This is a genomic window from Priestia sp. ST2, from assembly GCF_055810735.1.
The window spans coordinates 227197-342539 of sequence record NZ_JBVVNT010000005.1 but is presented as its reverse complement, the minus strand read 5'-3'; the positions used below and the strand labels follow the sequence as shown (position 1 = coordinate 342539).

The 115343-nt window shown below is 38.4% G+C and carries 103 protein-coding genes and 4 tRNA genes (2 of these 107 only partly in view); 77 read left to right on the top strand and 30 right to left on the bottom strand.

Annotated elements, in window-relative coordinates; translation table 11 throughout:
• The 16 genes from AC0KUU_RS23125 to rlmH all read left to right on the top strand — a co-directional run.
• Positions 1-188 carry the 3' portion of a DHH family phosphoesterase gene (locus tag AC0KUU_RS23125; RefSeq protein ID WP_043977599.1) on the top strand. 1786 nt of this gene lie to the left of the window's left edge, so only the last 188 of its 1974 coding nucleotides appear in the window; its start codon lies beyond the left edge, outside the window; the stop codon is at positions 186-188.
• Positions 185-634 (top strand): 50S ribosomal protein L9, encoded by a 450-nt coding sequence (gene rplI / locus AC0KUU_RS23120; protein ID WP_013059910.1) that lies wholly within the window; start codon positions 185-187, stop codon positions 632-634. Before AC0KUU_RS23125 ends, rplI begins: the two co-directional genes overlap by 4 nt.
• A 116-nt stretch (positions 635-750) precedes the next feature.
• The gene (gene dnaB / locus AC0KUU_RS23115) at positions 751-2115 is read left to right on the top strand and encodes a replicative DNA helicase (protein ID WP_028409758.1); all 1365 of its coding nucleotides are present in this window, start codon (positions 751-753) and stop codon (positions 2113-2115) included.
• Positions 2116-2302: 187 nt separating this feature from the next.
• The gene (locus AC0KUU_RS23110) at positions 2303-3589 is read left to right on the top strand and encodes an adenylosuccinate synthase (protein WP_013085553.1); all 1287 of its coding nucleotides are present in this window, start codon (positions 2303-2305) and stop codon (positions 3587-3589) included.
• Positions 3590-3757: 168 nt separating this feature from the next.
• Positions 3758-3830 (top strand) — tRNA-Lys (locus tag AC0KUU_RS23105).
• Positions 3831-3845: 15 nt separating this feature from the next.
• Positions 3846-3917, top strand: a tRNA-Glu gene (locus tag AC0KUU_RS23100).
• A 34-nt stretch (positions 3918-3951) separates the two neighbouring features.
• Positions 3952-4027 (top strand) — tRNA-Asp (locus AC0KUU_RS23095).
• A 4-nt stretch (positions 4028-4031) separates the two neighbouring features.
• Positions 4032-4104, top strand: a tRNA-Phe gene (locus tag AC0KUU_RS23090).
• A gap of 262 nt (positions 4105-4366) precedes the next feature.
• Entirely contained in the window at positions 4367-5074 is a 708-nt protein-coding gene (yycF, locus tag AC0KUU_RS23085; RefSeq protein ID WP_013085552.1) for a response regulator YycF, read from the top strand.
• A 6-nt stretch (positions 5075-5080) separates the two neighbouring features.
• Positions 5081-6988: a cell wall metabolism sensor histidine kinase WalK gene (walK, locus tag AC0KUU_RS23080; protein WP_013059906.1), complete on the top strand. Its 1908-nt coding sequence runs from the start codon at positions 5081-5083 to the stop codon at positions 6986-6988.
• Positions 6979-8346 carry a YycH family regulatory protein gene (locus AC0KUU_RS23075; protein ID WP_028409756.1) on the top strand — a complete coding sequence of 456 codons (1368 nt, stop codon included), beginning with the start codon at positions 6979-6981 and terminating at the stop codon, positions 8344-8346. The genes walK and AC0KUU_RS23075 overlap by 10 nt, the downstream gene beginning before the upstream one ends.
• Positions 8333-9112 (top strand): two-component system regulatory protein YycI, encoded by a 780-nt coding sequence (locus AC0KUU_RS23070; protein WP_043977594.1) that lies wholly within the window; start codon positions 8333-8335, stop codon positions 9110-9112. Before AC0KUU_RS23075 ends, AC0KUU_RS23070 begins: the two co-directional genes overlap by 14 nt.
• Positions 9113-9130: 18 nt before the next feature.
• Positions 9131-9925: an MBL fold metallo-hydrolase gene (locus AC0KUU_RS23065; RefSeq protein WP_014457688.1), complete on the top strand. Its 795-nt coding sequence runs from the start codon at positions 9131-9133 to the stop codon at positions 9923-9925.
• A 57-nt stretch (positions 9926-9982) separates the two neighbouring features.
• Positions 9983-11215 carry a S1C family serine protease gene (locus AC0KUU_RS23060; protein ID WP_043977633.1) on the top strand — a complete coding sequence of 411 codons (1233 nt, stop codon included), beginning with the start codon at positions 9983-9985 and terminating at the stop codon, positions 11213-11215.
• Between the two features lie 72 nt (positions 11216-11287).
• Positions 11288-11446: a CxxH/CxxC protein gene (locus AC0KUU_RS23055; protein ID WP_063611556.1), complete on the top strand. Its 159-nt coding sequence runs from the start codon at positions 11288-11290 to the stop codon at positions 11444-11446.
• 83 nt (positions 11447-11529) lie between these two features.
• Positions 11530-12009 carry a 23S rRNA (pseudouridine(1915)-N(3))-methyltransferase RlmH gene (gene rlmH / locus AC0KUU_RS23050; RefSeq protein WP_043977590.1) on the top strand — a complete coding sequence of 160 codons (480 nt, stop codon included), beginning with the start codon at positions 11530-11532 and terminating at the stop codon, positions 12007-12009.
• Positions 12010-12178: 169 nt separating this feature from the next.
• Here the strand turns inward: rlmH and AC0KUU_RS23045 are convergent, their stop codons facing one another.
• Positions 12179-13177, bottom strand: coding sequence for a tRNA dihydrouridine synthase (locus AC0KUU_RS23045; RefSeq protein WP_028409752.1), 999 nt, complete (start codon positions 13175-13177; stop codon positions 12179-12181).
• A gap of 409 nt (positions 13178-13586) precedes the next feature.
• On the bottom strand, positions 13587-15485 hold the full coding sequence (locus AC0KUU_RS23040) for a PhoX family protein (RefSeq protein WP_322552512.1): 1899 nt from the start codon (positions 15483-15485) through the stop codon (positions 13587-13589).
• Positions 15486-16008: 523 nt separating this feature from the next.
• Here AC0KUU_RS23040 and AC0KUU_RS23035 point away from each other — a divergent pair.
• Together AC0KUU_RS23035 and AC0KUU_RS23030 are read left to right on the top strand one after the other, a co-directional pair.
• The gene (locus AC0KUU_RS23035) at positions 16009-17208 is read left to right on the top strand and encodes a class I SAM-dependent rRNA methyltransferase (protein WP_043977586.1); all 1200 of its coding nucleotides are present in this window, start codon (positions 16009-16011) and stop codon (positions 17206-17208) included.
• Between the two features lie 279 nt (positions 17209-17487).
• Entirely contained in the window at positions 17488-18921 is a 1434-nt protein-coding gene (locus AC0KUU_RS23030; protein ID WP_043977584.1) for an anion permease, read from the top strand.
• A 29-nt stretch (positions 18922-18950) separates the two neighbouring features.
• On the opposite strand, the gene AC0KUU_RS23025 is transcribed toward AC0KUU_RS23030, so the two are convergent.
• A complete protein-coding gene (locus AC0KUU_RS23025) occupies positions 18951-20402 on the bottom strand; it encodes an alpha-amylase (RefSeq protein WP_165575685.1) in 1452 nt (483 codons plus the stop codon).
• 250 nt (positions 20403-20652) lie between these two features.
• Here AC0KUU_RS23025 and AC0KUU_RS23020 point away from each other — a divergent pair, with 250 nt between their 5' ends.
• The gene (locus AC0KUU_RS23020; RefSeq protein WP_025752427.1) at positions 20653-21342 is read left to right on the top strand and encodes a response regulator transcription factor; all 690 of its coding nucleotides are present in this window, start codon (positions 20653-20655) and stop codon (positions 21340-21342) included.
• Positions 21320-23569, top strand: coding sequence for a sensor histidine kinase (locus AC0KUU_RS23015; RefSeq protein WP_322552511.1), 2250 nt, complete (start codon positions 21320-21322; stop codon positions 23567-23569). Before AC0KUU_RS23020 ends, AC0KUU_RS23015 begins: the two co-directional genes overlap by 23 nt.
• Before the next feature lie 325 nt (positions 23570-23894).
• Here the strand turns inward: AC0KUU_RS23015 and katA are convergent, their stop codons facing one another.
• Together katA and cstA are read right to left on the bottom strand one after the other, a co-directional pair.
• Positions 23895-25355, bottom strand: a complete 1461-nt coding sequence (gene katA / locus AC0KUU_RS23010) for a catalase KatA (RefSeq protein ID WP_162215123.1) — start codon at positions 25353-25355, stop codon at positions 23895-23897.
• Positions 25356-25629: 274 nt separating this feature from the next.
• Entirely contained in the window at positions 25630-27438 is a 1809-nt protein-coding gene (gene cstA, locus AC0KUU_RS23005; RefSeq protein ID WP_013085534.1) for a carbon starvation protein CstA, read from the bottom strand.
• A gap of 243 nt (positions 27439-27681) precedes the next feature.
• Here cstA and proB point away from each other — a divergent pair, with 243 nt between their 5' ends.
• Both proB and AC0KUU_RS22995 read left to right on the top strand, forming a co-directional pair.
• Positions 27682-28515 (top strand): glutamate 5-kinase, encoded by an 834-nt coding sequence (gene proB, locus AC0KUU_RS23000; protein WP_043977576.1) that lies wholly within the window; start codon positions 27682-27684, stop codon positions 28513-28515.
• Complete coding sequence (locus tag AC0KUU_RS22995; protein WP_322552510.1) at positions 28512-29756, top strand: glutamate-5-semialdehyde dehydrogenase; 1245 nt, start codon at positions 28512-28514, stop codon at positions 29754-29756. Before proB ends, AC0KUU_RS22995 begins: the two co-directional genes overlap by 4 nt.
• Before the next feature lie 33 nt (positions 29757-29789).
• Here the strand turns inward: AC0KUU_RS22995 and AC0KUU_RS22990 are convergent, their stop codons facing one another.
• Positions 29790-31175 carry a sugar porter family MFS transporter gene (locus AC0KUU_RS22990; protein WP_165575686.1) on the bottom strand — a complete coding sequence of 462 codons (1386 nt, stop codon included), beginning with the start codon at positions 31173-31175 and terminating at the stop codon, positions 29790-29792.
• A gap of 189 nt (positions 31176-31364) precedes the next feature.
• On the opposite strand from AC0KUU_RS22990, the gene AC0KUU_RS22985 reads away from it, so the two are divergent.
• The 9 genes from AC0KUU_RS22985 (at position 31365) to AC0KUU_RS22945 (ending at position 42817) form a co-directional block, all read left to right on the top strand.
• Positions 31365-32141: an alpha/beta hydrolase gene (locus tag AC0KUU_RS22985; RefSeq protein WP_043977570.1), complete on the top strand. Its 777-nt coding sequence runs from the start codon at positions 31365-31367 to the stop codon at positions 32139-32141.
• A 95-nt stretch (positions 32142-32236) separates the two neighbouring features.
• Positions 32237-33247, top strand: a complete 1011-nt coding sequence (locus tag AC0KUU_RS22980; RefSeq protein ID WP_043977567.1) for a LacI family DNA-binding transcriptional regulator — start codon at positions 32237-32239, stop codon at positions 33245-33247.
• Positions 33248-33392: 145 nt separating this feature from the next.
• A complete protein-coding gene (locus tag AC0KUU_RS22975; protein ID WP_013085528.1) occupies positions 33393-34154 on the top strand; it encodes a threonine/serine exporter family protein in 762 nt (253 codons plus the stop codon).
• Between the two features lie 14 nt (positions 34155-34168).
• The gene (locus AC0KUU_RS22970) at positions 34169-34624 is read left to right on the top strand and encodes a threonine/serine exporter family protein (protein WP_013059882.1); all 456 of its coding nucleotides are present in this window, start codon (positions 34169-34171) and stop codon (positions 34622-34624) included.
• Positions 34625-34924: 300 nt separating this feature from the next.
• Positions 34925-36331, top strand: coding sequence for a cytochrome ubiquinol oxidase subunit I (locus tag AC0KUU_RS22965; RefSeq protein ID WP_025752440.1), 1407 nt, complete (start codon positions 34925-34927; stop codon positions 36329-36331).
• On the top strand, positions 36318-37334 hold the full coding sequence (gene cydB, locus AC0KUU_RS22960; protein WP_043977563.1) for a cytochrome d ubiquinol oxidase subunit II: 1017 nt from the start codon (positions 36318-36320) through the stop codon (positions 37332-37334). Before AC0KUU_RS22965 ends, cydB begins: the two co-directional genes overlap by 14 nt.
• Positions 37334-39046: a thiol reductant ABC exporter subunit CydD gene (gene cydD, locus AC0KUU_RS22955; protein WP_280560609.1), complete on the top strand. Its 1713-nt coding sequence runs from the start codon at positions 37334-37336 to the stop codon at positions 39044-39046. Before cydB ends, cydD begins: the two co-directional genes overlap by 1 nt.
• Positions 39046-40791 (top strand): thiol reductant ABC exporter subunit CydC, encoded by a 1746-nt coding sequence (gene cydC, locus AC0KUU_RS22950; RefSeq protein ID WP_280560607.1) that lies wholly within the window; start codon positions 39046-39048, stop codon positions 40789-40791. The genes cydD and cydC overlap by 1 nt, the downstream gene beginning before the upstream one ends.
• 226 nt (positions 40792-41017) lie before the next feature.
• Entirely contained in the window at positions 41018-42817 is a 1800-nt protein-coding gene (locus AC0KUU_RS22945) for a cation:proton antiporter (RefSeq protein ID WP_043977557.1), read from the top strand.
• A gap of 28 nt (positions 42818-42845) precedes the next feature.
• On the opposite strand, the gene AC0KUU_RS22940 is transcribed toward AC0KUU_RS22945, so the two are convergent.
• From AC0KUU_RS22940 to AC0KUU_RS22900, 9 genes are all read right to left on the bottom strand, one after another.
• Entirely contained in the window at positions 42846-44222 is a 1377-nt protein-coding gene (locus tag AC0KUU_RS22940) for an O-antigen ligase family protein (RefSeq protein ID WP_043977555.1), read from the bottom strand.
• A gap of 25 nt (positions 44223-44247) precedes the next feature.
• A complete protein-coding gene (gene murJ, locus AC0KUU_RS22935) occupies positions 44248-45750 on the bottom strand; it encodes a murein biosynthesis integral membrane protein MurJ (protein WP_050690824.1) in 1503 nt (500 codons plus the stop codon).
• Between the two features lie 30 nt (positions 45751-45780).
• Positions 45781-46113: an EamA family transporter gene (locus AC0KUU_RS22930; RefSeq protein WP_043977551.1), complete on the bottom strand. Its 333-nt coding sequence runs from the start codon at positions 46111-46113 to the stop codon at positions 45781-45783.
• Positions 46106-46441 (bottom strand): EamA family transporter, encoded by a 336-nt coding sequence (locus AC0KUU_RS22925; protein WP_013059873.1) that lies wholly within the window; start codon positions 46439-46441, stop codon positions 46106-46108. Before AC0KUU_RS22925 ends, AC0KUU_RS22930 begins: the two co-directional genes overlap by 8 nt.
• The gene (locus AC0KUU_RS22920) at positions 46441-48159 is read right to left on the bottom strand and encodes a DUF6020 family protein (RefSeq protein ID WP_043977549.1); all 1719 of its coding nucleotides are present in this window, start codon (positions 48157-48159) and stop codon (positions 46441-46443) included. The genes AC0KUU_RS22925 and AC0KUU_RS22920 overlap by 1 nt, the downstream gene beginning before the upstream one ends.
• Positions 48160-48161: 2 nt before the next feature.
• Entirely contained in the window at positions 48162-49100 is a 939-nt protein-coding gene (locus AC0KUU_RS22915) for a glycosyltransferase family 2 protein (RefSeq protein ID WP_013059871.1), read from the bottom strand.
• Positions 49097-50197 carry a glycosyltransferase family 4 protein gene (locus AC0KUU_RS22910; RefSeq protein WP_165575688.1) on the bottom strand — a complete coding sequence of 367 codons (1101 nt, stop codon included), beginning with the start codon at positions 50195-50197 and terminating at the stop codon, positions 49097-49099. The genes AC0KUU_RS22915 and AC0KUU_RS22910 overlap by 4 nt, the downstream gene beginning before the upstream one ends.
• A 291-nt stretch (positions 50198-50488) precedes the next feature.
• The gene (locus AC0KUU_RS22905) at positions 50489-51274 is read right to left on the bottom strand and encodes an endonuclease/exonuclease/phosphatase family protein (protein ID WP_013059869.1); all 786 of its coding nucleotides are present in this window, start codon (positions 51272-51274) and stop codon (positions 50489-50491) included.
• 4 nt (positions 51275-51278) lie between these two features.
• The gene (locus AC0KUU_RS22900) at positions 51279-52916 is read right to left on the bottom strand and encodes a PTS transporter subunit IIBC (RefSeq protein WP_025752447.1); all 1638 of its coding nucleotides are present in this window, start codon (positions 52914-52916) and stop codon (positions 51279-51281) included.
• A gap of 275 nt (positions 52917-53191) precedes the next feature.
• Between AC0KUU_RS22900 and pgmB the strand changes: the two genes are divergently transcribed.
• Both pgmB and AC0KUU_RS22890 read left to right on the top strand, forming a co-directional pair.
• A complete protein-coding gene (pgmB, locus tag AC0KUU_RS22895) occupies positions 53192-53899 on the top strand; it encodes a beta-phosphoglucomutase (protein ID WP_162215113.1) in 708 nt (235 codons plus the stop codon).
• Positions 53900-53987: 88 nt separating this feature from the next.
• Positions 53988-54857: a Cof-type HAD-IIB family hydrolase gene (locus AC0KUU_RS22890; protein WP_043977539.1), complete on the top strand. Its 870-nt coding sequence runs from the start codon at positions 53988-53990 to the stop codon at positions 54855-54857.
• A 33-nt stretch (positions 54858-54890) separates the two neighbouring features.
• Here the strand turns inward: AC0KUU_RS22890 and pdxK are convergent, their stop codons facing one another.
• Entirely contained in the window at positions 54891-55715 is an 825-nt protein-coding gene (gene pdxK, locus AC0KUU_RS22885; protein ID WP_280560603.1) for a pyridoxine/pyridoxal/pyridoxamine kinase, read from the bottom strand.
• A 364-nt stretch (positions 55716-56079) separates the two neighbouring features.
• On the opposite strand from pdxK, the gene AC0KUU_RS22880 reads away from it, so the two are divergent.
• Positions 56080-56769, top strand: a complete 690-nt coding sequence (locus AC0KUU_RS22880; protein ID WP_280560602.1) for a hypothetical protein — start codon at positions 56080-56082, stop codon at positions 56767-56769.
• Positions 56770-56831: 62 nt separating this feature from the next.
• On the opposite strand, the gene ald is transcribed toward AC0KUU_RS22880, so the two are convergent.
• Complete coding sequence (gene ald, locus AC0KUU_RS22875) at positions 56832-57965, bottom strand: alanine dehydrogenase (RefSeq protein ID WP_013059863.1); 1134 nt, start codon at positions 57963-57965, stop codon at positions 56832-56834.
• Positions 57966-58216: 251 nt separating this feature from the next.
• Positions 58217-59452 (bottom strand): PucR family transcriptional regulator, encoded by a 1236-nt coding sequence (locus tag AC0KUU_RS22870; RefSeq protein WP_028409727.1) that lies wholly within the window; start codon positions 59450-59452, stop codon positions 58217-58219.
• A gap of 395 nt (positions 59453-59847) precedes the next feature.
• Here AC0KUU_RS22870 and gndA point away from each other — a divergent pair, with 395 nt between their 5' ends.
• Entirely contained in the window at positions 59848-61260 is a 1413-nt protein-coding gene (gene gndA, locus AC0KUU_RS22865) for an NADP-dependent phosphogluconate dehydrogenase (protein ID WP_013059861.1), read from the top strand.
• Between the two features lie 42 nt (positions 61261-61302).
• Here gndA and zwf read toward each other — a convergent pair whose 3' ends face one another.
• Together zwf and AC0KUU_RS22855 are read right to left on the bottom strand one after the other, a co-directional pair.
• Positions 61303-62805 (bottom strand): glucose-6-phosphate dehydrogenase, encoded by a 1503-nt coding sequence (gene zwf / locus AC0KUU_RS22860; RefSeq protein ID WP_013059860.1) that lies wholly within the window; start codon positions 62803-62805, stop codon positions 61303-61305.
• A gap of 305 nt (positions 62806-63110) precedes the next feature.
• On the bottom strand, positions 63111-63557 hold the full coding sequence (locus tag AC0KUU_RS22855; RefSeq protein WP_043977531.1) for a staygreen family protein: 447 nt from the start codon (positions 63555-63557) through the stop codon (positions 63111-63113).
• Between the two features lie 177 nt (positions 63558-63734).
• Between AC0KUU_RS22855 and AC0KUU_RS22850 the strand changes: the two genes are divergently transcribed.
• The 3 genes from AC0KUU_RS22850 to AC0KUU_RS22840 all read left to right on the top strand — a co-directional run bounded on the left by AC0KUU_RS22850 (position 63735) and on the right by AC0KUU_RS22840 (position 65217).
• Positions 63735-64409 (top strand): uracil-DNA glycosylase, encoded by a 675-nt coding sequence (locus AC0KUU_RS22850; RefSeq protein ID WP_043977528.1) that lies wholly within the window; start codon positions 63735-63737, stop codon positions 64407-64409.
• A gap of 103 nt (positions 64410-64512) precedes the next feature.
• Complete coding sequence (locus tag AC0KUU_RS22845) at positions 64513-64830, top strand: YwdI family protein (protein WP_043977526.1); 318 nt, start codon at positions 64513-64515, stop codon at positions 64828-64830.
• A gap of 15 nt (positions 64831-64845) precedes the next feature.
• Complete coding sequence (locus AC0KUU_RS22840) at positions 64846-65217, top strand: DUF423 domain-containing protein (protein WP_013059856.1); 372 nt, start codon at positions 64846-64848, stop codon at positions 65215-65217.
• 24 nt (positions 65218-65241) lie between these two features.
• Here the strand turns inward: AC0KUU_RS22840 and gerQ are convergent, their stop codons facing one another.
• The 3 genes from gerQ to hemQ all read right to left on the bottom strand — a co-directional run bounded on the left by gerQ (position 65242) and on the right by hemQ (position 67091).
• Positions 65242-65721: a spore coat protein GerQ gene (gene gerQ, locus AC0KUU_RS22835; protein WP_043977525.1), complete on the bottom strand. Its 480-nt coding sequence runs from the start codon at positions 65719-65721 to the stop codon at positions 65242-65244.
• A 26-nt stretch (positions 65722-65747) separates the two neighbouring features.
• Positions 65748-66170, bottom strand: coding sequence for a cell wall hydrolase (locus AC0KUU_RS22830; protein WP_162215108.1), 423 nt, complete (start codon positions 66168-66170; stop codon positions 65748-65750).
• A 177-nt stretch (positions 66171-66347) separates the two neighbouring features.
• Positions 66348-67091 (bottom strand): hydrogen peroxide-dependent heme synthase, encoded by a 744-nt coding sequence (gene hemQ, locus AC0KUU_RS22825; protein ID WP_043977523.1) that lies wholly within the window; start codon positions 67089-67091, stop codon positions 66348-66350.
• A 276-nt stretch (positions 67092-67367) separates the two neighbouring features.
• On the opposite strand from hemQ, the gene pta reads away from it, so the two are divergent.
• Positions 67368-68339: a phosphate acetyltransferase gene (gene pta, locus AC0KUU_RS22820; RefSeq protein WP_013059853.1), complete on the top strand. Its 972-nt coding sequence runs from the start codon at positions 67368-67370 to the stop codon at positions 68337-68339.
• A gap of 33 nt (positions 68340-68372) precedes the next feature.
• On the opposite strand, the gene lipL is transcribed toward pta, so the two are convergent.
• Both lipL and AC0KUU_RS22810 read right to left on the bottom strand, forming a co-directional pair.
• Positions 68373-69224, bottom strand: coding sequence for an octanoyl-[GcvH]:protein N-octanoyltransferase (lipL, locus tag AC0KUU_RS22815; RefSeq protein WP_043977522.1), 852 nt, complete (start codon positions 69222-69224; stop codon positions 68373-68375).
• Between the two features lie 128 nt (positions 69225-69352).
• Complete coding sequence (locus AC0KUU_RS22810; protein ID WP_043977519.1) at positions 69353-70027, bottom strand: RsfA family transcriptional regulator; 675 nt, start codon at positions 70025-70027, stop codon at positions 69353-69355.
• Positions 70028-70228: 201 nt separating this feature from the next.
• Here AC0KUU_RS22810 and AC0KUU_RS22805 point away from each other — a divergent pair, with 201 nt between their 5' ends.
• The 3 genes from AC0KUU_RS22805 to AC0KUU_RS22795 all read left to right on the top strand — a co-directional run bounded on the left by AC0KUU_RS22805 (position 70229) and on the right by AC0KUU_RS22795 (position 72487).
• Positions 70229-70453, top strand: a complete 225-nt coding sequence (locus AC0KUU_RS22805) for a YuzB family protein (RefSeq protein WP_013059850.1) — start codon at positions 70229-70231, stop codon at positions 70451-70453.
• Positions 70454-70646: 193 nt separating this feature from the next.
• Positions 70647-71954 (top strand): HD domain-containing protein, encoded by a 1308-nt coding sequence (locus AC0KUU_RS22800; protein WP_043977517.1) that lies wholly within the window; start codon positions 70647-70649, stop codon positions 71952-71954.
• Positions 71955-71977: 23 nt separating this feature from the next.
• Entirely contained in the window at positions 71978-72487 is a 510-nt protein-coding gene (locus tag AC0KUU_RS22795) for a YwgA family protein (RefSeq protein WP_013059848.1), read from the top strand.
• A 46-nt stretch (positions 72488-72533) separates the two neighbouring features.
• On the opposite strand, the gene AC0KUU_RS22790 is transcribed toward AC0KUU_RS22795, so the two are convergent.
• Positions 72534-72719 (bottom strand): 2-hydroxymuconate tautomerase, encoded by a 186-nt coding sequence (locus AC0KUU_RS22790; protein WP_013059847.1) that lies wholly within the window; start codon positions 72717-72719, stop codon positions 72534-72536.
• A 273-nt stretch (positions 72720-72992) separates the two neighbouring features.
• Between AC0KUU_RS22790 and AC0KUU_RS22785 the strand changes: the two genes are divergently transcribed.
• Positions 72993-73637, top strand: a complete 645-nt coding sequence (locus tag AC0KUU_RS22785) for a site-2 protease family protein (protein WP_043977515.1) — start codon at positions 72993-72995, stop codon at positions 73635-73637.
• A gap of 19 nt (positions 73638-73656) precedes the next feature.
• On the top strand, positions 73657-74169 hold the full coding sequence (locus AC0KUU_RS22780) for a YwhD family protein (RefSeq protein ID WP_025752469.1): 513 nt from the start codon (positions 73657-73659) through the stop codon (positions 74167-74169).
• Between the two features lie 39 nt (positions 74170-74208).
• Here the strand turns inward: AC0KUU_RS22780 and AC0KUU_RS22775 are convergent, their stop codons facing one another.
• A complete protein-coding gene (locus AC0KUU_RS22775) occupies positions 74209-76275 on the bottom strand; it encodes a transglycosylase domain-containing protein (RefSeq protein ID WP_237075085.1) in 2067 nt (688 codons plus the stop codon).
• Between the two features lie 266 nt (positions 76276-76541).
• Here AC0KUU_RS22775 and speE point away from each other — a divergent pair, with 266 nt between their 5' ends.
• The 4 genes from speE (at position 76542) to argS (ending at position 80618) form a co-directional block, all read left to right on the top strand.
• Positions 76542-77369, top strand: coding sequence for a spermidine synthase (speE, locus tag AC0KUU_RS22770; protein WP_013059843.1), 828 nt, complete (start codon positions 76542-76544; stop codon positions 77367-77369).
• A gap of 75 nt (positions 77370-77444) precedes the next feature.
• A complete protein-coding gene (gene speB, locus AC0KUU_RS22765; protein ID WP_013059842.1) occupies positions 77445-78323 on the top strand; it encodes an agmatinase in 879 nt (292 codons plus the stop codon).
• Positions 78324-78510: 187 nt separating this feature from the next.
• A complete protein-coding gene (locus tag AC0KUU_RS22760; RefSeq protein WP_237075084.1) occupies positions 78511-78951 on the top strand; it encodes a YwiB family protein in 441 nt (146 codons plus the stop codon).
• The gene (gene argS / locus AC0KUU_RS22755; RefSeq protein ID WP_014457737.1) at positions 78948-80618 is read left to right on the top strand and encodes an arginine--tRNA ligase; all 1671 of its coding nucleotides are present in this window, start codon (positions 78948-78950) and stop codon (positions 80616-80618) included. The genes AC0KUU_RS22760 and argS overlap by 4 nt, the downstream gene beginning before the upstream one ends.
• A 31-nt stretch (positions 80619-80649) precedes the next feature.
• On the opposite strand, the gene uvsE is transcribed toward argS, so the two are convergent.
• Entirely contained in the window at positions 80650-81603 is a 954-nt protein-coding gene (gene uvsE / locus AC0KUU_RS22750) for a UV DNA damage repair endonuclease UvsE (protein ID WP_043977511.1), read from the bottom strand.
• Between the two features lie 24 nt (positions 81604-81627).
• Positions 81628-82824, bottom strand: coding sequence for a cardiolipin synthase (cls, locus tag AC0KUU_RS22745; protein WP_241771337.1), 1197 nt, complete (start codon positions 82822-82824; stop codon positions 81628-81630).
• Positions 82825-83019: 195 nt separating this feature from the next.
• Between cls and AC0KUU_RS22740 the strand changes: the two genes are divergently transcribed.
• The 9 genes from AC0KUU_RS22740 (at position 83020) to AC0KUU_RS22700 (ending at position 96278) form a co-directional block, all read left to right on the top strand.
• Positions 83020-85131: a (Fe-S)-binding protein gene (locus tag AC0KUU_RS22740; protein ID WP_237075081.1), complete on the top strand. Its 2112-nt coding sequence runs from the start codon at positions 83020-83022 to the stop codon at positions 85129-85131.
• Between the two features lie 102 nt (positions 85132-85233).
• Entirely contained in the window at positions 85234-86397 is a 1164-nt protein-coding gene (locus AC0KUU_RS22735) for an acetyl-CoA C-acetyltransferase (RefSeq protein WP_043977507.1), read from the top strand.
• A gap of 15 nt (positions 86398-86412) precedes the next feature.
• A complete protein-coding gene (locus AC0KUU_RS22730) occupies positions 86413-87267 on the top strand; it encodes a 3-hydroxybutyryl-CoA dehydrogenase (RefSeq protein ID WP_043977505.1) in 855 nt (284 codons plus the stop codon).
• Between the two features lie 12 nt (positions 87268-87279).
• A complete protein-coding gene (locus tag AC0KUU_RS22725; RefSeq protein WP_162215101.1) occupies positions 87280-88407 on the top strand; it encodes an acyl-CoA dehydrogenase in 1128 nt (375 codons plus the stop codon).
• A gap of 11 nt (positions 88408-88418) precedes the next feature.
• On the top strand, positions 88419-89552 hold the full coding sequence (locus AC0KUU_RS22720; RefSeq protein WP_013059833.1) for an acyl-CoA dehydrogenase: 1134 nt from the start codon (positions 88419-88421) through the stop codon (positions 89550-89552).
• A 27-nt stretch (positions 89553-89579) separates the two neighbouring features.
• On the top strand, positions 89580-90224 hold the full coding sequence (locus tag AC0KUU_RS22715) for a TetR/AcrR family transcriptional regulator (RefSeq protein ID WP_013085484.1): 645 nt from the start codon (positions 89580-89582) through the stop codon (positions 90222-90224).
• A complete protein-coding gene (gene icmF / locus AC0KUU_RS22710) occupies positions 90221-93463 on the top strand; it encodes a fused isobutyryl-CoA mutase/GTPase IcmF (RefSeq protein ID WP_280560591.1) in 3243 nt (1080 codons plus the stop codon). The genes AC0KUU_RS22715 and icmF overlap by 4 nt, the downstream gene beginning before the upstream one ends.
• A gap of 350 nt (positions 93464-93813) precedes the next feature.
• Positions 93814-94350 carry a DNA-directed RNA polymerase subunit delta gene (gene rpoE, locus AC0KUU_RS22705; protein ID WP_043977497.1) on the top strand — a complete coding sequence of 179 codons (537 nt, stop codon included), beginning with the start codon at positions 93814-93816 and terminating at the stop codon, positions 94348-94350.
• A 320-nt stretch (positions 94351-94670) separates the two neighbouring features.
• Positions 94671-96278 (top strand): CTP synthase, encoded by a 1608-nt coding sequence (locus tag AC0KUU_RS22700; protein WP_043977495.1) that lies wholly within the window; start codon positions 94671-94673, stop codon positions 96276-96278.
• Between the two features lie 39 nt (positions 96279-96317).
• Here AC0KUU_RS22700 and AC0KUU_RS22695 read toward each other — a convergent pair whose 3' ends face one another.
• Positions 96318-96848 (bottom strand): DUF2529 family protein, encoded by a 531-nt coding sequence (locus tag AC0KUU_RS22695; protein ID WP_043977494.1) that lies wholly within the window; start codon positions 96846-96848, stop codon positions 96318-96320.
• 237 nt (positions 96849-97085) lie between these two features.
• On the opposite strand from AC0KUU_RS22695, the gene AC0KUU_RS22690 reads away from it, so the two are divergent.
• From AC0KUU_RS22690 to AC0KUU_RS22595, 20 genes are all read left to right on the top strand, one after another.
• Positions 97086-97460: a response regulator gene (locus tag AC0KUU_RS22690; RefSeq protein WP_087944205.1), complete on the top strand. Its 375-nt coding sequence runs from the start codon at positions 97086-97088 to the stop codon at positions 97458-97460.
• A 224-nt stretch (positions 97461-97684) separates the two neighbouring features.
• Positions 97685-98542, top strand: coding sequence for a class II fructose-bisphosphate aldolase (locus AC0KUU_RS22685; RefSeq protein ID WP_013059826.1), 858 nt, complete (start codon positions 97685-97687; stop codon positions 98540-98542).
• Between the two features lie 137 nt (positions 98543-98679).
• A complete protein-coding gene (gene fsa, locus AC0KUU_RS22680) occupies positions 98680-99324 on the top strand; it encodes a fructose-6-phosphate aldolase (protein WP_043977491.1) in 645 nt (214 codons plus the stop codon).
• A gap of 207 nt (positions 99325-99531) precedes the next feature.
• Positions 99532-100818, top strand: a complete 1287-nt coding sequence (locus AC0KUU_RS22675) for a UDP-N-acetylglucosamine 1-carboxyvinyltransferase (protein ID WP_013059824.1) — start codon at positions 99532-99534, stop codon at positions 100816-100818.
• Between the two features lie 525 nt (positions 100819-101343).
• Positions 101344-102618, top strand: a complete 1275-nt coding sequence (gene rho, locus AC0KUU_RS22670) for a transcription termination factor Rho (RefSeq protein ID WP_013059823.1) — start codon at positions 101344-101346, stop codon at positions 102616-102618.
• 154 nt (positions 102619-102772) lie between these two features.
• A complete protein-coding gene (gene rpmE, locus AC0KUU_RS22665; protein ID WP_013085477.1) occupies positions 102773-102973 on the top strand; it encodes a 50S ribosomal protein L31 in 201 nt (66 codons plus the stop codon).
• Positions 102974-103177: 204 nt separating this feature from the next.
• On the top strand, positions 103178-103792 hold the full coding sequence (locus tag AC0KUU_RS22660) for a thymidine kinase (RefSeq protein WP_226897604.1): 615 nt from the start codon (positions 103178-103180) through the stop codon (positions 103790-103792).
• 138 nt (positions 103793-103930) lie between these two features.
• The gene (gene prfA, locus AC0KUU_RS22655; protein ID WP_013059820.1) at positions 103931-104998 is read left to right on the top strand and encodes a peptide chain release factor 1; all 1068 of its coding nucleotides are present in this window, start codon (positions 103931-103933) and stop codon (positions 104996-104998) included.
• Positions 104998-105849: a peptide chain release factor N(5)-glutamine methyltransferase gene (prmC, locus tag AC0KUU_RS22650; RefSeq protein WP_043977488.1), complete on the top strand. Its 852-nt coding sequence runs from the start codon at positions 104998-105000 to the stop codon at positions 105847-105849. Before prfA ends, prmC begins: the two co-directional genes overlap by 1 nt.
• A 121-nt stretch (positions 105850-105970) precedes the next feature.
• Complete coding sequence (gene spoIIR, locus AC0KUU_RS22645; protein WP_025752486.1) at positions 105971-106861, top strand: stage II sporulation protein R; 891 nt, start codon at positions 105971-105973, stop codon at positions 106859-106861.
• A gap of 85 nt (positions 106862-106946) precedes the next feature.
• Positions 106947-107393, top strand: coding sequence for a GNAT family N-acetyltransferase (locus tag AC0KUU_RS22640; protein ID WP_013059817.1), 447 nt, complete (start codon positions 106947-106949; stop codon positions 107391-107393).
• Between the two features lie 192 nt (positions 107394-107585).
• A complete protein-coding gene (locus tag AC0KUU_RS22635) occupies positions 107586-108626 on the top strand; it encodes an L-threonylcarbamoyladenylate synthase (RefSeq protein WP_043977484.1) in 1041 nt (346 codons plus the stop codon).
• A gap of 67 nt (positions 108627-108693) precedes the next feature.
• Positions 108694-109254, top strand: coding sequence for a manganese efflux pump MntP (locus AC0KUU_RS22630; RefSeq protein WP_013059815.1), 561 nt, complete (start codon positions 108694-108696; stop codon positions 109252-109254).
• A gap of 230 nt (positions 109255-109484) precedes the next feature.
• Entirely contained in the window at positions 109485-109913 is a 429-nt protein-coding gene (locus AC0KUU_RS22625) for a low molecular weight protein arginine phosphatase (RefSeq protein ID WP_153252778.1), read from the top strand.
• Positions 109914-109993: 80 nt separating this feature from the next.
• Complete coding sequence (gene rpiB, locus AC0KUU_RS22620) at positions 109994-110455, top strand: ribose 5-phosphate isomerase B (protein WP_013085468.1); 462 nt, start codon at positions 109994-109996, stop codon at positions 110453-110455.
• 35 nt (positions 110456-110490) lie between these two features.
• Positions 110491-111042, top strand: coding sequence for a TIGR01440 family protein (locus AC0KUU_RS22615; protein ID WP_372482335.1), 552 nt, complete (start codon positions 110491-110493; stop codon positions 111040-111042).
• Positions 111043-111159: 117 nt separating this feature from the next.
• On the top strand, positions 111160-112404 hold the full coding sequence (locus tag AC0KUU_RS22610) for a serine hydroxymethyltransferase (protein WP_013059811.1): 1245 nt from the start codon (positions 111160-111162) through the stop codon (positions 112402-112404).
• A 213-nt stretch (positions 112405-112617) separates the two neighbouring features.
• Positions 112618-113247 carry a uracil phosphoribosyltransferase gene (upp, locus tag AC0KUU_RS22605; RefSeq protein ID WP_013059810.1) on the top strand — a complete coding sequence of 210 codons (630 nt, stop codon included), beginning with the start codon at positions 112618-112620 and terminating at the stop codon, positions 113245-113247.
• Between the two features lie 22 nt (positions 113248-113269).
• Positions 113270-114421, top strand: coding sequence for a non-hydrolyzing UDP-N-acetylglucosamine 2-epimerase (gene wecB, locus AC0KUU_RS22600; protein WP_237075075.1), 1152 nt, complete (start codon positions 113270-113272; stop codon positions 114419-114421).
• A gap of 67 nt (positions 114422-114488) precedes the next feature.
• Positions 114489-115343 carry the 5' portion of a S8 family serine peptidase gene (locus AC0KUU_RS22595; RefSeq protein WP_280560587.1) on the top strand. It continues 1341 nt past the right edge of the window, so the window shows 855 of its 2196 coding nt (coding positions 1-855); it begins with the start codon at positions 114489-114491; its stop codon lies beyond the right edge, outside the window.

The following is a 115343-nucleotide window of genomic DNA, read 5'->3' as shown; positions in this document are numbered from 1 at the left end:
ATAATCTAATTGGCATTAGTGCGAGATCGCTTGGAGATATCAATGTACAAGTTATTATGGAAAGTCTCCAAGGCGGAGGCCATTTAACGAATGCTGCTACTCAGCTTCAAGACATTAGTTTGGATGAAGCTGAAGAACGGCTTAAACAAGCAATTGATGAGTACTTAGATGGAGGTAAAAAATCATGAAAGTAATTTTCTTAAAAGATGTAAAAGGAAAAGGCAAAAAAGGTGAAGTGAAAAATGTTTCAGACGGTTATGCACATAACTTCTTATTAAAAAATGGTTATGCTGTTGAAGCTACAGGCGGTAATGTGAAAGTATTAGAAGCACAAAAAAATAGAGAGCAAAAAGATGCAGCTGCAGAACTTCAAGCAAACAAAGAGTTAAAAGCAACTCTTGAAGAACTAACAGTTGAATTAACAGCAAAATCTGGTGAAGGTGGCCGTTTATTCGGTTCTATCACAAGCAAACAAATTGCTGAAGAATTAAAGAAAAAGCACAAAATTAAAGTAGATAAGCGTAAAATTGAATTAAATGATGCAATTCGCGCATTAGGCTACACAAATGTACCGGTTAAATTACATCCGGAAGTAACGGCTACGGTAAAGGTACACGTGACTGAACAAAAATAAACGTAAGATTGAGAAATAAGTAAATAATATAAAGGGTTGGCGCGGACTTGTATTTGTTCGCGCCAACATTTATGATGAAAGAAAATACTGAAAGAATATAAGAGGGGCATAGAAATATGAGTGATCTTTTTGCTGATCGTCTTCCGCCTCAGAATATTGAAGCAGAGCAAGCGCTATTAGGGGCCATTTTCTTAGAGCCTTCTTCTTTAACCTTAGCATCTGAACTGCTAATACCTGAAGATTTTTACCGGGCATCGCACCAGAAAATCTTTACATGTATGCTGAAACTTTCTGACCAAGGTGAACCGGTTGATTTGGTAACGGTAACGTCTGAATTAGCTGACCAAAAAATCCTAGAAGAAGTTGGCGGCGTATCGTATTTAAGTGATTTAGCTAACTCTGTTCCAACGGCTGCAAACGTAGAGTATTACGGTAAAATCGTAGAAGAAAAGTCGATTTTACGCCGTTTAATTCGTACTGCAACGCATATTGCTTCAGAAGGATATGCAAGGGAAGACGAAGTGGAAGTTTTATTAAATGAAGCGGAAAAAAACATTTTAGAAGTAGCACAGCGTAAAAACAGCGGTGTGTTTCAAAATATCAAAGATGTACTTGTACAAACGTACGATGATATCGAAGTTCTTCACAATCGAAAAGGTGACATTACAGGTATCCCAACCGGGTTTAGTGATTTAGATAGAATGACAGCAGGGTTCCAGCGAAATGATTTAATCATTGTAGCGGCCCGACCATCGGTAGGTAAAACGGCTTTTGCCTTAAATATTGCGCAAAACGTTGCAACGAAAACGGATGAGAACGTAGCCATCTTCAGTTTAGAGATGGGTGCTCAGCAGCTTGTTATGAGGATGCTGTGTGCCGAAGGAAATATTGATGCACAAAGGCTGCGTACAGGTTCGCTTACAGCTGATGACTGGGGAAAGCTCACGATGGCAATGGGATCTTTGTCCAATGCAGGGATTTATATTGATGATACACCGGGTATTCGTGTAGGTGAAATCCGTTCTAAGTGCCGTCGCTTGAAACAAGAAGGCGGGCTTGGGATGATTTTAATTGACTACTTACAGCTCATTCAAGGAAATGGACGAAGCGGAGAAAACCGACAGCAGGAAGTATCTGAAATTTCGCGTGCGTTAAAATCTTTAGCTCGTGAATTAGAAGTTCCTGTTATCGCCTTATCACAGCTTTCCCGTGGAGTAGAGCAAAGACAAGATAAGCGGCCAATGATGTCTGATATCCGTGAATCCGGAAGTATTGAGCAGGATGCCGATATCGTAGCTTTCTTATATCGTGAAGACTATTATGAAAAAGATACAGAAAATCAAAATATTATCGAGATTATTATAGCCAAGCAGCGTAACGGTCCAGTTGGAACCGTACAGCTTGCCTTTGTAAAAGAGTACAATAAATTCGTTAATCTCGAGCGGCGCTTTGATGACGCAGGAGTGCCGCCTGGTGCATAAAACCTCTCAATATGAGAGGTTTTATTTTATTGTTATCGCATTCGTTCCGCAAAATACGATATATTTGTAATAACTTTTGTTAAATCGTTCGGATTTAATTGACTTTAGTGTGATAAATTGATACACTTATCCATGGTTAAATTATGTCGTAGTGAGCTGTTGCTTACTAAGCGGAGGTGCTTAAGATATGTCTTCAGTCGTTGTAGTAGGAACACAATGGGGAGATGAAGGAAAAGGGAAGATTACAGACTTCCTATCAGAAAATGCAGAAGTGATTGCACGTTACCAAGGTGGGAACAATGCAGGTCACACAATTAAGTTTAATGGTGAAACTTATAAGTTACATTTAATTCCTTCAGGTATTTTTTATAATGACAAAACGTGTGTAATTGGAAACGGTATGGTTGTCGATCCAAAAGCGCTTGTTCAAGAATTAAAATACTTACATGATCGCGGTGTAACAACAGAAAACTTACGTATTAGTAACCGAGCTCATGTGATTCTTCCATATCATTTAAAATTAGATGAAGTTGAAGAAGAACGTAAAGGTGAAAATAAGATTGGTACAACGAAAAAAGGTATTGGACCAGCTTATATGGATAAAGCAGCACGTGTTGGTATTCGAATTGCCGATTTACTAGACCGTGAAGTATTTGAAGCAAAATTAACACAAAACTTAGCTGAAAAGAACCGCCTTCTTGAAAAAATGTATGAAGTAGAAGGCTTTACATTAGAAGAAATTTTAGATGAGTACTATGAGTATGGTCAACAAGTTGCAAAATATGTTGTTGATACATCAGTAGTATTAAATGATGCGTTAGACGAAGGACGTCGTGTACTATTTGAAGGCGCACAAGGTGTTATGTTAGATATCGACCAAGGAACATATCCATTTGTTACATCTTCAAACCCAGTAGCGGGTGGAGTAACAATTGGTTCTGGTGTAGGTCCATCTAAAATCAAACACGTTGTAGGTGTATCAAAAGCGTATACAACTCGTGTTGGTGACGGTCCTTTCCCAACTGAATTAACAAACGAAATCGGTGATCAAATCCGTGAAGTAGGACGTGAATATGGTACAACAACTGGTCGTCCTCGCCGTGTAGGTTGGTTCGACAGTGTAGTTGTACGTCATGCTCGTCGCGTTAGCGGAATCACAGATTTATCTTTAAACTCAATTGATGTATTAACGGGAATTGAGACATTAAAGATTTGCGTAGCTTACCGTTATAAAGGGGAAGTTATGGAAGAATTCCCTGCTAGCTTAAAAACACTTGCAGAATGCGAACCTGTATATGAAGAGCTTCCAGGTTGGACAGAAGATATTACGGGTGTGAAAACATTAGATGAGTTACCTGATAACGCTCGCCACTACTTAGAGCGCGTGTCTCAATTAACAGGTATTCCTTTATCTATTTTCTCTGTAGGTCCAGATCGTACACAAACAAATGTATTACGTGGTGTATATAGCTAAATAAAAAAGGTTAGCTCCTCGTGAGCTAACCTTTTTTATTTATAATTGGTGCTTTGTTAACAAGATTTTTTAAAAAAGCTCAATAATAAAAAGAAAGTTTTAAAAAAACTATTGCATTCATATGAAATATCATGTTATTATAATAAGCGTCGCTAAGAGATATAACATGAGCCATTAGCTCAGTTGGTAGAGCATCTGACTTTTAATCAGAGGGTCGAAGGTTCGAGTCCTTCATGGCTCACTTTTGTTACAACGTGGCCCGTTGGTCAAGCGGTTAAGACACCGCCCTTTCACGGCGGTAACACGGGTTCGAATCCCGTACGGGTCATTTTAATATTTTTAATACATAGCATATAGACTGAGGTCCCGTGGTGTAGCGGTTAACATGCCTGCCTGTCACGCAGGAGATCGCGGGTTCGATTCCCGTCGGGACCGCCATTTTGGCTCGGTAGCTCAGTTGGTAGAGCAAAGGACTGAAAATCCTTGTGTCGGCGGTTCGATTCCGTCCCGAGCCATCAAAAAGCATGACTTTATTTAAAGTCATGCTTTTTTCTTTTATTTACATTTAAAAGAAAACGTTATTTGCTTTGTATCTCTTTTGTGGTAATATATTACTTTTGTATTTAGAGATGGTTGAAAATCATATATCTTCATGTATAGTAGAGGATGAACTTGTGACGTTTCAAGGGTTATCAAGTATAATAAAACTACGGTATTCAAACAGTATGAATACTATCTTTTATATTTTGCTTCAACTAATAAAGGAGAACGATGATCATGGATAAACGTATTTTAGTCGTAGATGACGAAAAGCCGATTGCAGATATTTTAAAGTTTAATTTGCAAAAAGAAGGTTACGAAGTATTTTGTGCTTATGATGGCGTAGAAGCACTTGAAAAAGTGGAAGAAGTACAGCCTGAAATGATTTTATTAGATATTATGCTTCCTCAGAAAGATGGAATGGAAGTTTGCCGAGAAGTGCGCAAAAAATATGATATGCCAATTATCATGTTAACAGCAAAAGACTCTGAAATTGACAAAGTTTTAGGTCTAGAATTAGGTGCAGATGATTATGTAACTAAGCCGTTTAGTACGCGTGAATTATTAGCACGTGTAAAAGCTAATTTACGTAGACATCAGCAGGTAGCTGTTCCAACGGAAGAAAGCGAAACGAATGAAATTACGATTGGAGCACTTGTTATTCACCCAGATGCTTATATCGTGTCTAAGCGCGGAGAAACGATTGAACTGACTCACCGTGAATTTGAGCTGCTGCATTATTTAGCGAAGCACATTGGACAAGTCATGACGCGTGAACACTTGCTTCAAACTGTATGGGGTTATGACTATTTTGGTGATGTGCGTACGGTAGATGTAACAGTTCGAAGATTACGTGAAAAAATTGAAGATAATCCAAGCCATCCAATGTGGATTGTAACAAGACGTGGAGTAGGCTATTATTTACGCAGCCCAGAGCAGGAGTAATTTTAGATGAAGAAAGTAAGGCTCCTGCAATCTATTCATTTAAAGTTTGTATTGATTTATGTGCTGCTCATTTTAATTGCGATGCAAATTATTGGGGTCTATTTTGCACGACAATTAGAAAAAGAATTAGTTAACAACTTTCGAACGTCTCTTCAAGAGCGGACAGACTTGCTGACGTATAATATTGGACAAGAAATGGTGAAAAATCGTGATGATGATTCACCCACTCTTGAGGAAGACTTAAAGACTATTTTACGAGATTTTGCTTCAAGACCCAATTTAGCTTCAAATGATATGAATGACATCTCTGAAGTAAGAGTCATTGACCAAAATAGAAGAATCATTGCTACATCGAACTCAAATCCTCAACAGATCATAGGTAAAAAGACTAATGATTTAGCGATTACAAATGCGTTGTTAGCAGGAACAAACTCTGATAATGTATTTGTTGATCAAAGCGGACAGCGAATCAGAGTTATGATACAGCCTATTCGTTTACAGGATAAAGTAGGTGCCAGTCAATCAAATTCAACTAATAAAAATGGAAAAGTTCAGTCTAGCGAAGAAATCTTAGGTGCTATTTACTTAACAGCTTCCATGGAGCCTGTTTACGATCAAATGAGTAATATCAATCAGATCTTTAAAGCAGGTACGGTGATTGCTCTTTTTATTACAGCTATTTTAGGCGTGTTTTTAGCTCAGACGATTACTCGTCCAATGTCTGAAATGAGAAAACAAGCACTTGAGATGGCCAAAGGAAATTTTACTAGAAAAGCTAAGGTATACGGGTATGATGAAATTGGTCAGCTAGCTCTCACATTCAACAACTTAACAAGAAAGCTTCAAGAAGCACAGGCAACTACAGAAGGGGAGCGCCGTAAGCTTAGTTCGGTATTAGCTCATATGACGGACGGCGTTATTGCCACGGATCGAAAGGGAAGAGTAATTTTAATTAATGATCCAGCTGCCGCTATGCTAAATGTTTCACGTGAAACGGTTTTGTCTGATCCAGTTGTTTCCCTACTAGATCTTGAAGAAACGCATACGTTTGAAAGCTTGCTCGCTAATCAAGAGTCATTAATTTTGGACTTTAGTACAAAATCGGATCCCTTTATTTTAAGAGCTACCATTTCCGCTATTCAAAAAGAGACCGGTTTTATTAACGGGATTATCATTGTCTTGCATGATATTACAGAGCAGGAGAAAATTGATCAAGATCGCCGAGAATTCGTAGCGAATGTTTCACATGAATTGCGTACGCCGTTAACAACGATGCGCAGTTATTTAGATGCGCTTGCAGAAGGAGCATGGCAAGATAAGGACTTAGCTCCAACATTTTTAAATGTAACGCAAACGGAAACAGAACGAATGATTCGTCTCGTTAACGACTTGCTTCAATTATCTAAGCTAGATAGCCAAGACTACCGATTTAGTCGTGACCCAATCAATTTTGTGAAGTTCTATCATTACATCATTGATCGCTTTGAAATGACAATTGAACAAGGCATTTCGTTCGTGCGCGACTTGCCAAATGAAGCAATCTATGTCGCTATCGATCAAGATAAAATTACACAAGTATTAGATAACATTATTTCCAATGCAATAAAATATTCACCTGAAGGCGGAACCATTACATTTTCAATTGCTCAGCATACGCATGAAATTGTTGTGAGCATTAAAGACCAAGGTATGGGAATTCCAAAATCAAATTTAGCTAAAATTTTCGAACGTTTCTATCGTGTAGATAAAGCACGAACGCGTAAATTAGGCGGAACAGGATTAGGGCTTGCTATTGCCAAGGAAATTATTGAAGCACATGATGGACGTATTTGGGCAGATAGTCAGGAAGGAAAAGGAACAACGATTTACTTTACTCTTCCGATTGAAAGTGAGAATGATGACGAATGGGAATGAGATATGAACATATCAAAACGGCCATCTTAGTTGTTCTCGTCGCTTCCAGTTTAATTATGACGTATCATATATGGACGTATCAGCCTTCTTATAAGGTCATTTCAAAAAATCAACATTTGCAGGAAGTTGAAGTGAGTTCAAAAAGTAAAATAGAAGATCATATTCTTCCAACAGAAGTTCTCTATCATCGAAACGATAATCACTACATGTCTCACGACGAAGATGATGTAAACAAATGGGTAAATGAAATGAAAAAGTGGAAATTTTCGAACGTGACGGACGTTTCGGATGCTATTTCTCCTGATGGATTTTTAAATTATGTCCATGGCAGTAATTCTATTGAAGTGCTGTATCCAGACGCGCTGCCTTTGAAAACATTTCAACAGCTTTTTTCATTTTCTCAAACGTCTTTGCCTAATCAAACATTTGACCGTGTACTCATTAAAATTAAGCGTACACCTTCATTTTTCGTGAGCGTGTATCTTGTGAATTATGAGCAAAAAAAGATTTATTCGGTTACAGTCAAGAATTTGGCCAAAGATGATATCAAAGAATTAGAAGATAAGATGAAACGTACGTATGCCCCGAGCTTTGTATATAAAGAAAACAAAAATCGGTATATCTTCCTTCCAGAAAACAATATCACGATGAATAGTGAAGTCTACTATACGAGCATGAGGCATTTAGATATTGAAAAATATAAGGAAGCGCTTTTTAACAACCCAGACTATGCACGGAAAGAAACGTCTACAAACCGAGATGTCTACACCGAAGGTACAAAAGTGATTAATGTTAATACGAAGACAGATGTGATGGAATATGTGAATCTTGTAAATTCCACGACCGAAGTAATGGAAGATTATAATTTAATAAACCGCAGCTTTAGCTTCGTTAATGACCACGGCGGCTGGACGGAATCTAATTACAGGTTCAACAGCTGGAATCGTATTACAAAAGAAATTAGCTATCGTTATTATAAAGATAACTATCCAGTGTACAGCAATCAGGGAATGACTGAAATATATCAAAGATGGGGAAATGCGGAGATTTTAAATTACCGTCGTCCTCTTTATCGTTTTGTGAGAGTACAGGATTCGAGTGTAGAAAAGCTGCAGTCATCTCAAAAGGTGATTCAATTAATTGAAAAACACCAAAACTTTGACCCGAATCTGTTAAAAGATATTTCAATAGGCTATCAGCTAGAAGAAGTCTCCCAGCAGCCAAAAACCGGTGAAAAGACGGTTGAGTTTAATTCTAACTCTGTCAAACTCGTTCCTTCTTGGTTCTATTATTATAATAGTAAGTGGTATCGAATTGCACCGCCGACCGAAGGAGGCGATAACGATGGATTGGAATAGAACAAAGACCATCTTTATTTTCACTTTCTTGATCCTTAATATTTACTTAGGCTATCAGATTTTTAAAACTCATCAAGAAGATCAGTACTCTCTATTTGTGGAGTCGAGCGTTGAAGAACAATTAACGAGTGAAGGCATTGAATATAAACATTTACCTGTAGATGTGAAGGAAGCTTCGTCGTTAAATGCTAAAAGCAAACTGTTTAAAGATGAAGATTTAAAAAAGCTTAAAGAACAAAAAGCAGCGCTGCTTGAGGAAAAAACAATTCGAAGTGTACTAGACAAACCTTTTTCAGTACCTGAAAAAAGTCCCGAAGCAAAGCTAAGTCAATTTCTAAAACGGTATGTGCTCTCGGGTAAGGATTATGAGCTATGGAATGTTAACAAAGAGAAAAAAACAGTTACATTCTTTCAACAATATAAGAAGCATAAAATCTTTGATAATGAAAATGGCATGATTATTGCTCATTTAAATGATAAAGGTGAAATTATTTCGTATGAACAAACAATGCTAGGTTCTGTGAAAACGTTAGATGATGAGCAGGATGTTTTAACGCCTTTAAAAGCATTAGAAAATTTGTTTTTGAAGGGTGAATTGAAAAAGAAAGATTCTGTAACAAAAGTAGAGTTTGGGTACTATACGTTTGATCTGCCACTACTAAATTCTCAAGTTTTAGCACCAACTTGGCACATTGTTGTAAATGGAGATACGAGTTATTTTGTAAATGCCTTTGAAGGGCAGATTATTAAAAAAGGAAATAAATAAGTATTTGGAGTGAGATAAATGAGCCTGCATTTCAGCGTGCTAGCGAGTGGGAGCACAGGAAATGCGATTTTAGTAAGTGATGGAGAACATTCCTTACTAGTTGATGCAGGGCTGAGCGGAAAACAAATGGAAGCTCTATTTCAACAAGTAAATCGCAATATCCCGGATTTATCAGGAATTTTAGTGACTCATGAACATAGTGACCATATTAAAGGACTAGGTGTTCTGGCACGTAAATATAAGCTCCCTATTTTCGCAAATGAAAAAACGTGGAACGCAATGGATGGCTTGATTGGCAACATTGATACAGAACAGAAGTTTCACTTTGAAATTGGCCAAACGAAATCGTTTGGTCAATTGGAAGTGGAGTCTTTTGGCGTTTCGCATGATGCTGCAGAGCCTATGTTTTATGTCTTTCATCAAGGATCTAAAAAATTAACCCTTATTACGGATACCGGCTATGTAAGTGACCGCATGAAAGGTACGATTAAAAATAGCGATATGTACGTATTTGAAAGCAATCATGACGTTGAAATGCTGAGAATGGGGCGATACCCTTGGAGCATTAAAAGACGAATTCTAAGCGACGTGGGACATGTATCAAATGAAGACGCGGCTCTTGCAATGGCAGATGTGATTGGAGATCAAACCAAACGCATTTACTTAGCGCATTTGAGTCAAGACAATAACATGAAGGAAATTGCCCGCATGTCGGTTGCACAAGTGTTACAACAGAAAGACATCAATGTAGAGGACAATATTCTCCTATGTGATACTGATCCAAAAAGACCAACTGATATTGTTTATGTATAGTCTCTAGAAAGGAAGCGAAAAATAACTTCATTTAGTACGTGAATGCATACATTCACGATGATAAATGAAGGGTTCGGTGATAGTGTGGAACATTATGATGAAGGCCAAGAGCCAAATAGTCGGCCGCCTAAACGCCGCAGAGGATATTTCGCTTCTGCTCTGATTGGAGCAATTATAGGTGCACTTATTGTACTGCTTCTTATGCCAGCCTTGGTGAGGAACGGGATTTTACCAGATGGGTGGATGACGGATGAAAATAGAGATGAACAAACAGGGTCTACCATTCAAAAGTCAGTATCTCTTGACGTCACTACGGCCGTCACAAAAGCTGTTTCTGAAGTCAATGCAGCAGTTGTAGGAGTTGTAAACATTCAGAACTCTGAAAGCTTTTGGAATGATGAACGAACTGATGCCGGGACGGGCTCAGGTGTTATTTACAAAAAACAAGGCAACAAAGCTTATATTGTGACAAACTATCATGTCATTAAAGGCGCTAACGAAATTGAAGTGAGCTTCAGTAACGGTACAAGGGTATCGGCTAAAATTCTTGGCAGCGATGATTTAATGGACTTAGCAGTTCTTGAAATTGACGCAGGCCACGTGACAAAAGTGGCTACCTTCGGAAATTCTGATAAGCTTAAAGCTGGTGAACCAGTGATTGCGATCGGAAACCCGCTAGGCCTTCAATTTTCTGGCTCCGTTACACAAGGAGTTGTCTCAGGGGTTAACCGTGTCATTCCTCAAGATTTGAATGGCGATGGAAATCCTGATTGGCAATCAGAAGTTATTCAAACAGATGCCGCCATTAACCCTGGTAATAGCGGGGGTGCTCTTGTTAATATTGATGGTGAATTAATCGGTATTAATTCCATGAAAATTGCTCAAGAAGCAGTAGAAGGCATTGGTCTTGCGATTCCAATCAACATGGCTAGGCCCATTATTAATGACTTAGAACGATATGGTGAAGTCAGACGTCCGTATCTTGGAGTTAGTACACTATCATTAAGTGAGGTATCAGGGTATCATTTAAAAGAAACCCTTAAGTTACCGCATGATGTAGTAAACGGAGTCGCTGTTCTAAAAGTTGAGCCAGGTTCGCCAGCCGCTAAAGCCGGATTAAAGGAATATGATGTGATTGTTGAGTTAGATCACAGCAAAGTAAGGGACATTGCGACACTTCGCAAACACCTCTACATTGAAAAAGAAATTGGCGATAAAATGAACGTAACGTTCTATCGCGATGGCAAAAAGAAATCCACAGAAGTAAAATTAACGCGTCAAATGAAGTAAAATAAAGTTATCCACAGGGGATAAACTCCTGTGGTTTTTTAATGAAAAGAATAGAGAAAGGAAGATAAATACATGAAGATATATTGCTGTTTAGAACATACAGAACTAGCGCTGGATGTAATGGTAGATGAGATTGAGCTAGCGCCGGTTTTTGAAAAAATAGAAAATTCCACTGACAAAAAAAGCTGTGAATATTGTGAAAATGAAGCTGTATATGTAGTAGGGAACTAATATTCTTATACAAAATGTGGATATAACATGTGGATATGTGGATAATATCTGTGGATAAGAGATAAAGGAGAGGAGAATAGCCTGTGAATATCTCTATTATAACCATTGGAAAGCTAAAAGAAAAATACTTAAAACAAGGTATTCAAGAATATTTAAAGCGTTTATCAAGCTATGCAAAAGTGGAAATTATTGAGCTTGCAGATGAAAAAGCGCCAGAAAACTTAAGTGAATCTGAAATGGAACAGGTAAAACAAAAAGAAGGAGAGCGCATCTTAGCGAAAATCTCAGACGATACTTATGTGATCGCATTAGCTATTAACGGAAAACAAAAGTCTTCCGAGGAACTCGCAAAAGAAATTGATTCATTAGCTACCTACGGAAAAAGCAAAGTAGCGTTTGTCATTGGCGGGTCGCTTGGTTTAAGCAGCGAAGTAATGAAACGCTCAAACGCAGCCCTTTCTTTTTCAAAGATGACGTTTCCTCATCAGCTTATGCGCCTAGTATTAGTAGAACAGATTTACCGAGCTTTTCGTATTATTCGAAATGAACCTTATCATAAATAGATCGTGTGGATATTTTTTCATTAAAAGCTGAGGCAGAAGGAAATGTAAAACCTTCTGCCTCAGCTTTTATCATATGTGGATAAATAGCATACGTCTATAAAAAAGAACAAGAGGTTCTTCTCTCCGATAAAATGTTAGAACAATTGAGTTTAAACAAACGAGATCTTATTTAAGAAACAGAAAAACCTTCGTCTTCTTTCACTCCAGCTCTGTCTTTAAACTCATCAAGCAACGCACGCACTTCGTCAGTTGTTTCCGTGCTCATGAGTAGATTTCTTAATTCACTTGCACCGCGGAATCCGCGAACGTAAATTTTGAAAAAGCGTCGAAGCGGTTTGAAAGGGCGCGGCTCTAATTCTTCAGAATACTTATCATGAAGATCTAGCTGCAGGCGAAGAAGTTCTAATAGCTCTTCGCTTGTGTGCTCTTTCTTTTCTTTTTCAAACGCAAACGGATTATGGAAAATTCCGCGTCCAATCATGATTCCATCAATGCCGTACTTCTCCGCAAGTTCAAGACCTTTCTGGCGGTCAGGAATATCACCGTTAATTGTTAGTAGCGTATGAGGCGCAATTTCGTCACGAAGCTTCTTGATCTCCGGAATTAACTCCCAGTGCGCGTCAACATCGCTCATTTCTTTTTTTGTACGAAGGTGAATAGAAAGGTTCACGATATCCTGTTCTAAAATGTGCTTCAGCCAGTCGTACCACTCATCAACTTGCGTATAGCCAAGACGAGTCTTTACGCTTACTGGAAGCCCTCCAGCTTTGGCTGCCTGGATAATCTCAGCCGCAGTATCTGGACGGCGAATCAGACCAGAACCTTTTCCGTTTCCTGCAACATTCTGCACAGGACAGCCCATATTAATATCAATGCCGCGAAAGCCCATTTCGGCCATGCCAATACTCATTTGACGGAAGTATTCAGGCTTGTCTCCCCAAATGTGCGCAACGATTGGCTGTTCATCATCTGTAAACGTCAAACGTCCTTTTACGCTATCTTTCCCTTTCGGATGGCAGTAGCTTTCCGTATTCGTAAACTCTGTAAAAAATACGTCAGGTCGTGCTGCTTCGGTCACAACATGGCGAAAAACGACATCCGTCACAGCTTCCATCGGTGCCAAAATAAAAAACGGACGCGGCAACTCATGCCAAAAATTATCTTTCATCTTATATCTAAACCCTTTCTTTTAGGGAAAACATATTCCCAAAATTAAAAAGTGTAATTTCTTTTATAAGGTTGAATGCTAGTATAAACTTCAACCAATATATACTTTAATGGTATGGGAGGAAAAGTGCAAGGGAACGAGTGGTTTTGTTTTGCTGGAAATACTTATTGAAACAACTTTTATATCTAGTATTAGTGGGGTGTAAGCAATTAAAAGCAAGCTTGAAGGCATGTACCGGATACTCGCGAATAAATATCCTAAAGCATTTGGTTTGTGTGTAGGCACTTTCTCCAAGGATATTATAAAGTATTCACCATAATTATGATTACGATAAACGATTTTATAAATAACTTCGACTATATAAAAAACCACGTCTGTCACTGCACAACAGACGTGGCTTCATTACGTATTAATGCTTTTTGTAAGGAGCGCCGTCCTTAGAAGGCAGTCCAGAAATGTATCCGACACCGCCAGTTTCTTGAATGCCGATGCTTTCTTTCATTGCATTAGCTAGCTCTTCTTTATCAACAGCGGTAATACTTTTGTCGCTGATGTCCTCGCCCGGGTGCTGATAGTTGCTTAGTACGTAGCGAGAGTTTTGAATGTTTTCTACTGCACGAAGTCCTGTTGCTTCTGCTCCCACTGGAACTGAAAGGATGCGTGATAGTTTTTTAGTTTTTACATTATAAGCCCATACGAAGTTGTTTGTATGCAGTGAGCTGTCTTCTCCGATAAACAGTGTATTTAAGTCATTTGAATACGTAAGGTTGTCAGGGTTGGCAATTTTATTTGGGTCCGCTGTATTACCGTATGCATCTGCTTTTTCTAGGTCTTGTCCAATCAGTAGCCCTTCCATGCTTGCAGGAACGTAGCGACTGTTAATCTTGCCGTTTGCTAGGTCTTTTTGATGCGATCCTAAGTTCAGCTGGTAGGTCACACCAGACTCTAATTTTGGAAGCTGGATATCATCTTGTACAGCGCCAGATTCTTTTAGCATGGCACTATTTTGGTAAGAAATAGCCATATACGCTTTTTTGTCTTTTTTGTTAACCGTTAGTCCTTCCATCTTGTTGAATTCAGATGTTGCACCTAAAATTGCACCGTATCGGCGTGATTCTAAAAAGGCAGCTGCTTTTTCCATACCAGGCTTTACTTTTAGGTATTCAACTTTTTTACTTGCAGCGGTTTTCACAGCTTTAAATCCTTTTTTAGGCTGGTCAGCTGTTTCAAAAATATCACTAAATTTTGTGCCTTTGTCGATTATTGTTTTCACTTCATTGTCTGTTGCATGGCCAAGCTTAATCCATTGAAGGTCGCCTTTACCTCCATTTTCTGTGCTCGTTTGTTTAAACTTTGCCGCATAAAGAGTTCCTGCTGAGAAGTCTTTTTCCTTATCTGCTACATACATAAACATCATGGTATTAGACCCATCGTCTCCAAAAAGAGCGGTTTTGTTATCTGGAAGTACCTGCATCATTTCGTGTGAAAAACGGCCTGTGCTGTAATGTTTTACGACGGATGCATGGCCGCTTTCATCCACTGAAATTTCTGGAATCCAGCCGTAGTAGTAAGGGTTCGCTTTTGACGTGTCGCCGAAATAAAGCTTAGCGAAGTTCGTGACGTCTTTATAAGAGCTGGACGAAGGATCTTCAAAAGCACGTGCATCGGGCTCATATTCTTCTGAACCAAGGTGAGTACCCCAATCCGTTGTAGAGCCATTACACGGCGTCCACAAACCATTTACATTGGAAAAATCAATTTTTTTAGCATGGTTGACCGTTAATTTTCCTGTTTTATCATCTCGGTCAACTTGTGTAAGCGTCATTGAAGCGGGAAGACCGGAAATCTCTTTTCCAGCATCATTAACAGATTCATATTCATAATGTGAAATAATATAAGACTTACCGTTGATGGTGATAAAGCTGTTTGAATCCGGTGCGTCTGATACGTACGGTGATGGCTTATCGGGAACGCTTCGGTCAATAATCGGATCCCCGTTTGCATCGATCGGTGTACCTGCGGCGATTAATTCCCCTTTATTATCGACAATTTTATCTTTTGAAAGAAAGAGCTGGTTATAGCTAAGCGGCGTTTCTTCAACGCTTCCATCTTTATACGTTACTTTTACAGATGCCTCTGTATACGTTTTAATCATATTTTCAATCGTAGTAGGTGCTTTCATTGGCTGAAACTCGACGCTTTTGATTTGTTTTGGATGTTGAACTGGGTGATGCTCTGCTGCAAAAGCAGAAGCGGCACTAGAAGCTAAAAGGGTGAGAGATAGTCCAAGAGATACTCGTTTTTTCATGGTTGATAACCTCCAAATTGTATTCATACACTTATTAAATCATTTGATTGTTGAGGAAATATAAAGAGAAGCGCTGGATTTGTTGAGCTGTTGTTAAGAACGTTGAACATTTATATGACAAGTTTAACTAGAAGTTATTCAGCTATCTTTCAGAATTTGTTCAGATAGCATTCAGCCGGACTTCACAGTGCATTCATGTGCCGCTCTTACAATAAAGACATAGCTAAAGGCGACAAGAAGCGCTTTGGCTCATACAGCAAAATTGAAAGGTATTTTAGCAGAAAAAAACGTCACTCAGTTCGATGCTTATACGGGGCAAGAGTACTCATAATTTTTTATCTTAAAACATAAAACATACATTTCATTTTTTATTCATATCAAGCAGAGGGTGTTTCAAGGCATCCTCTGCTTTTCTATTTATAACTAGAAACGGGGCTGTTTATCTATGTTAAGATAAATGTAGATTATTGTTGTAAAATGGATAGAACTAGAATGAAATAAATTAAATAGATAGGGTGTACACATGAGAAAAGAAGTACAAGTTATAGCCAAAGAAGCTTTTATTAAAAAAGTGAACAAGGGTTATCCACTCATTGAAAAAGATGCGCTTGTTGATGGTCATAAACTGCAAGAAGAAGGGGTTATTATTAACTTAGTCACTCCCAAGAATCAATTTTTAGCCAAAGGCTATTATGGAAAACAAAACAAAGGCTACGGGTGGATTCTTACGAAGAAGAAAAATGAGCAAATTGACGCGGCGTTTTTTGCTAGAAAAATTCAGCAAGCTATTTCGTCTCGTCATGACTTTTATGCGTCTGAAGACACAACTGCTTTTCGCGTATTTAATAGTGAAGGTGACGGAATCGGCGGCTTGATTATTGATTATTATGACGGATATTACGTCATGAGTTGGTATAGTGAAGGAATTTATCAATTTAAAGAATACGTCATTGAAGCCTTAAAGTCTGCGCCTAACTTTAAAGGGCTGTACCAGAAAAAACGTTTTAACGTAAAGGGGCAGTATATTGAAGAAGATGATTTTGTAGCAGGGGATAAAGGTGAATTTCCTTTAATTGTAAAAGAAAATGGTATTCGTTTTGCCGTTTACTTAAATGACGGAGCGATGGTGGGAGTCTTTTTAGATCAGCGAGACGTCCGTAAAACGATTCGAGATAAATATGCAAAAGGAAAGACCGTGCTAAATATGTTTTCGTATACAGGCGCATTTTCAGTGGCGGCCGCTCTTGGAGGAGCTGCGAAAACAACAAGTGTCGATTTAGCCAATCGCAGCTTGGCTAAAACAATTGAGCAATTTAGTGTAAATGGAATTGATCACGAAGCACAGGACATTATCGTAGAAGATGTTTTCAAGTATTTTAAATATGCGGTCAAGAAGAACATGACCTTCGATCTTGTGGTGCTAGATCCGCCGAGCTTTGCCAAGTCGAAAAAGCATACGTTCAGCGCGGCAAAAGACTACAAAGATTTATTAAAAGAAGCCATTGCTCTTACAAAGCCAAATGGTGTCATTGTAGCATCTACGAACGCAAGCAATTTTGATATGAAAAAATTCCATTCGTTTATTGAAAAAGCTTTTAATGAAAAAGGGGAACAGTACAAAATGATGGAGCAGTTCGCTCTTCCAGCTGATTTTAAAACAATAAAAGAATTTAAGTCAGGTAATTATTTAAAAGTCGTGTTTATTCAAAAAGTAAATCGCTAAATGCAAGGCTGCATGATGAATTCATGCAGTTTATTTATTTTCAAAAAAATAACGCTTACAAGCTATTTTGAAGGGAATAAAATGAAGGTAAGAGATAAATATTGTCAATATATATGATAAAATAATAAAGGAATTATGCTCAACACTTCACAATTTTACAATATCATCCTTACGAAACGTATTTTTACAATTATTTTATTTTAAATGGGATAAGTATTGAGTACGAAGTGGAAAGAGCATACTATTACTATTATTTAAAAACATGAAAGGAGAAAGATTATGGCTGAAACAACAAAAAAGCCTGCCGGCGAAGTGAAATTTATTCCTTTATTAATTTGTCTGGCAATCGGACTTATTTTATGGTTTATTACACCTCCGTCCGGACTTGATTTGAAGGCTTGGCACTTATTCGCTATTTTTGTGGCTACTATCGTAGGGCTTATCATTAAACCATTGCCATTGGGCAGTGTAGCTATTTTATCTTTAACCATTATTGTATTAACTAATACATTAACGCTTGAACAATCGCTCAGCGGTTTTCAAAATACGACGATTTGGTTAATCGTTATTGCATTCTTTATTTCTAGAGGTTTTATTAAGACTGGTCTAGGAACAAGGGTTGCCTATATCTTCGTTCGTTTGTTCGGTAAAAAGACGTTGGGACTGTCGTATTCTCTTATCGTAAGTGACTTACTTTTATCACCTGCAATGCCGTCTAATACAGCACGAGCTGGAGGAATTATTCTTCCAATCATTCGTTCTTTATCCGAAACATACGGATCGAGAACTGGCGACGGTACGGAGCGCAGAGTCGGTGCTTTCTTAACAAAAGTATCGTTTCAAGGAGATATGATCACATCCGCTATGTTCGTAACAGCAATGGCGGCCAATCCTCTTGCGGTTAAAATGACGGAACAAATTACAGGCAAGACTATTTCATGGGTTGGCTGGGCAGCGGCTGCAATCGTACCTGGAATTATTAGTTTAATCGTTATTCCGCTCGTTATTTATAAGCTGTATCCGCCAGAATTAAAAGAAACGCCGGAAGCATCTGAAATTGCAGCAAAAAAACTAAATGAAATGGGTCCGCTAAAGAAAGAAGAATGGTACATGATTGGCGTATTTTTACTTCTTCTTGTGTTGTGGATTTTTGGCGCTAATTTAAATATTAATGCAACAACAACTGCTTTTATTGGTCTATGTGCGCTGCTTTTAACGCAAGTGTTAAGCTGGTCGGACATCAAAAAAGAACAGGGAGCATGGGATACATTAGTCTGGTTTGCTGTTTTGGTTATGATGGCAACTTTCTTAAATGATCTAGGCATGATTCCTTGGTTCAGTGATCTGATGAAAGGCACTGTTAGCCATATGTCTTGGATGACGGCGTTGATTGTATTAGCTATTGCATATTTTTATTCTCACTACTTTTTTGCGAGTAACACGGCTCACGTCAGCGCTATGTACGCAGCATTTTTATCTGTCATCGTGGCCGCTGGTGCGCCTCCGTTACTGTCAGCATTAATTTTAGCGTTCTTTAGCAATTTATTTGGCTGTTTAACTCACTACGGAAGTGGACCGGCACCGGTGTTCTTCGGTAGTGGATATGTAACGCAGCAAAAATGGTGGTCGCTCGGCTTTTTAATTTCAATTATTCATATTATCATTTGGATTGGAATTGGCGGCTTGTGGTGGAAACTGCTAGGTCTATGGTAAAAAAACAGTGGCGCAGGCCACTGTTTTTTTTATGCTTCAGCCCAAACGGATACAGAGCCGCCATTTACAGGGAACTGTCCGTAGCCATCTTCTTCAATCACAACTTGGTCCTCTCGGTTGTTTGTGAAGTCAATCCACATTTGTCCACTTCGGTGTTCGCCGACGAACATTCTCTTTTCGCCATCTTCACCGTTTGACATCACCACAGCGCATCCAGACTTCTCAAATTCCTCTACACCATGCCTTACCCATCCAATAGTATTCGGGTGATCAAAATAATCGTCTTGCTGGCCGTATGCTTTGTCATAGCGTACATGCAAGAGAGCGGAAATATCTTTTTCTTTTCCTTCAATTGGGTGCTCTCCGCCTATCCCAAAATAGTCTCCGTAAAACACACAAGGATAACCGTCTTCACGAAGTAAAATTAGAGCGTAAGCACTCTGTTTGAACCAATCTTCTACCCAAGATTCTAAAGATTCATTTGGCTGAGAGTCATGGTTATCTACAAATGTGACAACATTCAAAGGGTGAGTCTTGACTAATGTATCATCAAAAATCGTGGTTAAATCAAAATCTCTTCCTTGCTGAGAGGCTTCATGCAGTTTATAGTGCAGCGATACGTCAAACAAATCGATTTGATAATCAATCACGTCTAGGAATTCCTGACAGGCTGTTAACTCTGGATTCCAAAACTCTCCCACAAAATAAAAGGGCTTTTCTTGAGAAGAGGACAATTCGTGGGCAAACTCTTTAATAAAATCGTGGTTAATATGTTTAATGGCGTCTAATCGATAACCGTCGCACTGCAGAGTGTCTGCTAACCATTTTCCCCATTTGATCATTTCTTCTCGAACTTCAGGATGATCGTAATCAATATTCGCAAACATTAAATAATCGTAGTTGCCAAACTCTTGATCCACATTTTCGTTCCAGCTTTTGTTTTCTCCGGCAATACGAAAAACGCCTTCTTTTCCATTTTTATCATCGTAATCAGTGCCGTTAAAATGATTAAAGTTCCATTTGAAAGAAGAATATTGATCGCCGCGCCCTTCAAATGTAAACTTTGTCCACCCTTCAATTTCAAAAGGTTCAGAAATTTCTTCTGTTCGGTTCATGGGGTCCACTTCAATGACGTGGAACGTTTCTTTTTCATCTGCTGCAGCTTTATGGTTCATTACAATATCCACATAGACATTAATTCTATGATTATGACAGGCATCAATCGCTTCATGCAGCTCTTGCTTGGTTCCATACTTTGTACGAACGGTTCCTTTTTGATCAAATTCGCCAAGATCGTATAAGTCATAAACGCCGTAGCCATTATCCTCTGATGAAACACCTTTTGTAACCGGGGGAATCCACACGGAATCAATTCCTTGTTCTTTTAGTTGAGGAGCGAGCTCTTTAAGGCGTTGCCAATGCTCGCCATCAGCTGGCACATGCCATTCGAAAAATTGCATAATTGTATGATTCCGTTCCAAGTTAAATCATCCTCCTTTTAAATAAAAAGATATAATCGCTCACGGATAGTTCTTTAGAATCAAATGAGGAATTGATTATATTTTTTCTTTTAACGTTCCTGTTATCCCTATTCTTTAAACCTTTTTCAACATATGAAGCTTAAGAAAATCTTAAGATTTCCCCTTCCTTTTTCTTAAGAAATGCAGTTTACAATAAAATCCATAGACGAAATGACCCATGATATACTTTTGAAAGGAGTGTGAGAAATCAATGAACGAATATGTGGTTTTAGTCGTAGACGATGAGCAAGAAATCCGTAATGGCATTGCTATTTATTTGAAAAATGAAGGCATTAAAGTCTTTACGGCCAAAGATGGAATCGAAGCCATAGAGATACTAAATAAAGAAAAAGTTCACTTAATTATTCTTGATATTATGATGCCAAGGCAAGACGGCATTTCAACGACGTTTAAAATCCGAGAACAAAAAAATATCCCGATTATTATGCTGAGCGCTAAAAGCGAAGATGCAGATAAAGTGCTCGGTCTGCAGGTAGGAGCAGATGATTATGTGACAAAACCTTTTAATCCATTAGAACTGATAGCTAGAGTTAAATCACAGTTAAGAAGATATGTAACATTAGGTACATATGAGGAAACAAAGACGATTGATATCCGAGGTCTCGTACTTGATATTGAGGCTAAGTCCGTCACTCTTGACGGGGTGTTCATTAAGCTGACTCCCATTGAGTATAAAATTGTAGAGTTATTAATGAAAAATGCAGGGAGAGTTTTTTCTATACATGATATTTATGAACGCGTATGGAATGAACCAGGCTACAACGCAGAAAATACAGTAGCGGTACACATTAGAAAAATAAGAGAAAAAATTGAGATTGAACCAAAAAATCCGAGGTATGTAAAGGTTGTGTGGGGACTTGGATACAAAATGGAAAAGTAGCGTCATTTCAGCTATAGGGATTATCTTGTTTTTATTTGGTTTAGGAGCAACTATTTCTTCAATTAGTAACGTGCATAATCTATTAAAAACAAACTATTTACAAAAAAGCAGCTATGTAAAATCAGAAGACTTCAAAAAGCAAATAAGTCGTTTTACAAATGATCTCTACCTTTTAGAATTGACACAAAAAGATAAGAATACCGTTAATGCAAATAAGATAACAGGAGAAGAGATTGAGTCGTATCGATATACGGAAGGAACATTAACAGAACAAATAAAAAACGTGCACGATAAATATGAAGAAAAAATAGAAGACGCTAAGCAGGCAAAGAGCAAAAACGTTGAAGATGCCTATATAGAGCAGCAGGATCTAGAAGTTAAAAACATTCAAAAAAAGTTTCAAGATGATCAATTCGTTCGAGAAGAAATAGCGAAAAACAAAAAACTCGAAATGAAGAAACTATATGATGAAGCTTTTGATCGACAAGAAACATTATCTCAATATAAAAAAGACATCGTGTATTATTTAAAAGATAGGAACACAAACAAAATATACACGAACATCCAAAACGCAGGCAAAGAAGATGTTAATCAATTAGTAAAAAAGAAAAATATATTGTATAAACATACTTATTCAGCTCAATCACCGCTTGTGTTCCAAGCAGATGAATATAAAAATTCATCGTTAAGCAGTGAGGTAGACTCAGAGATCCCAACCTGGTATTTAAAGCAGAAGTTTACGGGTATAATTGCTGTTCCTGAAAAAGAAACCTTCATTAGTCCTTTATTTGATGAATATAACTATTATCATCATCAAAATGTAGCGTTTCTCGTGTATGCATTTTCAGGGATACTAGCTCTGTTAATAGGTTACTTTATTTATAAAAAAACAATAACTGGACATTTAAAAGAAATAACAAGACAAACTGCAGTACAGAGGGTTTATAAAAAAATACCTTTAGATATTTGTATAATTGTTTTTCTTTTATACTCATTTTTTACTTTAAGTCTAATTCTGAACGGCTATCCTGCTTCTGTATTAGAATCATATAAGCATGTTGCTACGTTCTTCTTTTATATGATAGCAATATCTATAGCTATTTCTCTATGGGCACTTCAAGTATTTCTACTGTTTCAGCGTATACGTACAATAGATGATATAAAAGAAGAATATAAAAGAACGTGTGTTTATCAAGTAATTTATTTTCTTCAATCTATTTTTATTATCAGACACATTGGCATGCATATAATGGTTGTAGTGCTGCTTTTAGTGTTTGCCGTGTTTGCTGTTGCAGCTCTATTGACTAGTGGATCTATGTTTGCAGAACAAGTATCCATACTGTACTTAGCTATAGGCAGTGTTGTAGGAGTGGTTACTTTGATACTGCTTATGCTACGAGTTAATTATTTAAATAAAATTATTATCTCAATTGATCAAATTGCCACAGCCGAGTGGAAAGAGCCGTTACCTATCAAAGGAAAATCAGCTTTGACTCAAGCAGCGCTAAACATAAATCATATCCAGCAGCAGATTCAAACATCTCAGCATGTTCAAGTTAAAAGTGAACGCTTGAAAACAGAGTTAATTACCAACGTCAGTCACGATTTAAGAACACCATTGACTTCTATTATGACATATACAGCGTTGCTAAAGTCACAAGATCTTACTTCGGACGAACAACATGCTTACGTTGAAATTATTGACCGTAAATCAAAACGTTTACAGACACTTATTGATGATTTATTTGAAGTGTCAAAAATGGCAAGTGGAAATGTAGAATTGCATAAAGACAAAATTGATATTAACCAGCTTCTTCATCAGGCTTTAGCTGAATATAATGAAGCAATTGAAGATTCAACTCTGCAATTTCGTATTCAATCTCTCGAAAAGCCGATATTTGCTACTGTAGATGGTCAAAAATTATGGAGAGTATTTGACAATTTGATAGAGAATATATTGAAATATTCACTTGAACAAACGCGTGTCTATATTTCTGTTCAAGAAATAAACGAACAAGTGAAACTAACCTTTAAAAATGTAAGTAAATATGAACTAAATGAGCAGGCAGATGAGCTGTTTGAACGATTTAAAAGAGGGGACACTTCAAGACAAACCGATGGCTCCGGACTTGGGTTAGCTATTGCTAAGTCAATTATTGATTTGCACGGAGGAGAACTGAATATTAAAATTGACGGAGATTTATTTAAAGTAACGATTACTCTTTAATGTCAGTGAATATAAACAGCATATCTAGTGAAAAAGAGAAGCAACCTCACTATGCTGGTTGCTTCTCTTTTTTTAGCGTTCGTAATTTTATTCCGCAACCGCAAAGCGTACTGTGTTTTAGTACTTTTATTTCTCTATCACACTGATTACATCTTATTTCTTGTCCAATCATTTCTTCATCCCTTCCTCTTTTTACAAGAATTTAAATAAGTATCCATAAAATATGGATACTTATTTATTGATAAAATGTTAAACTAATTGAGAATAAATGATAATCTAAAATGAGAAAAATACTCTTATTTTTTCATTTAGAAAACGGATAAATTTATTTTACTTGCTGCGGAACAGATAATCCTAAACCGTCTGCAATGCGTGTTCCATACTCTGGATCCGCTTTGTAGAAGTGTTGAATTTGACGCAGTTTAATCTCTTCTTTTTCTACAGGTTTCATAGCTTCAACGATGTTTGCAACTAGTCGTGTACGCTCGTCTTTGCTTAGAAGGCGGTATAAGTCACCTGCTTGCGTGTAATGGTCGTTATGATCATATGCAACACTATCGGCAACGCCTGAAACAGGGTATGCTGCTTGTTTGTTTTCCTGTGATTCTGTCGGGCCGCCAAAGCTGTTTGGCTCATAATAAACAGAACGGCCGCCGTTATCGTCAAAGCGCATTTGGCCGTCACGCTGATAGTTATTTACTTCGCTGCGCGGACGGTTAATCGGTAGCGCTTGATGGTTAGCACCCACGCGGTAGCGATGTGCATCGCTGTATGCGAATAGTCGACCTTGCAGCATTTTATCAGGTGATACGTCAATTCCCGGCACAAGCGTTCCAGGTGAGAATGTAGCTTGCTCCACTTCGGCAAAATAATTTTCTGGATTGCGGTCTAAGACCATGCGACCTACTTCAATTAACGGGTAGTCTTTTTGTGACCAAACCTTTGTTACGTCAAACGGATCAAAGCGATACGTATCAGCATCTTCTAATGGCATAATCTGAACGTACAGCTTCCATGAAGGAAAATCGCCTTTTTCAATGGCATTAAATAAATCTTCAGTATGATAATCTGGATTTTCACCAGCTAGCTTTGCAGCTACGTCTGGAGACAGATTTTTTACGCCTTGCTCTGTTTTGAAGTGATATTTTACCCAAACGCCATCTCCTTCGGCATTAACCCATTTAAATGTGTGGCTGCCAAATCCATGCATATGGCGTAAAGTTGCGGGGATACCGCGGTCAGACATTAAAATAGAAACTTGATGCAAAGATTCAGGAGATAAAGACCAGAAATCCCAAACGGCCGTCGGGTTTTTTAAATGTGTGCGTGGATCGCGTTTTTGTGTATGAATAAAGTCAGGGAATTTAATCGCATCTCGGATGAAAAATACAGGTGTATTATTTCCGACTAAGTCGTAGTTTCCTTCTTCTGTATAAAATTTAACAGCAAATCCGCGAGGGTCGCGAACGGTATCTGCTGAGCCGTTTTCACCAGCTACTGTTGAAAAGCGAGCAAATAGAGGTGTTCGTTTTCCTACTTCAGAAAGGAAAGCTGCTTTTGTATAGGCTGAAACATCATTTGTCACTTCAAAATAGCCGTGGGCACCGGCGCCTTTTGCGTGTACGACGCGTTCAGGAACTCGCTCTCGGTTAAAATGGGCTAATTTCTCTAAAAGGTGAACATCTTGAATTAAAGTAGGTCCGCGTGAACCAGCGGTCATTGAATTTTGATTATCTCCAACCGGAGCTCCCCAACTAGTCGTTAGGTTATTCTTGTTTGTTGTCATCTTAGAACCACCTCTTATTTGAATTTTATTATGTTAGAAATAATAATAACATTTTTAAATAAAAAATCAATACTAAATTATAATTATTATAATTTAAATTGTTAATTTTGAGATGTAGTCAGTGGGGGATACGCATGTGGAATGTACGAACTATTTTAAAAATTTTCTGTATAGTATATTTAGTTTAATAATAAAAATGCCTGGTGTGCAATTATTTTGACCGGCTATTACCATATCAAAAACACGCTTGCTTATATAAGCAAGCGTGTTCGTTTTATATATTTTGTGATAAGTTTGCTTTTGCTGCCAGTTCAGCCTGAGGCGTGCGCCAAAGCTGCGTCCATTTTTGAATCGCAGCAATCATAATAATGAGACCGAGTATAAGCATGATGATTGAAAGAGTCGCATTTAATATGCTGTAACCTGCCGCAGCTTCATTTAAATAGACATTCTTAACCATCCAATAACCTGCGTAGTTAACCGTTACGTAAAGGTAGGCTAGTGGAATAAGGCAAGTAAGCATATAGGAGCGTTTATCTGCAATTCTAAGAATAACGGTTGCTCCAATAATTAAACCAATAGAGGCCATTAACTGATTGGATACGCCGAACAGCGCCCAAACTGAGCCAATATCTCCTGAGAACAATAAGTACCCCCACATAAAACAGGCTAGGGCGCTTGCAAAAATGGAACCGGGAAGCCAGTCTACTCGCTTCAATGGCTTATAAAATTCACCGAAAAAGTCTTGAATTAAATAGCGAGAAACGCGTGTACCCGCGTCGATAGCAGTTAAAATAAACACTGCTTCAAACATAATGACGAATTGGAAAAAGTAAGAAGACAGGTGGCTGAACCAAGGAATTTCTGTGAAGATATATGTCATTCCTACAGCCAGTGTAACAGCGCCGCCTGTACGGCCTTCTAAGTTTAGACCAATCTCTTGGCTAAGCTGAGGAAGAGCTGTCACGTTCATGCCGAGCGTTTTGAACACTTCAGGTGTAGAGTTGATTGCAAAATAGTCTCCAGGATGTAAAGCTGTTGCGGCAATTAATGCCATAATTCCTACCAAGCATTCGACTAACATCGCCCCGAAGCCTACAACTTTAATGTCACTCCAACGGTCGAGCATCTTAGGGGTTGTCCCTGAACCAACAAATGCATGGAAGCCGGAAATAGCACCGCAGGCGATCGTAATGGAAATGAACGGCCACACGGGTCCTGCTAGAATAGGGCCGCCTCCGTGAATAAATTCAGTAACTGCAGGAAATGGAATTGCTGGATTTACGAAAAACACGCCTACAATCAGCGCGATAAAGACACCAATTTTCATAAAGCTGCTTAAATAATCTCGAGGTGCTAAAAGCAGCCAAACGGGCAAGGCCGCTGCGAAAAATGCATAAACGGGAAGAATAATTGAAAGTGTTTTAATATCTAGCGTTAAAAAATCTCCTAAAGCTGTTCCTTGAATATAAGGACCGCTAAATACGGCGATTAAAATTAAAATGAAGCCGACGGTAGAAGCCGCTTTTAAATTACCGGTTTTTTTGTGGTAAATACCTACCCCCATTGCGATCGGAATCGTAATTCCAACAGCGAATGTACCCCAAGGGTTTTTCTCAAGTGCGTGTAGCACGACCATAGATAAACCGGCCATTGTGATGGTAATGATAAAAAGCATAGCTAAACCTGTACAAAAACCAGCGACAGGTCCTAGCTCTTTTTTAGCCACTTCGGAAAGCGACTGGCCTTTTTGGCGCATAGATGCAAATAACACAACCGCATCGTGAACGGCTCCTCCGATTACAGCTCCTATTAAAAGCCAGAGCAGTCCGGGCAAATAGCCAAACTGAGCTGCTAAAATAGGTCCAACAAGCGGACCAGCAGCTGCAATAGCTGCAAAGTGATGACCAAATGTTACCCATCGGTTGGTTGGCACATAATCTTTCCCATCTTCAAGTTCATGTGCTGGCGTTTTTTGCGAATCGTTTAGTTTCAAGACCTTAACAGCCATGAATGTTCCGTATAGCCGATACGCAATCATTAAAATACAGATAGATCCAATAACAATCGTAACCGCATTCATTACAAATCCCCCTATCCCTTAGTTGTCTGATGTTTGTACTACTACACAACGTTATGTAATTGTGTGTTCCCCTTACAACTTTCATTATAAAAGAAGAAAGCGCTTTTATCACCAGTTTTTCCCTTAATTATTTAAAAAATTAGAAAGTTCAAATTCCCTTTGAAAAACTATAAGACTTTTCGCATAATCTCTGCTATAATTTTTAAAAAAATTAGTACGCATTTAGGTGTTTTAGTTAGGGAGATGAAAAGAGTGAACCATCGTCAAGAGTTACAAAATAGCAAGCGTATCGTAGTCAAAGTAGGGACATCTACGTTGACCTATGATAATGGAGATATTAACTTAGCACGCATTGAAAAACTAGCGCGTGTTTTATCCGATTTAATGAATGCAGGAAAAGAAGTTGTGCTTGTTACATCAGGTGCCGTTCAAGTGGGAGTAAAAAAACTAAAGTTAAAGGAAAAGCCAACTTCTATTCGAGAAAAACAAGCAGCGGCCTCTGTCGGGCAATGTGAGCTTATGCATATCTATAGTAAATTCTTTGGTGAGTACAGCCACATCGTTGGTCAAGTACTGTTAACGAAGGATGTAATCGAAGATGAACATGTGCGCAATAACGTTGTGAATACGTTTGAAAAATTAATTGAAGACAAAGTAATTCCTATTGTGAATGAAAACGATACGGTTGCAATCGATGAAATTGAAAACATCGTGCGCTTCGGCGATAACGATAATTTATCTGCCATTGTTTCAGTTTTGATTCACGCAGACTTACTCGTTATTTTATCTGACATTGACGGTTTCTTTGATTCAGACCCCACAAAAAACCCTAACTCTAAGTTAATGAAAGTAATAGATGGCATTACACCGGAACTTGAAAATTTTGCTGGAGATAGTGGAACTGACGTTGGAACAGGCGGAATGGTCACAAAGCTTACCGCTGCTAAAACAGCTACAAGTGCAGGCGTAAGCTTAATCTTAGCAAATGGTAAAGAGCCAAATATTTTACGAGATATTATTGAAGGCCAAGAAATTGGAACGTTATTCTTAAAACAAGCTGAAGGAGTAATGAAATGAGTGAATTGCAGCTTAAAGGAAAGCAGGCAAAAGATGCCTCTTATTTCTTAGGAAATGTAACGAGCGAACAAAAACAGCAGGCACTTTATAAAATGGCGGCTGCTTTATTGAATCAGCAAGAAGCGATTTTAAAAGCCAATGAATTAGACATAGAAAAAGCCGTTCAAAAAGGCACATCAAAAGCGATGTTGGATCGCCTATCTTTAAATAAAGAGCGGATTCACGGAATGGCAGACGGCCTGCGCCAAGTAGCTGCGCTTGCGGATCCAGTAGGAGAAGTGCTGTCTATGGCGAAGCGACCAAATGGCTTACAAATTGGGCAGCAGCGTGTACCTATTGGTGTCATAGGAATTATTTATGAAGCGCGTCCAAACGTTACGTGTGATGCAGCAGGCTTATGCTTAAAAGCAGGAAATGCAGTTATCTTGCGCGGAGGCAGCGAGGCGTTTTATTCGAATCAAGCGATTGTTTCTGTATTATCTCAAGCTGCGGCAAGTGCAGGGTTGCCTGAGCATAGCGTACAGCTTATTGAAGATACGTCGAGAGAAACAGCACTGGAGTTAATGAAATTAAATGAATATATCGATGTATTAATTCCTCGAGGCGGTGCTGGTTTAATTGAAGCAGTGGTAAAAAATGCAACGGTTCCCGTTATTGAGACAGGAACTGGGAACTGCCACATTTATGTCGATGGAGAATATGACGGTGACATGGCGGCCAATATTGTCATTAATGCAAAAACATCTCGTCCAGCGGTGTGTAACTCAGCCGAAAAGCTGATTATCCATAAACGAGCGGCTCATGAATTTTTGCCGATTATTGTTCAAGCGCTACGAGAGAAAGATGTAGAAGTACGCGGTGATGAACGTGCGGTAACAATCGTTCCAGATCTTGTTCCCGCAGGGGATGAGGATTGGAAAAAAGAATACTTGGATTTCATCATGGCGGTTAAAATCGTAGATGATATCGATGAAGCGATTTCTCATATTAATGTTCATAGTTCACATCACTCTGAAGCGATTGTAACAACAAATTATGCTCATGCTCAGCGTTTTTTACAGCGCGTTAATTCAGCCGCTGTTTATGTGAATGCTTCAACGAGGTTCACGGACGGAGAAGAGTTTGGTTTCGGGGCAGAAATCGGAATTAGTACACAAAAGCTTCATGCGCGTGGACCAATGGGATTAAAGGAATTAACAACGCTAAAATATATTATTTACGGAGATGGACAAATTCGATAAAAAAGAAGCCTGAGGCATATGCCCAGGCTTCTCTTATTTCCATATACGTTCAATTTCTTCAAGTGACTTTCCTTTTGTCTCCGGAACCCACTTCCATATAAACAAAAATGAAGCGAGACACATAAACATAAAGAATAAAAATGTAAAAGATCCTCCAGCTTTGTTCCAAAGGATAGGGAAAAACTGAGATACAAACCAATTAGCTATCCACAAGAAAAACGTAGAAATAGACATTGCATAGCCTCTCGCGTGATTAGGAAAAATTTCAGAAATCACAACCCATACAACCGGTCCCATAGAAATATTAAAAAGAAATAAATAAAAAACAATAAGTAAACTAGTAGTCAACCCTTCAGTACCTTGAGAATGAAACCCAAAGGAAACGAGAAGCTGCGTAACGGCCATACCAGCTGTGCCAATAAGCAATAAAGCTTTGCGGCCAATCCGGTCGATAAGCCACATGGAACAAAGAACGCCTAAAAAGGCAGCCACACCAATCATAGACGTAACAAGGAGCGATAAATCTCCTCTAGCTCCAGCTGCTTTAAAAACTTGCGGGGCGTAATAAATAATGGCATTAATTCCGACAAGCTGTTGAAAGGCTGCAAGTAGAATACCAATAAGCAGCGCTTTTCGAAGACAGGCCTCTTTAAAAAGCGAAAGAGAAGCTGGTTGATTTTCTTTTAACGATTGCTCAATATGATACAGCTCTTGGCGTGCAATGTGTGTACCATTGATTTTAATTAAAATGTCCATAGCTTCTAAAGTGCGGTTTGCTTTTACCAGCCACCTCGGACTTTCAGGAACAGGAGAAAGAATAAGAAGAAATAAAAGAGCTGGAATACCAGAAGCACCGATAATGTAGCGCCATCCTGTGGAATTCTGCCAAGCGTCTTCCCCAATAGATAAAATGTAGTCATTTACAAAATAGACAGAAACAATCCCAACGGCAACAGCAAATTGGTATAGAGAGCCTAAGCGGCCACGCATGTGCGGAGGGGCTATTTCAGAAATATAGGTAATAGAAAGAACAGAAGCCATACCAATGCCTAGTCCTCCAATAATTCGAGAAATAATCACAAAAGAGATGGATGAAGATAGCGCTTGCATAATTGCGGATACGACAAATAAAGAAGCTGCTAAAAGTAAGATGCTTTTTCTACCGAATCGATCACTCAGTTTTCCTGAAGCAAGTACCCCAATGGCACCACCGAGCAGCAGACTAGATACAACAAAACCTACCATCGTTGGACCAAGATTAAAATGTACTTTCATCAACCCAATAGCTCCTGAAATGACGGCTGTGTCATAGCCGTAAAGCAACCCTCCAAAAGCAGCTGCACATGAAATGAAAATCACGAAAAATAGATTTCTTTTTTGCTCCTTATACTCGTCAGAAGTTACTTTTACTATCCCCATATAAATTCCTCCTTTGAATCACCGTCACTATTTCAATTAAAAAAACGTTATACGTAAAACGTTTTCATAAAAGATGTTTTTATGTTAAACTAAAAATTGTAAATAATCAAACTATTTTTCACCTTTTATATGAATTATGTACGTTTTGTTATCAACCAATAGGGAAGAAAAAATAGGGGGAAGAGAAATATGGCGTTTATGCAATGTGATTTTTTTTCAGAAGTATTGCAAATAAGTACTTCAATGAACGTTTTGATACCGCAGCACACAAAATCTCAAATTGGTTTACAAACCAATACAAGAAGTGAGAAACACCCTACGCTCTATTTATTACACGGTCTTTCTGATGATCATACGATATGGATGAGAAGAACTTCGATTGAACGCTATGCATCAGAATTAGGACTTGCAGTTGTAATGCCAAATGTAGATCGCAGCTTTTATAGAGATATGGCTTATGGAAAGAAGTATTGGACGTTTGTAACAGAAGAACTTCCTCACTTGGCTAGATCATTCTTTCCGTTATCGGAAAAAAGAGAAGATAATTTTGTAGCTGGCCTTTCTATGGGAGGGTATGGCGCTTTAAAATGGGCGTTTCGCAAACCACATCAATTTTCTGCAGCTGCCAGTTTATCAGGAGTGATGGACGTTGAAGGGCTTGGAGGGCGAGGAGAAGTTCAGTTCTTAGATTATCCTTTGATTTTTGGCATGCCCCCTGTTATTAGACCTGAGGATGATCTTTTCTGGCTGCTTGAAAATCGCCGGCGCTATGGAGAAGTGACTCCGCGTATTTATCAATGCTGTGGAACGGAAGATTTTTTATATCAGGAAAATAAACGTTTTTCCGAGCGTTGTAAGCAAGAGCCTATTTGTTTTACATATGAAGAAGGAAAAGGAAGTCACGACTGGGCATATTGGGATCAAAAAATTCAAGATGTGTTAAAGTGGCTGTTTAGTGAAAAGTAGGGAAGGTAGTTTTCAGTGGTGCCGGCTTCTAGTAGTATAATAAAGAAAAATGTTTACTTGGTCGATAGACTAAAAGAAAATGGGAGTCGGTACGAATGGGGAGAAAAAAAGTCACGATTACAGAAGTAGCAAAAGAAGCGGGTGTTTCATTAGCTACGGTATCAAGAATCTTCAATAATAAAGAAGGTAAAATTAAAATTAGTGAAACAACTAAACAAAAAGTGCTAAAAGCAGCAGCTCATTTGGGGTATCAGACGAATCCATTTGCGGCAGCTCTTCGGGCCCAAAAAACAGGGATTATCGGGATATTAATTAGAGATTTAAAAGATCCGTTTCTAATTGAACTATTAAAAAAGGTACAGCAACAAGTCCAAAGTCGAGGGATGGACGTTCTTATTGGACACACGGATTACGAAGAAACAACGGCTGAGCGTCAATTAAATGCTATGATGAACCATTGGTTTGATGGGGTCATTTTATTAGACTATGTAGCTGCTCAGCATCCGTTTGTAGATGTATTAAAACAATATCAAACGCCTTACGTTTCTCTTACAGGAGACGCCTCTTCTGCACTTTGGCCGATTGTACATGTAGATGATGCGGTGGGAATGCAATTAGCTGTTGCTCACTTAACGGGCCTTGGTCATAAGAATATAGGGTTCGTTGGAAAAGCTGTAAGCGGAGTCGAGCACCGTCTGTCCCTTTTTTATCAGTATGTACCGTCAGCAAACGCAAAGTTTGTGAAAGAAGATATGAATAACTCAGATGAACTATATCAGTTTATAAATGAGCTAGCTCATCATCCAGAGCCTCCAACTGCGCTTATTTGTGCTACGGATTACATTGCTCTGAAAGTGATACACTGTGCGTGGCAAAACGGGCTTCACGTTCCAGCAGATTTATCTGTTATAGGGTTTGATGATATTACAGAAGCTAGTGAAGCGCATCCTCCACTAACAACTATCCGTCAACCGATGGAAAAAATGGCTGAAAAAGCAGTAAACCTCTTACTTCAACAAATTCAGGATCAGCAAGAAATAGATCAGATACAGTATAAAATGGCACCTTTATTAGTAGAGCGCGAGACCACAAAACGTATGAATTGATAAGGAATGTATATACTATTCCTGAAAGTGTGAGACAAAAAGTCCACACTTTTTTGCATTAACCATTGCGTCCACTTCCCTCTTTCTTATACACTGTATGCTGTAGGGGAAAAAAACCAAGCTTTAATATGTTTGGAGCGATTTGATGACACAACAAAAATTAGATAAATATGAAATTATGGACGTTAGCTTACTAGCAGGTAAAATTATGTTAGAAAGCGGAGCAGAAACGTATCGAGTAGAAGACACAATGATGCGGATTGCAGCGTCTTACGGTATAAAAAAATCCCACAGCTATGTGACGCCAACAGGGATTATGTTTTCACTTGAAACGAAAGAACCGACGAAAACGAAGTTAATTCGTATTTCCGAACGAACGACAGATTTAAAAAAAGTAACCATGGTAAATAGCGTCTCAAGAACAATCAGTCAAGGAAACATCTCCTTGGAGGAAGCGTATGAAATGCTACAAGAAATTGAAGCAACAAACGTAGCTTTTCCACTATGGGTTCAACTTGCAGCTGCATCCATTTCTAGCGGATGCTTTTTAATCATGTTTCAAGGTTTATGGACGGACTTTATTCCAGCTATGTTTTCAGGAGGTCTCGGATTTTTAACCGTGGTGTATTTCCACCGTCTTATTCCGATTCGCTTTTTTGCTGAGTTTACCGCTTCGTTAGTTATTGGACTTTTATCAGCTCTTTTAGTCGCTTCAGGACTAGGCACGCAAATCGATAAAATTATTATTGGATCCGTTATGCCACTCGTTCCTGGCTTATCCATTACCAATGCAGTGCGAGATTTAATGGCGGGACATTTACTGTCTGGATTATCAAAAGGAGCAGAAGCGTTTCTGACGGCATTCGCTATCGGTGCAGGTATTGCCATTGTATTTACACTTCTATAGAAGGGAGGCATCATATGCATATCGTAGAGCAGATAATTACAAGTTTTATTGCTTCAGCAGCATTTGGGATCATTTTTAATGTTCCACGTGAATCATTATTAAAAAGTGGCTTTGTCGGAATGATTGGCTGGCTCATTTACTATTTGCTAACGTTCTATGGCGTAGATGAAATTCCAAGCACAGTTGCATCGGCCTTCTTTATTGCTATTATTAGTCAAATTTACGCAAAAATTTATCGAACGCCGATCATTATTTTCACCGTAGCAGGTATTATTCCGCTGGTTCCGGGAGGAACAGCATACGATGCCATGCGTAACTTTGTAGAAAATAACTATAATGAAGCGATTAGTCTTGCAGCAAAAGCCTTTATGATTTCAGGTTCAATTGCCATTGGTATTGTGTTTTCTGAAGTCATCAACCAAATCATTCGTCAGTCTAAATTAAATGCCAAAGCAAAATATCGACCATAGAGAAGCAAGCTCAAATCAGAGCGTGCTTTTTTTATGAAAAAATAAAGAGATCCTTCACTTTTTTGTCACAAGAAAGTCACGCTTTAGTCTAAAAACGTTCAAAAAATGTCCGTGCACAGCTAAAAAAATAGACTATACTATGTAAATAGAAAGAGAGATATTACATATGTATGTGAAACATTGAGCATATCTATCGAATTATTATGCTCAATGTTTCACAATATAAGTAAAAGATGCTCAGAAATGAGCAAAGTATCTATGGAAATGATGAATGTTCTTATATATGAAAGGAGAAAGAAGATGGATACAGTTATACTATCACGTATTCAATTTGCATCAACGACGCTGTTTCATTTTATCTTTGTACCGCTATCTATCGGTCTTGTCTTTTTAGTAGCGATCATGGAAACGATGTACGTAGTAAAAAAAGATGAACAGTATAAAAAGATGGCAAAGTTTTGGGGGCACTTATTCCTGATTAACTTTGCTGTCGGAGTCGTAACAGGTATTTTACAAGAATTTCAGTTTGGCATGAACTGGTCAGAGTACTCAAGGTTTGTAGGAGATGTATTCGGTGCGCCGCTTGCTATTGAAGCACTGCTCGCGTTTTTTATGGAGTCCACTTTCCTTGGACTGTGGATTTTTGGGTGGGATCGTTTGCCTAAATGGCTGCACTGTCTATGTATTTGGCTTGTTAGTCTAGGTACTATTTTTTCGGCGTTCTTCATTTTAACGGCTAATTCTTTTATGCAGCATCCGGTTGGAATGGAGCTGAATAATGGCCGTTTAGAAATGAATGACTTCTTTAAATTGTTAACAAACGGTCAGCTGTGGGTTGAATTCCCTCATACCATTTTAGGTTCGTTTGCAACAGGCGCCTTTTTTATCACGGGTGTCAGTGCCATTATGCTCTTGAAGAAAAAACATTTGGCTTTTGCCAAAAAATCATTTCAAGTTGCCATTATTGTAGGGTTAGTTTCAGGTGTGGGAATTGCGTTATCTGGTCATGAACAGGCTGGATACTTAGTTAAGACACAGCCGATGAAAATGGCCGCAAGTGAAGGATTATGGGAAAACAGCGGAAGTCCAGGCGCTTGGACGGTGACAGCAAATATTCACCCAGATGAAAAGAAAAATACGGGGGAAATCAAAATACCTTATTTATTAAGTTTCTTATCATACGGGAAATTTTCAGGTTCCGTTCCTGGGATGAACGAGCTACAGGAGCAGTATACGGCGAAATATGGAGCAGGAAATTATATTCCACCCGTTCGGACAACATTTTGGAGTTTCCGCATTATGGCTGGTCTAGGTGGCGTATTATGTGCATTAGGCATTTGGGGCACGTACTTGCTTTCTCGTAAAAAACTTCAAGAAAGCAAACTATTTTTGCGTATTATGACGATTGCCATTGCCTTTCCGTTCCTTGGAAGCTCAGCAGGTTGGATTATGACAGAGATTGGCCGTCAGCCTTGGGTTGTATTTGGCTATATGAAAACGGAAGATGCCGTGTCTCCTGGTGTAACAGCAGGTGAATTGCTGTTTTCTATTATCTCGTTTTCATTCTTTTATTTAATTTTAGCTGTGATTATGGTGTTCTTGTTCGTTAAAGAAATTAAAAAAGGTCCAGATCACGATCACGAAGCACATACAAAAGTAGTATCAACTGATCCGTTTACCAAGGAGGGATACAATGTTTTCTCTTAATGAATTCTGGTATTTACTAGTATCCATTCTGTTTGTTGGTTTTATCTTTTTAGAAGGCTTTGATTTTGGGATTGGAATGGTGTCTCGTTTTTTAGGAAGAAACGACTTAGAGCGACGAGCTTTTATTAATACAATCGGTCCTTTTTGGGATGCAAATGAAGTTTGGCTAATTTCAGCAATCGGTGCTATGTTTGCCGCTTTTCCAAACTGGTATGCAACGCTATTAAGCGGGTCATATGTTCTTTTTGTTCTTCTTTTGCTTTCGCTTATTGGCCGCGGTGTAGCATTTGAATTTCGAGGGAAAGTTGAAAAACAAGCGTGGAAAAATGCATGGGATTGGGTTATCTTCTTTGGAAGTCTTTTTCCACCTCTCATTTTTGGTATCTTATTTTCAGCGCTAATGAAAGGACTGCCTGTTGAGCGCAATATGCAAATGAATGCCGGCTTTTCGGATATTGTTAATCTATATACCATCACAGGCGGCGTTACGTTAACAATGCTTTGCTTATGGCACGGACTTATTTTTGCCACGATCCGTACGATGGACGATATTAGAGATCGTTCACGGAAGGTCGCTATGAAGCTTTTGCCTATAAATGCTTTATTACTTCTTATCTTTTCAGGCATGACGTTTTTTGAAACAGATTTATTCAGTAATCATAGCCGCTTGATGCTATATACATTTTTCATCGGTATTTTCGTGTATTTACTAGCAGGATTTTTCCTTACACGTAAAAAAGACGGATGGGCATTTGCTATGTCTGGCTTAATTTTAATTTTATCAATTTCCTCTATATTTGCAGGATTGTTTCCAACCGTTTTGGTTAGTTCAATCAATGAAAGCTATAGTTTAACGATTCATAATGCAGCATCAGGGAATTATTCCTTAAAAATTATGTCTTACGCTGCTATTGCATTACTGCCTTTTGTGTTAGGTTATCAAATTTGGAGCTACTACGTTTTCAGAAAACGTGTAGATCATAAGGAGCATATGGAGTATTAATGGGTAGAAATTTAATGGTTTACAACGGAATAAAAATGGTTCTTGCCATGTTAATAGGGCTTATTACTATTCAAAGTGTAGCCATTATTTTTCAAGCTAAGTGGCTCGCTGAAGTAATTACCGCTCTTTTTCATGGTGAAAGTTTAACCTCGCAGACAAAAGCAATCGGATTGTTTTTGTCTGCCTTTATGATTCGTCAAATCGTAGGTTTTATAGTAAAAAAAACAGCATATCAATTTGGAGTCAAAACGACTCAGGAACTTCGTTTGATAGTCATGCAAAGCATTTTTTCATTAGGACCGCGTTTTACCAAAGATGAAGGAACAGGAAACTTGGTGACGCTCATCACCACAGGCCTACAGAAGCTTCGTGCTTATCTCGAGCTGTTTTTGCCTAAACTGGCTGCCATTAGCGTAACACCTTGGCTGGTGCTTGCTTTCGTTTGGTACCATGATCGGCTTTCAGGCATTATTTTACTTGTGACCATGCCAATTTTAATTTTATTTATGATTTTGCTTGGATTGGCTGCACAAAAAAAAATAGACAGCCAATGGGAGACATATCACGTGTTGTCCAACCACTTTGTAGATTCGCTTCGAGGGTTAGAAACTTTAACATTTCTCGGGAAAAGTAAGGAGCATGCTGAAACGATTGAAAGAGTCAGTGACCGTTATCGAAAAGCGACAATGGGAACGCTCCGGATTGCTTTTTTATCTACGTTTGCTTTAGATTTCTTTACGATGTTATCTGTAGCCATCGTGGCTGTTATGCTTGGTTTGCGGCTCGTAAACGGGTCTATGACATTAGAGCCTGCACTTATGATTTTATTGCTGGCGCCTGAATATTTCCTGCCGATACGAGAAGTCGGAAATGATTACCATGCAACATTAGACGGAAAAGAATCCGGAGATGCATTACTTAAGATTGTGAAGCAGGCTGAAAAATCGCCGGCTAAAAAAGAAGATGTTCCTAGTTGGACTGAAAATAGTAAACTTCAATTAAGGCATATCACTGTAAAATATGACGAAGAGCATCCACCTTCTCTTGAAGATGTGTCACTGCATGTTAAAGGAATGCAGAAAATTGGAATCATCGGAAAAAGCGGAGCTGGAAAATCGACGCTTATTGATATACTAAGCGGCTTTGTACAATCTACAGAAGGCTCTGCTGAAGTAAACGGCGTGCCAATTGATTTACGCTCAGATGCTTGGCAAAAGCAGATTACGTATATCCCTCAGCACCCATTTATTTTTAATGGAACAGTAAAAGAAAATATTGAATTTTATCAAGACAGAGGCGGCTCATATGATTATGAAGATGCTTTAACGAAAGCAGGACTTTTATCAACGGTTCAACAGATGCCTAAGAAGGAAAATGAAATGATAGGGGATGGGGGGCGACAGCTTAGCGGCGGCCAAGCTCAAAGGATTGCTCTAGCAAGGGCGTTTCTAAGCGACCGTCCTATTATTATGCTTGATGAACCAACGGCACAAGTCGATATTGAAACGGAATATGAAATAAAGCAAGATATTTTAACGATGTTCCAAGACAAGTTATTTATTTTAGCTACGCACCGTCTGCATTGGATGAAAGACATGGATCTCATTGTTGTAATAGAGGACGGAAAGGTTGCAGAAATCGGTAATCATCAAGAACTGATTCAAAAAAAAGGAGCTTACTATCAATTTTTACATGAAGAGGAGGAGATATGATGAAATATAAAAGTTGGATATGGCCCTACTTTAAAACATATAAATATCGTATCTTTTCTATCTTATTACTAAGCTTGTTAACGATTGGTTCTGCTTGCGCGCTAATGTTCACGTCAGGTTATTTGATTTCAGCTTCTTCCTTACGGCCAGAAACGATTTTATTGGTGTATGTTCCAATTGTACTTGTGCGTACATTTGGTTTAAGCCGAGCCGCTTTCCGTTATGCGGAGCGTCTTGTCAGTCACGATTTTATTCTTCGCATTTTAGCTAAAATGCGTACGCGTCTTTATCATTTGATTGAACCGTTAATTGCTACATCTCGCTATCAAACAGGAGATGTTTTAGGAGTTCTCGCGGAAGATATTGAAAGTTTACAAGACTTGTTCTTGCGTACCATTCTTCCAACAATTTCAGCTGTTATTTTATACGTTATTTCGATTGTAGCTTTAGGATTCTTTAGCCTAAAGTTTGCATGTTTGATTGCCATCTATTTATTTTTATTAGTAGTAGTAATGCCGCTTTTTTCCCTTTGGCATATGAAGGCAGCCAATCAGCGATATAAATCAAGCAAAGCACAGTTATATGCCAAGGTCACAGATGGCTTTTTAGGAGTTGCTGATTGGGTGTTAAGCGGTCAGCAGCAGTCATTTTTTCATTCGTATGACAAAACAGAAAATGAGTTAGACGGCATGGATCGTAAGCTTAAACTATGGACGTATTACCGAGAATTGTTTGGACAACTTATTGTAGCAGGTTTAATTGTCACAATGATTTGGTTTGGAGCTTCTCTTTTTGCAGATAAAGAGCTTGCAGGTGTGTTTATTGCTGCTTTTATTTTAGTAGTATTTCCTTTATCTGAAGCCCTGCTGCCAGTATCCAATGCAATAGAAAAGATTCCTCAGTTTGAAGAATCATTAAATAGAGTACAGGCAATGGAAAAGAACTGGGAAGATGTGAACGAAAAGAAAAAACATACTCTTTCTCTACCTTATGAAGGTTCATGGAATTCGGTTAGATTAAAAGTTGAGCATGTAAGCTTTCGCTATAGTAATGAGGAGGAGTCAGTCATTCATGATCTTTCATTTCAAGTCGAGCAAGGGGAAAAAATTGCGATTCTTGGCAAGAGTGGAGCTGGAAAATCGACTCTATTAAAGTTGCTGCAAGGCTCCTTAGTACCTACAGAAGGCACAGTTCAACTAAACGGTCAGTCTGTTGCTGAAGTTCGTGAAGATGTACCAAAACTCATCTCTGTATTAAATCAAAATCCTTATTTATTTAATACAAGCGTAGCCAACAATTTATTACTAGCTAATGAAAAAGCTACAAAAGAAGAAGTAATTGAGGTCATGAAGCAAGTGAATATGCACTCCCTTGTGGAAGGTTTGCACCAAGGATATCAAACGCCGATGCTCGAAACAGGTCAGCGCTTCTCGGGAGGAGAACGTCAGCGGATTGCGTTAGCACGCGTTCTGCTTCAGCATACGCCAATTGTTATGCTAGATGAGCCAACTGCAGGGTTGGATGCTATGACTGAAAAGCGTCTATTATCCACTATCTTTGAAACTCTTCAAGATAAAACCTTAATTTGGGTTACGCACAATTTAGTTGGGATGGAAAAAATGGATGAAATCTTATTTTTACAAGAGGGTAAGATAGCCATTCGAGGAACACATGATGAATTACTTGCGACGAACAGTCACTATCAAAAGCTATATGAATTGGATCATCCGGCAAAAAGCCTTTAGCAGAAGCTAAAGGCTTTTTATTATTTGATCATAAAGTGAAATTCGACAAACACGAGTAAAATATGTGTCGAATGAAAGAAAACAGCTTGGATTCAAAGAAAAGAGTATGCGTTTAGCATTTTTGAAAAAGTGGTAAAACAAGGTAGTGTTTGTTTCTTCCTGTATAACATCGGTTTATTTTAGGGAAAATATATACACATTATGCGAACGAGAGAAGGAAGATACAATGGAACCTATGCTTATACATATCACGCTCGTAGTGGGACTAGGAGTTCTATCTCAGTGGCTGGCTTGGAGATTTAAGTTACCAGCAATTGTCGTGATGTCAATTATCGGACTGCTAACAGGCCCTATTTTAGGTTTAATTGACCCTAAAGCACAATTTGCTCAGCTTTTTGATCCTTTTGTATCGATTGCTGTAGCTGTTATTTTATTTGAAGGCAGCTTGAACTTAGACATGAGAGAGGTAAGGGGAATCGAAAAGCCCGTGTTTCGCATTGTGACGCTCGGAGCCATGCTAGCTTGGATTTTAGGCTCTTTAGCTGCTCATTATATAGCGGATTTATCATGGGCGGTGGCAATTGTTATCGGAGGGCTTTTTATTGTGACGGGTCCAACCGTGATTTTACCTCTTTTACGACAAGCTAAATTAAAACCAAAACCAGCAGCGATTTTAAAATGGGAAGGTATTATTGTTGATCCATTTGGTGCACTCCTGGCCGTTTTTTCGTTTGAAATTGTTCAATTTTTAGTGCTGAGAGAAGTCAGTGGAAAAACAATTCTCTTTTTCTTTGCAGCCTCTATTATTGCTGTTTTAATAGGATGGCTTCTTGGCCGCGGAATAGGATGGATGTTTCAAAAGGGGCATATTCCAGAGTATTTAAAATCTCCTGTCGTATTTATTGTTGTTATTGCCTGCTTTACGATAGCTGATGAAATTAAGCATGAAACAGGTCTTCTAGCAGTGACAGCGATGGGGATTACCCTTGCTAATATGCATATTTCATCTATTAGTGATATGCGACATTTTAAAGAGAACATTTCGGTTCTATTGACTTCTACTATTTTTATCATGTTAACGGCTGGACTGACGATGAAGACCATTACTGAAATTTTTCATTGGAATATTATTTTGTTTGTTTTACTTATGCTGTTTATTGTCAGACCTGTCTCCATCTTTTTATCAACGGTAGGGACAGATTTATCTATAAAAGAAAAAATACTGATTGGCTGGATTGCCCCGCGCGGCATTGTGGCGTTAACGGTCTCAAGTTACTTTGCGAAAGTACTAATCGATGAAGGATTTAAAGATGCTTCCATCCTAACAACACTGACATTTGCTTTAGTATTTGCTACGGTTTGTGCACACGGTTTTTCCCTTTCCTGGCTAGCTAAGAAGCTTGATTTATCAATTGGAGAAGAACCTGGTATTTTGCTTGTAGGAAGCAATGATTTTACGGTTGCCTTTGCTTCCAAGTTAAAGCAACTGGGCTATCCAGTGTTAGTTGCTGATTCTTCGTGGGAGCGGTTAAGAGTTGCGCGCAGAGCGGAAGTAGATGTGTATCACGGAGAAGTTCTAGCTGAGCAAACGGAATATCATCTAGATTTAACTCCTTATGAATACGTGATTGCTGCAACTGAGTTAGATGCATATAATGCACTTGTTTGTACTGCTTTTCTTCAAGATATGGGACGGAACAATGTTTTTCAATTGAGTATTCGTGATCAAGAAGATTCAAGAGAAGATGTCGATGAAATTATGCACACGGTAAGAGGACGCATGCTCTTTAAGAAAGGAATTACGTGGGAGTTTCTACATCATAAAATGGAGCATGGACATACGATTTACAATACAAAAATTACGGATGAATATACGTATGAAACATATCTTGAGGAGAAAAGCGATGATTCTCTTTTACTAGCAGTGAGCAAGCAAGGAAAGGCATTGAGTTTTTTTGCTCATGATCAAGAAATAAACGTTAATGCGGGTGATACGGTGTTAAGCCTTCAGCCGTTAAAAAGATAAAAAAACAGGCCTTCAGTGGCCTGTTTTTTTATGCTTGTCTTTGTTTAAAATGAATGACGAACAGATAAGCAGCAGCTGCTGCAAAATAGATAGTAACGGCTGGTGCGGTGAAGACATGCCCAGCTACAAAAGCAATTCCAAGAGCTAATACAATTGCTGTACTATACATCATAAAGCTTTCATCAAGAAGCTGTGACGGGTTTTTAAATAATCGAACCAGTACGGTTAAACCAACTACTAGAAGTGGAAGAACCCATAGTAAAAATCCGATGATACCTAAAGAGAAAAACAGATCATAAAAATCCATTTCAATCATCTTTGGCGGAAGCTGTTTTGTATAGTCACCAGAAAAGCCCATACCTATCATTTTTCTTGCAATAGGTGCTTTTGCATACTCTTCCTTATGATGAGCTAAAAATTGCTCACGGCTGCTTAGAATCAGATTTTGAATATCTTTGTCATCTAAATTTGATTCCTTTTGCTTTTTCTTTTTAGCCGGCTTTTCTTTTTCTTTCTTTTCCGGCTTTTCTTGCTTTGTTTTCTCTTTTTTAGCCTCTAACATATCGATGTGCGTATATGTGTTTTTATAAGCTGGAGAAATCGGAGTGGTTGCTCCGGTTACAATTAAAAGCAGAATCGAGATTACTAAGTTGGCTTTAATTAAGCTGCGTTTATTCGTAAATAATTTTGCAAATAAGACAACTGTTGCTACAACTAAAGAAAGAATAACGGCACCTAAGCCTACTTTCGTTCCAAGCATGATGGACGAAACAGCTAACAATATAAAAGGAATCCAGTAATAAGCTTTTGAAAACGAACGTACTTTATCTAAAGCTAAAAGCAGTGTGAGAGGAAGCAAAATAGCAATGGTTGCCCCTAGCTCATTCGCTGCATAAAACCAGCCTTTGAATCCGATTTTATTATACTGATAACTCTCTAGTGCTGTACCTGTTAGCATTGTACCGATAAAAACAATACTGATGATGAGTGAAGCAGTCAATAAGTTTTTGCTCAATATTCTTTTTACATCCAAAGACGATCGATAATGTGAAAACATCACAATCATTCCAAGTAATGTAACGTTCATATAAACAACCTTATTGAAAAATTTAATTTCTTGCCCAATATAATAAGGATCTTTCCATTGATGATTTAAGTAGATATTGAGTCCAAGAAAGAGTGCAAAAACAATAAGGTAGATAATCGAATATCTAGCCCATTTTGATTGTTTAGCAAACACTAAAAGTAGGACACCTGCAAAAATCATATATAGAAAGCGAATAACAACCCCAATTGAGAGACCACTATCCATGTTCAAAACCATGTACGTCGTTAGCATATCAATAATTGGCTGAATTGAAATAAAACCAACGAACAGAAAAAATAACCAGTATGTGTTCTTCATATAGTACTCTCCTGTTTTACGTGAATTAACGTTTTCTTTTAACTAAAAGCATAACACCTTCTACTCTGCATAATAGCGTCGACATTAAGTATACTAAACCACCTGCAAGACAGACAATACCAAATCGTAAGATAACATGTAATGAATTCAAAAATGCGATGTCCTTCAAGAAGAACATGAGGATAGCAACAGGTACAGAAGCTAAAAGAATTTTTCCTGTTTCTTTCACTAGATATCCGTAATGGAAGTGATTGATTTGTTTTGCCAGCATAACGAATACGATGGCCGTATAGAAAAAGGCAACCACTGACATGGAAAGTGCTAATCCTTGGTATCCCATAAATTTAGTGAAAATCATGTTAAAGATGATGTTTAACACAATGGATAATAAGCCTGCTCTCATAATAAGATAACCTTTTTGAAGAGAATAAAATCCTTTTGCAAGAACAGCTTGCAGCGAATAGAAAAACACCGAACCTAGGTAATAATAAGATACATCGGTTGTTTTTAACGTTGAATTTGCGTCAAATGCACCGCGCTGATAAGCAATCATTACAATGTCTTTCATGTAAAAGATCATAATAACAATCGTCGGAATCAGCAGCATCAGCATAAACGTAATCCCTTTTTCAATTCCAGATTTAAAGCGTTCTTCATCTTTTTCAGAAATGGCTCTGGCAATCAGCGGATAAATAATGGTTGCGACCGTAACCCCGAATATTGCCTGGGGAATACTTACAAGTCTGAAGGCGTAATTTAAGTATGAAATAACACCTTCACCAAAGGAGCCAGCAAAGAAGAAGTTTACAGTTAAATTAATTTGACCGACCATAATGGTCACACCAACAGGGATGAATACTTTATAAAAAGCCACCACTTCATCACGGTCAATTTTTTGCTTCCATAACAGCAGATGCTGCGGTTTAAAATAGACAACTTTAATTAAGAAAGAAGCAATTGTTCCTATAAAATAGCCAAGAGCAATTGCATAGCCGCCCATAATTGAATGTAATAGGATTGTACTTAAAATCGTAAATAGTACAACAACCGTTTGAGAAAACACAGAGAAAGAATATTGACTTCGTGCATCAAATACACCTTCGTATACGGCATTCACTCCAACTAGTGAAAGAGATAAAAAGTACATAACGCCCGTATAAATTCCTAGTTCAATTGCTGCTTTGGAAAAATTAGAGTACGAAGCGGGAAAGTAAAAGAAAGCAGCAATTGATCCGAGAACCGAAATAATGAAACAAATAAGAAAGGTTGATTTAACAATATTAGTCAAATGAACCTTTCCTTTATTTTCTTTTTCATAACGTAAATAACTAGGAATAAACGCATCCTTCATCCCCGTTAGCATAAATAAAATAAAAGCGTTTGGAATGATCATTGCTGCGTTGTATGAATCGACAATATAACTTGTACCGAAATAGTTAGCAATAACTAAATCACGAATCATACTAGAAAATTTCAAAAATAATGTTGATATGAGCAGTAAAATGCTCGCGAATTTTAAGTTTTTCATGCGAAACTCCTACCTTTTCAAGTTATCTCATCAACTATTAGCAATAAAGAAGCATCCGACAATTAGAAGAATACAGCCGATAACTTGTTTTGTTGTAACTTTTTCTTTAATTAAAAAGTAACCGAATGTTAATGTCCAAATATACGTAATAGACGTGAGCGGAAATACAATAGAATAAGGTAACAGCGTTAAAACATACACATTAAGCAGAGCTGCCGCCCCGTAAAAAAGGCCGCCACCCACAAAGCAAATAAGCGCTAGCTTTATCTTTTTTTTATTTAAATACGTAGAAATATACTTGAAAAAGACAGCTCCAACTGAACCTAAAAGAGTCATAATAAGTAAAAGAGGGATACTATTCATCTTGGCCACCTACTAAAATTACACCTACGATAATAATAAGAGTACCGACCAGCTTCATAGGGCTAATGGTTTCATTTAATAGAAAGAAACCAAGAGCAATGCTGATTACGTATCCTAGGCTTAAAAATGGATGAAGCAAGGAAACTCTTTCAAATTTAAAAGCGGCAATCATAAAAACCGCTCCTAATCCATAAAGAAAAAAACCAATAATTAAATTTAAGTTAAATGAAGCTTCGGACAACTTCCAAAAAAGTTGTCCAACAGCTGTAAACAGGGAAGCCACAATAATGAGTGTGATTCCTAGCTTTTTGTTGTAATTGCTCTCCATCAGGAGGTCACATCCCTTTCTTTCTGATCAAATCGGATAAAAGGAAGACCAATAAAGAAGAAAGACACAAATACGCTTGCTAATAAATATCGAAAATCTTGAGCCGGCAATGCCGCAAGAACAGAAAGCGTGTTAAGAGCCCAAGGAATGACGATAATAAGTGACGTAATTCCTCTTCGAATCACTAGCATTAATGAAAATAATAAAATGACACAGTGATAAAAAGCTGGTTTCCATAAGAATGTAAAAACAGGGTGCTTAAAAATAGCTAAGTAAGCATTGGCAGTATGCGTAATAAACGGCTCGATTACTTTATTTTTAAGACCTAAATCATTGCCGTAATAAATGTTGGTTACATACGTATCTGTGTAGCCATCTTTAAAAGGATTGATTTGCCATACTAAAGCTGTTTGTTTGAGAAACCCTTCCGTTGCTAGATAAGGATTTTTGATGACAATGCTAGCATAATTCTTAAAGTAAAGACCTAGATCATTAAAAATAAACTCGCGGTCGTAGTATTTCCAAGTGAATTTAATAGGATCGCTTTTATATGGATTGTACTTTTCTTTCCACAATTCAATAGGAAGCACTTTATTAAAATATTCGCGCTCTTCTTTTGACATCTCCCCATCATTTGAAATGATGTTTGCAATTTGTTGAGTTGGGATAGACAAAGCTTCATTTGGATCCGAAGGCTGTACATCAAGCCACGTGAACACAGGGCCTGTAACAATCTTTTGTAAAATAAAGACAACTAAGAAAATCGTGACAAGAGGTTTCCAATTTTTTCTGAATAAGACGATCATTAAAAGGAAAGTCAAAACAAATACAGGAAAACCATTATGTCTAAAGAAAGCTACTCCAAATGCAGAAAGTAAAAGTAAGAAAAAGCCTGCTTTACTTTTAATCCAAGCACCTTTTGACAAATAGATTTTTGCGATATTCACCGTAAAAAACAGCAGAAAAGCACTGTATAAAATATCTTTCCAAATAATAATTGAAAAGATTAAAAAGCTTGGAATAATGACAATAATAGCTGTTAAAAGTCCAATCATAACAGGATGTGCTTTGCGTTTAATGAAAAAATCGAACGTATAGGCGTATATGCTTACTACAACAGCAATTTGCGTGAATGCTACAATTCCTGGGTTATCCCATATTTTTGTCAGCAGCATAATCAGCCACGTAATCATAATAGGGTGCCAATCGTTAAATTCTCCGTTATGTGCCTGTCTCCACTGTGCTAATGAATCGGGAGTCATGGCCGCTGGGAAAAAGGCGAACCAGTAATATAGACTAACAGCTAAAATAAGAATCGTAACAATTCCTAGGTAACGCTTTGGGTGTGCAAATGTATAGTGAAAATCGTTTATCTGTTTGATAGCGCTGAGTACAGCGGCCGTTAGCAGCATTGCCAATAAAGTACGGCTGACGGCATACAAAACGAGTAAGAAAATAGTTGAGCTCGTCATATGTAAGTTATCTAAAAGAGAAAACTGTACGATAAACGAAAAAACAATCAGCAATAGCCATTCTAGCGGTTTAAATGAAGCATAAGCTCTATTTTTATAAATAAAAATAGAGCTTATGATGGTAAATACAAGTGCAGCAAAAAGGGAAAGATAGTGAACACCGTCTGGATTACCAATACTTAAACCGATAAGAATAATTAAAGCTGTTACTGTAAGCAGCAAAATACTTTTTTTATTCTTCATCATTGTTATTCTCCTACTTGTTCAATCTGTTCAATTTTTTTATTTAGTTCTAATTCATATTGCTTGCGATTTAATGAAGCGATTGTATCTAGAATTAATCCACAGACGAAAGATAAAACACCTAACACCATCAATCCAGTTGCTAAGATAGATGAAGGTACTTTGGTAATAAAGCCTGTATCAAAAAATTCATAAAGTACTGGAGCACCAACAGCTAATCCTGCGACAATAAATAACACTGTCCAAATGGAGAAGAACTGAAGCGGCTTGTACTCTTTAAATAACGTAAAAATCATTCGTAACACTTTAAATCCATCAGAGAACGTATTAAGTTTCGATTCGCTGCCTTCAGGTCGATCGCGATAATCGATCGCGATTTCTTTTAGGCGGAAGCGTTTATCTAACGCGTGAAGACTCATTTCTGTTTCAATTTCAAATCCCGGGCTCATCACAGGTATTGATTTTACAAATAATTTATCGTACGCACGATAACCTGTCATGATATCTTTAATGTTGCTTTTGTACAGGCCGTTAATTAAAGAACGTACTAAGTTGTTTCCGAAATTATGGAAAGCACGTTTGTTTTCTTCGAGATACGTTCCGTTTGATAAACGATCTCCAATGACCATGTTAGCTTCTCGATTTCTAATAGGCTCAATTAATTGATGAACAAATTCTGCAGGATACGTATCATCCCCATCTACCATGACATAACAATCTGCATCAATTTCTTGAAACATCGAACGTACAACGTTTCCTTTTCCTTGCTTGAATTCTTTTTTGACGATTGCCCCGTGTTCAAGTGCAATTTCACTTGTGCGATCTTTTGAATTGTTATCGTACACATAAATATCTGCACTAGGCAGTTCGCGTTTGAAATCGTCAATTACTTTTCCAATTGTTACTTCCTCGTTATAACAAGGAATTAAAACTGCGACTTTCATTTTTCCACCTCATCAAAAAAAATTGTTGGGAGTTGTTCAGCAATTACATCTACTGTGTAGCGGTTTGCTGTTTGTAACGCCTGTTGAGACATTTGCTGTTTCACATCTTCAGGAAGATTAATAAAAGCCTGTAGTTGTGAAGCTAGTTCGTCTACATTTTTAGGTTCAAAGAATAGACCATTCTTTCCGTTTATAATGTAATCTTTTAGACCACCAATCTGACTCCCAATTACGGGTGCTCCGCAAGCCATAGCTTCGAGGCCGACTAAGCCCAAACTTTCTCCTTTTCTTACGGTCGGAAACACGAATGCTTCAATTGCATTATATACGTAAGCAAGAGAGGACTGAGGAAGGAGAGGGAAATGGATGACTTTTTCCTCTAGGCCCAGAGTCTTGATCATTTCTTTAAATGCAGCTTCATCTTTTCCGCTTCCAACGTATAGGTATTTGTAAGAAGTGGGCATTTGTTGTTCAGCTCTTGCAATTGCTTGCAGATAGTATTCCCATCCTTTACCCACATCGATGCGGCTTACACATCCAAGATAACGGATAGTAGGGTCCAAGTTTAGTTCTTGATAAGCTTTGCTTTTATCTGCATAAGGGTGAAACAGATCTTTATTCACTCCTCCGCTTGGAAAAATATAGATTGGGTTAGGAACCTTATATTTCTCTTCAACGAGCCCTTTATAATAAGGAGAAGGAGTAATAATTTTAGTAGAATGGTGCAATAAGTCATTTACTCTAGGCTGATACTTTTCCTGTGAAGGTACTTCAGGTACAACGTCTGAACCATGCACGTTTGTCACAATCTTCACATTCTTCTTTAGCTTTTTAAGAATCAGCAGCGGAAGAGCATTATGAGATGCATAATGTACGTAAAGGTAGTCGTAGTTTTTTGTCAAGCCCGTCAAGACGACATTAGCATAATGAGAAGCATAGCTAAAAAGCTTGCTTAATTTACTTGTCTTTTTTTGCATGACAATTTTATCAACTTGAATACCATGTTGAACTAAAATTTTTTCAGTGTTTTGAACAAATACACCATAGCTAGGGAATTGTTCCGAAGGATACATATTTGAAATCAACAAAATTTTCATGATTGTTTCACACCTATTTTTCTTTATTAGTTTATGATAATGACAACGGGTGTTCATTTAAATAGAGCTTACATGTATCATCTTACTATTAAGTTGAGCGATTTCATTGATAAACATGCAAAAATGGGTTGCATATCGCCAACATCACAATATTATAGCACACCTACTTTTTAAAATGCGAAAGTTTATCGGACACTTCCAAAACGATAGATAAAGCAGTAAAGAAGATGATTTTCACATCATCATAATCACACGAAAAAAAGCGAACGCTATTCGTTCGCTTTATGTCACTTATTTCACTTCAACGCTTACCCCAAAATGGTCAGAAACAACGGGATAATGTATGCCGTTAAACACCACAGTTGATGACTGAATATCCTGCGCATGACTCGATAGAATTAGATCAAGGCGCAGTGCCCGTTCATTATCATCCCATCCAGCAATGTTACCTTTAACTGTAATACCGCTGTCTTTTTTATTCGATAGAGTATACGTATCATAGAGGCCTTGGCTCAACAGGTAGTCGTAACCTTCATTTCGTCTATGAGCGTCATTATTAAAGTCTCCAAGTAGGAAAAATGGGTTATCTTTGTGTACATGAGCTAGCAGTGTATCAACTTGCTGCTTGAACGGCTCTTCCTCGTCATCCCACCAGCCAAGATGACAAGAATAAAACGTAAGAAGTTCTTTTTCATATTCGATTGTGGCTCCAACAATTCTTCTCGTTTTCCAATAGTCAATATTTGACGTTTGTGAAACAAAAAATGAATGCTCTTCAATAATCGGGTGTTTCGTTAAAATGGCAATTCCTTCTTCATACACTTCATAGCCTATATGAGATAAATCCCATACCAATTGATAGTCTTCACCTTGCTTACCCAGTTCTTTTGCTAAAAGCCAAGCGTAATTATCGCTGCGAATGTAGTCATATACATAAGGTGCGTCTACTTTTTGGCTTACTTCCTGTAAAGCAATGACATCATATTTTTCTTTTTTAATTACTTCAGCTAGACAAGATAACTTGTCTAGCTGATTTTCCTCTTGCCAAGAGTGGCAATTTAACGTTAATAGCTTCATTATGTTAAGCTCCTAACAAATCTTGAATGTCGGATTTCAAAACATCCGCTTTAGGTCCATAAATAGCTTGTACCCCTTTATCTTTCAAGATTAAACCAAGGGCTCCGTTTTGTTTCCACTCACTTTCTCCTGCAACGGCATGTATATCTTTTACCGTTACACGTAAGCGAGTCATACAAGCATCAACGTCTTCAATATTGTTTTCTCCGCCAAGCAGTCCAATAATGACTGGGGCAAGCGAATCATTTTTCACCTGCTTGCTGCTTGTTGCAGTTGTTTCTTCATCGATATAGTTTCCGTTACGTCCCGGCGTTGGGAAGTTAAAACGTTTGATTAAGAAGTTTGCCACTCCAAAATTTAAGCCAAAGAATACAAGGCAGGCGATGACAAAGTTCATTAAGTCAGCCCATAGTCCGGCTTTGATAATCATTGGTGTACGTGTTAATAGTTCAATTACGCCAAAGGAGTGTACGCGAACATGAACAATATCAACAATGGCAAAAGCCAGTCCAGTCATAATTGCATATACGACATATAAAAGAGGTGCTGCGAACATGAACATAAATTCGATTGGTTCTGTTACGCCTGTTAAGAAAACAGCTAGTCCAGCTGAAAAGAACATTGAACGATATTTTGAACGTTTGTCAGGATCTACGTTACGATACATTGCTAAAGCGATTCCAATTAATGACGCACAAGATAAAATCATCTGTCCTACTTTAAATCGTGCAGGTGTAACGTCATGTAAGAGCTGTTTGTAGCTGTCCATATCTCCTGCAGCGCGGAAATTATTTAAATCTGCAATCCAAGCAAGCCACAAAGGATCTTGACCGGCAACAGTGGAACCTGCTCCAGAACCTGTTAAAATTTTGTACGTTCCGCCTAGCTCCGTGTAGTTCATAGGAACTGTCAGCATATGATGAAGACCAAATGGAAGAAGTAGGCGCTCCAATGCTCCGAAAATAAATGGTGCTAGAATAGGAGCTGTGTCTCTAGATGTTGCAATCCACTGTCCGAAGCTGTTTAATGAACCTTGGATGAACGGCCATACAATGGATAAAAGCAGTGCCGTTACAACTGAACCACCGATGACCACAAATGGTACGAAGCGCTTGCCGTTAAAAAACGAAAGGGCTTCAGGCAATTTATCATAGTTGTAATATTTATTGAATAAATTCGCACCTAAAAACCCAGCGATAATTCCTACGAACACTCCCATGTTAAGAGCAGGAGATCCTAAAATAGATGTGAAGTAGTCTTTTACAACTAATTCTTGTCCAAACAGTGATTGAACCGTTGCTTTTGAATCTGAGAGCATTTCTGCTTTAACTCCGAAAATGGCTCCTGTAATTCGATTAATAAGAATGAATGCGATGAGTGCAGCAAATGCACCTCCAGCACGTTCTTTTGCCCAAGAGCCCCCGATGGCAACAGCGAACAAAATATGAAGATTTGTAATGATACCCCAGCCTATGTCTTCCATCACGCGTGCAATTGTTTGTACAGCAGTGATGTCTCCCCCAGTCATTGCAACTAGTTTTCCAAGTGAAATCATAATACCAGCTGCGGGCATAACCGCTACTACTACTAATAAAGCCTTACCAAATTTCTGCCAAAAATCAAATGAAAAGAACTTCTTCATAGTTTTTCCCCTTCCCCTATGTATGGGTTTTCATTTTATTTTTTGATAAACTATATTTCAAAGATAGTGCAACCGTTTGCATAACCTTATTGTAATAAAAGGGCTTTCATAATGCAAGACTGTAATTTCTCTTTTTTTGAAAAATTTATTCATGAATCATAAATGATGAAAAAAATTTTATGATAAAGTGAACAGTATTAACGGTATTTTAACACGATAGAATGTAATCAAAGCATTCAAGTAATGGCATAAAGACAAGTGCAGAGGAGGATAATATGAAAAAAGAAGGGCTACAAGCGATTATTTTTGATTTAGACGGTGTTATTGCAGATACGGTACATTTATATTATAGAGCAAATAAAAAAGTAGCAGATCAACTTAACGTTTCATTTTCTGAAGAACTGAATCAGCAGCTTCAGGGGATCAGCCGAGTGAAAACTGTAGAGCTCATTGCTGCACAAGGCAACGTACGTCTCACAGTGGAAAAAAAAGAACAGCTTGCTGATGAAAAGAATAAGCATTACCAAGCATTAATAAGGGAAATGACAAAGGATCATCTACTTCCAGGAATACAATTGTTGTTAGAGGATTGCAAAAAGCAAGGCATTAAAATGGGAATTGCTTCTTCTAGTTCAAATGCAAATACTGTAATAGATTCGCTAGGAATACGTTCTTTTTTTGATTGCATTGTGGATGTGAGAAAAATAAAGAAGGGAAAACCAGATCCAGAAATATTTTTGACAGCTGCCGATCAATTACAAGTAAAACCCTATGCATGTGTGGGCATAGAAGATGGAGAGGCCGGTATAAAAGCTATTAATCAAACAGATATGGTTTCTATCGGCATTGGTAAGCATCTGAAGGAAGAGGATGTGAGTTTTCACGTATATTCAACAGCTGATTTGCATTTAAAGACGATCAAAGAGGTTTTCGAAAAAGCAAGAAAAGGAACAGATTATAACAGCGCGTATACAAAAAATTAGTAAATCTTTTACATGCAAGTAGCAAAGCGCAAAAAAACATATGCTAGAATAAAATAAGAGAGCAAAGATGCATAGGAAGGGGTACATCATGATTAAATGTATTGCGATCGATATGGATGGAACTTTAGTAAATAGTGAACAAGTTGTAAGTAAAGAAAATGCCCAAGCGATTAAGACAGCTCAAAAGGCAGGGGTGGAAGTTGTTGTTGCTACGGGACGTTCTTATGAAGAGGCCCGTTATGTTTTAGAAGAAGCAGGACTTCATACATATTTAATTTGTGCAAACGGAGCAGAGCTTCGGAATCCACAAGGAGAAAAACAATATTCAGTAGGCATGACGATGGAATCTATTCGCGAAGTAGAGGATATTTTTAAGAAGTTTCAGCTGTACTTTGAAGTCTATACAAGTGAAGGCACGTATTCAAATGACTATGAAAAAGCTTTGTCGGTATTAATGGATATTTATTTAAGCGCTAGCTTAAAAAATAATTATGAAAAATCGTTAGAAGCGGCAAAAGAGCGTTTCAATAGCGGCAGAGTAAAGCTTATTGAAGAGTATGAAGCGTTATTTCAAGATCCAAACAAGGACATTTATAAGCTGCTTGCTTTCTCTTTTGACAAAGAAAAGTTAGAACAGGCAAAAATAGAACTTGTGAAGTTAGATTCGATTGCAGTCAGTGCATCTGGTAAAGAAAATATTGAAATAAATGATGAAAATGCTCAAAAAGGAATTGCAGTTACATCATTTGTTCAAGAACGCCATATTTCTCTAGAAGAAACGATGGCCATTGGAGACAATTATAACGACGTATCGATGTTTCAGCGAGTTGGACGTGCTGTAGCGATGGGGAATGCCCCTCAAGAAATTAAAGAGTTTGCCCATATCGTAACAGGAACAAATGACGAGCACGGCGTAGCTCAAGCTATTTTAAATGCGCTTGAAACAGTTAAACAATAAGTAAACTAAAAAGCATGCCTTTAGGCATGCTTTTTAGTTTGTTACTTTCTCCTTGTTACGACGGTATGCACCGTGATTTGTCGGTCCAACATATTGATTTAAAGCAAATGAATGACGAATTGCTTCTGTAATAAATTCTTTTGCTGTATAAATAGCTTGTTTGACGTCACTGCCTTTTGCCAATTCAGCAGCAATCGCAGCTGAGTATGTGCATCCAGCACCGTGCGTGAATGTTGTTTCAATACGTTCAGACTCTAAGATCTCAAACGTTTTTCCATCATAAAGCAAATCAATTGCTTTTTCATGCGCCAATTTACTTCCGCCTTTAATCAATACATATTCGGCACCAAGGTCAAAAATCTTGACGGCTGCTTCTTTCATTTTATCGACCGTTTTGATAGGACCAAGTCCACTTAATTGACTAGCTTCAAATAAATTAGGGGTTACGACTGTTGCTTTTGGAACTAGTACATCACGCAAGCTGACAGTTGTTTCCGGGTGAAGCGCTTCGTCTTCTCCTTTACATACCATCACAGGATCTACTACGACATTTTTTAAACCATATTCTTCAATTGTTTTTGCGGCTAGTTCAATAATTTCCACTGAGCCAAGCATACCTGTTTTTAGAGCTTGTACGCCTACGCCTTTTACAATTGTTTTCAACTGCTGTTCAACAGTTGAAACTTCTTGCGGAAATACGTTATGAGACCAGCTGTTATCGGGATCCATTGTTACAATTGTTGTTAAAGCTGTCATTCCGTAAACACTCAGTTCTTGGAATGTTTTTAAATCCGCTTGAATGCCAGCTCCGCCGCTGCTGTCAGAACCCGCAATGGTTAATGCTTTATTCATTGTCATAAAAAATCCTCCCGTATTTTAAGTTCATAGAGAAAATAGAGTAAAACTTCCACCGGTCGGTTTTTAGCTGCCCAATGTGTTTTAGATAAATTTCTTCCATTCACTTTTCACTTTTTCTTTTATTTTATCGCTTTTAATGTAGATATTCAATTTCTAAAAACTGTATGAATCCTAAGTGTATACTTTTGTCTTAGCCTCTTTTACCTTATGGTACAAGCACTCTTTCTTTTCATGAATAAAATAAAGAGAAACTTAAGAAAGGGTGATTCACATAAAAAAACATTCTAATCATGACAGTTATAAAGACGATTCGTATGCTTTCAATAAATCACAACCTCGCAAAAAAAACCACAAAGATTATTATATGAATTCAAATTTAACAAATGATCACTTCAGAACTGTTAAGGCAGGCACTTTAAATGTTTGTATAATTGTATTACCAGGAGCTAAAGTTGATCGAAACTCCACAGATAATCAGTCTATAGTTCCCAATCGTGTAAAAAGAGACATAGCCGCTGCTAATAAAATATGGAAACAATATGAGAAAAACCGATTAATCCAAGGTGTTACATTTACTATTACACGTTCAGTTGTTTTTTTGGAAAACATCAGTGGCATTGTTAATAATGCGGAAAATTTTCCAATTGGAGGGGCTAGTCATCTTACAATGGTACAAGCAATGCTTAAAACTGGCCGAAAAGTTTGTCAAAATGCTGATGTGTATGTATTTTATATGAATGGAAATAGATTTGGGCCTGTTAATTTTGATTATTCATCTACTCTCGCTGTAACTTATAATTCTTTTCCGCTTATTATTATGACAAATGCAAGTACAGAGGAGTATCTTCTCGCACATGAATTAGGTCATTTTATGTTTATTACGAATCGTTTTAACGAGACGGATGATCCAGAACCTTTTCATGAACTAGATGGAAATCATAATAGAACGCCTAGTAACCTTATGTTTCCTACTCCTGAATTCTGGCCAATAGTACCGGAGATTACCAGTGAACAGATACACAAAGCTTTAAATAGTCGTGTTTTTTATAGCTAATTGTTGTTCATGTAAAATAAAAACGCCCTTAACAGCGGGTTAAGGACGTTTTTCACTATTTATTAGATAGAAGCTAATTCTTTTTCAAGAGCTACGTCTACTGATACATAATCATAACCTAAATCATGTGCAACTGCTTCGTACGTAATGGCTCCGTTTGCAACGTTCACTCCTAATTTTAACGCTTCGTTTTGAGCGATTGCTTTGTGAACACCTTTAGAAGCAATTTGAAGTGCGTAAGGTACGGTTACGTTTGTTAAAGCAATTGTTGATGTGCGAGGAACTGCTCCCGGCATGTTTGCAACTGCATAGTGTACAACCCCGTGCTTTTCATAAGTCGGCTGATCGTGTGTTGTAATGTGGTCGATTGTTTCAACAATACCGCCTTGGTCGATTGCTACGTCAACAATAACAGAACCTGGCTTCATTGTCTTCACCATTTCTTCCGTTACTAGTTTTGGAGCTTTTGCACCTGGGATTAATACTGCGCCAATCACTAAATCTGACTCTGCTACTGCATCTGCAATATTGTAAGGGTTTGACACTAGCGTATTGATTTGGTTGCCAAAGATATCGTCTAATTGACGTAGGCGTTCAGGACTTAAATCAATAATTGTTACATCAGCACCGAGACCGATTGCGATTTTTGCAGCATTTGTACCAACACCGCCGCCTCCGATAATCGTTACTTTTCCGCGGCTAACTCCAGGAACACCCGCTAATAAAATTCCTTTTCCACCGTTTGATTTTTGAAGGAATTGTGCACCGATTTGAGCAGCCATACGTCCTGCTACTTCACTCATAGGTGTTAATAGAGGCAATGTACGATTTACTGCTACTGTTTCATAAGCAATGGCTGTTACGCCGCTATCTTTTAATGCTTTTGCTAGTGCTGGTTCAGCTGCTAAGTGAAGGTATGTGAATAAGATAAGACCTGGTCTAAAATAGCCGTATTCACTTGCTAATGGTTCTTTTACTTTCATAACCATTTCAGCTTGTGCCCAAACGTCAGCTGCTGTCTCAACGATTTCAGCTCCAGCTTTTACATAATCTTCGTTTGTGAAGTTACTTCCAATACCCGCTTCATTTTCAATTAATACACGATGACCTGTACCAACAAATGATGCTACGCCTGCTGGTGTAATCGCTACTCGGTTTTCGTTGTTTTTGATTTCTTTTGGTACGCCAATAATCATGATTAATTTCCCCCTTGGTCGTTTGTGTACCTTTAGTATAAAGAAAGTTTTATGAAATTTCTTTGTCTAGAAAGAAGAATTGAAGAAGTGGTTTTTGTTTAAACACACAAATGTAAACGCTTACTTATCAGAATTTTTAATTTTTATGTAAGGTCATCTAACATCATAAGGAAATAAAAAGTAAAAAAAGAGCTATTTGTTTATTAGAAAATAAACGAATAGCTCAATGTTAAAAGAAGTTACATTATCTGTTATTTTTTATATTTCATTAACTTAATATCAATATAAAGAGTCATTTTTTGATTAACGTCCTTTAAGTTAATATCACCAATCTCTGAAATTCGCTTTAATCGATAGCTAAGTGTATTCATATGCACATTTAATTCTTTTGCTGCTTCGTTAATGTTATTATCATTATTTAAAAATACTTCGAGAGTCTCCACCAAGTTGCTATTATGACGAAGGTCGTAATCAGTTAGCTTCTTTAAAGAATGGTTTTCAAATTGATCTTGCACGCGCTTTTCTAAAATAACATCAAGAAATTGATAAATACCTAATTCCTGATAGTTAATAATCTCTTTCGTTTCTTCTGGAAACTTACTTTTCATATCTAATACGTTCAAGGCTTCTTTATAACTTTTTTCGATATGATCGTGCGATGAATAAATACTGCTGCAGCTGGCTTTAATTTGAGTAACATCAAAGCGTTCATACATGTTGCCTCTAAAATAGTCTACAAAATCTCGCTGTTCATCAAGAGGGTTTTCAACCGCATCCAAAGAAAGCAGTAAGATTAAGTCATTGCAATCAATCGTATAAAGAACGATTTTCAAGCGATGCATCGTTTTTAGCATATACGAGATTTGACGTTCAGCTTCAGGCGTAATATCTTCTTGGAAGCGGAAGATAGCAATGGAAAATGTTGATGGAGCTGTAATTTGAGCTTCATAAAACGCTTCTGAAATTTCTTGGCGAGACTTAATGTGACCAGTTAATAATTTCCAGAAAAATTCTTGTGAACGTTCCTCTCGTTTATACTTTCGAATTTGAAGCTGTAGCAATTTATTTTTTAATACATTCGCAGCTTTTTTTAATAGCTCTACTTCTTCGTCGCCTAAGGCTTTCTCAATTTCAACAGCCCAGATGAATCCTAGAACTTCTTCATTTTTCCAGATGGAAATAGCTATGCGATCTCCAAGCCCAATTTCATTTATATTTTTCACACGCACAGGTTCATTTGTCTCAAGCAGTTTAGGAATAATGCCTTCTTTCCATAAGTTGTTGATGACTTTTTCCGGAACTCTTCTTCCAATAATTGTGGCAATACGCGCCTGGTCCGTTCTTTCGTCATGGGTGCTATAAGCTAATAAGCGATGATTAGCATCTTCAATGGTAATAGGACAGTTCAATACTTCGCTAATGCGATCAGCGAATTCTTCAAGCGTATCAAAATTTTCCTTGAACGGATCTTTGATTGGTTTCGTCATATATAAAATCCCTCTTCATAAAACAAAATAAGTACTAGTACAGCTTTTTAGCTACAATAAATATAGTAAAACGGTAACAACCGTGTTGATCATCAATTCATTGAAATGATTAACTGCTTAATATTTTAACAAAAGTAATTGTTTAAGAAAATGTTAAAATGCGTCTAAAGGTAGTTAAGAATGTACGGATGATTAGTAACTGCGTTCATTTCGCTTATTTTATCGAAATTTTCTTCAAAATAATCAATGTTCGGTGAGCATGATTCTTTTCAAATGTGTATAATAAAACGTATGATTATGGTTATATCAAACTTGAATCTGTAACTTTCTTTATGATATGTTCAGTTACGATTAGGTTGACCAATTCATATTACACATGAAGGGAAGAATTTAACATGGCAAAACAACAAATCGGTGTTATCGGTTTAGCGGTTATGGGGAAAAACTTGGCGCTAAACATTGAGAGCAGAGGCTATTCTGTTTCAGTTTATAACCGCTCTCCTGAAAAGACAGAAGAGTTCCTAAAAACAGAAGCAGAAGGTAAAAATTTTGCAGGTACATACAGTGTGGAAGAGTTTATTAATTCTCTTGAAAAACCGCGTAAAATTTTATTAATGGTTAAAGCTGGTGCTGCTACAGATGCAACAATTGATTCGTTAAAACCATACTTAGAAAAAGGCGACATTTTAATCGATGGCGGAAATACATTCTTCCAGGATACAATTCGTCGTAACAAAGAGCTAGAAGAATTAGGTATCCATTTCATCGGTACAGGCGTATCCGGCGGAGAAGAAGGCGCATTAAAAGGACCTTCAATCATGCCTGGCGGACAAAAAGAAGCATATGAACTTGTAAAACCAATCTTAACAGCTATTTCAGCGAAAGTTGAAGGCGATGATTGCTGCACATACATTGGACCAAATGGTGCAGGTCACTACGTGAAAATGGTTCATAACGGCATCGAGTATGGCGATATGCAGTTAATTTGTGAAGCATACTTCATTATGAAAAACGTATTAGGTTTAGAAACAGATGAACTACATGAAGTATTTGCTGAATGGAATAAAGGCGAGCTAGATAGCTACTTAATTGAAATCACAGCTGATATCTTTACGAAAAAAGATGAAGAAACAGGTAAAGCACTTGTAGACGTTATTTTAGACACTGCAGGTCAAAAGGGTACAGGTAAATGGACAAGCCAAAGTGCGCTTGACTTAGGTGTACCACTACCAATCATTACGGAATCTGTATTTGCGCGCTTTATTTCAGCTATGAAAGAAGAACGTGTAAAAGCAAGCAAAGTATTGAGCGGTCCAAATGCAGCTGCATTTGAAGGTGATAAAACCGAATTAGTAGAAGCAATCCGTAAAGCATTGTACATGAGTAAAATTTGTTCATATGCGCAAGGGTTTGCTCAAATGAAAGCAGCTTCTGAAGAATATGACTGGAATTTACAGTACGGTGATATTGCAATGATCTTCCGTGGTGGTTGTATCATCCGTGCACAATTCTTACAAAAAATTAAAGAAGCTTACGATCGCGATGCAGATCTAACAAACTTATTATTAGACCCATACTTCAAGGATATCGTAGAAGGCTATCAGTCGGCTCTTCGTGAAGTTATTTCAATTGCGGTTAAACAAGGTATTCCTGTACCAAGTTTCTCAAGTGCATTAGCTTACTATGACAGCTACCGTACAGAAACGTTACCAGCGAACCTTTTACAAGCGCAACGTGACTACTTCGGAGCTCACACATATCAACGTGTTGATAAAGAGGGCGTATTCCATACTGAGTGGTTAAAATAAAAAACAAGAAAAGCAGCTGTATACTACAGCTGCTTTTTTTATTTACTCTTTAGGTGAGAAGTTGTCTTCTCCGACTGGCCACCAGTGGAAACCGTCTTCAGCAAGCAATGCGTCTGATTCTTTTGGTCCCATTGAACCTGATTCGTAGTTCGGGAAGTTTTGTGCTTTTGTGCTTTCCCATGCTTCTGAAATGGTATCAACAAACTTCCAAGAAAGGGCTACTTCATCCCAGTGAGTAAAGTTCGTTGCATCTCCAAGCATGCAATCATAAATAAGGCGCTCATAAGCTTCCGGTGTATTCATTTTATCTCCACAGTTATTGCAATAGTTCAAGTTAATTGGTGTGGACGATGTTGCACCCGGCGTTTTACGCGCGTTTAAGTGAAGCGTAATGCCTTCTTCCGGTTGGATATGAATGACAAGCAAGTTTGGATGAATTTCTTTATCTTTATTGAAGTACAGGTTCATTGGTAAGTCTTTGAACTGTACAACAATTGTCGTTGCTTTTTCTTTCATGCGTTTACCTGTACGAATATAAATTGGTACGCCAGCCCATCTGAAGTTATCGATCATAAGCTTACCAGAAACAAATGTAGCGGTGTTAGACTCAGGATCAACCGAGTTTCCTTCGCGGTAGCCGATCACTTCTTCTCCTTCAAGTACACCTTTGCCGTATTGGCCTCGTACAAAATAATCATCTACTTCATCTACTGATAAAGAGCGAAGAGCACGCAGTACTTTTACTTTTTCACTACGAATTTCTTCCGGTGTTAATTTAATTGGCGGTTCCATTGCAAGCAATGCCACCATTTGAAGCATATGATTTTGTACCATATCTCGAAGGGCACCTGAAGATTCATAGTAACGGCCACGATCTTCTACACCAAGCGTCTCGCTAGACGTAATTTGGATGTTTGAAATGTATTGGTTGTTCCACATCGGTTCAAATAGAGCATTTGCAAAACGGATAACTTCGATATTTTGCACCATTTCTTTACCGAGGTAGTGGTCGATACGATAAATTTGATCTTCCTTAAATGCATGGCGAATTTGTTCGTTTAGTTCTTTAGCGGAAGGATAATCATGACCAAACGGCTTTTCAATGACTAGGCGACTCCAACCGTCTGTTTGTGTTAAACCTTCATTTTTTAAATTCGAAGCAATTGTTCCGAAAAATTCAGGTGCCATTGCTAGATAGAAAATACGATTTCCAGGCACGTTGTATTGCTCATCAAGACTTTCTGTTAGGCTTTTTAATTCTTGATAAGAAGCGACATCTGTTACGTCAAACGGTTGGTAATAAAAATGTGAAGCAAACTTTTCAATGTCAGCGTCACTGTTTTTGAAACTGCTCACTGATTTTTTTACATTTTCGCGTAATTCGTCATTAGTCCAAGGTCTTCTTGCGACACCAACAACAGCGAAATCTTCCGATAGTTTGTTCGCTTTATATAAGCGGAAAATAGAGGGGAATAACTTACGTTTTGCTAAATCACCTGTAGCGCCAAAAATTACGATAATGGATTTTGGTTGTACATTTGTCATTACTTCTAGGACCTCACTTTGTCGTAGTTACGTTCAATTTTTTTCCGCTTTAACAGACAACACTTAAATGAAATCTGGGGATTCATTGCCCGTTAAACTCGGCCTTTATAAACAAACGAATGATTGCTTGTTTACCTTTTCCTTTATGTATAGAACTACTAATAAATTGTAACGATTTTAAAGGGTTAACGCAAATAGATTAAAACAATTTGTAGTTATTATTCCATGTTTTTAACAAGTTTAAAAGTATTTTGTTTCGAATACGGAGAAAAAGCTACCGTTATTTTAACAGTAGCTTTTCTCATTTATTTATATTGATACAGGGAACCGATAGATTTTTTTGTTGAAAATGGCAAGTCAGGACTATCGGCGATGATAAAAATAGGACAGTGCATTAAAAGTGGATGTTTTTCGAAAAAAGAAGCATCAGCGTGATAGATGGACGATAGAATGACAGGGAGCTGTTCTAAAAAGTGAAGGTAGCGTGTAATGGTTTCATCTGTTGATGTATGCGAACCGATGTAATAATACACAGTAAGGGAATAAAAACCTTTATCAAAGACGAAGGATGCTAAATATTCGTTCCGCTCTTTTTGCATATGATCGTAGGCAAATTCAATGCCGATTTGAATGGAAGGAACAGAAGTGTGTTGACCTGGGAAAACGGTGTATTTTCTTGGTATCATCGGTTCAACGGGTGTAACACCCAGGCTGTAGGTTACATCTATTTGGTGGGGATTGCTAATGATCATATGGAATCCCTCCTTTAATATAAAAATACACTCTTTATAAGTGTATACAAAGTTTCATTGAACATGACAATATTAAAATATGCCCAGGCTCTTAGCATATTTAAAGCAGGCAATGTTTGAGCAGGGGGCAGAGTTTACGATAAAATAACAAAAAAGATTATTATGAGGTGATAAGCGATGAGTATTTTAAAAAATGACTGGGCTTCTTTATTAGAAGAAGAATTTCAAAAAGACTATTACATACAGCTTCGAGAATTTTTAGTGGATGAATATAATCACCACACCATTTACCCTGATAAATATGATATTTTTAATGCTTTACACTATACAGATTATAAAAATGTAAAAGTGGTCATATTGGGACAAGATCCTTATCATGGACCAAATCAAGCGCATGGACTGAGCTTCTCTGTTCAACCAGGAGTAAAAACACCGCCTTCTTTAGTGAATATTTACAAAGAGCTGAAAAATGAAATGGATTATCATATTCCGAATAACGGTTATTTAGTCAAATGGGCAGAACAAGGTGTTCTTTTGCTTAACACTGTCTTAACAGTTAGAAGAGGAGAAGCGAACTCTCACAAAGGAAAAGGGTGGGAACAGCTGACGGATCGTATTATTGAATTAGTGGCACAAAAAGAGGAGCCAGTCGTGTTTTTGCTGTGGGGCAAGCATGCACAAGCTAAAAAAGAGCTTATTCATCATTCGCACCATTTAATTTTGGAAAGCCCGCACCCTAGCCCATTTTCGGCTAATCGAGGCTTTTTTGGCAATAATCACTTTCAACGAGCAAATGAGTTTTTGCTCCAACAAGGACGTCAATCTATTGATTGGCAAATTGACGATGTGTAAAAGTGAGCATTTCATGAAGATTAGCTTCAGACATAGCCTCCTATTTCATCTTTTGATAAAATAGCTGTATAAAGTCATATTGAATGTAAGATGAGGTGTCTACATGGATATAAAAATGACGCAGCTCCTTGATAAAATTAGTGCAGAAGTACAAAAAGCAAAGCACCATTCGAATAGCGCAAACGTTCGAGATCAATTGGTTGCCATAAAAGCACTATGTGAGCTTGCATTAGATCAAAATGGAGAGGTTTCAGTATCGAAACCTGTCTCGGTTTCAAAACCTGTTGTAATGTCTTCACCGGAAATGATGCAATCGCCTGAGATTATGCAGCAACAGATTATTCAGTCATCCAAACCTAATTTTGAAGGAACGAAATTGAAATCAGATGATGCAAACGGCGATAGTCTGTTTGATTTCTAAAGTGAGGAGAAAAACATGAAACTATTTTTAATAATCGGTGCAATCAATGCAATGTTAGCGGTTGCTCTTGGTGCTTTTGGAGCGCACGGGTTAGAAGGGAAAATCTCAGAGAAGTATTTAGAGGTATGGAAAACGGGAGTGCAGTACCAAATGTTCCATGCAATGGGGCTGTTTGTCATTGCGTTTCTATTAAGCAAATTTCCTCAATCTTCTTTGTTAACAGCTTCGGGCTGGATTATGTTCGCGGGGATTGTGCTGTTTTCGGGCAGTCTCTATGTATTAAGTACGTCCGGTATTAAAGTTCTCGGCGCGATTACTCCGCTAGGTGGAGTTGCATTTATTGTAGCTTGGATTTTAATTGTTGTTGCAGCTGTAAAATGGCTATAAAAAAACCCCTGAAAAGGGGTTTTTTTAACGCGGAGAATAATTGCTCAACTGCTGGCCTCCACCGCTAAACGGATAGTTATATTTAATTGGACCCTCAAAAGTGATGTAATCGAGATAAACCATAAGTAGTAAATAGCGAGTGCCAGTTTGTGGATCACTTAAAATGATATGATCGCGTCCGGCTGCTTCAATTTCCCCTCTAAAGACTTTCGCGTTCCACTGCGTATTATTTTCAAACGTCATATATACAGTCGCTATTTTTCCTCGATTTAAACGTAAAATATTTTCAATATATGATTCTTCAATGGGCAGTTGATTTGGATCTTGCGGGGCACCGCTTCCTCCAGAAGAGGTAGGGGGCGGACCTCCTTGGGTTTGCCCTTGAACCTGCTGGCCGCCTGGCTGGGGCTGCTGCGGCTGAGGCATATAATAAGGGTAGTTTGGACTCATATACGGGTTTTGCATATATTGCTGTTGCGGTTGATTAGACTTTGGTTTTTTCATAGGAACCTCCTTCAAACAAAAAGAAATTAGTAAACTCCTGGACAATCAGCTTGAGTTGGTGCAAAGAAACAGTGAGATTTAAATCGTCCTGTGTTATTTTGGTTATACCATTGAGCAGGACAGTCGCCGCTGGGCTTGAAAAACCACAGTGAGTTTTCCGCGGGGGTAAAACGTTCCCCTCTTAATACACGTCGTGCAAGTGTAATTTCAGACTGGCGGGCACGCTGATAAAAGTAGCCTTTTTGAGTTGCTTCAAATCCGCCTGGGTTTTGAAACACCATCTGACGAATGGTTCTTATATTTCTAAAATCTAAACAGGGAGCTTTAGCGCGGTTCACGCCTACATTTCCTACCAGTAACATCCCTTGTTTTCCTTCACTTTCAGCTTCAGCTCGAATGAGTCTGGCTAGGAGCTTAACATCTTCTTCGTTGTGTGCAACGACTGCCATTATCCCACCTCGCTTACTTGTGACACTGTTGTATATATATGGCCCTGTAAGTGCGAATATGCCATGGCTAGAAAATAAAAAACCTGTTTCCAAGTGGAAACAGGTTTTTTAGATAAGGCTCATTGATATTTATTGCTCTAAGCGTTACAAAAGAGATGAGCGCTTTTGAGGCTTAGTTTAAACGTGTAAAAAACGTGCAATAGCTTCTTCTTTTAATAAATTTCCGACAAAGAAGCTGCCAAATTCCCCGTAGCGAGCACTTACTTCGTCAAAACGCATTTCGTATACTAATTTTTTAAATTGAAGTACGTCATCTGCAAAAAGAGTAACGCCCCACTCATAATCATCAAAACCAACAGAACCCGTAATGATTTGCTTTACTTTTCCAGCGTATTGACGCCCAATCATTCCATGACTGCGCATTAAGCTGCGTCGCTCTTCCATGGGAAGCATGTACCAATTGTCATTTCCTTGACGACGTTTATCCATTGGATAAAAGCAAACATGACTAGCTTTTGGTAAAGTTGGATATAGTCTAGCTTGGATTTGAGGATTTTCATAAGGGTCCTCCCCAGCAGGTAAGTAGTTGCTTAATTCAACTACTGATACGTATGAATAAGTAGGAATGGTAAACTCAGCAAGCTTTGTTTTATTAAATTCTGTTTCAATTTCATTTAGTTCTTCCATAGTAGGACGAACAAGCATTAGCATAAAGTCTGCTTTTTGGCCGACAATGGTATATAAAGCATGACTGCCTTGCTTCTCAGCTTCAGTTCCTTTCCATTTCTCAATCAACCCTAAAAATTCATGGATAGCCGCTTGGCGATCGTCGCTTGATAACTGCTTCCAAGCGCTCCAATCGATTGAACGGAAATCATGAAGTGCATACCAACCGTCTAATGTTTGTGCTGCTTCTGCCATTTCGTTTCACTCCTATTGTCCGATTATGATAAATTCCAATTCTACTATATCATAGTTTGTCCGAAGAACTGGAATGAAAAACCTGTGATTTTGTGACTAAACTTTAAACAATTGTCGCAAAGTAAAAACAGGTTTCATTTTAGGTGTTAGTGGAAAATTAAGAATTAAAAGACTTTTTCGTAATCATGGATTCTTGAAGGACATGCCTTTGATTTTTAAAAAAAGTGGAGTATCCTATTATGAGAAAAGTTTTTTACATATCGAGGAGGATTTACTTTGAGTGATTTATTTACAGGTTTAAAACAAAAAGTATCAGCTAGCGATGTATCAATCGTATTCCCAGAGGGATTAGATGAGCGCGTATTAGGCGCTGTTTCTCGTTTAGCTGCCGACAATATCTTAAAGCCTATCGTTGTTGGAAACAAAGACGCTGTAGCATCAAAAGCAGCAGAACTAAACGTAAAATTAGACGGTGTTGAGGTTCTAGATCCTCAAAGCTACTCTGAATTTGATGAAATGGTAGCAGCGTTTGTTGAGCGTCGTAAAGGTAAGGCAACAGAAGAAGATGCTCGCAAAATTTTATTAGATGAAAACTATTTTGGCACAATGCTTGTTCATATGAACAAAGCGGACGGTCTTGTAAGCGGAGCTGCTCATTCTACAGCAGACACAGTACGTCCGGCTCTACAAATTATTAAAACAAGACAAGGTGTTAAGAAAACATCTGGCGTATTTATCATGGTTCGCGGTGATCAAAAATACGTATTTGCTGACTGTGCAATTAACATCTCACCTGACAGCCAAGATTTAGCTGAAATTGCTATCGAAAGTGCTCGTACAGCTGAAATGTTCGATATCGATCCTCGTGTTGCTATGCTAAGCTTCTCAACAAAAGGATCAGCAAAATCTCCGGAAACAGAAAAGGTAGCAAACGCAGTAGAAATTGCAAAAGAATTAGCACCAAGCGTAACATTAGACGGCGAATTCCAATTCGACGCAGCATTTGTTCCTTCTGTAGCTGAAAAGAAAGCACCAGGTTCAGTGATTAAAGGAGATGCAAATGTATTTGTATTCCCAAGCCTTGAAGCAGGTAACATTGGTTACAAAATTGCACAGCGCCTAGGAAACTTCGAAGCAGTAGGTCCAATCTTACAAGGTCTAAACAAACCGGTAAACGATCTATCTCGCGGTTGTAACGAAGAAGATGTGTACAAGCTTGCTTTAATCACAGCAGCTCAAGCACTGTAATAAAAAAAACTCCGTCCTTGGGCGGAGTTTTTTTTATTCGGCTAATGAACCTAATGCTTTTTCGTTGCGGTCATACATGCGCTGCAGCTGCGTCTCAAACAGCTCTTGTTCGGTAGCATTTAAAGGCATATTTATAAGAGAAGAGCTCATGCTATTCAGTGTTTGCAATAAAAGCAGCATGACATCAGATACAGTTAACTCAATCTGTAATAGTTCAGATAGAGAAGCCATTGTGTGAGGCTCGATATCTGGGTATGAAAATTTAGTTTCCGTGTTTTGGAGACCTTTTTTGTAAAACTCTTGAATAAGAGAAGCACGTTTAGAACCGCTTCCTTTAACGCATAAGTAAATTTGTACAGCTACTCCGCCGCGAACGCGTCGCTGTGAAATGCCCGCAAACTTTTGATTGCGAATGCTTAAATCAAAGCTGCCGGGACAATAAGAGCCTACGATTTCCTTCGCTTCAATTGCTGTCCCGTAAGATGCAAACATGACCTTAATCAAATCAAACATGGCTTCATATCCACGATCAATATCAATTCCTTTTTCTGCATCAGGAAAAATTAAAGAAATGTTTAGAACATCCTGATCAAGTACGACAGCGAGGCCGCCTGAATTGCGGACGATTGTTTTATATCCCTGTTCATGTAAATAAGCTGCACCTTCAGCTAAATGAGGTAGCTTTGTATCTTGGATGCCTAATACAATCGTATCGTGATGCACCCAAGAGCGCATGACAGCTGGAGATTCACCTCTTCCAACGGTTGTACAAAGCGTGTCATCGATGGCAAAAGAATGACGGGCATCAAAATGAGGACCTAGACTGGATTGATCAATAATACGCCAAGCGGGCTGTGCTAAAAGCTTTAAACTATTCTGCTGCATATCTCAAACCCCTTTATAAACAGTAAACGAACATATTATAGCATAAAGGCGTCGTGTCATTGGCTGTAAAATAGAAAAAGAAGAAAGAAGAGCCAAGTTTGACATCCCTCTTTCTTCGTTCATGTAGCTTATTCAGCCATTTTCTCAAGATTTCCGTTACGATCCATTTTAAATGTAGTAGAAGAACGTTCTTCTTCATCGAATAGAGCTAACTTTCGCGCACGGTTCATGATTTGCATTAATGTTTCATAGTCTTCTTGAATAGTAGTAGCATTTGCCTCGAGATGTTTGATTTGTTTTTCCAACTCTGTGTTTTTCTTAGCTAATTCTGTATTTTCTTGCATCAAGCGTTTGTTTTCGCTTTGCAATGCCTGTAAATTGCTCGCTTGATTTGGCATTGTTTGCAAAAAGCGAATAACGTCAGCCATTGAAAGCTCCTCACTGCTGCTTTTTTCTACTTGTGTTTCAGATAAGCTATATGTTGCTGTAGGTGCAGACATCATTTTTTCCACATGCTCTACAGATGCTGGTGGCGTATATAATAATTTCTTTTTGCCTTGCTCTTGTCCAAGTGCACGCATGCGCTGTTTTCGCTGTTTTTTGGCTAGCTGAAGTGCTTTTTCATACTGATGGCGTACCACAGCATTCCATCTGAATCCACATGCTGCTGAAGTGCGATTTAATTCATCTCCCACTTCTTCAAACGCATTCAGCTGCGTACTTCCTTCGCGGACATGGCGCAGTACTGTTTCAGCTAATAATAAGTCGTTTTCTTCTGTCCAAGCATCTTGTCTATCTTTCACTTTGTTCACTCCTCTATTTTCCATGACTCATAGTAATCATGTTTTGTAGTATCATCATGTACAAAAAATCCATACTTTATACCATTTCTTCTAGGAGTATGATAGATTTTGCTTCCTTCTTTAACTTGCATCGGACTTCAAATAGGGGTAAAATACCCCTTAGACAAAATGATGAACCAATTTTGAAAGGATTGTGTCAACATGGCAAATGAATTTAGAATTTGTGATGATTGTCAGGCAACAAACGTCAAAACGTTGTTACCTCGACTTAAAAAAATAGATGAACAAGCTGAAGTACAAATCGGCTGCCAGTCTTACTGTGGGCCCGGACGTAAAAAGTCATTTGCATTTGTAAACAACCGTCCTGTAGCAGCGCCAACAGAGGATGAATTAATCGAGAAGATTGAGAAAAAAGTAAAAAAATAGATAGTGAAACAATAAATAGCTGCTTTTCTGCTACTTATTTGTCGAACGAGCTTCTTACAAACAGAATCGCCTTGTTTGTTAGGTAAATCACCTTGGTTGCTTGACAAGGTGATTTTTTATTCTGAATAGGAAAATAGGAAGTGAGTGTCGAAAAATTATAGCAACAACAAAGTGAAGATAGAGAGGTATGTAAATGACATATCCTAATGAAAAACTCAGTGAAGAAAAAGTATTTAAAGATCCTGTTCACCGCTATATCCATGTAAGAGATCGTGTTATTTGGGAGCTAATTGGGACAGCCGAATTTCAAAGGCTGCGTCGCATTAGACAGCTAGGAACGACATACTTAACGTTTCATGGGGCTGAGCACAGCCGTTTTAGTCATTCCTTAGGTGTTTATGAAATTGTGCGCCGTATTATTGATGACGGTTTTCAAGGACGCCCTGAATGGAATGAAGATGAGCGTCTTCTTTGTCTTTGTGCTGCTTTACTGCACGATTTAGGTCACGGTCCGTTTTCCCATTCGTTTGAGAAGGTTTTCCACTTAGACCATGAAGAATTTACACAAGCTATTATCGTAGGTGACACAGAGGTAAATCGAGTGTTAACGAAAGTAGGAAAGGATTTTCCTAAAAAAGTGGCTGAAGTAATTGCGAAAACATATGAAAATAAGCTTGTCGTTAGTTTGATTTCCAGTCAAATTGATGCAGATCGCATGGATTATTTGCAGCGTGATGCGTATTACACAGGAGTAAGCTACGGTCACTTTGATATGGAACGAATTCTGCGCGTGATGCGTCCTAGGGAAGACCAAGCCGTGATTAAACACAGCGGTATGCATGCGGTTGAAGATTATATTATGAGCCGCTATCAAATGTACTGGCAAGTGTATTTTCATCCTGTTACGAGAAGTGCTGAAGTGATTTTGACAAAAATTTTACATCGTGCAAAAGAGCTCCATCATCATTACTATGAGTTCAAGCAGGAGCCAACTCATTTTTATTCGATTTTTGAAGAGGAAATATCGCTAAAAGAGTATTTGAAATTAGATGAATCTGTTATTTTATTTTATTTTCAAGCGTGGGAAGAAGAAGAGGATGAAATTTTATCTGATCTATGCCGAAGATTTATGAATCGTCAGCTTTTTAAATACATTGAGTTTAATCCGAATTCACAAATGAAGATGTGGATGGAGCTTACAACATTATTTAAAAAAGCGGGTATTAACCCAGATTATTATTTAGTCGTCGATTCTTCAAGCGACTTACCATACGATTTTTATCGACCGGGTGAAGAGGAAGAACGTTTGCCGATTCATCTGTTGATGCCAAATAATGAAGTGCGTGAATTATCACGTCAGTCGGAGATTGTTGAAGCAATTTCAGGGAAAAAGAGAACCGATCATAAATTATATTTTCCACAAGATCTCATTGATCAATTGTCGTCTAAGCGAAAAGTTAAAGATCAGATTATAAACTTACTAAAAGGAGATCAGAGTTAAATAGTATAGGAGTTGAAGGGGCTGTGTTAAACGATCACGCAAAGATTGTGAAAGTATTTTCCGCGGCGGGAGAAGTTGTTGGCAGAAAAAAGTTACAAAAGATGATATTTATCGGAAAAAAGCTGAAGTTTCCTTTTTATGAAAAGTATAATTTTCACTTTTTTGGACCTTATTCTGAAGAATTAACGCTTCGAATTGAAGAGCTATGTAACTTAGGATTTTTAAGTGAAATTAAAGAGAAAAAAGGCGGGTATATGCAGTATCGCTACGTATTAACAGAAGCGGGGGAAGGGTTTTTAAGCCACTATGACTTAGAACTTCCTCACTTGCAGGAATGTATGAAGGATATGAACGAACAAAGCTCTAAATTTTTGGAGCTTGTCTCTACGATTTTATATTTCGATAATTTACCGAAAGAAGAAGTAAAAGAAAAAGTGTTTACGCTAAAGCGTAAGCAAAACTATACAGAAGAAGACATTTCAGAAGCATACAAATATATTGAAAAACTTCAGGCAACGCTGTCTGTCCATTAAAAAAATGCCATAGGTTCACTCCTATGGCATTTTTTTTATGTAGAGGTTACTGATCGCTCATGCGCTTGCCCGCTACAGCGTAATGGTTTTTAGACATTTCTTCGATGATAATAGATACTTTTTCAGGTGCTGCACCTGTTGTTTCCACAACAGCATCCGTTACTTTTTCAACAAGAGCTCTTTTTTGATCATCTGTACGGCCCTCAAGCATTTTAACAGTTACAACTGGCATAATGTGTACACTCCTTTTTGATCATTATATGATTAGTGTACCCGTTTTCTGAATAAAATGACAGTATGAGATAGTGATGGAGGACATAATCTGTAGTATACTTTTATAATAACATCGATATAAAAAAACAGGTGTGCCTAAAGGAGGCCCATCGCTGGTCTTTGAGAACTTTTAGGGCATATTTGGAAAAAATTGTATCCTTTTTACCGCAAAAAAAGATTCATCTAGTAGATGTGATAGGTAGAAATTATTTTAAAATAAAGGAGATAAAGAGTGGAACATTTTTTAGCTTTTGCATTGCAAGACCTTCCTTACGTGGTAATGACTCTTATTGTTGCATTCACGCTGCATGAGTTTGCACATGCGTATGTAGCTTATTTATTTGGAGACCACACGGCTAAAAAGCAAGGAAGGCTAACGCTTTCTCCGCTGGCTCATTTAGATCCATTTGGAACGCTTTTGTTAATCATCGCAGGTTTTGGGTGGGCGAAGCCGGTTCCTGTTAATCGCTATTTCTTTAAAAAGCCTCGTTTAGCTGGTATTCTAGTATCGATAGCGGGACCGTTTAGTAACTTGGTGTTGGCATTTATCGGCTTGCTTATTTATTATTTGATGAATAACGCCGCAGTGGACAACGATGCGCTTTATCGTTTTGTTACATTATTTATTCAAATAAACCTAACGCTAGGTGTATTTAACTTGTTGCCTTTTCCGCCTTTAGACGGCTACCGCGTGATTGAAGACCTCGTTCCGCCGTCCACGCGAGCCAAGATGACGCAGTATGAGTCTTGGGGCATTTTTGTATTTTTAATTCTTGTGATTACACCTCTGGATCGAATTGTGATCTGGCCGCTTCTAAACGGAGCAGCAACGTTTGTTATGAATATCTTTCAGCAGATATTAGCACCACTGATTTAATGAATAGAGGAGGCTTACTATGACTCAGCCAAAAAAGAAAAGTATAGGATTTAATATCATAAAAGACGATTCAACCGACGGCCACGGCGGTTACGGTGTTGGAGCGTTAAGTTTAGAAAACATCTCACCCGTTTTTGTTTGTCCGAGCGACGAAGAAGTATTTGTAGATATCGGTGCGATGCATGCAAGAAGTGTAGTGGAAAAAGGAATTAAGTTCTTACCGAATAAAGACGAGGTGCCAAACGGCAAGTTATATTGGCTTGTGTGGGTAACGATTGATCGCAAGCAAGAAGGACCTTACTACGCAGGTATGACAGCATGCGAAATGACCGTTGATCGTGAAATTCGCCGCGGCTATAAGTCACTTCCTGAACACGTGAACAAAATGGATAAATCCTTAAAACGACGCATTATGGTAGAAGAAATGGATAACAAGTCTAAGGATTTGCTTCGTGAGTTTTTGAAGTCTCATAATGAAGAAGTTTGGACGTTATCTAATGATGACTTAAAAGAAGCGCTTCAAACATCGTAATGCCAAAAAAAGCTTAAGGCCTTGGCCTTAAGCTTTTTTTTAATCAAACCATTTGGGTAACCAGTGAAACTTTTTATCTTCTTTTTCACGCTCTTTTTTCTTCGTTTTTGCTGCATGATCGATGTGATCAGTACAATATGTTTTTGGCTGTGTTCCAGTTAAATAATAAGCTTTATATTGAACAGGGCATGATTTGGATGCTAACTTTCCATTTTGAGGATTAATGTTTACGCTCATTAATCCGTTTGGTGCTTTAAACTTTTCTTTTTTCTTCCCTTTTAATGCCTCTTCCATAAATAATGCCCACATTTTTTTGGCGTATCCTTTTTCAGCTACATCATCCATTGTTCTTCCTTGATCATATCCAACCCAAACGCCTGAAACGAGCTGCGGAGAGTAGCCAATCATCCAGCTGTCCGTAGAGGTTGTGCCGGATTTTCCCGCGTAAGGACGAGATACATATTTAGAAATAGGCTTTCCTGTGACGGTTGTATAGCCATTTAGCTTTTGATTAAACATGCCTGTCATTAAATGGGTAGTAAGAAAAGCATAGCGCTTATCAATGACTTGTTTCTGTTCGGAAGGAGCTTGATAAACAACTTCTCCGTCATGGGTTTCAATTCGTTTAATAAATGTTGGACGAATTTCTTTTCCGCCATTAGCAAAGATGCCGTACGCATTAACCATATCAATAACTTTCACAGGCGAAGTTCCAAGAGCTAAAGATGGAACTTTCTTTAAAGGTGATGATATTCCAAGTGTTTTAGCAGTTTCAATTAAGCGGTTTTCCCCAATGAACAAATGCGTTTTTACGGCATAAATATTATCTGAAAGTGCGATGGCTTGGGCCATTGTAATAGGAGCATCCGCATAATAATTGTGATAGTTGCTAGGCGTATATGTCGAAACGCCATCTTCCAATTTGAACGTCGTTTCTTCACTTTTCATTGGAGTAGATTCAGTAAAACCATCTTTTAACGCCGCATAGTATAAAAATGGCTTCATCGTTGAACCAGGCTGTCTTATTGCTTGAGTCGCGCGATTAAACGGGCTCTTTTCATAATCTCTTCCACCAATAAGAGCTTTCACTTGTCCATTTTTAGGATTCATCGCAACAAATGCACTTTGTACGTCTGAAGAGCTGCTGATAACATCCTTCATTTTTTCTTCGGCCGTTCGCTGCATCTTTTCATCCAGCGTTGTATAAACGCGAAGTCCATTTGTATAAATCATGGTTTCATCAATGCCTAAATCTTGCTTTAATTCTGCTAGCGCTGCATCCATAAAGTAAGAAGCATCTTCTTTATTAGGATCTTTTTCAGCAGGCTTTGCGAATGCTAGAGGTGTTACAAGCGCTTTTGTTGCTTGCTTAGCTGTAATAATTCCATCCTCTTTCATGAGAGATAAAATGATATTTTGTCGTTTTTTTGCATTTTCTTGATGAATAAGAGGAGAGTAGTAGCTAGGGCCTTTTGGAATACCTGCTAACATACTCGCTTCACTTAACGTCAAATTTTTGGCATGCTTATCAAAATACAACCTAGCTGCCGCTTCAATTCCATAAGCTCCATGGCCGTAGTAAATCGTATTCATGTAGCCTTCTAGAATTTCATCTTTGCTATAATTCATTTCTAACCGAATTGTATACAGAGCTTCTTGAAGCTTTCGAGTCCACGTTTTGTCGTGCTCTAGAAACAAGTTTCGTGCATACTGCTGAGTAATGGTACTCGCACCCTGTACTTTTCCCATAGCTTTTATATCAGCTACAATTGCTCCGGCGATTCGATGCATATCAAAGCCGTGATGCTCATAGAAGCGCTTATCTTCAACGGCTAAAGTCGCATCTTTTACGTAAGGTGAAATTTGATTAAGTGAAACCCAGTAGCGCTTTTGTCCATTGTGAACTTCATCAAGAACTTTACCGTTTGCTGAGTAGAAAACAGCTGTTTGAGAAACGTTTAGCGGAGGGGGGCCAGAGATTTTGGCGTAGAGAAAGATGCTTATGTAGGCAAACAACAATAAAGCCCCCGCTAATATACCAAGGACGAGAAGAATTCGGAAGATGCGTCTTGCCTTTTTTAAATGTTCGGTTAATACCGTTTCCATTTCTATTCACCACCAATATGTGTCACTATGCACCATGCATGTTGTTTTCAATACAACAAAATTCTATTAAAAGAGCGGTGCAAGTAGATTCTAAAGCTTGTATCTATCATCAGTATGAAATAGAAAAGGAGGTTTTAAACCTCCATTGCTAAAAATTTTACTTGCTTTTTTGCTGAATTCATCTATACTTTTTTCATGTTTGTATAAATTATGTTAGGGTAATCTATGCATAGGTTAATTCTCAAAATAGAAGGGAAGAGTTTGAAATGGAATTATGGTTCACAGAAAAGCAAACAAAGAACTTTGGTATTACAGCTAAAATTAATCGTACTTTACATACAGAGCAAACGGAGTTTCAAAAATTAGACATGGTTGAAACAGAAGAGTTTGGTAACATGCTCCTACTTGACGGTATGGTTATGACAACGGAAAAAGATGAGTTCGTTTATCATGAAATGGTTGCGCATGTACCGTTATTTACGCATCCAAATCCAGAAAACGTACTAGTTGTAGGTGGAGGAGACGGAGGCGTAATCCGTGAAATCTTAAAACACCCAAGCGTAAAAAAAGCGACGTTAGTTGATATCGATGGAAAAGTTATTGAGTACTCAAAAAAATTCTTACCTTCAATTGCGGGCAAACTAGAAGATCCTCGTGTTGATGTACAAGTAGATGACGGATTTATGCACATCGCTAAAAGCGAGAACGAATACGATGTCATTTTAGTGGATTCAACAGAGCCAGTAGGTCCAGCTGTGAATTTATTTACAAAAGGATTCTATGCAGGTATCTCAAAAGCACTTAAAGAAGATGGTATCTTTGTTGCTCAATCGGACAACCCTTGGTTTACGCCAGAACTTATCTCAAATGTTCAGCGTGACGTAAGAGAAATCTTCCCGATTACACGTCTATACGTAGCAAATATTCCGACGTACCCAAGCGGTTTATGGACATTTACAATGGGTTCAAAGAAACATGATCCATTAGAAGTAAGTGAAGATCGTTTCTTCGATATTGATACAAAGTATTACACAAAAGAATTGCACAAAGCCGCATTTGCTTTACCTAAATTTGTGCAAGATCTTATTAAATAAGTTATCACATACAAGTGAGGTGCCAGAGATTTAAGACTGGCATCTTTTCTATGAATAATGAAGGAGGAACAAAATATGCGTTTTGATGAAGCTTATTCAGGTAATGTATTTATCGGCAGTCACCCTGTTTTTGAAGAAAGTGAAGCGGTTCTTTATGGAATGCCAATGGACTGGACAGTTAGCTATCGTCCAGGTTCACGATTTGGCCCAACTCGTATTCGTGAAGTATCAATTGGATTAGAAGAATACAGCCCGTATTTAGATCGAGAGCTAGAGGAAGTAAAATATTTTGATGCAGGAGATATTCCACTTCCATTTGGGAATCCTCAGCGCAGCTTAAATATGATTGAAGAGTATATCGACCAGCTTTTAGCAGCAGACAAGTTCCCATTAGGTATGGGCGGAGAGCATTTGGTTTCTTGGCCTGTTATGAAAGCTATGTATAAAAAATACCCGGATTTGGCCATTATCCATATGGATGCTCATACAGACCTTCGTGAAGAGTATGAAGGAGAACCACTTTCTCATTCCACTCCGATTCGTAAAGTTGCAGAACTAATCGGACCGGAGAATGTTTATTCATTTGGTATTCGTTCAGGAATGAAAGAAGAATTTCAATGGGCAAAAGAAAACGGCATGCACATTTCAAAATTTGAAGTTCTAGAGCCGTTAAAAGAGATTCTACCAACACTTGCAGGTCGTCCTGTTTATGTAACAATTGATATCGATGTATTAGATCCAGCGCACGCTCCTGGTACAGGAACAGTAGATGCAGGCGGTATCACATCAAAAGAGCTTTTAGCTTCTATTCACGCAATTGCTAAATCAGATCTTCGCATTGTCGGAGGAGATTTAGTAGAAGTAGCTCCAATTTATGATCCGTCTGAACAAACCGCTAATACAGCAAGCAAGCTTATTCGCGAAATGATCTTAGGCTGGGTACAAAAGAAATAAATAAAGTAAAAGGCGGCCGCTGTGGCTGCCTTTTTTATTTGGAATATGTGAATGCGTCACGTACTGTAAAAAGGTGAATTCTCGGCGTATCTATCATATTTCCTTTGAAGTATTATTGAATTCTTTCTTTAGAATGTTTATACTATTTAAGTTATAACGTATTCATTTTAATAAGGAAGTGTCTTTTGTGAGTAACGCTTCAGAAGTCAAGAAACCCATTGAAGTTAAAATTGTGACGGATATCCGCGATGGTCACCGAAAAGAGACAACATCGGTAAATACAAAAGGTATGTATTATGAAAAAGGATCTAAAATTTATCTTACATACACAGAGCGCCAAGAGGAAATCGGAGATATTAGAACAATGGTGAAAATTAGCGAAGATGAAGTATCAATTAATCGAACCGGTGCTGTTCAAATGAAGCAATCGTTTCGTAAAAAGGTACAGATCGAAGGAACTTATATAAGCCCTTATGGACGTATGGATTTACTAACATTCGCTCATAACATTGAATATAAACAAATGACTCAAAAGGGTCGATTATTTTTAACGTATGATCTAGAAGTACAGGGTCAGCCTACCGGGAAATATGCGTTAACCATTACATTCAAGGAGGAGAAAAAATGAACATCGTCGAACAAGTGCAGCAAAAATTAAAAGCTGAAATTCAAGATGCTGTGGTCAAAGCAGGACTTGCTGAAAAAGCAGAACTTCCAGAAGTTCTATTAGAAACCCCAAAAGATAAAACACATGGTGATTATTCTACCAATATGGCTATGCAGCTAGCTCGTATTGCCAAAAAAGCACCGCGTGTTATCGCTGAAGAGCTTGTAGCAAACTTCGATAAATCAAAAGCATCTATCGAGAAAATTGACATTGCAGGCCCTGGATTCATCAACTTTTATATGAATAACTCTTATTTAACAGAGCTTATTCCAACGATTGTAAAAGCTGGTGAAGCGTATGGTCAAACAAACGTAGGGAACGGACAAAAAGTACAGGTTGAGTTTGTTTCAGCTAATCCGACAGGGGATTTACATTTAGGACATGCCCGAGGTGCTGCAGTTGGAGACTCATTATGTAATGTTCTTGAAAAAGCAGGTTACGATGTGTCACGTGAATACTATATCAATGATGCTGGTAACCAAATTAATAACCTGGCTTATTCAGTAGAAGCACGCTACATGCAGGCTCTTGGTTTAGAGAAAGAAATGCCTGCAGACGGCTATCATGGTGCTGACATTATAAACATCGGAAAAGAGCTAGCAAAAGAGCACGGAGACAAGTATGTAAATGCCTCTGAAGAAGAGCGTTTTGAATTCTTCCGTCAATACGGGTTAGATTACGAGTTAGCTAAATTAAAGCGTGATCTTGAACAGTTCCGTGTGAAATTTGACGTATGGTATTCTGAAACGTCTCTTTATAAAAATGATAAAATCTCAGTTGCACTTGAAACGCTGAAAAAACAAGGCCATGTATATGAAGAAGAAGGTGCTACGTGGTTCCGTTCTACGACATTTGGTGATGATAAAGACCGTGTGTTAATTAAAAATGATGGTTCATTTACGTACTTAACACCAGATATTGCGTATCACCAAGACAAAATTCAACGTGGATTTGATAAGCTAATTAACATTTGGGGAGCCGACCACCATGGATATATTCCTCGTATGAAAGCGGCGATTCAAGCGCTTGGTTATGAAAAAGATACGCTTGAAGTAGAAATCATTCAAATGGTTCAACTGTATCAAAATGGCGAAAAAATGAAGATGAGCAAACGTACAGGTAAAGCAGTAACAATGCGTGATCTAGTAGAAGAGGTAGGCCTTGATGCAACTCGCTACTTCTTTGCGATGAGAAGTGCGGATACACATTTAGACTTTGATTTAGATTTAGCTGTTTCTCAATCTAATGAAAATCCTGTATACTACGCGCAATATGCTCATGCCCGTATTTGCAGTATTCTTCGTCAAGGTGAAGAGATGGGGATTCAATCAACATCTGGCGCTGACCTTTCATTAATTAGTGCAGAAAAAGAAATGGAACTACTGAAGAAAATCGGAGAGTTCCCTCAGGCCGTAGCGGAAGCAGCAACAAAACGTATTCCGCACCGCATTACAAACTATGTATTTGATCTTGCTTCTACGTTCCATAGCTTCTATAATGCAGAAAAAGTATTAGACAGCGATAATGTAGAAACAAGTAAAGCGCGTATTGAACTAGTGAAAGCTGTTCAAGTAACGCTTCAAAACTCCTTAAAACTAATTGGTGTTTCAGCACCTGAAAAAATGTAACAAAAAAAAGAGCCTCTTGGCTCTTTTTTATTTAAAAAACAAGCGTGGCACCTCCTGTACGCTTTACTCCTCTCATTGATGCTAAATCTTCCACTAATTTTAGCAGCGCTTTATCTTTTAACTTTGCTTCTATCATTACGTCAAAATCTTGTCCAATATCTTTAGCCATTTGCAAAAAAGGTGCGATAAAATCAGTTGAGACATAATCAGAGTGACTTCTAAATTCTTTTTCAGATTTAGGAGAAGAGATATGTACTTTTGGTTTTAACCCGATATGTTTCCACGTGTCAAAGATACGAGGGAGCAATAATGCGAGAGGTTCTTCTCCTTCATTTGCTTTGTGGTGGTGATAATCAAAGAGGAGAGGGACTTTCTCTTTTTCGCATACAGCTAATGTTTCTTCAGTTGTGTATGTTTTATCATCATTTTCAAGAGTCATGCGCTTTTTAATGACAGGTGGCAGCGTTTGAATGTTTTCATGAAATCGACCGATCGCTTTTTCTTTATTGCCATAGGCTCCACCTACGTGAATATTAATAAGAGCTTGATCGGCCACTCCCATCGCTTCAAGCATTCTATAGTGATAATTCATATCTTTTACCGCATTTTCTGTAATATGTTTTTTGTCGCTTGTAAATAATGTGAACTGATTGGGGTGAAAACTCACGCGCAGCTGATGATTCCGAATCAATTCTCCTATCTCTGACCAATCGTCTTGGAACGCATCAATGTAATTCCAATCTACTTCAGGATGAGTAGCTAAAGGGACAAGAGAAGATGATAATCGATACAGCATAATTTCATGGGCAATATTAAAATGTAAAGCGCGCTTAGTATGATTTAAATTTTGTTTTGTGACGTAATGAAGCTTATCCAGCCTCTCATCTTTTTTCATTTTTTCCCATCTGGTAAACGTGAGGGTTTTCGCAGGTGAGCAGTCCCAAAGCGACAGGGCATGTGATACATAGCCAAATCTAATTTTCATTATAAATTTTCCTCTTTTCGTTCATTAAAGCAACGGAGAAATAAAGGTTGCAAATCCTTGCTTTAGTTTTTCACTCCATTTTCGGTTTTTGACATCTTCTAAAGACAAAATGGGGCATTCCCCCATACAAGCTTTAAAGCTGTTCTTTACCTCTTCAATGTATATGGCATCGTAGATTAAACAGTTGATTTCAGCGTTTAAGAACAAGCTTCTTTTATCAAAATTAGCCGTTCCTACATCGCAGATAACATTGTCTGCAATTAATACTTTTGCGTGGTAAAAACCGTAATAATATTGATAAATCATACAGCCTGCTTGAAGTAATGTAGGAAGATAGGCAAATGCAGCATGATGAACAAGCGGTTGATCTGCACGCATTGGAATCAAAATATGAACTTGTACTCCCCGTGCACGAGCTTGCAGTAAAGCATTCATCAAAGGTTCACTTGGAATAAAATAAGGAGTACCTATGTACAATTCCCTATTGGCTTGGTTGATAATCGATAAAAAGCTTTCTTCAAGTGAAAAACCTTCAGTTGACTGTAGCTGAATAACATAGTCTCCTTCAGAGGTTGGTGGAAAGTATCTTTCCACTTTACGCAGGTCTATGCCGGTAGCAGCATACCAGTCGTTTAACAGCTGCATTTGAAGATCTTGGATACCTTCACCTTCCATACGCAGGTGGTAATCTTTCCACACCCCAAGCTTGGCGTCGAGTCCTAAATATTCTCTTCCGATATTAAAGCCGCCAATGTAGCCAACTTTCCCATCAATAACGGCCATTTTACGGTGATTGCGTGCGTTGAGTGTATAAAACAAATAAGGCCACCGTAGCGTTCGACTGTAAGCAAAATGAACACCTTGTTTCTTTAAGAATGCAATTTTGTTTTTCTTGATTTTATAGCTTCCCACACGGTCTACCAATAACCGGACTTCAATATTTTGCTGTGCTTTTTGGACTAGTAAATCTAAAAAATCTTGACTAATTTCATCATTTTGTACGATGTAAAACGATAAATGGATAAACGAAGAGGCATTTTCTATTTCTTGAAATAAATCTTTATACAAGACATTCCCGTCTGCGAACAAAAAAAGAGAAGCACGGCGCTTTGGAAAAGTATTTTCAGCCTGAGAAAATACTTTCTTTCCAACGCCAAGGTCAATTGCAAGCCAAGCAATAAAAATAATAAAAAGTAAAATTACAACCATGCCGCTCATCATGTCACCTCTTTTCCCGATGTAAATACATTTTATGTTGTTCTTAGTGTCACCTTGTTTAAATAGAATATGAACAAAAGAACGAAAAGATATTGACTGAATGCTCATTCATTATATACAATGAAAACAGATATATTATCAGAAAATTTAGTCGTCAGGAGGAAAGAAAGGTAACAAACTATTCAAGGAGGGGACGAGATGACAGGGTTGCTGTGGGTGAATTTTCTCTTTTTTATTATTGTAACCGCTTACGCTGTTTCTTTGTTTGTATATTTAATTCGCACACGCATTGAGTATATTCAATTAGGGAAAAAAGTTGAATTTGATCAGCGGTTAAAAGAAAGACTGCAAAAAATTTGGGTGAACGTGTTTGGACAAAAGAAGCTGTTAAAAGATAAAAAAAGTGGAATTATGCACGTCATGTTTTTTTATGGGTTTATTTTAGTTCAGTTCGGCGCGTTAGACTTCATTATAAAAGGTTTGCTTCCAGGTAAACATTTGCCGCTTGGACCTTTATATCCCGGTTTTACATTTTTTCAAGAAATGGTGACGTTTTTGATTTTAGTAGCAGTTGTCTGGGCTTTTCACCGTCGCTACGTAGAAAAGCTTGTGCGTTTAAAAAGAGGGTTTAAATCTGGTTTAGTACTGATTTTTATTGGAGCACTTATGCTGTCAGTGCTTGTCGGAAACGGTATGTCAATCATCTGGCATAATCATGAAACGTCATGGACAGAACCGATTGCGTCATCGATTGCGATCTTGTTTAAGGGAATCAATGATATTGCCGCTATCTCCATTTTTTATGTTTCATGGTGGATCCACTTAGCCGTATTATTGACGTTTTTAGTATATGTTCCTCAATCAAAACATGCTCATTTACTGGCTGGACCGGCTAATGTATTTTTTAACCGTGTTTCTAAGCCAGGTAAGCTTGAAAAGATTGATTTTGAAGACGAGACCCAGGAGACGTTTGGGGTTGGAAAGATTGAAGAATTCACGCAGCATCAGCTTATTGATTTATATGCCTGTGTGGAATGCGGTCGATGTACGAATATGTGTCCGGCAACGGGTACAGGGAAAATTTTATCTCCAATGGATTTAATTTTAAAGATGCGCGATCACTTAACAGAAAAAGGAGCGGTTGTGACATCTAAGGCACCTTGGGTTCCTACGTATGCATTCTCCAAAACAAAAGGAAATCAGCTGGCGATGATGGCGGCCGGCCAAGGGGGAGCAGAGGCTGCAGCAACAGCGGAATATAATCCCGCTTTAATCGGAGATGTCATTACGGAAGAAGAAATTTGGGCATGTACAACGTGCCGAAACTGTGAAGATCAATGTCCCGTAATGAACGAACATGTAGATAAAATCATAGATTTACGACGTTTTTTAGTATTAACTGAAGGAAAGATGGACGCGGATGCTCAGCGTGCCATGACGAATATTGAACGTCAGGGAAACCCTTGGGGATTAAACCGAAAAGAGCGTGAAGAATGGCGACATGTAAGAGAAGATGTTCACATTCAGACTGTTAAAGAAGTAAGTAAAGCCGGTGAAACGTTTGAGTATTTGTTCTGGGTAGGTTCGATGGGATCTTATGATAACCGCAGCCAAAAAATCGCTCTATCGTTTGCAAAGCTTCTCAATGAAGCGGGTGTTTCATTTGCGATTTTAGGAAATAAAGAAAAAAATTCTGGTGATACGCCGCGCAGGTTGGGTAATGAATTTTTATTCCAAGAGTTAGCTTCTAAAAACATCGCTGAATTTGAAAAAAATGAAATCAAAAAAATTGTTACGATTGATCCACATGCTTACAATATCTTCAAAAATGAATATCCAGATTTCGGTTTTGAAGGAGAAGTGTATCATCACACAGAATTATTAGCTATGTTGGTGAAAGAAGGTAAGCTGTCACCAAAACATGCGGTTAATGAAAAAATTACCTTTCATGATTCCTGTTATTTAGGAAGATATAACGAAGTATACAGTCCACCAAGAGAAATTTTGAAAGCGATTCCAGGTGTTCGTTTGATTGAAATGGATCGCAACCGTGAAAATGGTATGTGCTGTGGAGCAGGAGGAGGATTAATGTGGACGGAAGAAACGACCGGCCAGCGCATTAATGTAGCACGCACGGAACAAGCCTTGGCCGTTAACCCAAGCATTATCAGTTCAGGTTGCCCATACTGCTTAACGATGCTAAGTGACGGAACAAAAGCAAAAGAAGTAGAAGAAAAGGTTCATACGTATGACGTAGCAGAACTGCTTGAAAAGTCAATTTATGGCGACGTGCAAGAACAGGTTTCATAAAGGAGAAGTAGAGATGGTCTTCATCTCTACTTTTTACAGAAAGGAAATTGAGCAAGCGTTCAATCGGCGAGGACAAAGAGGAAGAAAAAGGAGGAAACAATAGTGGGGAAAACAGTTATTGTGAGTGCAGTTCGAACACCTTTTGGAAAATTAGGTGGCATTGTAAGTGGACTAAAAGCGGCAGAACTAGGCGGGAAAGCGATTCAAGCAGCTTCAAAGGGACGTACAGAAATTGATTCCGTTATTATGGGGTGCGTGCTGCAGGGGGGCCAAGGACAGCTGCCTTCTAGGCAAGCCATGCACTATGCAGGTTTACCGTGGCAAGTAGAGACAGAAACCATTAATAAAGTTTGTGCGTCGGGCATGCGCAGCATTACAACTGCTGATCAGCTGATTCGATTAGGAGAAGCAAAAACAATCATTGCAGGTGGAATGGAATCGATGAGTAACGCGCCGTATCTTCTTCCAAAAGCAAGGTGGGGGTTCCGTATGGGAGATAGCGTTGTGACGGATTTGATGGTTCATGACGGTTTGACATGCAGCTTTACAGGGGTTCAAATGGGTACGTATGGAAATGAAATCGCTTCTGAAATGAATATTTCCCGAGAAAAGCAGGATGAATGGGCCCTTCGCAGTCATCAATTGGCGGTAGAGTCAGAAGAGAAAGGGAGATGGACTGCAGAAAGAATTTCAGTTGATATTCCGTCTAAAAAAGGAACGATAACGGTTCAAAAAGATGAAGGACCAAGAAAAGATACGTCGTTAGAAAAACTCTTGTCTCTTCGGCCTGTATTTGGTCACAGCGGAACTATTACAGCAGGAAATGCACCTAGCGTGAATGACGGAGCAGCTGCGCTCATGCTAATGGATGAAGATGTGGCAAAAGCAAATGGCTATGAGCCGTTGGCTACGATTGTAAACCATACTTCTCTTGCGATGGAGCCAAGGGAATTTCCGAAAACGCCTGGGTTTGCTATTAACAAGCTACTGCAAAAAACAAATAAGACAGTAGACGATATTGCGCTGTTTGAAATCAATGAAGCTTTTTCAGCGGTAGCGTTGATGAGTATGGAAATTGCAGGGCTTCCGGCTGAAAAAGTAAATGTGAACGGCGGGGCTGTAGCACTTGGACATCCGATTGGAGCAAGCGGCGCCCGTATTGTTGTAACGCTCATTCATGAATTAAGACGACGAGGCGGCGGACTAGGCATTGCTTCTATTTGCAGCGGCGGCGGCCAAGGTGATGCCATCATGGTAGAAGTGTAAAAGGGGGATACCAACTTGAATATTGAAACAGTTATGGTTATTGGAGCAGGTCAGATGGGAGCAGGCATTGCGCAAGTATTTGCTGCGAGCGGATATCAAGTTTCTTTGTATGACGTTGATCAAAAAAATACACAAAAAGGAATAGAAGGTATTGATAAACGTCTGAAAAAGCAGGTGGGAAAAGGTTCTCTCTCAGCTAAGGAACATGAAGGGATTATGGAGCGCATTCAGCTGGCAAATGAAATAACGGCAGCACAAAAAGCAGATTTAATCGTCGAAGCGGTTGTGGAAAAGATGGAAGTCAAACAAGCCATTTTTGCGGAGTTGGATTCGTTAGCCCCGAGTCATACTATTTTAGCAACCAACACGTCTTCGCTTCCTATTACTGAAATTGCAGCTGTGACCACTCGACCTGAAAAAGTAATTGGCATGCACTTTATGAATCCTGTTCCGGTGATGAAACTCGTTGAAATTATTAGAGGGCTGGCTACTACCGATGAAGTGTATCAAGCAGTCTATGAAACAACGAAAAAATTAAATAAAACCCCGGTGGAAGTTCATGATTTTCCAGGGTTTGTTTCAAATCGAATTTTAATGCCAATGATTAACGAAGCTGTGTTTGCGCTCTATGAAGGGGTAGCAAGCGAAGAGGATATTGATCAAGTGATGAAACTAGGAATGAACCATCCAATGGGACCTTTGACATTAGCAGATTTCATCGGCCTCGATACATGTTTATTTATTATGGAAACGCTTCATAAAGGATTTGGTGACGACAAATATCGTCCTTGTCCATTGCTTAGGAAATATGTAAAGGCAGGGTGGCTTGGTCGAAAAACAGGAAAAGGATTTTTTACGTACGAAACATAAAGGAGTGGCGAAATGATCTTTTTTACGTCTGAACAACACATGATTAAAAAGATGGTAGCTGATTTTAGTGAAAAAGAAGTCGCTGCGGCTGTGCCAAACATGGAAAAGGGTGAATTTCCTCGAGGTTTATTAAAGCAGATGGCTGATCTGGGCCTGATGGGCATTCCCGTTCCTCAAGTATACGGAGGGGGCGGACTGGACTTTGTGTCGTACATGATTGCCATCCACGAAATATCAAAAATAAGTCCAGCCCTCGGCGTCATTCTCTCTGTTCATACTTCTGTAGGTACAAATCCTATTGTCGTATTTGGGACGGAAGATCAAAAACAAAAATATGTAAAAAAACTGGCGACAGGTGAATATTTAGGTGCTTTTTGTTTAACAGAACCTAGTGCAGGGTCTGATGCTGCAAGCTTAAAAACAAAGGCAGAACGAAAAGGAGACCACTATCTTTTAAATGGCTCAAAGCTTTTCATTACAAACGGCGGCGAGGCGGATACGTATATTGTATTTGCTAAAACGAACCCCGAACGCGGGTCGAGAGGGATGAGCGCTTTTATCGTTGAAAAGACGATGGAAGGATTTTCAGTAGGAAAAGATGAACATAAGATGGGTCTTCACGGTTCTCGAACGGTTCAACTGCACTTTGAAAATGTGCAGGTGCCTGTAGAAAATCGTCTCGGAGAAGAAGGTGAAGGCTTTCGAATTGCGATGGCTAATTTAAATGCCGGAAGAATTGGTATTGCTGCTCAGGCGGTAGGAATTGCTGAAGGTGCCTTAACGGCAGCTAAAAACTATGCAAATGAACGATATCAATTCGGAAAACCGATTTTATCTCAGCAGGGTATTGCCTTTAAGCTGGCTGATATGGAAACGGCTGTTGAATCAGCGAAGCTTTTAATGTATAGAGCGGCTTTTTTATATGATCAAAAACTTCCTTGTAAAAAAGAAGCCTCAATGGCGAAATTGTTTGCTTCCCAAACAGCGATGAATGTAGCAATCGATGCGATTCAAGTTTTGGGAGGCTATGGTTATATGAAAGATTATCCAGTAGAGAGGTATTTTCGCGATGCCAAAGTATGCGAAATCTACGAAGGTACAAGCGAAATTCAGCGCATCGTCATTAGCAGTCAATTATAGGGGGAATAATCATGTTTTTTAAACTTTCAGAAGAACACGAAATGATTCGAAAAATGGTGCGGGACTTTGCCAAAAACGAAGTGGCTCCGACAGCTGCACAACGAGATGAAGAAGAACGTTTTGACAGAGGAATCTTTACGCAAATGGCTGATCTAGGATTAACAGGTATTCCATGGCCGGAGCAATACGGAGGAATTGGCAGTGACTATCTAGCTTATTGCATTGCTGTTGAAGAACTGTCTAGAGTATGTGCATCAACAGGCGTTACTTTGTCGGCTCATACTTCTCTTGCCGGCTGGCCAATCTATACATTCGGAACAGAAGAACAAAAACAAAAATACCTGAAACCTATGGCAACGGGTGAGAAAATAGGTGCTTATGGGTTAACCGAACCGAGTGCTGGATCAGACGCAGGAGGAATGAGAACGCTCGCTGTAAAAGACGGAGAAGATTATATTTTAAATGGTTCTAAAATCTTTATTACAAACGGCGGCGAAGCGGATATTTACGTCGTATTTGCTCGCATCGATCCCAATGAAAAACGCACGAGCGCTTTTATTATTGAAAAAGATATGCCGGGATTTTCAGTTGGTAAAAAAGAAAAGAAACTGGGCATTCGCTCTTCACCTACCACAGAAATTATTTTCGAAGACTGCCGTGTTCCAAAAGAAAATTTGCTGGGAAATGAAGGAGAAGGATTTAAAGTTGCGATGATGACACTAGATGGCGGCCGAAATGGCATTGCAGCGCAGGCTGTAGGAATTGCTCAAGGGGCGTTAGATGCGGCCGTAGCTTATGCCAAGGAACGTCAGCAATTTGGTAAGCCAATTATTTCTCAGCAAGGAATTGCGTTTAAGTTAGCCGACATGGCCACGAGTATAGAAGCTGCAAGACTGTTAACCTATCAAGCTGCTTGGTTGGAGTCCCAAGGGCTGCCATATGGCAAAGAATCAGCCATGTCAAAATTATATGCTGGGGATACAGCAATGAAAGTAACGACAGAAGCTGTTCAAGTATTTGGAGGATACGGTTATACAAAAGATTATCCAGTAGAACGTTTTATGAGAGATGCAAAAATCACGCAAATTTATGAAGGCACACAAGAGATTCAGCGTCTCGTCATTTCTAGGTATCTTGCTAAATAAAAAACTTGTTGTAGGAGAGGTGAAAAAATGAAAAAGAGAGAAGTTCTCACATCCATTAAAGATGAAAAGCTGATTGTAGAGCGTCGTAATCAAATGATTAAAGGGGCCGTCACGCTATTTAAGGAAAAAGGTTTTCACCGAACAACAACAAGGGAGATTGCCAAAGCCGCTGGGTTTAGCATTGGTACGCTTTACGAATATATTCAGTCTAAAGAAGATGTTTTATATCTTGTATGTGACAATATTTATGATGAAGTGAGAGAGCGATTAGAAGAGATGGTAGTGGATCGTTATACAATCTCTGAGCTTCAACAAGCGATTCAGCACTATTTTAAAGTTGTGGATGAGCTTCAAGATGAAGTATTAGTCATGTACCAAGAAGCGAAATCGCTGTCTAAAGATGCGCTTCCATATGTATTAAAAAAAGAGCTGGATATGGTTGAAATGTTTAAGGTTATTATCGAAGGCTGCGTAGAAAACAATCAATTTGCACTTACGGATAAAGAAATTTCGCTGTTTGCTCATCATTTATTTGTTCAAGGTCAGATGTGGGCATTTCGCAGATGGTGGCTACAAAAGCATTATTCATTAGAAGAATATACAAATATGCAGTTAGATTTTTTACTTAAAAATTTTTCATTTCAACAACTGTGTGAGGGGGAGACAGTTTGAATACAAGCAAAAGACCGCTTCGTTTTTTAACCGCTTCTAGCCTGTTTGACGGCCACGACGCGTCCATTAATATTATGAGACGAATTCTTCAAGCCAAGGGGGTAGAAGTCATTCACCTGGGGCATAACCGATCTGTTGAAGAAATTGTTAACGCTTCCATACAAGAGGATGTTCAGGGGATTGCCATTTCTTCTTATCAAGGCGGCCACGTAGAATATTTTAAGTATATGTATGATTTACTCCAAGAACAACAGGCTTCTCATATTAAAATTTATGGCGGAGGAGGAGGGGTCATTATTCCGAGTGAGATTCAAGAGCTTCATGATTACGGCATTTCTAAAATCTTTTCTCCGGAAGATGGACGAAAAATGGGGTTAGAAGGCATGATTCAATTCATGATCGATGATTGTTATTACACAAATCCCCCTGCACTGCCGAAGGATCGAACCTTAACGCCGGCTAATGACCGTTTAATTGCCCAGCTTATTACATGCGCTGAAAATGAAGCCTATGAATACACAAAAGAGCACGCAGCCGCTCTTGAAGAAATCCGAGAAAGTGTAATTGAAAGCGAGACGGATCAAAAAATACCGGTTATTGGAATCACAGGAACCGGAGGAGCGGGGAAAAGTTCGCTTACGGATGAATTAGTAAGAAGGTTTATTGAACATATTCCAGATATTCATGTAGCTGTTTTATCCGTCGATCCAACTAAACAAAAAACCGGAGGAGCGCTTCTTGGGGATCGAATTCGCATGAACATCGCAGCGTCTCCTCGTGTGTATATGAGAAGTTTGGCCACGCGCTCATCTGGACATGAGCTATCGGCGGCCATTCGAGATGGAATTGCCGTCGTGAAAAAAGCGGGTTTCGACATTATCATTGTCGAAACAAGCGGCATCGGGCAAGCTGATGCTCAAGTCAAAGATATTGCAAACGTCTCTCTTTATGTAATGACAAGCGAATTTGGCGCGCCGTCGCAGTTAGAAAAGATTGAAATGATTGATTACGCAGACTTTATTGTAATCAATAAATTTGAAAAAAAAGGTTCCGAAGACGCAAAAAAACAAGTGCAGCGTCAATATCAGCGTAATCATCAGCTGTTTGAAAATAATCTTTCTACCATGCCAATTTACGGAACAATTGCGAGTCAGTTCAACGACGGGGGAACAAATATTTTATTTGAAGATCTTGTAAATCATCTGCATCAAACATGCCGTACGTCTTGGCACGTAGAAAAATCATCAGAGCGCGTAAGTGAAAAGAAATATACCATCATTCCTAATGATCAACAGCAATATTTACAGGAGATTGTAAACAGCGTTCGCTCTTATCACCGCAATACGGATGTTCAAGTGCAAACAGCGCGTAAATTTTATCAGCTAGAGGGTGCTCTGGAAGAAGTGGAAACAGAAACAGCTAAGCAAGAGCTCACTCAGCTAAAGGAGAAATATCAAAAACAGCTAACGGCTGAATCAATTGAAAAGCTGGAAAATTGGCCGAAATTAAAAAGTCAGTACGGGCAAGAAGAACTTATTACAAAGATAAGAAATAAAGAAATTAAAACCTCTCTGCAAGTTGGTACCCTATCAGGACTGCGTATTCCGCGCGTGGCCCTTCCAAAAGTCGAAGAATACGGGGAAGTTCTTCGTTTTCTTTATAAAGAAAATGTGCCAGGTGCGTTTCCTTATACAGCAGGTGTTTTTCCGTTTAAACGAAAAGGAGAAGATCCTAAGCGCCAATTCGCAGGCGAAGGAACACCAGAACGAACGAATCGCCGCTTTCACTATTTGTCAAAAGATGATGAGGCCAAGCGTTTAAGTACAGCGTTTGATTCTGTAACGCTTTATGGAGAAAATCCGGATCCAAGGCCGGATATCTTCGGGAAAATTGGCGAAAGCGGCGTAAATGTCTGTACGCTTGATGATATGAAACTCTTGTATAAGGGATTTGATCTTTGCCATCCGTCGACTTCCGTTTCGATGACGATCAATGGGCCGGCTCCAATATTACTAGCTATGTTTATGAATACAGCTATCTGTCAGCAGGTGGAGAAGAAGGAAGAGGAGCTGAAGCGTCCTCTAACAGAAGAGGAATACGAGGACGTAAAATCGGGTACGTTGAAACAAGTGAGAGGAACCGTTCAAGCGGATATTTTAAAAGAAGATCAAGGGCAAAATACGTGTATTTTTTCCACGGAATTTGCATTAAAAATGATGGGAGATATTCAGCAGTACTTTATTGACGAGAAAGTGCGCAACTATTATTCTGTTTCTATTTCAGGCTATCATATAGCTGAAGCAGGGGCTAACCCGATTTCTCAGCTAGCTTTTACATTGGCCAACGGCTTTACGTACGTGGAATATTACTTGAGTCGAGGCATGCACATTGATGATTTTGCTCCTAATTTATCGTTTTTCTTTAGTAATGGACTTGACCCTGAATACACAGTTATTGGACGTGTAGCGAGAAGAATCTGGGCAATTGTGATGCGTGATAAATACGGCGCGAATGAACGCAGTCAAAAGCTTAAGTATCATATTCAAACATCCGGCCGATCGCTTCATGCACAGGAAATTAACTTTAATGATATACGTACGACGCTGCAAGCCTTAATGGCCCTTCATGACAACTGCAACTCTCTTCATACCAATGCGTATGATGAAGCAATTACAACGCCGACAGAGGAATCTGTACGAAGAGCGATGGCCATTCAATTAATCATTACAAAAGAGCATGGATTAACTAAAAATGAAAATCCACTACAGGGCTCTTTTATTATTGATGAACTAACAGACTTGGTAGAAGAAGCGGTATTGGCTGAGTTCCAACGCTTAAATGATCGAGGCGGCGTTTTAGGTGCGATGGAAATGCAGTATCAGCGAGGTAAGATTCAAGATGAATCGATGGAATATGAGATGCAAAAACATACGGGAGATTTACCTATTATAGGAGTAAATACGTATATTAATCCAAATGAAGAGGAAAATTCCTCAGTTGATGACATGCAGTTAGCCCGCGCATCAAAAGAAGAAAAAAATCATCAAATTAATCAGCTTCAGAAGTTTCAACAGCAGCATGAAGAAAAAAGAGAAGATGCGCTGAAAAGGTTAAAGAAAGCTGCAACAGAAGGAGAGAACATTTTCAAAGAGTTAATGGAGACCGTTAAAGTAGCTAGCTTAGGGGAAATTACGCGAGCTTTATATGAATGCGGTGGGCAATATCGCCGAAATATGTAATAATGTATCGTTAGTATATAGTGATATATTAAAAGCCGAGATGACCGTTTGTGGGTCATCTCGGCTTTTATAGACCTAACCCTAGCGGAGTCAGAATAACTGATGGTGAATTCCTTTTGATCAAAGGATGTTATTGGCGTATTAAATAGAATGTATTATAGTGATAAAATGTCTATTTTTTCGTTGTTTTATGCGAAATTCTCGAGAATTTTAGAAACGAGGCTAGCATAAATGTATTGAATTTGTTTATAATGAATGGTATGTATTTATTCGTTTCCATCATTTACACATATGATGAATTGATTTAATAGATTTTCAATATACATAGTCATAGAAAGGATGTGCCAGATTTGAGTTTAGCACAGTACTCAAAAACGGATCTAAAAGAAATGTCGATGATTGAGATTGCTTATGCACTTCTAGAAGAAAAAACAGATCGTCAAGCAATGTCATTCCAAGAAATTATTGCTGAAATTAAAGCAGCAGCTGAAATGTCAGATCAAGAATTAAAAACGAGATTAGCTCAGTTTTATACAGATATTAATATTGATGGTCGCTTTTTAACAGTAGGGGACAACCACTGGGGTCTTCGTGGATGGTATCCTTTTGACCAAGCTGAAGAAGAAGTTATTCCGGTTGCAAAACCTAAAAAGAAAAAAGCGAAAAAAGCTGTTGTTGAAGAAGTTGAAGATTTTGATGATTTAGAAGAAGATTTGGATTATGAAGATGTTGATGATCTAGACGAAGAAGAAGATTTTGAAGACATTGACGAGCTAGAAGAAGATGAAGAAGATCTTGCAGAAGACGATTTTGACGATTTAGAAGATGATCTAGACGATGATGAGGAAGACGAAGAAGAAGATTATGAGGACGAAAAAGAAAAATAATCCTTCTTGACTTTTTCAAGCGAAGTAGGTAGAATCTTTTTTGGGCTCTTTAAACAAGCATTTAAAAAGTTTTTATTTAAAATAGACTATTGCTCCCAATCCAGTTTTGGTATTGGGAGCAATTTTTTTATTTTATCTATCCATGTTTTACACCCCGATATGTTCTTATAAATCCTTGATAGAAACTTTCTTTTGGTTCTTGAACGTTTCACATTCATAAGGTTTCTTATAATTTCGCATGCACAATGAATGAATTGTGATTGTTTATGTGAAAACTTTTAATATTGTACAGTTCAAATTATTTAGAGGGGGAAGTATAGATGACAAAGTATATTTTCGTAACAGGCGGTGTTGTATCATCTCTAGGAAAAGGGATTACAGCAGCTTCTTTAGGCCGTTTATTAAAAAACCGTGGGTTGAACGTAACGATTCAAAAGTTTGATCCATACATTAATGTAGACCCAGGAACAATGAGTCCATACCAACACGGTGAGGTATTCGTAACGGATGACGGCGCGGAAACAGACTTAGACTTAGGTCACTATGAGCGTTTTATCGATATCAACTTAAATCGCTACAGCAACGTAACAACAGGTAAAGTATATTCAACAGTATTGAAAAAAGAGCGTCGCGGTGATTATTTAGGCGGAACAGTTCAGGTTATTCCGCACATCACAAATGAAATTAAAGAACGCGTTTTCCGTGCAGGTAAAGAAACAAACGCAGATGTTGTTATTACTGAAATCGGCGGAACGGTAGGAGATATTGAATCACTTCCTTTCCTAGAAGCTATTCGTCAAATCAAAAGTGATATTGGCCGTGACAATGTTATGTATATCCATTGTACACTTGTGCCATATTTAAAAGCTGCTGGTGAAATGAAAACAAAACCAACACAGCATAGTGTAAAAGAGTTACGTAGCTTAGGCATTCAGCCAAATGTTATCGTTGTTCGTACAGAAATGCCAATTTCTGAAGATATGAAAGACAAGCTAGCTTTATTCTGCGACATTGATCCAAAAGCGGTTATTGAGTGTGCAGACGCTGAAACATTATATGAAATTCCACTATCTTTACAAGAGCAGCACCTAGATCAAATCACATGCGATCACTTGAAATTAGATTGCAAAGAAGCAGAAATGACTGAGTGGAAAGCACTGGTTGAGAAAGTAAAAGGACTTTCAAATACGACAAAAATTGCATTGGTTGGTAAGTATGTAGAGCTTCAAGATGCTTATATTTCTGTCGTAGAAGCAATGAAACATGCTGGATATGCATTCGATGCAGATGTAAACATCAAGTGGGTAAATTCTGAATTTGTAACAAAAGAAAATGCTCAAGATTTACTTGGTGATGTAGATGGTATCTTAGTTCCAGGTGGATTTGGTGATCGTGGAATTGAAGGTAAAATTGTAGCAACACAATATGCACGTGAGCAAAAGGTTCCATTCTTAGGTATTTGCTTAGGTATGCAGCTGGCATCAGTTGAGTTTGCGCGTAATGTATTAGGCTTAGAAGGCGCACATTCAGCGGAAATTGCACCTGGAACAAATTATCCAATTATTGACTTGTTACCAGAACAAAAAGACGTAGAGGACCTAGGCGGTACATTGCGTTTAGGACTATACCCTTGTAAATTGTCTGAAGATACGCTTGCATATGAAGCATATCAAGATGAAGTGGTATATGAGCGTCATCGTCACCGTTATGAATTTAATAACGAATACCGTCAACAAATGGAAGAGAAAGGCTTTATCTTCTCTGGTACAAGCCCAGACGGCCGTTTAATTGAAATTGTAGAGCTAAAAGACCACCCATGGTTCTTGGCTTCACAATTCCACCCAGAGTTTACTTCTCGTCCAACAAGACCGCAACCATTGTTCAGAGAATTTATTCGTGCATCAATGGAGTCAGGCCAAAACAAATAAGTGAAATAAAAAACACGCTGTCTTTAGACAGCGTGTTTTTTATTCATATTCTTCTACGATTTCTTTTAATGTGAAAATTAAACCGTAGTACGCGTATAAAGCGACCATCATTGCTGGAAAACCAAATCTTGAGCCGTCTTCTCCAGGAATAAGCGGCTTTAACAATTTTGTATCAATATGAGCATCTGCGAGTGCTGTTAAAGAAGGTTCGGCTATCTCTTTAGGAACAGCAGCAATGCTAACAAATGGAATATCCCGTTTCTTTAAACGTTCAGCTATTTCCACTGCTTTATTATCTGTTGAAAATCGAGAGATAAGCAGTACGCGATCAACGCTAGTCAGCTGATCTAATTCATGTAAAGGCAAAGCTTTTGCCTGACTTAAAGGTTCTGCACTGCTTAGTGCTTCAAGCGTAATGGCGTGCATTTCTTCTACACCATAAATATAGATAAATCCTTCTCCGACAGAGGCCTGTGCTAAAATACGCGCGGCATCTTCAAATTGGAATTCTTCTTGTTCTTCAATTCGTTTAAAAAAACCTGAAAGTTGAGTTGTGAAAATTTTAAGCATAGAATCTCCCTTCGATTTAAGCGGCTAAAGCCGTCTATCTACACATTATAACGAAAAAAGCTATCTGTATTCTATCTTGAAATGAGCTACAATGAAAGTAAAGTGCAATGAAGTTGGATGGATGACAAAAAAAGCTATGTTTTGTAACAATTTCTCTAATAAGCAGGGATTTTTGTTTTAAAGGCGAAATACATATGTTAGTTTTGTCTGTAGAAGAGGAATATAAAAGGTGGGATTATATTGGCAGAGAAAATTTTAATTGTTGATGATCAGTATGGTATACGTATTTTATTAACGGAAGTGCTGCAAAAAGAAGGCTATACGACATTTCAAGCGGCGAACGGCTTCCAGGCGATTGATATTACAAAAGAGCAAGCACCGGATCTTGTCTTATTAGATATGAAAATTCCAGGAATGGATGGAATTGAAATTTTAAAAAGGTTAAAGCAGCACGATGAAACGATTAAAGTCATTATTATGACCGCTTATGGTGAATTGGATATGATTCAAGAAGCAAAAGATTTAGGAGCATTAACACACTTTGCAAAACCGTTTGATATTGATGAAATCCGAAAAGTTGTTAGGGAATATATACCAGTAAAGTCGAATTAAGGTTTTGGTAGGGTTTTCATCCTAACAAATTTTGAATATCAGCCTAAAAATGTTGCTGTTTTCATTGTTAGTTGGTATCCTAATTACTGTATTCATAATTCGACAATCTATTATGTAAAGATGCGCGTTGTTTCTACATGAAACACTCAATTCAAGAGCATACTATTTGAGTGTGCCTTTTGGTTAGCATCTAATCTAAGGTTGATTTTAAGGAGGATTTCAATATGCCTTTAGTATCAATGAAAGAAATGCTTATTACAGCAAAAGAACAAGGCTATGCAGTAGGTCAATTTAACTTAAATAACTTAGAGTTTACTCAAGCTATTCTTCAAGCAGCAAAAGAAGAAAACTCTCCAGTTATTCTTGGTGTATCTGAAGGTGCAGCACGCTACATGGGCGGTTTCAAAACTGTTGTAGCAATGGTTGAAGCTCTAATCGAAGATTACGACGTTCAAGTACCAGTTGCAATTCACTTAGACCACGGTTCAAGCTTTGAATCATGTGCAAAAGCAATCCATGCTGGATTCACTTCTGTAATGATCGATGCTTCTCACCACCCATTTGAAGAAAACATTGCAATTACTTCTAAAGTAGTTGAACTAGCTCACTTCCACGGAGTATCTGTAGAAGCAGAACTAGGAACTGTTGGTGGACAAGAAGACGACGTTATTGCTGAGGGCGTTATCTATGCAGATGCTAACGAGTGTGAAGAACTTGTTAACCGTACAGGTATCGATTGCTTAGCTCCAGCATTAGGATCAGTTCACGGACCATACAAAGGTGAACCAAACCTAGGTTTTGCTGAAATGAAAGAAATCGGAGATCGTACAGGCTTACCATTAGTTTTACATGGTGGAACTGGTATTCCAACAAAAGATATCCAAAAATCAGTTTCTTTAGGTACTGCTAAAATCAACGTAAACACTGAAAACCAAATTGCTTCAGCTAAAGCTGTTCGTGAAGTATTAGCTGCGCAACCTGAACAATATGATCCACGTAAATACTTAGGACCTGCTCGCGAAGCAATCAAAGAAACGGTTCAAGGTAAAATGCGTGAATTCGGTTCTTCTAACAAAGCATAATTTGAAATCTTCGGATTGCCTGTTTGCAGTTAGTTGAGTCTGAAAAATAAAACCGTCTTATTTTCATTGTAAGGCGGTTTTATTTTTACTATAATTTTCTTATCATTCTGAATACATAACACAGGGGGATGGCATTCATGAAGTTTTTTATTGATACAGCTAATTTAGACGAAATTAAGGAAGCGCATTCATTGGGTTTGTTAGCGGGGGTTACAACAAATCCTAGTTTAGTAGCTAAAGAGAACATCACGTTTGAAGATCGTCTTCGTGAAATTACAGAGTTCGTTGAAGGGTCTGTAAGTGCAGAAGTGATTGCGCTTGATGCAGCAGGCATGATTCGCGAAGGAAAAGAGCTTGCTGCGATTGCGCCGAATATCACAATCAAGGTACCGATGACTCCAGATGGCTTAAAAGCAGTAAAAGAATTTACTAGTTTAGGTATTAAGACAAACGTTACGCTTATTTTCTCAGCTAACCAAGCGTTAATGGCAGCAAGAGCAGGTGCTACTTACGTATCGCCTTTCTTAGGAAGATTAGACGATATTGGTTTTAATGGTCTCGATTTAATCTCAGATATCGCAGATATTTTTGCGATTCATGACATTCCATCAGAAATTATTGCAGCATCTATTCGTCATCCGATGCACGTAACAGAAGCTGCAAAAAATGGAGCACATATTGCGACAATTCCTTACAAAGTTTTAATGCAATTGTTCAAACATCCGTTAACAAACGCAGGAATTGAACAATTTTTGGCAGATTGGGAAAAACGAAATGTCTAAACATGTATAAATTTGTGTGGTGTTTACCATCCTGACAGGTGAATGCCATATTTTTCTTTTATCTTGTCGAAACTATACATGATTTTTTCATTTTCGTGTACACTAGTAGGTAATAGGAAAAATAACCATTCTTTTAGGTATTCTTTGTACCAAAATTTTCCTCAATTACTAGGTGAGAAACTTTCTTTCACTAGAAGGGAGCTATAAATGGAAAAGTTAAAAATACAAGGTGGCTTTACCTTAAGTGGATCCGTCCGCGTCAGTGGTGCTAAAAATAGTGCCGTTGCGCTTATTCCAGCAACAATTTTAGCCGAGTCACCTGTTACAATTGAAGGTCTGCCCGATATTTCAGACGTGCAGTTATTAGGGGATTTAGTTGAAGAAATTGGTGGGAAAGTAACTATTGATAACGACGAATTAACAGTAGATCCATCCGGAATGGTTGCAATGCCTTTACCGAACGGAAAAGTAAAAAAATTACGCGCTTCTTATTATTTAATGGGGGCGATGTTGGGACGCTTTAAAAAAGCGGTAGTTGGGCTTCCAGGAGGCTGTTACCTTGGTCCTAGACCAATCGATCAGCACATTAAAGGCTTTGAAGCTCTTGGCGCTAAAGTAACAAATGAACAAGGAGCTATTTACATTCGAGCTGAGGAACTGATTGGTGCTCGAATTTATTTAGACGTTGTTAGCGTAGGAGCAACAATCAATATTATGCTCGCTGCTGTAAGAGCAAAAGGGCGTACCGTTATTGAGAATGCTGCTAAAGAGCCTGAAATTATTGATGTAGCTACGTTGCTGACAAGTATGGGTGCCCGTATTAAAGGTGCAGGTACGGATGTTATTCGAATTGATGGAGTAGATCAATTAAAAGGATGCCGTCATTCCATCATTCCAGACCGAATTGAAGCAGGCACATATATGATCATGGGAGCGAGTATGGGAAAAGAAGTTGTTGTGGACAACGTTATCCCTCAGCATTTGGAGTCATTAACGGCTAAAATGCGTGAGATGGGTATTCATATCGAAACAAGCTCAGATCAGATTCTTGTAGCGACTCGTCAGCTATTGAAGCCCGTAGATATTAAGACGCTAGTATATCCAGGTTTTCCAACTGATTTACAGCAGCCATTTACGACGCTTCTAACAAGAGCGTCTGGTACAAGCGTTGTGACAGATACAATTTATGGTGCAAGGTTTAAGCATATTGATGAACTGAGACGAATGAATGCATCTGTTAAGGTAGAAGGGCGTTCTGCTATTATTAATGGTCCCATTCACTTACAAGGTGCACGTGTGAAAGCGTCGGACTTACGGGCAGGAGCAGCTCTCGTAACCGCTGGCTTAATGGCCAAAGGGATTACAGAGGTAACGGGTTTAGAGCACATTGACCGAGGTTACAGTCATTTAGTAGACAAGCTATCGGATTTAGGGGCAATGATTTGGCGTGAAGAGATGACTCAAGAGGAAATTGAGCAATTTCAAAATTCATAAAGGCAAATCGGTGCCACAGTCATGAAAGCAAAGTTTAGAAATGAGCTTTTTAATAAGCTACACAGGCGTAGGAGCGTTCTTCTATCTCTGTGTAGCTTATATATTTATGAATAGGGTAAATAGATAAAAAGGGAAGCTAAAAGGTAAATTTCACTTCTTATTTTAACGTCCAGTTTATTTCCTTTAATGTGAAATTATGAAAAGGTTTTCCTCGCTTCTCGTAAGCTATTAAATTTCCTTTTTTTTATTCATCTTCTAAAGTAAAAAAAGATTGATTAAAAAGATAGAAAAAGGTTAGAATATAAATTGCTACGTTAAATTTATCAAGATAATATAAATGGTTTTATGTCGGAATTATTCTTCTAAAAGTGTATAGTTAATCAATTGATTCTACTTATTATACTTCAAAGGTTATATTCTCCATTTTTACAGATTTATTCCATCCATATCATCTCTCAATTTTATATTTGAATTTAATATGGGAGGAACGGTTAAAAATTATTCATTATAAAGCGTGGTGTCCTAATGAACTTAACATTATCCAGTTTAGAAAATATGAAATTAAAAGAGCTGTATGAACATGCTCGTGAGTATAAAGTTTCGTACTATAGTAAATTAACGAAAAAAGAACTTGTCTTTGCTATTTTAAAGGCTCAAGCTGAACAAGATGGGCTTTTATTTATGGAAGGCGTTCTTGAAATTATTCAATCAGAAGGATTCGGTTTCTTACGACCAATTAACTATTCACCGAGTTCAGAAGATATTTATATCTCAGCTTCACAAATTCGTCGCTTCGATCTGCGTAATGGAGACAAGGTATCGGGGAAAGTTCGTCCTCCAAAAGAAAATGAGCGCTACTACGGATTATTACATGTAGAAGCAGTAAACGGAGAAGATCCGGAAACGTCAAAAGATCGCGTACATTTTCCAGCGCTAACGCCAATTTATCCAAATGAACAAATGCTGCTAGAAACTCAGCCAAGAAGTTTCTCTACGCGTATTATTGACTTGATTTCACCAATTGGATTTGGGCAAAGGGGACTAATTGTCGCACCGCCAAAAGCAGGTAAAACGATGCTATTAAAAGAAATTGCCAATAGCATTACAACGAATCATCCTGATGCAGAATTGATTGTTCTTCTTATTGATGAGCGTCCTGAGGAAGTGACGGACATTGAGCGTTCGGTTGACGGTGATGTTGTCAGTTCTACATTTGACGAAGTGCCAGAAAACCACATTAAAGTAGCGGAACTTGTACTTGAACGTGCGATGAGATTAGTTGAACACAAAAAAGATGTTGTCATTTTGATGGACAGCATCACAAGACTTGCTCGTGCTTATAACTTAGTTATTCCACCGAGCGGTCGTACACTATCAGGGGGTATTGACCCGGCTGCTTTTCACCGTCCAAAACGATTCTTTGGAGCGGCTCGTAACATTGAAGATGGAGGCAGCTTAACCATTCTGGCAACAGCCTTAATTGATACAGGCTCTCGTATGGATGATGTTATTTATGAAGAGTTTAAAGGTACAGGTAACATGGAACTGCATCTAGATCGTTCACTAGCTGAAAAACGTATCTTCCCTGCGATTGACATTCGTCGCTCAGGCACACGTAAAGAAGAGCTGTTAATTCCAAAAGAGCATTTAGACCATCTATGGGCAATTCGTAAATCAATGGCAGATGCTCCTGATTTTGCAGAAAAATTCTTAAAACGTTTACGTCAAACAAAGACAAATGAAGAGTTCTTCTCGATGTTAACGGAAGAGAAAAAAACACTTCTAGCAAATAAACGATAAGTTATAAAACATGTGGTTGCAAAAGCATACAACCCTTGTTATAATTTCATCATGTGTGTTGATAAAGTACACAGTGAAATAGTTATTATTTCATCACTATCTTTATCAATAAACTCTGTTTCAGAATGATTCAGGGCGGAAGGAGATGAAACGAATGAAAACAGGAATTCATCCAAACTATAAAACAGTTATGGTTAAATGTACTTGCGGAAACGAATTTGAAAGTGGTTCTGTAAAAGAAGAGATCCGCGTTGAGACTTGTTCTGAATGTCACCCATTCTACACTGGTCGTCAAAAATTCGCTGAAGCTGGTGGCCGTGTTGATCGCTTCAACAAAAAATACGGTCTTAAATAATCACATTGTCGAAACAAACAGGCAAGTAGCTTAACTTCTTGCCTGTTTTTTTGCTTATAAAAGTAGAAAAACAGTGTCTGCTTGATAAAAAAGTGGGTACTTTATCATAGGAATAAGATCTACATAGAAGACGTAGATTAAGTTAGTAGCGGTTCGCTCAGAAACGGAACGAGAAGAAGGGAGAGTCCCGCAGTGGTGTACGTAATGAAACAAAGCGGTTGGATAGAAGTAATTTGTGGCAGTATGTTTTCAGGGAAATCAGAAGAGTTAATTCGACGTGTGCGCCGCACGCAGTTTGCTAAACAAAAAGCACAAGTGTTCAAGCCTGCAATCGATAATCGATATAGCGAAGAAGCGGTCGTTTCACATAATGGTACATCTGTTATGGCTTATTCAATCTCGGCATCGCGCGATATTTTAAAGCGAGTAGATGAAGAGACAGACGTAGTAGCGATAGATGAAGTACAGTTTTTTGACACAGATATTTTAGAAATTGTTCAATCTTTAGCGGATCAAGGCTTTCGTGTGATTGTAGCGGGGTTAGATCAAGACTTCAAAGGTGAACCTTTTGGACAAATGCCGCAGTTAATGGCTATTGCAGAGTCGGTAACAAAGCTACAGGCTGTGTGCGCTTCATGTGGCTCTCCTGCGAGCCGTACACAGCGTTTGATTAACGGTGAGCCTGCTTCTTATGACGACCCTATTATTTTAGTCGGTGCGTCTGAATCGTACGAACCAAGATGTCGTCATTGCCACGTTGTGCAAAAGTCTAAAGGACAAGCTGTGTCTGTGGACTCAAGCGAAATGGTCGAAAAATAAAGCAAGAATTTTATGATGATAAAAACAGAACGCGCAGTTCTGTTTTTTTGTTCATATACGTGTATTAACAAGGTTTTGACTCTATTTTAAAGCTATACTATAATTACAATGTTATGGATAAAGAATGAGGTGAATGACGTGTTTGATCGTTTAGAAGCGGTAGAGGCGCGCTATGAGAAGTTAAACGAACTTCTGAGTGACCCTGAGATCGTAAACAACCCCTCTAAGTTGAGAGAATATTCGAAGGAACAATCAGATATACAACAAACGGTAGCGGCTTATCAGGAATACAAAGATGTAAAAGAGCAGTTATCAGAAGCGAAAACGATGCTTGAAGATAAGCTTGATGCAGATATGCGTGACATGGTAAAAGAAGAAATTGCCGAGTTAGAAACGCAGCAAGAAGAGCTAGTTGAAAAGCTACGTATTTTATTAATTCCAAAAGATCCAAACGATGATAAAAACGTAATCATGGAGGTTCGTGGAGCGGCTGGTGGAGATGAAGCAGCATTATTCGCAGCTAATTTGTACCGAATGTATTCGCGCTTTGCTGAATCACAAGGCTGGAAAACAGAAGTAATGGAAGCAACGACTACTGGAGTAGGCGGTTATAAAGAAATTATCTTTATGATTAACGGTAAAGGTGCGTACTCAAAGATGAAATTTGAAAACGGTGCACACCGTGTTCAACGAGTTCCTGAAACAGAATCAGGCGGTCGTATTCATACATCTACAGCAACGGTAGCATGTCTTCCTGAAGCGGAAGAAGTCGAAGTGGACATTCATGAAAAAGACATCCGTGTAGATACATTTGCTTCAAGTGGACCTGGTGGCCAAAGTGTTAATACGACGATGTCAGCCGTTCGTTTAACGCATTTACCAACAAATACAGTGGTATCATGTCAAGATGAAAAGTCTCAAATTAAAAATAAAGAAAAAGCAATGAAAGTATTGCGCGCTCGCGTGTACGATAAGTTCCAGCGCGAAGCACAAGCAGAGTACGATGCAACGCGCAAACAAGCAGTTGGATCCGGAGATCGCTCCGAGCGTATCCGTACGTATAACTTCCCGCAAAATCGCGTAACGGACCACCGTATTGGTCTGACGATTCAAAAGCTAGATCAAATCTTAGAAGGCAAGCTTGATGAAATTATCGATGCATTAGTCATGGAAGACCAAGCGCGCCGAATGGAAGATTCGAACTAATGAAAGTATTTGAAGCCCTTAAGTGGGCTTCTTCTTTTTTGAAAGAGGCAAAGCGAGATGAAAACGCGGGAGAACTCTTGCTTCGCCATCACTTGCAGATGACGAGAACTCATTTGCTAGGTGCTCTGCAGGAAGAACTAGAAGAAGAAATTCTAAAAAGATTTGAACAAGATGTCCATGCTCATAAAGCAGGTATGCCTGTACAATATCTAATCGGGACAGAAGAATTTTACGGGCGTTCATTTATTGTAAACGAACATGTATTAATTCCAAGACCCGAAACGGAAGAGCTGGTATACGGAATGATTTCTCGAATAAAAAAAGAATTTCAACACCAGCCTATTGAGCTTGTAGATATTGGAACGGGAAGTGGGGCAATTGCTATCACTTTAGCTTTGGAGGTTGACAGAGTGGAAGTTACAGCAACAGATATAGCTATAGAATCTTTAAGCGTAGCCAAAGAAAATGCTCAAAACCTGGACGCTGCTGTCACGTTTATACAGGGAGATCTATTACAACCATTTCTATTATCGAATCAGAAATTTGATGTAATTGTGTCTAATCCGCCTTATATTCCAGCAGATGATGAGTTGTCCACAGTGGTAAAAGATCATGAGCCAAACCGAGCTCTTTTTGGTGGAAAAGATGGCCTGGATTTTTATCGGCGTTTCATGGAAGAGTTGCCATATGTGACGAAGTCAAATAGTATTATTGGATTTGAAGTCGGGGCCGGACAGACAAAAGATGTAGCTGAGATGCTGCAAAAAACGTTTCCGACAGCTTTTGTAGAATGTGTATATGATATTAATGGAAAAGATCGAATGGTTTTTGCACAACTTCGCGAGAACTAAAAAAATCAGAGGGAATGATTTTCCCTTTGATTTTTGAAAATCATGCATTTTTTTACTAAATTACTAGTTTAAGATATCTTGCTTTCGGCCATACTGTTCCTATGAAAGGGCGGTGGCCGAAATGAAGAAATATGCTATCATTTATTTTATTTTATTAATTATTGGAGCAAATGCTCAACTTATATATACACATAACCAAGTGCAGGCAGATCAGCCTGCAGTCATTCCAGACGAGGCAATTCGGCTGCGCATTTTAGCAAACAGCGACGGTGAAAAAGACCAGTACGTAAAACGTCTGATTCGTGACCGCGTGAACGAACAAATCACAGAATGGGTAAAAGATTTAACATCTGTAACTGTAGCTCGAAAAACAATTAAAGAAAATTTGCCGGCGCTTGAAACAATTGCGAAAGAAGTGCTAAAAGAAGAAGGCGTAAATGAATCTGTTCATGTTAAATTCGGAAAAGTAGAGTTTCCTACTAAGTTGTACGGTCAGTTTTTATATCCAGCAGGTGAGTATGAAGCCGTGCTTATTACTCTTGGCAAAGGAGAGGGAGCAAACTGGTGGTGCGTACTATTTCCTCCTTTATGCTTCTTAGATTTCTCAAACGGTGAAGCGGTAAAAGCGCCGGAGCCATCTGAAGAAGAGCCAAAGGAAGAAAAAGAGAAACCAGCAGCTTCTGAATCAAAATCTGCAGACAAAACAGATGACAAATCGGCTGAAAGTAAAGAGCCCGCAGTGAAAACAGAAATTCAATCTGCAACTATTACATCAGATTCTATTGAGCAGAAAGCTGAGGAATCTTCTCAACCAACAGTATCTTCTAAAGAAGCAATTGCAAAAGATACAAGCACAGTAAAGGAAGAAACAAGTGCTAAGGCTGAAAAAAAGGAAAGTAAAGAAGCTGAAAAGTCTATTTCATCTAAGAAAAAAGCTGATTCTAAATCAAAAGAAGATTCTGTAGAAGTTAAGTTTTTTGTAGTAGAATGGGTATCGTCAGTATTTAATTAATAGAATCATTAAAAATAAAATTCAGTTCTACTTTTTTTAATCATCTCATAGATTTGTTACTAGAAAACAAGTTGAGGTGATTAAAATGAGAGAACAATTAAAAATTGCCAGTGAAAATGATTATATTCGAATTCAGCAGTTTTTACAAAAAGCGGGCATCAGCACAGCAGGTGTGGAAGAGCATATTCATCAATTTGTCATAATGGAAAATGAAGAAGGCGAGCTGCTAGCAACAGTTGGGTTTGAAAAAGAAGGTGTGGATGGAATTCTCCGCTCCCTTGTCGTGTCTCCTTCTTTAATGCAATCTGATATTCTGCTGCTATTTAAAAGCATCGTCCAGCTGGCTCAAAAGCATGGCGTGAAGCAACTATATTTACTAACAAATAAGGCATCTTCTCTACATTTTTTTCAAATGATGAATTTTCAGCAAACATCTTACAGTGCACTGCCTGAGTTGTTAAAAGAACATTCTTATTTAAAAAAGTTACCAAACCCTCAGGATGTCTATGTGATGTTTTATGCAGCTAGTTAAAAGAAAATGTGGATAAATCATTTTAAAGGGGTATCCACAATGTTATTCACAAAAATATGAGCTTTATCCACATTTTGTGGATAAAGCTTGTTTGTTGATATAATGAATGCAGGTATTTTACTATCTATGATACATATTGTACTTTTAAAGTAAAAAAAACCTAGATATAGAAAGAAAAAGGAGTTGAAGAAGATGGAAACTAAGTTATGGGTTGTGGATAATTTTACGAACGAAAAAGATATTTATCCACAGATAGAAGAAGCAGCAGATTTGCTGCGCAATCACGAAGTGGTTGCTTTTCCTACAGAGACGGTGTATGGATTAGGAGGAGATGCAACATCGGATAAAGCTGTGGATAAAATTTTTGCAGCGAAAGGACGTCCTAGTGATAACCCTCTTATTGTTCATATTGGAGATAAAGAGCAGCTTCATACATTTGTAGAGTCGATTCCTTCAAAAGCAGAGAAAGTGATCGATGCTTTTTGGCCGGGTCCTCTTACAGTAATATTACCCAAAAAAGATCGAGTTTCAGATAAGGTTACGGCTGGTTTAAGCAGCATTGCAGTGAGAATGCCATCACATCCAGTAGCCCTCGCATTATTAAAAAAAGTGGCTTTGCCTATCGCAGCTCCTAGTGCAAACCTTTCCGGCAAGCCGAGTCCCACTCTAGCTCATCATGTGATGAATGATTTAGAAGGGCGTATTAGCGGAGTTGTAGACGGAGGAGCAACAGGGGTAGGAGTAGAGTCGACTGTCCTTGATTGTACCGAAGAGATTCCTATCATTTTACGTCCGGGCGGCATTACTCAGAAAGAGTTGGAAAATGTCATTGGTCCCGTAAAAGTAGATCGAGCGTTACTAAGTGATAAAGAAGCGCCAAAATCTCCAGGTATGAAATACACGCATTACGCACCTGATGCACCGCTTGTCATTGTTGACGGCAGTTCAGATTTTTTCCAATCTATTATCGATCGCTATAAAGATCAGGGTAAGCGAGTAGGGGTATTAACGACATCTGAACATGAAGATGCGTATAAAGCGGATGCGGTTATCACATGTGGATCTCGTTCAAATTTAGAGACGGTTGCTAGCCACTTATACGAGTCGCTTCGTTCATTTAATGAGTGTGACGTAGATGTTATCGTTAGTGAAAGTTTTTCTGAAGAAGGAGTCGGTCATGCCGTTATGAACCGATTAATGAAAGCTGCAGGACATCACGTGATTAAGCAATAAAATTCATCTTCTAAACCTTTTCGAATGTGCATATTTTGAAATAGGAGCACGTCCGAGGAGGGTAAAGATGAATGTATCTCAGTTAATTAGTGAAATGATCACGTTAGTCATTATGGCGTTTGCCTTAGGAATGGATGCTTTCTCAGTTGGTTTGGGAATGGGATTAATTCGTTTACGCTTTCGCCAAATTTTCTACATTGGTGTTGTTATCGGTGTATTTCATATTTGGATGCCGCTGTTAGGCATGTTTATTGGACGACTTTTGTCTGATAAACTTGGAATGTTTGCTACCTATGGCGGTGGAATTTTATTGTTGATTCTTGGGGCGCAGATGATTTATTCCTCCTTTAAGCATGACGATACGCCGTTTATCAAACCAGTTGGCTTTGGACTGTTATTTTTTGCGCTCAGCGTGAGTCTAGATAGTTTTTCTGTTGGACTTAGCTTAGGTATTTTTGGGGCAAGAACGTTTTTGACCATTATTGTTTTTGGCGTAGTGAGTATGCTATTAACTTGGTTAGGACTGCTGTTAGGCAGAAGAGTACAAGGTTGGCTTGGTTCATATAGTGAGGCACTGGGCGGGAGCATTTTATTAGCTTTTGGAATCAAATTGTTACTACCTTTTTAACTATATATAAATAGGTAAAGGATCATGACCATGCAGGTTATGGTCTTTTTTTGCTTCTTTTGGATTGCAGTGATAAAAGAAGGAAAGCGAAGTCGTTTTTTCGAGGTGCATGAAGCGATAATGGATAAAAAATACCCGAAAAAGCTAACTGGATTTATGCAGGCAATAGAGATACAATAGGGTGGAATATCAACATAGTCGAACATAGTGAAAGCAAGGGAGGATGTATCTTGAAAAACATCTTATTTGTATGTACAGGAAACACGTGCCGCAGCCCTATGGCAGAAGCGTTGCTCAAAGCTAAAGAGATAGATGGAATAAACGTGAAGTCTGCAGGCGTATTCGCTTCAAATGGAAGTGAAGCTTCTGTTCATGCACAAGTTGCCCTTCAACAGAAAGGCATAGCTTGTTCTCATGCTTCGGCAGCATTAACGGAAGAACAATTGATGTGGGCTACTTATATTTTTACGATGACGGAGCAGCATAAAATGCTGATTTTGAACCAAGCTCCATACGTAAGTGATAAATTATTTACGCTAAAAGAATTTGCCGACGAGCAAGGTGAAGTATCTGATCCGTTTGGCGGATCATTACAGACGTACGAACAGACTTTAGAAGAGTTAGAGCGTATGATTAACAAAATAGTCGACAAATTATAAAAGGTCCCATAAATTTTTGCTGACTTAAAATGAACAGAAATTTAATATAAGACGAAGGTACGTATGAGGAGGAAACAAAGATGAAAGTAGCTATTGCATCTGACCACGGCGGTATAAATTTGCGACAGGAAATTATCTCTTTAATGGAAGAATTAAATATTGAATATGTGGATTTAGGGTGTGAATGCACAGCGTCCGTAGACTATCCGGATTATGCACTTCCCGTTGCTCAAAAAGTGGCGAGCCAAGAAGTAAGCCGAGGCATTCTTATTTGTGGAACAGGCATCGGTATGAGTATAGCAGCTAATAAAGTAAAAGGAATTCGCTGTGCTCTAGTGCATGATACGTTCAGTGCAAAAGCGACAAGAGAACATAATGATAGCAACATTTTGGCAATGGGTGAACGTGTCATTGGGCCGGGACTTGCACGTGAAATTGCGAAAATTTGGTTAATGACAGAATTTGAAGGCGGCCGACATGAAAATCGCGTGAATAAAATTAAACAGTATGAGCAGCAAAGTGATGCAACATTAACTGTATAATGTGAACGTATTCAATGAAAGAAAGGAAGAAAAACGTGTCTGAACTTACGAAATGGAAAGAGCAGTTGGAAACAGTTTTATCTGATTTTTTAGCACAAGTGCAGTTGTCTTCAGAACATACACTTGTCATTGGATGCAGTACAAGCGAGGTAATTGGTGAAAAAATAGGAACCGCAGGCGCAATGGAAGTCGCAGAAATGATTTTTGATGCGCTATCAGATTTTCGAAAAAAGACGGGTGTTCACTTAGCATTTCAATGCTGTGAACATCTCAATCGAGCACTGGTAGTAGAAAGAGAATTAGCTCGCAAAGAGCGTTTAGAAATGGTTAGTGTTGTGCCTATTCATAAAGCAGGCGGAGCGATGGCTACACAGGCCTATGGCCAGCTTAAAGATCCTGTTTTGGTAGAGTTTATTAAAGCTGATGCCGGTATTGATATTGGAGATACATTCATTGGTATGCATTTAAAGCATGTCGCAGTACCCGTTCGTTGTAAGTTAAACGCAGTTGGACACGCTCATGTTACTTTAGCAAAGACGCGTCCAAAACTAATTGGTGGAATGAGAGCGTTTTACGAACTTTCGTAATTAAATATATTAAAATAATACACATTTTTTCTTTTTTATTCTAAATAAATCATGTTACAATGTAGTTGAATCAACAAATAACGAACATTGCGAATACGAAATGAGGAGAGGATTTTGATGGAGAAACAACTAATGCAACAAGATCCAGCAGTTTATAATGCGATCAAGGATGAATTACAAAGACAACGTACTAAGATTGAGCTAATTGCTTCAGAAAACTTTGTAACAACAGCGGTAATGGAAGCACAAGGTTCAGTTTTAACAAATAAATATGCTGAAGGCTATCCAGCTAAACGTTACTACGGCGGTTGTGAACACGTAGACGTAGTAGAAGACTTAGCTCGTGATCGTGCAAAAGAAATTTTCGGAGCAGAGCACGTGAATGTTCAACCTCACTCAGGTGCACAAGCAAACATGGCTGTATATTTCACAGTTTTAGAGGCTGGAGACACAGTACTTGGTATGAATTTATCGCACGGCGGTCACTTAACGCACGGAAGTCCTGTTAACTTTAGTGGTGTTCAGTACAATTTCATCGAATATGGCGTAGATCGTGAAACACATCGCATTAACTACGATGATGTATTAGAAAAAGCTCGTACACATAAACCAAAATTAATTGTGGCTGGTGCAAGCGCATATCCACGCGCAATCGACTTCAAGCGTTTCCGTGAAATCGCTGATGAAGTAGGCGCTTATTTAATGGTAGACATGGCTCACATTGCTGGTCTAGTAGCTGCAGGACTTCATCAAAATCCTGTGCCACATGCTCATTTCGTTACAACTACAACACATAAAACACTGCGCGGACCACGCGGCGGTATGATTTTATGTAAAGAAGAATTTGCGAAAAAGATTGATAAGTCAATCTTCCCTGGTATTCAAGGTGGTCCATTGATGCACGTTATCGCTGCAAAAGCAGTAGCATTTGGTGAAGCATTACAAGATGAATTTAAGCACTATGCTCAAAATATCATCGACAATGCTAATCGTTTAGCAGAAGGATTAAAGAAAGAAGGATTTGCTCTTGTATCTGAAGGAACAGACAATCACCTTGTGTTAATCGACGTAAGTTCAATGAATTTGACAGGTAAAGTAGCTGAAAAAGCACTTGATGATGTAGGTATTACAACAAACAAAAATACAATTCCTTACGATGAGCAAAGCCCATTTGTAACAAGCGGTATCCGTATTGGTACAGCTGCGGTTACAACTCGCGGATTTGGCTTAGAAGAGATGGATGAAATTGCTTCTATCATCGGATTAACGCTTAAAAATATTGAAGATGAAGAAAAGCTAGCTGAAGCTAAAACACGCGTTGAAGCTTTAACAAGCAAGTTTGAAATGTATAAATCACTGTAAGAGAGACAGGCCTTTGTGCCTGTTTTTTTATGGAGAAAGTGGTAGCAATTCAATCATTTTTTGAATAATGCTTGAACTCAAAAACTTTTTTCTGTAAAATGAATGCAATGTATAAATTTAATTAGCAAGAGATATGTTTTTACTAGTACGTACCATTCAATTCGTTGAATGGTATTTTAATGTGTACATCTTTATATATAAGGAGAGATATCAATGGGCAAAGTATACGTATTTGATCACCCGCTTATTCAACACAAATTAACTTACATACGCGATGTAAAAACGGGAACGAAAGAGTTTCGTGAATTAGTTGATGAAGTGGCAAGCTTAATGGCTTTTGAAGCGACACGTGATTTACCGCTAGAAGACGTTGAAATTGAAACACCGGTTTGCAAAACAAAGTCAAAAGTTATTGCAGGGAAAAAGCTTGGTATCGTTCCAATTCTTCGTGCTGGTATCGGCATGGTAGATGGATTTTTAAAACTAATGCCAGCTGCTAAAGTTGGACACGTTGGCTTATATCGTGATCCAGAAACATTACAGCCTGTTGAATATTATGTAAAGCTGCCTAATGATGTAGAAGAGCGTGACTTTATTGTAGTAGATCCTATGCTTGCAACAGGAGGGTCAGCTGTAGAAGCAATCAACTCTCTTAAAAAAAGAGGCGCTAAAAACATTAAATTTATGTGTTTAATTGCTGCTCCTGAAGGCGTGGAAATCGTAAAAGAAGCACACCCTGACGTAGATATTTACATTGCGGCATTAGATGAAAAATTAAATGACCATGGATATATTGTTCCAGGTTTAGGTGATGCAGGGGATCGTTTATTCGGTACAAAATAATTTGTAGATTCGGGTGATGAACATGAAGCAGCCAATTAAAGTAATGACGATATTCGGGACAAGACCAGAAGCAATTAAAATGGCCCCTCTAGTGCTAGAGCTTAAAAAGCGACCTGAGGAGTTCGAAGCGATTGTGACGGTAACGGCTCAGCACCGTGAAATGTTAGACCAAGTATTGAGCATTTTTGACATTCAGCCTGACTATGACCTTAACATTATGAAAGATCGCCAAACTCTTATGGACGTAACGACCAGAGGATTAGAAGGTTTGGACGACGTAATGAAAAAAGTAAAGCCGGACATCGTACTTGTACACGGCGATACAACTACGACGTTTATTGCCGGACTAGCAGCTTTTTATAATCAAATTCAGGTGGGACATGTTGAAGCAGGTTTGCGCACATGGAATAAATATTCTCCATATCCGGAAGAAATGAACCGTCAGCTTACAGGCGTTCTTGCTGATATGCACTTTGCTCCGACAGATAAGTCTGCAGCTAATTTGCAAGCAGAGAATAAAAAAGAAGAGCGAATCTTTGTGACTGGAAACACAGCTATCGATGCGTTAAAAACGACAGTAAAAGAGACATATGAGCATGAAGTGTTAACGAAATTGGGAGATGATCGTCTTATTTTATTAACGGCGCATCGCCGCGAAAATTTAGGCGAACCAATGAAAAACATGTTCCGTGCGGTTAAACGTATTGTGGATGAACATGAAGATGTGCAAGTTGTGTATCCTGTTCATTTGAATCCGGTAGTTAGAGAAACAGCAAACGATATCTTAGGAAATGACCCACGCATTCATTTAATTGAACCGTTAGATGTAATTGACTTCCATAACTTCGCTGAGCGCGCTCATATTATTTTGACAGATTCGGGCGGTGTTCAAGAAGAAGCTCCTTCATTAGGCGTACCTGTATTGGTACTTCGTGATACAACAGAGCGACCGGAAGGAATTGAAGCAGGAACGCTCAAACTAGCAGGAACGGAAGAAGAAACAATTTATACGCTAGCAAAAGAGCTGTTAATAGATGAAGACGTATATAAGCAAATGTCACAAGCATCGAATCCTTACGGAGATGGCTTAGCTTCTAAACGTATTTGTGATGCTATTAGCTACTATTTCAACCGCCGGGAAAAAAGACCGGAAGCTTTTAATCCGCTTTCGTAAGATTTCTAAACACCTTTCACATGAAAAGTGTCTCTTTGAGACACGATAGTGTGAGAGGTGTTTTTTTATGTGGATTAAATGGTTAATGCTTAGCTTTATATTAGGGAGCGGGGGAGGGCAAACGTCGCTCAATCCGACATTTCCTTCTATAAAACAAGAAATGAATCATCAGGAAAAATCAATAATTGTCATGGTTGAAAAAGAAAAATTCGCGGAATTTAAAAGTCAGCTACAAAAAAATTATCCTAATATAAAGATTAAGAGCGAGTTTCACACGGTATTTACAGGACTTTCATTAAACGGCTCCATCTCGGATTTGGAAAAACTATCTCATAATCCTTCTATTATTGGTTCACATTCTATTAAAAACTACCAGGTTGCAGAAGAAAATAGTGTAACCTTCATTGGCTCAGAACAGGTAAGAGGCTTATTTGATACTCATAATCAGCGCTTAACAGGAAAAGGGATCAAAGTAGGCGTCATCGATACGGGTGTTGATTATTCTCATCCCGATTTAAAACAAACCTACAGGGGAGGGTATGATGTAATAGATAAAGATTATGAGCCGATGGAAACCACTCGGGAGCAAGGAGAGCCTACTCTGCATGGCACTCATGTAGCCGGTATTATTGCAGCAAATGGAAATATTAAAGGTGTAGCACCTCAGGCGGAGATCTACGCATACCGAGCTCTTGGACCTGGTGGAGCTGGAACGTCTGAAAGTGTTATTCTAGCTATCGAAAAAGCAATTCAAGATGATGTAGATATTATTAATTTATCATTAGGAAATGATGTGAATGGCCCTGATTTACCAACAAGCTTAGCGTTAGATCGAGCTGTTGAAAAAGGAATTGTAACGGTTACATCCAGCGGCAATTCAGGTCCAGGTTTATGGACCGTGGGCTCTCCAGGTACAGCGGGA

Coding starts and splice junctions, on each gene's coding strand:
- rplI (WP_013059910.1), top strand. CDS start 185: ATGAAAGTAATTTTCTTAAAAGATGTAAAAGGAAAAGGCAAAAAAGGT.
- dnaB (WP_028409758.1), top strand. CDS start 751: ATGAGTGATCTTTTTGCTGATCGTCTTCCGCCTCAGAATATTGAAGCA.
- AC0KUU_RS23110 (WP_013085553.1), top strand. CDS start 2,303: ATGTCTTCAGTCGTTGTAGTAGGAACACAATGGGGAGATGAAGGAAAA.
- yycF (WP_013085552.1), top strand. CDS start 4,367: ATGGATAAACGTATTTTAGTCGTAGATGACGAAAAGCCGATTGCAGAT.
- walK (WP_013059906.1), top strand. CDS start 5,081: ATGAAGAAAGTAAGGCTCCTGCAATCTATTCATTTAAAGTTTGTATTG.
- AC0KUU_RS23075 (WP_028409756.1), top strand. CDS start 6,979: ATGGGAATGAGATATGAACATATCAAAACGGCCATCTTAGTTGTTCTC.
- AC0KUU_RS23070 (WP_043977594.1), top strand. CDS start 8,333: ATGGATTGGAATAGAACAAAGACCATCTTTATTTTCACTTTCTTGATC.
- AC0KUU_RS23065 (WP_014457688.1), top strand. CDS start 9,131: ATGAGCCTGCATTTCAGCGTGCTAGCGAGTGGGAGCACAGGAAATGCG.
- AC0KUU_RS23060 (WP_043977633.1), top strand. CDS start 9,983: ATGATAAATGAAGGGTTCGGTGATAGTGTGGAACATTATGATGAAGGC.
- AC0KUU_RS23055 (WP_063611556.1), top strand. CDS start 11,288: ATGAAGATATATTGCTGTTTAGAACATACAGAACTAGCGCTGGATGTA.
- AC0KUU_RS23045 (WP_028409752.1), bottom strand. CDS start 13,177: ATGAAAGATAATTTTTGGCATGAGTTGCCGCGTCCGTTTTTTATTTTG.
- AC0KUU_RS23040 (WP_322552512.1), bottom strand. CDS start 15,485: ATGAAAAAACGAGTATCTCTTGGACTATCTCTCACCCTTTTAGCTTCT.
- AC0KUU_RS23035 (WP_043977586.1), top strand. CDS start 16,009: ATGAGAAAAGAAGTACAAGTTATAGCCAAAGAAGCTTTTATTAAAAAA.
- AC0KUU_RS23030 (WP_043977584.1), top strand. CDS start 17,488: ATGGCTGAAACAACAAAAAAGCCTGCCGGCGAAGTGAAATTTATTCCT.
- AC0KUU_RS23020 (WP_025752427.1), top strand. CDS start 20,653: ATGAACGAATATGTGGTTTTAGTCGTAGACGATGAGCAAGAAATCCGT.
- katA (WP_162215123.1), bottom strand. CDS start 25,355: ATGACAACAAACAAGAATAACCTAACGACTAGTTGGGGAGCTCCGGTT.
- cstA (WP_013085534.1), bottom strand. CDS start 27,438: ATGAATGCGGTTACGATTGTTATTGGATCTATCTGTATTTTAATGATT.
- proB (WP_043977576.1), top strand. CDS start 27,682: ATGAAAAGAGTGAACCATCGTCAAGAGTTACAAAATAGCAAGCGTATC.
- AC0KUU_RS22995 (WP_322552510.1), top strand. CDS start 28,512: ATGAGTGAATTGCAGCTTAAAGGAAAGCAGGCAAAAGATGCCTCTTAT.
- AC0KUU_RS22990 (WP_165575686.1), bottom strand. CDS start 31,175: ATGGGGATAGTAAAAGTAACTTCTGACGAGTATAAGGAGCAAAAAAGA.
- AC0KUU_RS22985 (WP_043977570.1), top strand. CDS start 31,365: ATGGCGTTTATGCAATGTGATTTTTTTTCAGAAGTATTGCAAATAAGT.
- AC0KUU_RS22980 (WP_043977567.1), top strand. CDS start 32,237: ATGGGGAGAAAAAAAGTCACGATTACAGAAGTAGCAAAAGAAGCGGGT.
- AC0KUU_RS22975 (WP_013085528.1), top strand. CDS start 33,393: ATGACACAACAAAAATTAGATAAATATGAAATTATGGACGTTAGCTTA.
- AC0KUU_RS22970 (WP_013059882.1), top strand. CDS start 34,169: ATGCATATCGTAGAGCAGATAATTACAAGTTTTATTGCTTCAGCAGCA.
- AC0KUU_RS22965 (WP_025752440.1), top strand. CDS start 34,925: ATGGATACAGTTATACTATCACGTATTCAATTTGCATCAACGACGCTG.
- cydB (WP_043977563.1), top strand. CDS start 36,318: ATGTTTTCTCTTAATGAATTCTGGTATTTACTAGTATCCATTCTGTTT.
- cydD (WP_280560609.1), top strand. CDS start 37,334: ATGGGTAGAAATTTAATGGTTTACAACGGAATAAAAATGGTTCTTGCC.
- cydC (WP_280560607.1), top strand. CDS start 39,046: ATGAAATATAAAAGTTGGATATGGCCCTACTTTAAAACATATAAATAT.
- AC0KUU_RS22945 (WP_043977557.1), top strand. CDS start 41,018: ATGGAACCTATGCTTATACATATCACGCTCGTAGTGGGACTAGGAGTT.
- AC0KUU_RS22940 (WP_043977555.1), bottom strand. CDS start 44,222: ATGAAGAACACATACTGGTTATTTTTTCTGTTCGTTGGTTTTATTTCA.
- murJ (WP_050690824.1), bottom strand. CDS start 45,750: ATGAAAAACTTAAAATTCGCGAGCATTTTACTGCTCATATCAACATTA.
- AC0KUU_RS22930 (WP_043977551.1), bottom strand. CDS start 46,113: ATGAATAGTATCCCTCTTTTACTTATTATGACTCTTTTAGGTTCAGTT.
- AC0KUU_RS22925 (WP_013059873.1), bottom strand. CDS start 46,441: ATGGAGAGCAATTACAACAAAAAGCTAGGAATCACACTCATTATTGTG.
- AC0KUU_RS22920 (WP_043977549.1), bottom strand. CDS start 48,159: ATGATGAAGAATAAAAAAAGTATTTTGCTGCTTACAGTAACAGCTTTA.
- AC0KUU_RS22915 (WP_013059871.1), bottom strand. CDS start 49,100: ATGAAAGTCGCAGTTTTAATTCCTTGTTATAACGAGGAAGTAACAATT.
- AC0KUU_RS22910 (WP_165575688.1), bottom strand. CDS start 50,197: ATGAAAATTTTGTTGATTTCAAATATGTATCCTTCGGAACAATTCCCT.
- AC0KUU_RS22905 (WP_013059869.1), bottom strand. CDS start 51,274: ATGAAGCTATTAACGTTAAATTGCCACTCTTGGCAAGAGGAAAATCAG.
- AC0KUU_RS22900 (WP_025752447.1), bottom strand. CDS start 52,916: ATGAAGAAGTTCTTTTCATTTGATTTTTGGCAGAAATTTGGTAAGGCT.
- pgmB (WP_162215113.1), top strand. CDS start 53,192: ATGAAAAAAGAAGGGCTACAAGCGATTATTTTTGATTTAGACGGTGTT.
- AC0KUU_RS22890 (WP_043977539.1), top strand. CDS start 53,988: ATGATTAAATGTATTGCGATCGATATGGATGGAACTTTAGTAAATAGT.
- pdxK (WP_280560603.1), bottom strand. CDS start 55,715: ATGACAATGAATAAAGCATTAACCATTGCGGGTTCTGACAGCAGCGGC.
- AC0KUU_RS22880 (WP_280560602.1), top strand. CDS start 56,080: ATGAATTCAAATTTAACAAATGATCACTTCAGAACTGTTAAGGCAGGC.
- ald (WP_013059863.1), bottom strand. CDS start 57,965: ATGATTATTGGCGTACCAAAAGAAATCAAAAACAACGAAAACCGAGTA.
- AC0KUU_RS22870 (WP_028409727.1), bottom strand. CDS start 59,452: ATGACGAAACCAATCAAAGATCCGTTCAAGGAAAATTTTGATACGCTT.
- gndA (WP_013059861.1), top strand. CDS start 59,848: ATGGCAAAACAACAAATCGGTGTTATCGGTTTAGCGGTTATGGGGAAA.
- zwf (WP_013059860.1), bottom strand. CDS start 62,805: ATGACAAATGTACAACCAAAATCCATTATCGTAATTTTTGGCGCTACA.
- AC0KUU_RS22855 (WP_043977531.1), bottom strand. CDS start 63,557: ATGATCATTAGCAATCCCCACCAAATAGATGTAACCTACAGCCTGGGT.
- AC0KUU_RS22850 (WP_043977528.1), top strand. CDS start 63,735: ATGAGTATTTTAAAAAATGACTGGGCTTCTTTATTAGAAGAAGAATTT.
- AC0KUU_RS22845 (WP_043977526.1), top strand. CDS start 64,513: ATGGATATAAAAATGACGCAGCTCCTTGATAAAATTAGTGCAGAAGTA.
- AC0KUU_RS22840 (WP_013059856.1), top strand. CDS start 64,846: ATGAAACTATTTTTAATAATCGGTGCAATCAATGCAATGTTAGCGGTT.
- gerQ (WP_043977525.1), bottom strand. CDS start 65,721: ATGAAAAAACCAAAGTCTAATCAACCGCAACAGCAATATATGCAAAAC.
- AC0KUU_RS22830 (WP_162215108.1), bottom strand. CDS start 66,170: ATGGCAGTCGTTGCACACAACGAAGAAGATGTTAAGCTCCTAGCCAGA.
- hemQ (WP_043977523.1), bottom strand. CDS start 67,091: ATGGCAGAAGCAGCACAAACATTAGACGGTTGGTATGCACTTCATGAT.
- lipL (WP_043977522.1), bottom strand. CDS start 69,224: ATGCAGCAGAATAGTTTAAAGCTTTTAGCACAGCCCGCTTGGCGTATT.
- AC0KUU_RS22805 (WP_013059850.1), top strand. CDS start 70,229: ATGGCAAATGAATTTAGAATTTGTGATGATTGTCAGGCAACAAACGTC.
- AC0KUU_RS22800 (WP_043977517.1), top strand. CDS start 70,647: ATGACATATCCTAATGAAAAACTCAGTGAAGAAAAAGTATTTAAAGAT.
- AC0KUU_RS22790 (WP_013059847.1), bottom strand. CDS start 72,719: ATGCCAGTTGTAACTGTTAAAATGCTTGAGGGCCGTACAGATGATCAA.
- AC0KUU_RS22780 (WP_025752469.1), top strand. CDS start 73,657: ATGACTCAGCCAAAAAAGAAAAGTATAGGATTTAATATCATAAAAGAC.
- AC0KUU_RS22775 (WP_237075085.1), bottom strand. CDS start 76,275: ATGGAAACGGTATTAACCGAACATTTAAAAAAGGCAAGACGCATCTTC.
- speE (WP_013059843.1), top strand. CDS start 76,542: ATGGAATTATGGTTCACAGAAAAGCAAACAAAGAACTTTGGTATTACA.
- speB (WP_013059842.1), top strand. CDS start 77,445: ATGCGTTTTGATGAAGCTTATTCAGGTAATGTATTTATCGGCAGTCAC.
- argS (WP_014457737.1), top strand. CDS start 78,948: ATGAACATCGTCGAACAAGTGCAGCAAAAATTAAAAGCTGAAATTCAA.
- uvsE (WP_043977511.1), bottom strand. CDS start 81,603: ATGAAAATTAGATTTGGCTATGTATCACATGCCCTGTCGCTTTGGGAC.
- cls (WP_241771337.1), bottom strand. CDS start 82,824: ATGATGAGCGGCATGGTTGTAATTTTACTTTTTATTATTTTTATTGCT.
- AC0KUU_RS22740 (WP_237075081.1), top strand. CDS start 83,020: ATGACAGGGTTGCTGTGGGTGAATTTTCTCTTTTTTATTATTGTAACC.
- AC0KUU_RS22725 (WP_162215101.1), top strand. CDS start 87,280: ATGATCTTTTTTACGTCTGAACAACACATGATTAAAAAGATGGTAGCT.
- AC0KUU_RS22720 (WP_013059833.1), top strand. CDS start 88,419: ATGTTTTTTAAACTTTCAGAAGAACACGAAATGATTCGAAAAATGGTG.
- AC0KUU_RS22715 (WP_013085484.1), top strand. CDS start 89,580: ATGAAAAAGAGAGAAGTTCTCACATCCATTAAAGATGAAAAGCTGATT.
- AC0KUU_RS22700 (WP_043977495.1), top strand. CDS start 94,671: ATGACAAAGTATATTTTCGTAACAGGCGGTGTTGTATCATCTCTAGGA.
- AC0KUU_RS22695 (WP_043977494.1), bottom strand. CDS start 96,848: ATGCTTAAAATTTTCACAACTCAACTTTCAGGTTTTTTTAAACGAATT.
- AC0KUU_RS22685 (WP_013059826.1), top strand. CDS start 97,685: ATGCCTTTAGTATCAATGAAAGAAATGCTTATTACAGCAAAAGAACAA.
- fsa (WP_043977491.1), top strand. CDS start 98,680: ATGAAGTTTTTTATTGATACAGCTAATTTAGACGAAATTAAGGAAGCG.
- AC0KUU_RS22675 (WP_013059824.1), top strand. CDS start 99,532: ATGGAAAAGTTAAAAATACAAGGTGGCTTTACCTTAAGTGGATCCGTC.
- rho (WP_013059823.1), top strand. CDS start 101,344: ATGAACTTAACATTATCCAGTTTAGAAAATATGAAATTAAAAGAGCTG.
- rpmE (WP_013085477.1), top strand. CDS start 102,773: ATGAAAACAGGAATTCATCCAAACTATAAAACAGTTATGGTTAAATGT.
- AC0KUU_RS22660 (WP_226897604.1), top strand. CDS start 103,178: ATGAAACAAAGCGGTTGGATAGAAGTAATTTGTGGCAGTATGTTTTCA.
- prmC (WP_043977488.1), top strand. CDS start 104,998: ATGAAAGTATTTGAAGCCCTTAAGTGGGCTTCTTCTTTTTTGAAAGAG.
- spoIIR (WP_025752486.1), top strand. CDS start 105,971: ATGAAGAAATATGCTATCATTTATTTTATTTTATTAATTATTGGAGCA.
- AC0KUU_RS22640 (WP_013059817.1), top strand. CDS start 106,947: ATGAGAGAACAATTAAAAATTGCCAGTGAAAATGATTATATTCGAATT.
- AC0KUU_RS22635 (WP_043977484.1), top strand. CDS start 107,586: ATGGAAACTAAGTTATGGGTTGTGGATAATTTTACGAACGAAAAAGAT.
- AC0KUU_RS22630 (WP_013059815.1), top strand. CDS start 108,694: ATGAATGTATCTCAGTTAATTAGTGAAATGATCACGTTAGTCATTATG.
- rpiB (WP_013085468.1), top strand. CDS start 109,994: ATGAAAGTAGCTATTGCATCTGACCACGGCGGTATAAATTTGCGACAG.
- AC0KUU_RS22610 (WP_013059811.1), top strand. CDS start 111,160: ATGGAGAAACAACTAATGCAACAAGATCCAGCAGTTTATAATGCGATC.
- upp (WP_013059810.1), top strand. CDS start 112,618: ATGGGCAAAGTATACGTATTTGATCACCCGCTTATTCAACACAAATTA.
- wecB (WP_237075075.1), top strand. CDS start 113,270: ATGAAGCAGCCAATTAAAGTAATGACGATATTCGGGACAAGACCAGAA.